Below are 115343 nucleotides of genomic sequence, written 5' to 3' on the forward strand. Positions count from 1 at the left end.
GGCGGGCGAGTGGCAGCCGGAGATCTCCGGCGGGCGGGGCGACGGCCGGCCGTAGCCGGGCGTTCGGCGGCGGCGCCAACAACCTGATCACCGGGTCTGCCGTCCGGACCGGACCCGGCGATAACATCGCCGGATGACCGAGTCGAGGCCGCCTGTCGGGTCGGGCTTTCCGGCGCCGTCGCTGGGCATCACGCCGCTGTCCCGGGTACGACTCGACGAGTTGCTCCAGGAGATGCTGGACCGGGTCGGCGAGGTGGTCACCAGTCGGGAGCGGCTGCGGGCGTTGCTGACCGCCGTGGTCGGGATCAGCACCGACCTCGACCTGCACAGCACGCTGGACCGGATCGTCGCCGCCGCGTGCCGGCTGGCCGACGCCCGGTACGCCGCCCTCGGCGTCATCGGCCCCGACCGGCAGCTGACCGAGTTCATCACGCACGGCATCGACCCGGAGAGCCACGCCCGGATCGGCGACCTGCCGCGCGGCCGGGGCGTCCTCGGCCTGCTCATCGCCGACCCCCGTCCGGTACGGATGCCGGACATCACCCAGCACCCGCAGTCGTACGGCTTCCCGCCGAATCACCCGCCGATGCACAGCTTCCTCGGCGTGCCGGTCCGCATCCGCGACCAGGTGTTCGGCAACCTCTATCTGGCCGAGAAGCAGGGTGCGACGGAGTTCACCGACGACGACGAGGAGATCGTCGTCGCGCTCGCCGCCGCTGCGGGGGTGATCATCGAGAACGCCCGCCTCTTCGCCGTGGCGCACCGGCGGGAACGCTGGCTGGCCGCTGCCGCCGAGATCACCGGCGTGCTGCTGGGTGAGGTACGCCGTACCGACGCGCTGCGGCTGATCGCCCGGCGGGCCCGTGAGGTCGCCGAGGCGGATGTCGCGATGGTGCTGCTCTACGACGAGGACGCCGGAGAGTTCACCGTCGAGGTCGCCGACGGTGACCGGACGGCCGAGGAGCTGGTCGGCGCCGTACTGGCCGCCGACGACACCGCCTTCGTCGAACCGGTGACCCGCCGTCGGCAGGCGGTGGCGGAGAGCCTGGCGAAGGCCGCACCGTGGCCGGTGGCGGTCGGTACCGGCCCGGGGCTGATCTCTCCGCTGATCGTCGGCGACGTGCTGCACGGGGTACTGGTCGTCGGCTACCGGGCCGGAGAGCAGGCGGGTACCGACGTCGAGGGCACCCTGCTGGCGACGTTCGCCGGGCAGGCGGCGCTGGCGCTGGAGCGGGCCCGGGCACAGGAGGAGCGGGAACTGCTGGTGGTCCTGGAGGACCGGGAGCGGATCGCCCGGGACCTGCACGACGTGGTGATCCAGCGGCTGTTCGCGATGGGGCTCCAGTTGCAGACCGTGGCGCCGCTGGCCGGCCGGCCGGACGTGCGGCAGCGGCTCAACGCCACCGTCGACGACCTCGACTCCACCATCCGGGACATCCGGCGGGCGATCTTCGAACTGCGTACCCCGATGACGGCGGCGCTGCGGACCGAGATCCGGGACCTGGTCGCCGGCTCCGCCGAGGCGCTCGGGTTCCGTCCGGGACTGGAGATGACCGGGCCGGTGGACAGCGCCGTACCCGACCGGATGCGCCCCGACCTGCTCGCGGTGCTCGGCGAGGCGCTGTCGAACGCCGTCCGGCACGCCCGGGCGAGCCGGGTGACGGTCACCGTCGACGTGCGGGACGGCGAGCTGTGCGTACGGGTCGCCGACGACGGGGTGGGCACCGATCCGGCCCGGGCCCGTGGTGGCCTGGTCAACCTGCGGGAACGCGCGGAACGCTCCGGTGGCAGCTTCGAGATCGACCGGTCCGAGCCGACCGGTACCACGATCGTGTGGCGGGTGCCGCTGCGCGACTGAGCCGTCGACCCGGCCTGCCCGGCGGGGCGACCGGGTCGGGTCGCGTCGGGTCAGTGGCGCTCGCCGAGCAGACGGGTGGCCAGCACCGCCGCCTGGGTACGTCGTTCCAGGCCGAGCTTGGCGAGCAGGCTGGAGACGTAGTTCTTCACGGTCTTCTCGGCCAGGAACATCTTGCCGGCGATCTCCCGGTTGGTGAGCCCCTCCGCCACGTACTCCAGGATCCGGCGCTCCTGTTCGGTCAGCGACTGGAACTCCCGGGGCTGCTCGACACCGGTGCGGATCCGGTCCAGCACCCGGGCGGTGACCGCCGGGTCCAGCAGCGACTGGCCGGCGGCCACCCGGCGGACCGCGTCGACCAGGTCGGTGCCGCGGATCTGCTTGAGGACGTACCCGGCGGCCCCGGCCATGATCGCCGCGAACAGCGCCTCGTCGTCCTCGTACGAGGTCAGGATCAGTCCCTTGATCGTGGAGTCGACCGCCCGGACGTCCCGGCACACGTCGATGCCGTTGCCGTCCGGCAGCCGCGCGTCCAGGATCGCCACGTCCGGGCGGAGTGCCGGGATCCGGCGTGCCGCCTCCTGCGCGGAGCCGGACTCGCCGACCACCTCGATATCGCCGTCGCTCTGTAGCAGCCCGGCCAGGCCGCGCCGGACCACCTCGTGGTCATCGAGCAGGAAGACTCTGATCACTTTTCCTTCCTATCCGGCGGATGCTCCGGCTGCCAGGGCCGAAGGTCCTGAACGGGGCGGCCGAGAGCGGGGACTCTGTCCCGGCGGCACGGGACCTGCGGCCCTGCCGGCACACCCCGGCGGCGGCGCACCGTGGTGGAGCAGACAGCGAACGAGGAGGAAGTGCGATGATCCCCGACCGGAGCACCGCGCCGACGGCCGCCGACGGAACCGCCGTACCGCTCGCCGAGGTCCGCGCCGCGTTCGGCGTCGCCGCCGCGTACGCGCTGCTGGCGCCCTCGGTGTTCAACACCCAGCCGTGGCGCTGGCAGATCGGCCGCGATGCCGTACTGACGCTGCGGGCGGACCGCTCTCGACAGGTGCACAGCGTCGACGCGACCCGACGGCTGCTGCTGGTGAGCTGCGGCGCGGCCCTGCACCACGCCCGGTTGGCGCTCGCCGTGGCCGGATACCGCACCGAGGTCGTGCGGTTTCCGCGCGGCGGCGACCCGGACGTGCTGGCCAGGATCACGGTGACCGGACGGCAGGACCCCGATCCGGAGCAGTCGCGGCAGCACGCGGCGGGCCGGCGGCGCCGTACCGACCGACGGGCCTTCGGTGACCGTACCGTGCCCGAGTCGACCCTGCGCCGGCTCCGTGCGGTGGTCGAGGCCGAGGGGGCCTACCTGCACCTGGTTCGCGACGACCAGATGCCGATGCTGGCCGTCGCGACCGCCAACGCGGCCTCGGTCGAACTCGACGACCCCGGGTACCGGGCCGAGTTGCGGCGCTGGACGAACCGCCCGCCGGAGAGCCGGGACGGTGTACCGGCCGCCTCGGCGGTCCGTCAGGGGCTGCGCCGGGTACCGATCCGGGAACACGCGCTCGACGGCACGCCGGGCCTGGAGGTGGGCGACGGGACGGACCGGGGCGCGGCGTACGCGATCCTGTTCGGCATCGGCGACGCCCCTGCCGACCTGCTCGCCGGCGGTGAGGCGCTCTCCGCCCTGTTGTTGACCGCTGTGGCCGAGGGTCTCGCCACCGCACCGCTGAGCGACCCGATCGAGTTGGACTGGCCCCGCTGGCTGATGCGCAACCTGCTCGCCGACATCGGTGAGCCGTACGTGGTGGTCCGGCTCGGCTTCGTCGACGACCCGAGTCCGCTGCCGCCGGTGCTCCGGCGAGAGCCGGCCGACGTGATCGAGTACGCCGACTGAGCGGGCTGGCCGGCACGGCGGCGAGGTCGGCGGGCGACCGGTCGACGCCCCGAACCCGGCGCTGGTCGAGAACGGTGCCCGTCGAGAACGGTGCCGGGCGGATCCGCCGCCTGTCGAGCCCGGGCGGGATGGCGAGGAGGAAGCAGATGAGTCCGACGGGCTATTCGCGGACGGACCTGTACCGGGCCGTCTACGCCGCTGCCCAGGCACCCGTCGCGGAGCAGAGCCAGCCGTGGCTGCGACTGCGGGACGGCGCCATCGACGTGCTGGTCACCCCTTCCCGGGCGGGTCCAGCCGGTTACCACGCCGGCTGGGCCGCCCGGCTCGGCGGTGGTGCCGGCCTGTTCAACGTACGGCTGGCGCTGGCGGTGAACGGGCGGCCCGCGCTCGTCCGGCTGCGCCCGTACCGCGACGAGCCGGACCTGCTGGCGCGGCTGCATCCCGGTCCGGTGCAGGCGCCCACCCCCGCCGAGCGGGAGCTGTTCGCGGCACTGCCGTACTGCAACGTCGAGGCCGGGCCGGTCGTCCCGACGCCGGTACCGTCCGAGGTCCGTCGCCGGCTGATCGACGCCGCCCGGACCGAACACGGCTGGCTGGACCTGATCGTCGGGCACGCCGCTGTGGCGGCGTTCGCCGAGATCGAGGCGAGTGCCCGGCGGGTGCTGGACCGTGGTCGGGCGGACGCGCCGGCCGTGGTCCGCTGGCACAGCGGCGCTCCGCCGTCCGACGTGCCGTCGGGTTGGGGCGACCGGACCGGACCGGGTGCCGGTCGTGCTGGCCGCGCCGCACCGGTTGCCGGTCGGGCCGGCCGGGGGCTCGGTGGGCGCGTCCCGCCGGAGCCGGAGCACCAGCCGGGTGCCGAGTCGAGCCACAAGCCGTGTCACGAGTCGAGCCACGAGCCGGGTGGTGAGTCGGGGCACGAGCCGGTGGTGGCCGTGCTGGGCAGTCCGTTGGACACCCCCGGTGACCAGTTGCGCGCCGGACAGGCGTTGCAGCGCGTCCTGCTGACCGCCGCCGCTGCTGGGCTGACGACGTGCCTCCAGGCCCAGGTGATCGCGGTCCCGGCGGCGCGCGAGCAGCTCCGGCTGGCGCTCGGTCGGTTCGGCCGACCGCAGATGGTGCTGCGGATCGGTCAGCGACGGGCCCACCGGAGGACGCTACCGACGGTGGCGGACCCGAACCGGACGGCCCGGGAAGACGGGTCCAAGGTCCCGGGAACGAGCGGTCCGCCGGCCCTGCCCCACCCGGTGGTCACCGGCGTCGAATAGAGGTAGCCGCGAGGGACAGCGCGGACGACACGAGAGGACGTGACGACGATGACGGCGACCAGCAACCAGCCCGTCGCCCGCCAGACCGCTGCGGCGGCCGACCCGGTGGGTGCGGAGACCGGCGCCCAGCGGGCCACCCGGTACGTTTTCGCCGGCATCCGGCTCGCCCTGGGCTGGACCTTCCTGTGGGCGTTCCTGGACAAGGTGTTCGGCTTCGGCTTCGCGAACGAGAGCAAGGCCGCCTGGATCAACGGCGGCAGTCCCACGAAGGGATTCCTGGCGTTCGGCGCGGAAGGGCCGTTCCAGGGGCTCTACCACGACATCGCCGGCGCCGCCTGGGCCGACGTGCTGTTCATGGTCGGCCTGCTCGCCATCGGCGTCGCCCTGTTGGCCGGGATCGGCCTCCGGGTCGCCGCGGTTGCCGGCGGTCTGCTGTACGTGCTGATGTGGACCGTCGTGCTGCCTCCCGAGAACAACCCGTTCCTGGACGAGCACCTGGTCAACGCCGCGCTGCTGGCTGGTCTGGCTCTGGTCGGCGCCGGCGACACCTGGGGACTCGGCCGGATCTGGGCGAGACTGCCGATCGTGCGTCGGCAGCCCTGGCTCAAGTGACGCCAGTCGCCCCTGCGGCGGGTACCACCGACGGGTGGTGCCCTCCGCCTCGCTGTCCGGATACAGAACTATGGTCTGATCTGCATGGATACACACTGTTCCGCTACATCAAGCTCGCCAACCGACAATAGTTTTAGCCTTGACAATAGAAGTTGTCGGTGCGAGGGTTGCTGGCAGACGCGGGACCGCGACGACGACAACGGTGGTCCGCCGCAGGTGCGCGGAGGACCCGATGGAGAGGACACCGACAATGCGGAAGCTGGTCGTGAGCACGTTCCTGACCCTCGACGGGGTCATGCAGGCTCCGGGCGGCCCCAGCGAAGACGAGGAAAACGGCTTCGCGCACGGCGGCTGGATGGTCAACTACTGGGACGACCAGGTGGCCGCGGCCATGGACGACCTGATGGGCAAGCCGTTCGACCTGGTACTCGGGCGCAAGACCTATGACATCTTCGCCTCGTACTGGCCGCACGCCTCGGAGGAGGAGGGCGCAGGGCCGCTCAACCGCGCGGTCAAGTACGTCGCGTCCCGGGGCCGCCCGACGCTGAGCTGGGACAAGTCCGTTCTGATCGAGGGCGACGTGGCCGAGGGCGTGGCCGCGCTCAAGCAGCAGGACGGGCCCGAGTTGCAGGTGCACGGCAGTGCCGACCTGATCCAGACGCTGCTGCGGCACAACCTCGTCGACGAGTTCCGCCTGTTGGTCTTCCCGGTCGTCCTCGGCTCGGGCAAGCGGCTGTTCGCCGACGGCACCCTCCCGGCCGGGATGAAGCTGGTGCAGAGCACGGTCTCGTCCAACGGGGCGGTGATCGGCAAGTACGAGCCGGCCGGTGAGGTCGTCATCGGCGAGTTCGGGCAGGACTGAGCGGGGCAGAGACGGCTGCCACCCCACCCCGTTCAACCGGGGCGGGGGCCGAGCCGGGGCGGGATCTCGGATCGTGCCGCGCCCGGAGCGCCGCGTCGTGCGGACGTACGACGTACCCGGTCAGCCGCGATCGCGGTCCGGGCGCCAGGTCCGCCCGGAGTTGTCCGCCCACTCTGGTAGACAGGGGTTCGACCAGTGGGTGGACGAGGGGGCAGGGGTGCGGATCGAGGTGGCCGAGCGCCGGGCCAGGATCGGCCGGCGGCACCGCCTGGCGGCGGAGGCCCGGTCCGACGATCCGGTCGAGGTCGCCCGGGACCTGGTGGCGCTGCACGCCTCCGACCCACCCACGGTCTACCTGGCGCTCTTCGCCCGGCTGGCCGGCACCGCCGCCGACCTGCGGACCGTCGACCGGGCGCTCTACGACGACCGGACCCTGATCCGGATGCTCGCCATGCGCCGCACCATGTTCGTGACCCCGGTCGAGTCCGTGCCGGTGCTGCACGAGGCGGCAGCCCGGACCGTCGCCGGCCGGGAACGCCGCAAGCTGCTCGGCTTCCTCGCCGAGGCGGGCGTGGCCGACGACGTCGAGGGCTGGCTCGCCGAGGTCGAGGCGGTGGCACTGCGGGCGATCGAGACGCGCGGCGAGGTGACCTCGGCGGAACTGGCCGAGGAGGACGAGCGGCTGCGCCAGCCACTGGTGTTGTCCCCGGGCAAGTCGTACGAGGGCCGGCAGCGGGTGGTCGCCCGGCTGCTCCTGCTGCTCGCCGCCGAGGGGCGGATCGTGCGGGGACGGCCCCGCAGCACCTGGCGGTACAGCCCGTACCGGTGGTCGCTGGCGCAGCGGTGGTATCCGGTGGCTCCGGAGCCGTGGACGGCCGAGGACGCCGAGATCGAGCTGGCCCGACGGTGGCTGGCCGGGTACGGGCCGGCGCCGGCCGAGGACCTGCGCTGGTGGACCGGGTGGACGGTGGCGCAGACGCGCCGGGCGCTCGCCGGGGTCAAACCGGTGGAGGTGGAGCTGGACGGCGGCACCGGGCTGCTGCTTCCCGACGATCTCGAACCGGTGCCCCCGGTCGAGCCCTGGGCCGCGCTGCTGCCCGGCCTGGACCCGACCCCGATGGGCTGGTCCCGGCGGGAGTGGTTCCTGGTCGGGCACGGCCCCCGGCTCTTCGACCGGAACGGCAACATCGGCCCGACCGTGTGGTGGGACGGCCGGATCGTCGGCGGCTGGGCGCAGCGCAAGGATGGCGAGATCGCGTACCGGCTTCTGGAGGATGTCGGCGCCGAGGCGGTCGGTGTGGTGGAGACGGCGGTGGCGGAGCTGACCGGACGGCTCGGCGAGGCCCGGATCACGCCGCAGTTCCGTACCCCGCTGGAGCGGGAACTCGCCGGCTGACCGGCCGTGCCGCAGCTCGGGTCCGGCGCCGGTCGACACCGGGGTCGGGCTCGGCTGGGCTCGGCTCGCTCGGGCGGTGTGCCTGGCCAGGGTGGGCGGGTGCGCGGTGTGCGGGCGGACTATCCGGGTAGGTGTGCCCGGACAGCGGTACCGGCAGAGCGGAGCGACCGATGAACGTGTCCCATCTTCCGCTGCGCGTCGCGATCGGCGCGTTCGTCCTGAACTCCGGGGTCTCCAAGTGGAACCTCGAGGGCGAGGCGGCGGCGGGCATGCACGGGATGGCGGCCGGGGCGATCCCGCCGGTCCGGCGGGTACCGCCGGAGCACTTCGCCCGGTTGCTGGCCGGTACCGAGCTGGCCCTCGGCGCCGCCCTGCTGCTCCCGGTGGTCCCGTCCGCGCTGGCCGGGCTGGGCCTGCTCGGCTTCGGCGGCGGCCTGATGCGGCTGTACTGGTCGACGCCCGGCCTGCACGAGCCCGGCAGTCCCCGGCCGACCCAGCAGGGCGTGCCGATCGCCAAGGACAGTTGGCTGGTCGGGGCCGGCCTCACCCTGCTCCTCGACGACCTGTTCGGCAGGGCGGCCGGCAAGCGTCGCGGGTTGGGGCGGCAGATCGCGCGCCGGTGCGGCAAGCGTCGCGGCTGATCGTGCGGCTGACCGTGCGGCGACCCGGCCGACGGCTGTTTCGGCGTGCCCACTCCGGGTACGCCCGGAAGAACCCGAGCGGCACCATCGGCATCGCCAGCCGGTGGCGTCCGGACAGGTCCCGAACCGGGAGGAGGGCGACGCCATGGCCGGCATCCTGATGCGCAGCCGCGCCTTCAACGACCACGACCGGCTGCCGGACCGGTTCTCCCGGGACGGCGGCAACATCTCGCCACCGCTGGAGTGGTCGGACGTGCCGGCGGAGGCGACCGAGCTGATCCTGCTGGTCGAGGACCGGGACGCCGGGCGGACGCCGTTGCTGCACTGGCTGGTGACCGGGATCGAGGCGACCTCCGGCGGTGTCGACGAGGGTCAGATCCCGCCGGGCGGCCGGGTCTGGGAGAACGGCTTCGGCACGGCGGGCTGGGGCGGCCCGCATCCGCCGCTGAACGACGACCCGCACCGGTACTTCTTCCGGCTCTACGCCGTGAACCGGCCGCTGGAACTGCCCGGCGCGCCACAGGCGCCGGACGTGCACGCCGCGGTGCGGGCACTGGAACTGGCCAGCGGCAACCTGGTCGGCACCTTCGCCCGCTGACCCGTCATCCCGCCCAGGAAGTCATCCCGCCCGAGGAGTCAGTCGTCCCGTCAGGGGAAAAACCGGCGGCGCGGGGCGGTCGGTCGGGGTTAGATGCTCCACATGCCACTGCCCCCCGGCTGGTCGGTGCGCCGACCCGGTCTCGAGGACGTACCGGCGATCCTGGCGGTCGTACGCGCCAGCGACATCGCGGCGCTCGGCCATCCGGACTTCAGCGCTGACGACGTACGCGAGGTGTTGACCGCACCCGACCTGGACCTGGCCCGGGACAGTTGGCTCGCGCTCGACCCGGACGGCGAGGTGTGCGGCTGGTCCTATCTGGAGGACTCCAACCGGGGATCTCGGGAGACCGTCGAGGTCTACGTGCACCCGGAGCGGGGACTGCCGGCCCAGGTGCCGCTGCTGACGATGCAACTGGCCCGCTCCGCCGAACGGGCCGCCGAGTTCGGCCTCGCCGAGCTGACCGTACGGGTGTTCGCGCTGCCCACCGAGGAGCGCTGGATCGGCGTACTGCGGGACGCCGGTTTCGAGTTCGTCAAGCGGTACGCCCGGCTGCGCCGGTCGCTGGCCGGGGTGGCCGCCGAGCCGCCGCCCCCGCCGCCGGGGGTGCTGGTCCGGCCGGTCCGGTCGACGGACGACGCCGAGCTGCGGACCTTCCACCGGATCCTGGACTCGGCCTTCCGGGACACACCGGACTACCAGCCGGCCAGCTACGACCAGTGGCGGGCCCAGGTGGCCGCGCTGCCCAGCGTGGCCTGGGACGAGTGGTTCGTCGCCGAGGTGGCCGGCGAGCCGGTCGGCATCCTCCAGTCCGCCGACCAGACCCTCGACCAGAACGAGGGCTGGGTGAAGCAGTTGGCGGTGCTGCGGGAACACCGGCGGCGGGGCGTCGGCGCGGCGCTGCTGGCCCGGGCCTTCGCCCGCTATGCCGGCAAGGGCCGGGAGTACGCCGGGCTCGGCGTCGACCAGAGCAACCCGACCGGTCCACTCCGGCTCTACGAGTCGGTGGGGATGAGCCCGCTCTACGAGGCGCTCGTCTTCGAGCGGACCGTTCCCGCCAGCGGCGGATAGCCGGGGCGGCGGCTCCTCAGGCGTCGACCACCTCGGTGCAGGCGTCGACCAGGTCGTCGTCGACCACCTCGGCCCGGTCCAGCGAGCCGAGGACCCGGTAGTCGTACCAGTCGACTCCGATGGCGTCGGCGGTCGCGTAGCAGCCGATCACCCGCCCGGTGAAGCCGCCGGCGACCTCGGTGGAGAGGTATCGCCCGTCGAGTTCGGCGAGGACCACGAACTCGCCGTCCGGGGCCTCGTAGCCGAGCCGCACCACGTCCGGCTCCTGCCGGGGATGGTCCATCCCGGGCCCGGAGGACCAGGTCTCGACGCGCAGCACCACCGGGCCGGTGACCGGACGGCTGCCGATCCGCTGGCACAGCGGCCCGATCCGGGCCCGTACCCAGACCTCGCCGCCGCCCAGTTCGACCGCGTAGTGGTGGGCCTCGTCGAGGCGTACCGCCAGGCCGCCCCGGCCGACGCCGGGGTCGACCAGGGCGCGTACCCGGACGTCGTGCTGTTCCTGGCGGCGGCCGACGAAGGTCACCGTCGGCTCGTCGAGCGAGCCGCCCCGGGCCCTCAGGGTCAGCCAGCCGGGGCGCTCGATCAGCGAGACGTCCTCCGGAGGCCGGGCCCGGACCGAGATCCACCGGGGGTGCAGCTCGGTGGTGTCGAAGTCGTCCCGCCCCTGTGCGGCACCCACCGGTGCCGGGGACGGGGCGGGGGTGCTCGGCACCGTGCCGACCGGCCCGACCACCGGCCAGCCGTCCGACCAGGTGACCGGGGCCAGGAAGGTCTCCCGGCCGAGTACGTGCCAGCCGGGCGTGCCGCCCCGGGCGCGTACCCCGAGGAAGACCAGCCACCACGAGCCGTCGGCGGCCCGGACCAGGTCGCCGTGCCCGGTGTTCTGGGTTGGGTGGTCGGTGCTGCGGTGGCTGAGGATCGGGTTGGCCGGGCAGGGCTCGAACGGGCCGTCCGGGGCGGGGGCGCGGGCCACCGAGATGCCGTGGCCGCGCTCGGTGCCGCCCTCGGCGATCAGCAGATACCAGGTGCCGTCGACCTGGTAGAGGTGCGGTGCCTCCGGGGCCTGCGCACCCGGGGTGCCGGACCAGATCCGCTTCGGCGCGCTCAGCGCGGTGCCCCGGACCGGGTCGATCCGCAGTTGGTCGATGCCGGCGACGGTGCACCAGCAGGTGCCGTCGTCGTCCCAGGCCAGGTCGGGGTCGATGCCGAGGACGTCGGGCAGGTGCACCGGCTCCGACCAGCGGCCGGCCGGATCCTCGGCGGTGACCAGCAGGGTGCCGCCGTGCGGGACGTTCGAGGTGATCAGCCAGAACCGGCCGTCGTGGTGCCGCAGGGTGGGCGCGTAGACCCCGCCGGAGGAGGGTGTGCCGGGCGGTAGGACGAGCTGGCTGGTCCGGTCGAGGACGTTGCCGAGCTGGGTCCAGTTCACCAGGTCCCGGCTGTGGAAGATCGGTACGCCCGGGAAGTATTCGAAGCTCGAACAGGCCAGGTAGTAGTCGTCGCCGACCCGGCAGACGCTCGGGTCCGGATGGAAGCCGGCGATGACCGGGTCACCGGGGATCGCCATCAGGAGTCGATCACGGCCGGGTCGTCGGTCGCCCGGGCCGGAGGGATCGTGGTCACGGTGGAACAGGGCATGGACGATCCCCTCCGGGGTAAACTTTCCGGAATTGTTCCGTAACTCGTTCGGAACGTTATGGCCCACCGTGCGGTCAGTCAACCCCGGAACCCGGGGCAAAATACTGGGAGGGCGCGCGACCGACGCCGGTGCACCCTCGAAAGTGTTTCGGTCGTAGGCTGGAGCCTCAACGAAGGAGCTGCCTCGTGACGGTCGACGAAGGACGCAGGATCACGATCACCGCCATCGCCCAGGAGGCGGGCGTGTCGGTGCCGACGGTCTCCCGGGTACTCAACGGCCGCAACGACGTGGCGCCGCAGACCCGGGAACGGGTGGAGGAACTCCTCCGCCGGCACGGCTACCGCCGACGGGCGACCCGACCGCGGGCCGGGGCGAGCCTGATCGACCTCATCTTCAACGACCTGGACAGCCCCTGGGCGGTCGAGATCATCCGAGGGGTGGAGGACGTCGCGCACGCCTCCGGCGTCGGCACGGTGGTCTCGGCGATCCACCGCCGATCGACCTCGACCCGGCAGTGGTTGCAGAACCTGCGCACCCGGGCCACCGACGGGGTGATCCTGGTCGCCAGCGACCTCGCCCCGCCCGTGCATGCCGAACTGCGCCGGCTGAACGTCCCGATGGTGCTGGTCGACCCCGCCGGAGTGCCGAACCTCGACATCCCCACCATCGGCGCGACGAACTGGGCCGGCGGGCTGCGCGCCACCGAGCACCTGCTCTCGCTCGGGCATCGCCGGATCGGCTTCATCGCCGGCCCGCCGCGCCTGCTCTGTAGCCGGGCCCGGCTCGACGGCTACCGGGCCGCCCTGGACGCCGCCGGCATCCCGATGCGCGACGAGCTGATCGTGCCCGGCGACTTCTACCACGAGTCCGGCTACTCCGGCGGTGCCGCGCTGCTCGACCTCGAGGAGCCGCCGACGGCGATCTTCGCCTCCAGCGACCAGATGGCGTTCGGGGCGTACGAGGCGGTCCGGCGGCGCGGGCTGCGGGTACCCGACGACGTGAGCGTGGTCGGCTTCGACGACCTGCCGGAGGCGCGCTGGGCGTCGCCCCCGCTCACCACCGTGCGGCAGCCGCTGGCCGAGATGGGGCTGCTGGCTGCCCGGACGGTGCTCCGGCTGGCTGGCGGCGAGCCGCTCGACACGCCCCGGGTCGAGCTCTCCACCGACCTGGTGGTCCGGGACAGTTCGGCCCCGTACGCCCGGAACTGACCCCACCCCACCGACGCGGTTCCGGCGCCCGTCGAGCGAGTTCCCGGGAGCTTTCCGGTAGAAGTCGGAGCGACCCGCTGAGGTCTTCCGAGCCGGCGTTGTCACCCGCCCTGGCCAGCCGTCCTACCGCCGGTCGTCACCCGCCCCTGGCCGGCCGTTCTGGCCAAGCGTTGTCGCCTGCCCTGGTCGGGTGTTCTGGCTGGCTGGCCGTACATGGCCGGCGTTGTCGCCCGTAACACCGTCGCCCTGTCCACCGGTGGGCCGTGGTGGGCGGGTACGCACTTTGCCCCGAACCGCGCCGTTCTGCCGTACCGGCTGACCGGCAACGGTCCGCTGGGTCGCGGAGTCACCCCCGCACGGGAGCGGACCGGTTTGCCGGGTTAGAGGTGATCGGGGGCGGGGTACCACCCGCGTAGCGACGCCCGGCCGCGCGGCGGGGCGCTGACCCGAGGGAGCACCCGATGAGACTCGACGACGACGACATCCGGACCACGGGCGGCGGCGGTGGGGAGGGGCCGGCCGACGGCGGGGCCAACCCGCTGGGCCGGGACGGTGGCGCCGACGGTGCCGCCGAGGGCCCGGTCGACGCCGGAGCCACCCCGGGACAGCACGACGGCGGGGCGGACGGCAGCGCCGAGGGTCCGGCCGACGGCGGCGCGACTCCGGGGCAGCACGACGGTGGGGCGGACGGCAGCGCCGAAGGGCCGGCCGACTCGGGCGCGGCACCCGGGCAGCAGGACGGCGGCGCCGACAACGCCGCCCGCTAGCGCCGGCCACCGGCGATGACGGAGTACGACGGGTCGACCGGCACGGTCGCACAGGAGTACCGGCCGGACGCCTCCCGAGCGGATCTGCCGCCGACCGGGGTACCCGAAACAGTGGTACCGGCGGATCCGGCGAGCGGGGCGGGCGGCGACGGTAGCCTGGTCCGGCCCACCGGCACAGCGGTGCGGACCGGCCCGGTCAGCCGGCCGGCCCTGGCCCGCTGCGTGGCGGTCGAACCGGCGACGTTCGCCGCCGCGTACTGGGGGCGGGCCGCACTGCTGTCCCGGGCCGCCGAACTCGGCAACCCGGACGGGTTCCGGGACCTGCTCAGCCCGGCCGACGCCGACGAACTGCTCAGCCGGCGTGGCCTGCGTACCCCGTTCCTGCGGGCGGCCAGGAACGGGCAGCTGCTGCCGAGCGGGCAGTACGCCGGCGGCGGTGGGGCCGGGGCCGAGATCACCGACCAGGTACTCGACGAGCGGGTCCTCGCCCTGTACGCCGACGGCGCCACCCTGGTGCTCCAGGGACTGCACCGGACCTGGCCGCCACTGATCGACTTCACCCGCGAGCTGAGCCAGCAGCTCGGCCAGCCGCTCCAGGTGAACGCCTATCTGACGCCACCGGGAAACCAGGGCTTCGGCACCCACTACGACACGCACGACGTCTTCGTACTCCAGGTCGACGGGCACAAGCACTGGCAGGTCCACGAGCCGGTGCTGCCCGACCCGCTGGAGCGGCAGCCGTGGGGCGGCCGGGCCGACGAGGTCGCGGCGGTCGCCGACGGCCCGCCCGCACTGGACGTGGTACTCGGTCCCGGAGACGCGCTCTACCTGCCCCGGGGCTGGCTGCACAGCGCCCGGGCACAGGACGAGAGCAGCCTGCACCTGACCGTCGGCGTCCGGGCCCTCACCCGGTACGCCATGGTCGAGGCGCTGCTGGAACTGGCCGCCGAGGACCCGCGACTGCGCGCCACGCTGCCGTTCCGGATGGACGTGGCCGAGGTCGACCAGGTCGGGCCGGAGCTGACCGAGACCGTCGAGGCGCTGCGGGACTGGCTGCTGCGGGCCGATCCGGGCGCGGTCGCCGCCCGGCTGCGGGCCCGGGCCTGGCCGGCGGCCCGACCGGCGCCGATCCGGCCGCTTGCCCAGGCGGCGGCGATCGCCGGGGTGGACGCCGACACCCGGCTGGCTCCCCGGGACGGCCTGCGCTGGCAGTTGACGGCCCAGCCGGCCGGCGGCGACGGCCCGGGGCAGGCGGTGCTGTCGCTCTTCGACCGCACGGTCACCTTCCCGGCCCAGTGCGCGCCGGCGGTCCGGGCGTTCCTCTCCGGCGGGGTGCACCGGGTCGGCGACCTACCGGGGCTGGACGACGACTCCGACCGGATCGTGCTGGCCCGCCGCCTGCTCCGCGAGGCGGTCGCGGTCCCGGCCTGACGGTACGCAGTTCGGCGACCACTCCTCCTCGCTGGCGTCCGGCGGCAGGTCGAGGCTGGGCTGCCGCTCGACCTCGACTCCGCCTGACGGCGCTGCCGCTCGACCTCGACCCGCGCCCGACGGCTGCCGCACGACCGCGACGTCGCCTGATGGTGCTGCGGCTCGACCTCGACCCTGACTGACGGCCGCTGCCGCTCGACCTCGACCCGCCCCCGACGGCGCTGCCGATCGGCCCCGCATCACGGGCGGGTCAGCGGAGCAGGCCGAACAGGGCCCCGGTGGTGACCAGCCCGGCGACCACGACCACCAGCGCGGAGCGTACGTCCAGGCCGGCGTGCCGCCGGTCGGCGAGTACCCGGGCCGGTGCCAGCCCGACCACCGGGCCGAGCAGCGTCACCAGCAGCCCGAGCACCGGCATCGCCACCGCCAGGTCGCCGCCGTACCGGTCGCCGGCGGCCCGGGCGGCCAGCCCGAGGGCGTACGCGGCGGCGGCGCCGAGCACCCCGAAGAGCGCCAGCAGCGGGCGGGTGGCCGGCGGCAGCTCACCCGGTTTCCGGGCCCGGTCCAGCAGTTCCCGCACCCCGTCGAGCAGCGCCTCGACGTCGGCCGGTGCGCCCACACCGTTGCGTGGCACCGGTGGCTCGCCGACCCGCCGGTCCGCCGCGCCGAACTGGCCGCGCAGGATGCTCCACAGGTGGATCGACTCCGCCTCGGTACGGTCGACCTCCTGCTGAGCCGCCGACACCTCCGCCTCGGCCCGGCGTACCGCCTGCTCCGCGTCGCGTACCGCGCGCTCGGCGGCGGCGCACTGGCGCTGGTACCAGCCGTTCGCCTCGGTCCGCTCCGCCTCGGCCCGGCCGGTCAGCTCGGCGAGCCGCCGGAGCGCCCGGGCGTAGCTGAGGTCCCGTTCCAGGTCGCCGCTCATCGGGACGGTCCATAAGGGATGATCACTTGACCGGTCCGGTGCACCGAGCGGTCGAAGAAGAGCCCGCGCCACGGCCGGGGGTACCAGTCCGGCCCGCCGCCGGCCCCGGGATAGAGCGCGGAGGTCAGCTCCGCACCCTGCACGTCGAGCGCGACCCAGGCGCCGATCTGGTCGGTACGCGACGCCGGGCCGCCGAGGTCCACCCGCATCCGGGCCACCCCCCGCCACCAGGCCAACGTGTGGGTACGCCGCTCCGGCCCGTTGTGTAGCACGTGCCGCAGGTGGTCGAGTCCGGACCGCCGCCCGATGGTGGTGCCGAGCTGGCCGGCCGCCGCGTCCACCGCGTAGAGCAGCAGGTAGTGCGGCTCGCCCGGAGCGCCACCGGAGCCCAGCCCGTCCGCCGTCTCGGCCATCAGCTCGCCGATGTCGTCCTCGGAGTACCAGGCGGCGTCGGCGCCGAGCGCCTCGTAGAGCGACCGGGCGGCGGTGTCGGCGTCCGGGTCCAGGCAGGCGATGGAGAACCGGGCGGTGCCGGGCGGGTGCTGGCGGCGCAGCGACCGCGCCGCCGCGTCCAGCACGGCACACGCCTCGTCCACCCCGGTGCCGAGTACGGCCAGGTTCCGGCCCGGTGCCCGGGGCAGCCGCAGCCCGGCCGACCGGGCCTGCACGTCGATGATCTCGCCGAGCAGCGCCACCGGGCCCCGGGCGCCGCCACCGGCCCGCTCCGCACCGCCGGCCCGCTCCGCACCGCCCGGCCGGTCCCCGCCGGCCGCTGCCGGGGCACCGCCGTTCGGCCCGGCGCCCCGCTCCGGCCCGACCCCGTCGGGCCAGATCGCCCCGCCGGCCGCGCGATCCCGGCCGCCGCCGACCGGGGCCGGCTCGCCCGCCGGGCGCAGCGCGACGAAGTCCGGCGCCTCGTCCAGCCGGGGGATCGCGTCGCCGTCGAAGAGCCGGGCCGGGGCCGCGTCCGGCGGGCGCATCCGCCACAGCCGGTGCTGGAGGTCGCTCCAGGTACCCCAGTCGCTGGCCGCCGGGATCCGGGCCACCTGGTTGCCCTCGGACATCCCGGACTCGGCGTTCACGATCGCGTGGTGCCGGGGCAGCACCTGCGCGGCGTCGTTGCGCTCGGCCAGGATGCGCAGCGCCTTGGGCAGCGCGATCCGCAGGGTGAACTGGGCGACCAGCGCCGGCCGGCCCCACAGCGCCTCGATGCCCCGGACGTCCTGCGAGGCCAGCACCAGGTGGATGCCCTGGGAACGGCCCCGCCGGGCCAGGTCCTCCAGCAGGTCGGCCGCCTCCCGGGCGACCGCGTCCCGGCCGGCCAGCAGCATCTGGAACTCGTCGACCACCGCGACGATCCTCGGCCAGCGGCCGGTCGGGTCCACCGCGCGCAGTTCGGCCAGCTTGGTCACCTCGTGCCGCTTGGCCGCGTCCGCCCGGCGGCGCAGCTCCTCGGCGAGGAACCGCAGCAGGGCCAGCCCGAACTCCCGGTCGGTGTTGACGTTGATCCCGACCAGCCGCATGTGCGGCAGCCAGCTCGGGTCGCGGCGGCCCTGGGCGAACCGGGCGAACGACACCCCCTCCTTGAAGTCGAGCAGATAGAACTCCAGCTCGGCGGGGGAGTAGCGGGCGGCGAGCGAGCCGATCCAGGCGAAGATCAGGTTGGTCTTGCCGGTACCGGACGGGCCGCCGATCAGCGCGTGCGGGGGATAGTCGCCCAGGGTCAGCGTCACCGGCCGGCCCTGTGGACCGTCCCCGATCGGCGCGACGAGACCGGCGGCCGAGTCCTCCCGCCACATCTCGTCGGCGGGCGGGAGCAGATCGGAGAAGGGCGTCGGCGGTGGGCCGGCGTTGACCCGGGTCGCCACCTCCCGGCAGGTCTCGGTGACCAGTGCGGCCGGCGGTGCCGGGTCGGGGCGTACCGGCAGGTCGGGGGAGCCGTCCAGCCAGGCGGTGCCGTCGTCGACCACCACCCGGTGCACGTCCGGCTCGTCGGGCAGCTCGATGCCGCGTACCAGCAGGTGCACGCCGCAGGCGGCGCCGGTCCGGGCCACCCGGTCGAGCTGGCCCCGTTCGTGTCGGGAGAGTTCGTCGCCGCCGAGCAGCACCGCGATCCGCCACGGCTCGGGGCGCCGGCCGGTCGCCGCCGCCAGCTCGCGCAGCGAGGCGTACTCGCCGGCCAGTACCGTCTCGTTGATCCGGCGGATCTGGTCGACCAGGTCGTCGAGGAGCCGAGCCAGCCCGCCCGGCCCGACGAAGGTCAGCAGCCCGGCGGTGGAGAGCGGGGCGAAGCCGGCCAGCCCGCCGCCGAGGTGCTCCGGGTCGTAGCCGACCAGCCGGAGCGCGCCGGGATCGGCCCGGCCCAGCGCCCGGAGCAGCAGCGCGGCGAGCATCGCGTCGCAGCCGCCCCGGTCGGCCCCGGACAGGTGTACGTGACCCGCGTCGAGCAGCGGCACCAGGGCGGGTACCGGCACGCTGCCGGGCAGCCGTACCGTGCCGATCCGCAGCGGTCCCGGTGCCTCGCCCCGGACCACCGGAGTGGGCTGCCAGCCCGTCCAGTCCGTACCGGCGGCACCGGGTGCCTCCCGGGCGGCGGCCTCGGCGGCTTCCGTGGCGAGCCGGCCGATCTCCGCCCCGTACCGGTCGGACAGCTCGGCGACCCGGCGGTCCCGTTCCGCGCCGACCCGGCCGGGTACCCGGGCGGCGGCGTCCCGGATCCGGCGCAGTCGCTCCTGCGCGCCGTCGAGTTCGGTCCGCGCCGCCGTCAGCCGGGCCCGGGACGCGCCCAACGCGTGCGACAGCATGGAGCGGACCCGGTCGACGAGCTGGGTCCGTAGGTCAGGCATGGGTGTCCCGGGGTGCGCGAGTGGTCACGGGTCGCTGGTCGAGGCCGAGGCGCCGCATCAGCAGTCCGGTGAGGACCCCGGCGGCGACCGCCGGATCGGCCGGGTGCGGCTGCTCGACCGGTTCCTTCGGCGGCGGCATCCGGCAGACCCGGCTGAGCAGTGTGTCGAGTACCCCCGGCGGCAGGTTGGGTACCAGGTCCCGGACTCCTCCGGTGACCTCGCGGCGCAGTCTCGGCAGGTCCGCCGCCCGGGGCGGGTGGCCGAGCAGTTCGGTGGCCAGGTCGCGCAGCATCGGCGGGGCGACCGAGGCGAGTCCGAGCCCGACGTTCGCCTCCACGGCGCGCAGGTCGGTGTGCAGCCGGGTCCGGTCGCCGGAGCGGACGCCGCTGGTCACCCGGCGGAGCAGCTCCTCCGCGTCGGTGATCTCGCGGTCCGGCGTCGGCGCCGGGCTGTCCCGCCGGTCGAAAAGCTCGGCCACCCGGACCGACCACCAGCCGCCGGTCGCGGCGGGCCCGACCCGCCGGCCCGGCCCGGACGAGTCCGCCGGGCCCCGGGCGCCGGGTCGGGCAGCCGGCCGCTCCGGGCCGGCGGCGGGCGGACCGTCCCGGCCCAGCCCGATCGCGGCCAGGTACGTCGTGAACTGGTCCTGGGCGAGTCGCAGCGCGTGCCCGGCCGTCTCCAGGTGCTCGGTGGCCGCCGAGAGTTCTGGTACGCCCATCGGGTCGGCCGACTCCTGCCGGACCCAGCGCAGCCGCTCGGAGGCGAGTTTCAGGTGGTCGAGTGCCTTGATCACCAGCTCGACCGGCAGCTCGTCGGAGGCGGCCCGTACCCGGGCGCCCAACTCCTCGATGATGGACATCCGCTGCGCTACAGCGTCGAGACGTAGAGCTGGGCGTGTTCGACGGCGGCGAGCGTCGCGGCGAGGCACTCCTCCAACTCCTGGGCGGCCTGCGAGAGCGACGCCTGCGCGGCGTCGACAGTGGAGTGTCCACTTCCCTCCAGCGCCCCGGCCAGGGTCTGCTGCGCCTCGGCGAGCTTGTCGCTGGCGGCCTGCACCGCGGCCTGGCCGTCGCCGATCTGCTGTAGGGCGGCGTCGATGGCCGCTTTCAGCTCGGCGACACTCGCCACGGCGAAACCTCCTGGGGGCGGGGAGGGCTCTAATTAGAGCTTATCCCGATCAGCGCTCTGCGGCGCCCTGGGCGTTTGCTGCCCGGCTGTCCGTTCCCCGCTGGTCCGGCCGGTGGCAGCCGTACGCCGGGCTTCCTCCCACTTTGTGCCATCACCCGACTACTCAGTCGGATCTCCGACAGTTGTCTGGCGGCACCCGGGCAAGCCCAGCTCACCCCTGCAACTTCCAGGCGCTGCCCACCGCGCCGGAGACCGCCGACACCGTCGCCCACGCCGGTTCTTCTCGTTCGGCACCAACGACCTGACCCCGCTCGGTCTGCCCGGGATCAGGTCTCCGGCACCCGGTCCGGTGGCGCGGTGAGCCAGCGCGGTCCGCGTACCTCGGCGCCGAGGGCGGTGACGCGGTCCCGCAGCGCCCGGTCGGCGGTGACCACCACGCACCTCCGGCCGGTACCCTCCGCCTCGACCAGGCCCACGACGGCGTCGTCGCCGGAGCGCTCCGCCGCGACCACCCGGATGCCCTCGGCCGGCTCCAGCCGGCGGGCCGCACCCTCCACCACCAGCACCACCTGGACCGGCGCGGCCAGCCCGGGCAGGCCCTGCCGGGCGATCGGCGCCAGCCGGTCCCGCAGCCGCGCGGTCGCCCCGGCCCGATCCCGCCACCAGCCGTCCGGTCGGGATCCCACCACGTTGGCGGCGTCCACGACGAGGAGGGGTTCGACTGCCATCCGTCCAGCCTGCCATCCCGGTCGCCCCGGCTGTGGTTACGCCGCGTTTGTCGGGCCTTCCGCCGGGTAGCCGAGGTGACGCCAGTGCCCGTGCCCGTGAGGGGGACCAGAGATGACGCAGGGACCCGGCGACCTCGGCCCGGATCCGTGGGACGAGTTCCTGGCCCGGTACTTCGGCCGGGGAGAGAACCGCCGGCAGGGGCAGCGGGTGGACATCACCAGGCTGATGACCGCGGACGCCCGGGAGATGCTGGCAGACGCGGCGCGCCGGGCGGCACAGGCGAACAGCAGTGACCTGGACACCGACCACCTGCTCTGGGCGGCCCTGCAACGGGAACCGCTGCGCGACCTGATCAGCCGGGCCGGTGCCGACCCGGAGGCGCTGCTCGGCGCGCTCGGCGGCGAGCAGCGGGTGGAACGGCCGGCCAAGCACGGCCAGGTGCCGTCGAACATGTCCCTCACCCCGGCGGCCAAGCGGGCCCTGCTCGACGCGCACCAGCTCTCCCGGGCGATGGGCGCCTCGTACATCGGGCCGGAGCACATCCTGATGGCCCTGCCGCTGAACCCGGAGTCCCCGGCCGGCCGGATGCTGGCGGCGGGCCGGATCCAGCCGCAGTCGTTGCAGGCGGCCAGCGCCAGCGGTACCGGCGGAAACGGCGGCGGCAAGCCGGACCGGGGCACCCCGAACCTCGACCAGTACGGCCAGGACCTCACCGACCTGGCCCGGGCCGACGAGATCGACCCGGTGATCGGCCGGATGGACGAGATCGAGCAGGCGGTGGAGATCCTGTCCCGGCGTACCAAGAACAACCCGGTGTTGATCGGCGAGGCCGGGGTGGGCAAGACCGCGATCGTCGAGGGACTCGCCGAGCGGATCGCCGACGGGGACGTGCCGCAGACGCTGATCGGCAAGCGGGTGGTGCAGTTGGACCTCGCCCGGCTGGTCGCCGGCACCCGCTACCGGGGCGACTTCGAGGAGCGGCTGAAGAAGCTGCTCGACGAGATCCGGGCGCACAGCGACGAGCTGATCATCTTCCTGGACGAACTGCACACCCTGGTCGGCGCCGGCGGCGCGGGTGCCGAGGGCGGGATGGACGCCAGCAACATGCTCAAACCGGCGCTGGCTCGGGGCCAGATGCGGGTGGTCGGCGCGACCACGCTGAACGAGTACCGGCGCAACATCGAGAAGGATGCCGCGCTGGCCCGGCGGTTCCAGCCGGTGCTGGTGCCGGAGCCCACCGTGGACGACACCGTCGCCATCCTGCGCGGACTGCGGGACCGCTACGAGGCGCACCACCAGGTCCGGTTCACCGACGAGGCGCTGGTCGCCGCCGCCGAGCTCTCCGACCGGTACGTCACCGACCGGTTCCTGCCGGACAAGGCGATCGACCTGCTGGACCAGGCCGGCGCCCGGGTACGGCTGCGTACCCGGACCCCGGCCGGGGACGTACGGGAACTGGAGCGGGAACTGGAGGAGGTACGCCGGGAGAAGGACCAGGCGGTCGCCGACGAGCAGTACGAGCGCGCCTCCGAACTGCGCGACCGGCTGCACGACGTACGCGAGCGACTGCACGTGGCCAACGGCAACGGCGACCAGCCGGCGGTACCCGAGGTCGGGCCGCAGGAGATCGCCGAGGTGGTCTCCCGGGCCACCGGCATCCCGGTCAGCCAGCTCACCGAGGAGGAACGGGACCGGCTGCTCCGGCTGGAGGGGCACCTGCACGAGCGGGTGATCGGCCAGGACGACGCGGTCAGCGTGGTCGCCGAGGCGGTCCGGCGGTCCCGTACCGGGCTGGCCGACCCGGACCGGCCGATGGGCAGCTTCCTCTTCCTCGGCCCGACCGGGGTCGGCAAGACCGAACTGGCCAGGGCGCTGGCCGAGGCGCTCTTCGGCGAGCAGGACCGGATGGTCCGGCTGGACATGAGCGAGTTCCAGGAGCGGCACACGGTGAGCCGGCTGGTCGGCGCCCCGCCCGGCTACGTCGGGTACGAGGAGGCGGGGCAGCTCACCGAGGCGGTCCGGCGCCGCCCGTACGCGGTGGTGCTGCTCGACGAGATCGAGAAGGCGCACCCGGACGTCTTCAACATCCTGTTGCAGGTACTCGACGACGGGCGGCTCACCGACAGCCAGGGCCGGACGGTGAACTTCCGGAACAGCGTCCTGATCATGACCAGCAACCTCGGCTCCGAGCTGATCACCGGTACCCAGCGCAGCGTCGGCTTCGGCGGCGGTGCCGGGAATGCCGCCGAGGAGGAGAACAGCGAGCTGCGGGACCGGCTGATGCGCCGGTTGCAGGAGCAGTTCCGTCCCGAGTTCCTGAACCGGATCGACGAGGTGATCATCTTCCGCCGGCTGGAGGCGGAGCAGCTCCGGCAGATCACCGAACTGCTGCTGAACGAGACCCGACGGCGGCTGCACGCCCAGGACATCGAGGTCGAGTTCAGCACCGAGGGGGTGGACTGGATCGCCGAGCACGGCTACGAGCCGCAGTTCGGCGCCCGGCCGCTGCGCCGGACGATCCAGCGCGAGATCGACAACCGGCTCTCCCGGATGCTGCTGGACGGGACCGTGGAGCCGGGGCAGCGGGTCACGGTCGGTACCCGGGACGGCGAACTGACCTTCGACGTGTCGGCGGGGAAGGGCGCCGGCGGGCGCAGCCCGGCCACCGCCACGCACGGCCGATGAGCCGACGACCGGCCGGGCACTGAGTCGACGGCCGCACGGCCGATGAGCCGACGGCCGCCTCGACGGCAATCCGGACCAGAGGAGGAGAGCGGCGTGAGCCAGCCCGAGGAGAACCGCGAGAAGAGCGCGAAGACCGACGCCGTGCTGCGGCCACCGGTCGCCACCCCCGGCCCGGCGAAGCCCCGGCCGCCGCAGGGGAGGCGGAACCGTACCGAGGAGGAGCCGGCCCGACCCGAGGCGCCGGCGGCGGAGGAGGCGTGATGGCCCGGCAGCAACGGGTGGAGCCGGAGGTGGAGCGGCTGTGGCAGGACTTCCACAGCCGGGTCAACGTCACCTCCGAGCAGCTCCGTAGCTGGCTGCTCACCCAGGGCTCCGGCGAGCAGGCGTTCGGTGCCGACCCGGATCTCGGGCTGCCGGAGCCCGGCCGGCGGATCCTCGCCATCCTGGGCAAGCGCAAGGTCGACCTGACCGGCGACGACATCCAGGTCATGCGGGAGACGGTCGGCGAGATCCAGGACCTGATGGACACCCGCCCGCCCGGCGGGGTGACCGACGAGGACTGGCGGCGGGCCCTGCTCGACCTCGGCCACGACCCGCTGATCGAGCGGTAACCGCAGCCGCCCCGAAAGACCAGCACCGACGCCGTTCCGTACGGCAGCCGTCCCGGGAGACCAGCACCGACGCCGTTCCGGCCCGTCCGCGCGCCCTCTCCGCGAGCGGGCCGCGAGCCGAGCCGGGTCGGTTCAGGCGCCGCCGATGGTCGGGACGTTCAGCCCGGCTGCCTCGGCGGCGTCGGTCCGCTCGGTCCGGCGCGCCTCCTCCCGGGCCAGCAGCGCCGCGTACTCGGCGATGTCCTCGGGGCTCGGCAGCGCCGGTACCCGGCGCAGGAACGCCTCGACGTCGCGGGACGCGGCGGTGTGCGCGGCGGCGATCCGGCGTACCGGCTCCCGGTCGTCCTCGGGCGGGATCATGTCGGTCATGCCGGTACCGGTACCCGCTTCCGGCCGGTTCGCACCGGTCCGGTCGAGGTAGCTGCCCCGGGCACGCCGCCGGGCTCCCCGCGTGGCGCCGCGGGGAGCCCGGGTTGGTCGACCGGGTACGCCGGTGGCGTAACCGGTCCGCCGGTCAGGGCGCGGTGGCGCCCAGGGTGTAACTGCCCGACCCGCTGTACGCGTGGACGGCGTACCGGTAGTACCCGGCGGTGCCGGAGTACGAGGTCGTCTCGTCCGGGCCGGCCGAGGTGCCGCTGGCCACGCTCACCCAGGTACTGCCGTTCCACTTCTGGAGATAGAGGTCGAAGTCCACTCCGGACGGCCCGTCCAGGCAGCCCCGGTGGGTGCCGGTGACGCTGCTGTAGTAGTAGCTGCCGTTCGGCTGGTACTGGGTCGCGCCGGACGAGAGTGAGCCGGTGAAGGTGCTCGCGTACCCGGTGCACCCGGTGGGCGGCGGGTCGCCCCCGCCACTGGTACGCAGGGTCAGCCCGTACACCGAGAGGATCTCGTTGACCGGCTGGAAGTAGGTGGTGCCACCCGACGTGCAGTTGCCCGAACCGCCGGAGGTGACGCCCTGGGCCTGCTGCCCGGAGAGCCACGAGCCGCCCGAGTCACCCGGCTCGGCACAGGCGTTGGTCCGGGTCAGGCCGCTGACCGAGCCCTCCGCGTAGTTGACGGTCTGGTTCTTCGCCTGCACGGTGCCGCACCGCCAGCCGGTGGTGGAGCCGGACCGGCAGATCGCCGCGCCGACCGCCGACTCGGTGGAGCCGGCGACGGTCACGTTGCCGCCCGCGTAGTCGTTGACCCACGGCTGCGGGGTCCAGTTGCTGTTGGTCTGCACCCAGGCGTAGTCGTTGCCCGGGAAGGACGAGCCCTGGAAGGTGCCCTGGGCGACCTGGTTGTAGCCCTGCGTGGCGGTACCGGTCGTCCCGCAGTGCCCGGCGGTGACGAAACCGCCGGTGACGGAGAAGCCGACCGAGCAGCGCCCGCCCATGTAGTAGGCGTCGCCGCCCCGGACGTCGTAGTAGAGCCGGGGCGCCTCGGTGCTGCTGACGATCCGTACCGCCGCGGCGTCCACCCCGCTGGCCGCGACGAACGCGGTCGCGGCGGAGGTACCGCCGCTGGCCAGTACCACGACGGTGTTGGTGGCGACGTCGACGTACCAGCCGGGGACCGAGCGGGCCGGTGCCTTGGTGGCGGCGCGGTCCAGTCCGGACTTGACCCCGTCGAGTTGGGCCTCGCTGCGGGCGACCAGCTTCGGCTGGGCGCCGGCGGCGGTCACCCGGGCGGCCTGGGCGCGGTCGGTGACCGCCACCACCAGGTCGCCGCCCGCCGAGATCCAACCCCCGGCGTACGCCCGGCCGAGCGACTTGCGCAGCCCGGCGTCGGTCCGGCTGGCCTGGTCGTCCCGGCTGATCCGGGTCCGGGCCTGCGCGGCGGTGAGCCCGAGGTCGCGCTGCATCGCGGCGAGCATCTGCGGGGTGGCGGCCTCGGCGGTGGCCGGAGCCGTGGCGGGGGCACCGTCGGGCGCCGCGGCCGCGGGTGGGGCCACGGTGCCGAGGATGCCCACCGGCAGCAGGGTCACCGCTGCCAGCGTGGCGAGTCTTCGCTTCATCCAGAGTCTCCTTAGGGGAACGGACGTTCGGTGGGGGAACGGAACCGGCGGTGTGCATCGGCCAGCGCCCCTGCTCCCGGGGCGGGTGGCGGTGGCGAGTGACACGAGAGCTGTCCACCTGCGGGCAGCGGCAGAGCGCGCCGCCCGCAGGTGCGGGGGTGAACAGCCGGGCCGGTCGGCCCGTGCGCCGCCCGGCCCGGAACCGGGTCGGCGCACGGTGGCCGACGCCCCGCCGACCGGGGGTCAGTCCCGCCGGGCGTGGCGATGTCGACGATCGCCGCGGTACCAGCGGTTCTGGGTCGGGCAGGGCATGGTTAAGGTAACCGCCCATAATCGACCCAGGTATATACCGCCTAGCTCATACCGCTGCCTCCCGGCGGGCCGGCCGGGCGGGGCCGGGCGGCGGTCAGGCGGCGGCCAGGTCCTGCGGGCCGAAGTTCGGGTTCCGGGCCAACCAGGCGAGGTAGTTCGGGTTCCGGGACAACGAGTCCGTGTACGCCGAGATGGCGTGCCCGAGTACCCGGTCGGCGATGTCGGCCGCCGGGGCGTCCGGATGCCAGCCGAGCAGCAGCCGCCAGCGCAGTGGTGTGTGCGCCAGTGGACGGGTGACCAGCCCGGAGACGGGCCGGAAGGTGGCCTGGGCGAGCGCGATCGCCTCACCCGCCTCGACCAGGTCGATACAGCTCCGGATGTCGGTCTCGTAGATCTTCGCCGGGGTGAAGCCGGCCCGGGCACAGGCCGCCACGAAGCAGTCCGCGAAACAGCCGTCGCCGGGTGCCGCCGCCCAGCGTTCGTCGGCGAGCGCCGCGAGGTGCACCTCGTCGTGCGCGGCCAGCGGGTGCGCCTCCGGCAGCAGTACGAAGACCGCGTCCATCGCCACGGCCCGCCAGGTCAGCCCGAACTCCGCCGACGGGACGGCGTCCCCGCAGACGCCGGAGAGTACGAAGTCGAGCCGGCCGCTGAGCACCAACTGGGCCAGCTCGTCCACCGACCATGAGGCGTGGGTGCTGATCTGCGCGTGTGGCTGGTCGGCGGCGAGCCGGTGCACCAGTCCACCGAGGATCGGACTGTTCACCCCGCCGAACCGGAATCGGGTCATCGTGGTGCCGGTCCCGGCCAGCCGGGCGGCCTCGTCCTGCAACCCCTTCATCGCCGGCAGCAGTACCCGGGCCCGGGCCAGCACCAGCTCACCCAGCGCGGTCGGTCGGGCGCCACGTCGGTCCCGCTCGAACAGCGGGCCGCCGAGAGTCCGCTCGATGCGCTGGAGCTGTGCGGTGAGCGCGGGCTGTGCCAGGCCCAGGGTCGAGGCCGCCTTCGTCACGCTGCCCGTCTCCGCGATCGCGCAGACCACCTTGAGGTGCCGCAGCTCCAGGTTCATAGCGTGACGGTAGGACCCGAACGGGATTCACGGCTAGACCTTTGACTGGTGAAAGATCCCCCAAACGAAACCCGAACTGCGACCGAACGGGCACCTAAGCCTGACGGGCGGCCCAGAGGAGCCCCCGTTCGGTGATCCGCCGGATCGGCGGCAGGGTCAGGTCGTCGAGTTTGTGGCCGACCGTCGAGACGAAGACCCGGCCGGCGCCCCACGATCTGGTCCAGACCGCCGGCAGGGTCACCGAGCGATCCCACGGCGTCTGCCCCGCCGCCCCGGCCCCGCTCTCCGCCGCCGGTTCCGGGTCGAAGGTCACCGTCGCGAGTACGTCGTTGAGCGGGTCGGTCAGCACCCAGTACTTCTCGGTGTGCAGGCGTACCGTCCCGATGTCCCGGACGATCGGGTGGTCGGCCCGCTCCGGCCGCACGGTCAGCTCGTGGTCGAGGAAGCCCGGCGGATGGTGCACGAAGACCCCGCCGGTGAGCTGGTGGTAGGCGTTGTGGTGGAAGGCGCCGACGATCCCGCCGTGCCAGCCGGCGAACCCGGTACCGGCCCGGACCGCCGCGACGAGTCCGGCCGCCTGCTCGTCGCGGATCGTCCCGATCGACCAGCACTGCACCACCAGGTCGGCGGCGGCCATCCGGTCCGGGTCGGCGTAGACGGCCAGGTCGTCGTGGACCTCGACCGCGAAGCCCGCGTCCCGGAGGAACGGCAGGAACACCTCCGTCGCTTCCACCGGGACGTGTCCCTCCCAGCCACCCCGGACCACCAGCGCGTTTCGCACCGCCAAACCTCCGTCCGTCCACGCCACGCGGCTCGGCCCGGAGCGGGTCCGCACCGGGCCGAGCGGGATCATCCCATCCTGCCGGACGTTCAGGGCGCCGCCGGCGGAGTCGCCGGGCTCGTCGGCGGGGTCAGGTCCTCGACGTACGTCGGCCGGCCGCTCACCGCGTCGCGTACCTTGTCGACCACGCCGAGCGCGGGTTCGACCACCCGGTTCCACGGCGGGGTCGCCGGGGCGTCCGGGTGCGGCCGGGTCGGCGCGGCCTCCTCGGCGATCTCCACCCGGTTGCCGAGCCGGATCAGGTCGGCGTCGCTGGCCGCCGACCGCAGCGCGGGGAAGATCGCGGTCGACGCGGTCGACGCGTGCCGGCGCAACTGCCCGGTGACCTCGTCGGCGAGTGCGGCGAACCGGGGCTCGGTCGGCCTGACGTGCACGAGTTCCCGCAGCGTACGCAACGTGTCGGTGTCCGCCGCGATCTCCCGGTCGGCCAGCGGGCCGCCGTCGGGCAGCGCACTTCGTACGGTGGGGTAGAGGTACTGCTCCTCGCCGGAGAGGTGCCGGGCGACGGTCGCGGTCAGCACCTCGGCGACCTGGCTGCGCCGTTCCGGCCCGACGTCCTCGGCCAGCTCGGCGCAGAGCGCCACGATCTGGTCGTGCTCCTCGGCGAGCAGTTCCAGCATGCTGCGCCCGCCGGGCCGGTAGTCCTCGTCGTCACCGGCCGGGGGCAGTGGCGGCAGTGGCACGCTCACGATTGGCCTCCTCACTGAGGTCCGCCGATTCACTCAGGTCCGCCGATCCGGCCCGGCCATCGACCGGCGCTGCTCCGCGGACATCCGCAGGTACCCTCCGGTCCAGATGGCGAAACCCGACACCGGGTGGGGGCGGGACGCCCGGGGCCGCCCGGCTGGTATGAAGAACCGCATGACTAGCGAGTCCGCGTCCACCCACCCGAGCGCCACCGACGAGGTCGTCGAACTCTGCCGGGACCTGCTCCGGATCGACAGCAGCAACACCGGGGACCCCGAGACCACCGTCGGTGAACGGGCCGCCGCGGAGTACGTGGCGGGCAAGCTCGCCGAGGTCGGTGTCGAGTCGCAGCTACGCGAGTCCGCCCCCGGCCGGACCAGCCTGGTCGCCCGGATCCCCGGTACCGACCCGGGCCGGGGTGCGCTGCTGGTGCACGGGCACCTGGACGTCGTACCGGCCGACGCGAGCGAGTGGTCGGTGCACCCGTTCTCCGGTGAGATCGCCGACGGCTACCTCTGGGGCCGGGGCGCCATCGACATGAAGGACTTCGACGCGATGGTGCTCGCGGTGGTCCGCGACTGGCAGCGCACCGGGATACGCCCGCCCCGCGACATCGTGCTGGCCTTCACCGCCGACGAGGAGGCCGGCGGCGAGTACGGCGCGCACTTCCTGGTCGACCGGCACCCGGAGCTGCTGGAGGGCGCCACCGAGGCGATCGGCGAGGTCGGCGGCTTCTCCTACACGGTCAGCCCGGACCTGCGGCTCTATCTCATCGAGACGGCGGAGAAGGGCCTGGACTGGCTGCGGCTGCACGCCCGGGGCCGCCCCGGACACGGCTCGATGGTGCACGACGACAACGCCGTCACCGCGCTGGCCGAGGCGGTGGCCCGGGTCGGCCGGCACCGCTTCCCGATCGTGGTCACCCCGACCGTGCGGGTGTTCCTGGAGCAGGTCTCCGAGGCGCTCGGCATCGACCTCGACCCGGACGACCCGGAGCTGGCGATCGCCAAGCTGGGACCGATCGCCAACCTGATCGGCGCGACGGTCCGGAACACCGCCAACCCGACCCGGCTGGCCGCCGGCTACAAGGACAACGTGATCCCCAGCCGGGCCAGCGCCACCATCGACTGCCGGAGCCTGCCCGGCCAGTCGGAGCTGCTGATGGAGCAGTTGCGCGAGGTGATCGGGCCGGACATCGAGGTCGAGCACGTCGTGCGGCAGCCGGCGATCGAGACCAGCTTCGACGGCGACCTGGTGGACGCGATGGCGGCGGCGCTGCGGGCCGAGGACCCGGGTGCCCGGCCGGTGCCGTACATGCTCTCCGGCGGGACCGACGCGAAGGCGTTCGCCAAGCTCGGCATCCGGTGTTTCGGGTTCGCGCCGCTGCGGCTGCCGGCCGATCTGAACTTTTCCGCCCTCTTCCATGGCATCGACGAGCGGGTGCCGGTCGACGGACTACAGTTCGGCGTGCGGGTGCTCGACCGGTTCCTCCGGCAGAGCTGACCACCCGCCCGCCTGACACGCCCGGCGGTACTCGTCCACGTTCCCCGGTTGATCCTCCACTTCCGGTTCCACCTATCCTCGGTCCGTCAATCCCGGTCCGCCTCGGCGTATCGACTTCCGCCCGCGCCGCGGTCGGCGGGCTGGTGACATCGCAGCGAAGGGACAGGCCACACCATGACCGACCAGCACGCCGAGCTGGACGCCGCCCTGGAACGGGTCATCGAGACCGCCCGGGCGCACCTCGCCGCCGTCCGGGCCGCCGAGGGCCGGATCGACGACGATGCCGTCTGGCAGGCGTACGTCGAGCTCAACAACGCGTCGTACGAGTACGACGAGCAACTGCTCGACGCCTTCGGTGAGGTCACGCCGTGGGACGTGGAGGCGATCGACCCGGACGAGGCGGACGAGCGCTTCGGGGTGGGCCTGGGCGGTGCCGACGGCTCCGAGCCGAACGACCCGCACCCGCTGGTCCTCTCCGTACGCCACCGGCGCGACTACCGGGTGCCGAGCGTCGCCGCCCTGCTCCGGGTGGCCCAGGCCGCCCGGCGAGCCGCCGTACCGGACGAGGAGGAGTCGCCGGCGGTGGAGGGTGTCGGCGAGGCGGTGCTGGAGCTGTTGCAGACCGGGGACGGGTCGCTCGGCGCCCTGGACATCCCCGAGCTGGAGCCGCTGGACGGCGTGGTGATGGTCAGCGAGGTCTCCGTACCGCTCGACCTGGAGTCCTTCGACGACGAGGACAGCAGCGGACCGTTCACGCCGGGGGCCGACGACCGGCTCGTCGGTCGGCTGGACGAGCACCCGTTCCTGTCGGACGCCGACGAGGAGACCGAGCGGGCCCGGTAGGAGCTACCGGGAAGGTGGGTCAGTAGGACAGGCCCGGTTGCGACTGGTTGATGACGCGACGCCGCAGCATCACCTGCCGCGTACCGTCACGGAACAGTCGCACCCGGGCCAGCTCCCAGCCGGAGAACTCGGCTTGGATCGCCAGTTGCGCCATCGCGGTCATCCGGTCGACATTCGGCGGTAACCGCAATGGCGCGTATTCGTAGTCCATGTCCTCTATCCTGCCCACCGGTACCGGACGACACCAGTCCTTCGCCGGGGTGACCTGCGCGGTGTCCGCCTCCGGGGTCAGCTGTCCCGTTCCGGGTAGCCGACCGGGACGGCCGAGACGTCGTCGAGGGCCCGGGTGATCTCCAGCGGCAGCGTCATCCGCTCCACCTGGAGCGCGCCGAGCAGTTGTCCGACGGTGCGGGCGCCGAGGATCGGGGCGACCACGCCGGGCCGGTCCCGCACCCAGGCCAGCGCCACCTCCAGCGGCGACACGCCCAGCCCGCCGGCCGCGGTGGCCACCGCCTCCACGATGCTGGAGCAGCGCGGCTCCAGATAGCGGGCGACGAAGGGCTCGAAGTGCGCCGAGGCGGCCCGGGAGTCGGCCGGTCGGCCGTGCCGGTATTTTCCGGTCAACACCCCCCGGCCCAGCGGAGACCAGGGCAGCACGCCGAGCCCGAGCCCCTCGCAGGCGGGCAGCAACTCCCGCTCGATGCCGCGCTCCAAGAGCGAATACTCCACCTGGGCGGCGACCACCGGGGCCCGGCCGGGAAACGCGACCTGCCAGGTGGCGGCCTGGGCGGTCTGCCAGCCGGAGAAGTTCGAGACGCCGACGTACCGGACCCGGCCGCTGGTCACCGCCTGGTCCAGCGCGCCCAGCGTCTCCTCCAGCGGGGTGGCCGGGTCGTAGCCGTGCACCTGCCACAGGTCGACGTGGTCGGTGCCGAGCCGGCGCAGCGAGGCATCCAGGGTGCGCAGCAGATGGCCCCGGGAGGTGTCCCGGCGGCGGCCGGCGCCCGGTCGCAACCCCGCCTTGGTGGCGATCAGCAGGTCGTCGCGGGGAACCAGGGTGCCGAGCAGCGAGCCGATCACCGCCTCCGCGTCACCGTCGCTGTAGACGTCGGCCGTGTCGACGAGGTTGCCCCCGGCGTCCAGATAACTCTTCAGTTGGGCGGCAGCGTCGTCCGCATCGGTGTCCCGACCCCAGGTCATGGTGCCGAGCGCGAGCCGGGAAACCGCCAGCCCGCTTCGGCCGAGCGGTCGCTGTTGCATGGTTGAACCTTATTCAGAACATCGCTCCGCCGATATCCTCGCTCCCACCATCCCGCTCCGGGTTGATCGGTACAAAGCCGACGTCCAGGTACGGGTCCGGCATCGGCGGGTCAGCGGAGGGTGGTCGGGGGTCATTGCGTACCCTGATGCGACTTGCGGTTGGATGGGGGAGAAGAACCAGTGCGACTCGGGCTCAGCCTCGGTTACCAGACGGCGTGGAGCACTCCGGCGGACCATCTGGCCCTCGCCCGCGAGGCGGACCGGCTCGGCTATTCGGTGGTCTGGGCGGCGGAGGCGTACGGCTCGGACTCGCCCAGCATGCTGGCCTGGCTGGCCGGCCAGACCGAGCGGATCGACGTCGGCTCGGCGGTGATGCAGATTCCGGCCCGCAGCCCGGCGGCGACCGCGATGACCGCCGCCACCATCGACGCGGTCTCCGGCGGCCGGTTCCGGCTCGGCCTCGGCGTCTCCGGCCCGCAGGTCTCCGAGGGCTGGCACGGCGTACGCTTCGCCAAGCCGTTGGCCCGGACCCGGGAGTACGTCGATATCGTCAAGCTGGCCATCGCCCGCAAGCCGGTGGAATACGACGGCGCGCACTACCGGCTGCCCCTGCCGGACGGCCCCGGCAAGGCGCTCCGGCTCGGCTTCCACCCGCCCCGCGAGGAGATCCCGATTTACCTGGCCGCGGTCGGCCCGAAGAACCTCGAACTCGCCGGTGAGATCGCCGACGGCTGGCTGGCGATCTTCTACGCCCCGGACTTCGCCGCCGAACAGCTCGCGACGGTGGCCGCCGGCCGGGCCAGAGCCGGCAAGGAACTCGCCGGCTTCGACGTGGTGCCCAGCGTGCCGGTGGTGGTCGGTGACGACGTCGCGACCTGCGCCGAGCTGGTCCGCTGGTACGCCGCGCTCTATGTCGGCGGGATGGGCAGCCGGGAGCAGAACTTCTACAACCAGCTCGCCACCCGGATGGGCTACGGCGACGCCGCCCGCGAGGTGCAGGACCTCTACCTGGCCAAGCGGCAGCGCGACGCGGCGGCGGCCGTACCCCTCGACTTCATCGACCGGACGTCCCTGATCGGCCCGAAGGAGCGGATCGCCGACCGGATGCGCGAGTACGCGGCGGCCGGCGTCACCACCCTCTCGGTGACCCTCTTCGTCGCCGACGCCGAGAGCGGCATCCAGACCCTGCGTACCTGCGCCGAGGCGCTGGATCTCGCCGGGGTCGGGGAATGAACCATTTTCAACCTGAACCGCGCGGCGCTCGCGCACGGCATCCGATCTTGCGGTCCATCGGACCGCAAGGGGAGGTTGAAAAAGGTTCAGTGAACGGGCAGGGACACGGGCGGGGTACGGCGATGAGCGGGGTGCGCGGGTGAGCTGGATCGAGGCAATCGTCCTGGGAATCGTCCAGGGTCTCACCGAGTTCCTGCCGGTGAGTTCGTCCGGACACCTCCGGATCACCTCGGCGATCTTCTTCGACCAGGACGCCGGAGCGTCGTTCACCGCGGTCACCCAGCTCGGCACCGAGGCCGCCGTACTGCTCTACTTCGCCAAGGACATCTGGCGGATCTCCCGGGTCTGGGTGATCGGGATCTGGGACAAGTCGGTCCGGTCGAGTCTCGACTACCGGATGGGCTGGTACGTGATCATCGGCTCGATCCCGATCGGGTTCTTCGGCTTCCTCTTCAAGGACCAGATCCGGGACACCGCCCGGAACCTCTGGCTGGTCGCCACCACGTTGATCGTCTTCGCCTTCGTGCTCGCCTTCGCGGAATTCTGGGGCCGGCAGACCCGGCGGATCGAGAACTTCACCTTGAAGGACGGCATCGTGATGGGCTTCGCCCAGGCGATGGCGCTGATCCCCGGGGTGTCCCGGTCCGGCGGCACGCTGACCGCCGGGCTCTTCCTCAACCTGACCCGCGAGGCGGCGGCCCGGTACTCCTTCCTGCTCGCCATCCCGGCGGTGGTGATGTCCGGGATCTTCAGCCTGCCGGACGTCTTCGACACCAGCGGCGGCGGCTCGATCCCGTCCGGGGCACAGATGATCGTGGCCACGGTGATCGCCTTCGGGGTCGGCTACGCGGCCATCGCCTGGCTGCTGCGCTACGTCGCGCACCACACCCTCTACGTCTTCGTGCTCTACCGGGTCGCGCTGGGCAGCCTGGTCCTGGCCCTGCTGCTGACCGGCACCATCTCCGCCACCTGACCCCGCCGCTCCGACCGGGTCGCCCGGGCATCGGGACGCCGTCCGGCGTCGGACGCCCGGTGGAGCCGCGACCCGCGAACCGGGCGGCTCGCGCGGGCGGCCCGAGGGCCGGAACGTAGGGTGTGGTCGTGGCGACCCTTCTGCTCCTCCGGCACGGCCGGACCACGGCGAACGCCGACGGCGGCCTGGCCGGACGGCAACCCGTCGAACTCGACGAGACCGGCCGGGCCCAGGCGGCGGCGGTGGGCGGCCGACTCCGGGCGGTCCCGCTGGCGGCGGTGGTGACCAGCCCGCTGATCCGGTGCCGGCAGACCCTGGAGCTGGCGCTGCCCGACGCCGTACCGGTGGTCGAGGAGGGGCTGGTCGAGTGCGACTACGGCGCCTGGCAGGGGCAGCCGCTGAAGAAGCTGGCCAAGGATCCACTGTGGCAGGTGGTGCAGCAGCACCCGAGCGCCGTGGTCTTCCCCGACGGGGAGTCCATGGCCGGAATGGCGTCCCGGGCGGTCGAGGCGGTACGCCGCTGGGACGCCCTCATCACCGCCGAGCACGGGCCGGAGGCGGTCTGGCTGGCGTGCAGCCACGGTGACGTGATCAAGGCCATCGTGGCGGACGCGATGGGCGTACACCTGGACCAGTTCCAGCGGATCGTGGCCGATCCGGGCTCCGTGACCGGCATCCGCTACACCCCGGTCCGCCCGTTCGTGCTGCGGCTCAACGACACCGGCGGCGACCTGACCAGCCTGGTCCCGCCGCGCCCCAGCCGGCGTCGCCGCTCCCGGGCGGTCTCCTCGGACGCGGCGGTCGGCGGCGGAGTGGGCGTGCCGGGCGCCGGATCGGATGCCCCCGACGGGCGGCAACGGTGACCGGCTGGGCCCGCCGGACGTGCCCGCGCGCTGCCCGGCGGCGACCGGACCGGGGCGTACGGTGATTCGGGTCGGTGGGCTGCGCGGTGTGGTATCCGGCCGGATAGGGTCGTGGGTATGACCCACCAGGTGCACGCATTCGAGCCGCCCGAGCGGTTCGTCGCCGGAACTGTGGGTCCGCCGGGTGAGCGGACGTTCTTCCTCCAGGCGCGCGGCGGAGGCCGCCTGGTCAGCGTCGCGCTGGAGAAGGTTCAGGTCTCGCTGCTGGCCGAGAAGCTGGAGGAGTTGCTGACCGAGGCGCACCGGCGGTTCGGTGTCGAGCTGCCCGAGCCGCCCCCGGTCACCTCGGACAACGAGCCGCTGGACACGCCGGTCGACGAGGAGTTCCGGGTCGGCACCCTCGGCCTGGCCTTCGACGTCGACACCGCCACGGTGGTGATCGAGGCGATCGCGGCCGGGGAGGCCGAGACGGAGGTCGAACTCGGCGGCGGCGAGGAGGAGGCCGACGAGGACGACGAGGAGCCGGACGACGACCTCGACCGGCTGCGCGTCCGGTTGACCCCCCAGGCGACCCGCGAGTTCATCGAGCGGGCTCGCCGGGTGGTGGCGGCGGGCCGGCCGCCGTGCCCGCTCTGCGGCCAGCCGCTCGACCCGGCCGGACACCTCTGTCCCCGTCACAACGGCTACCACCGGTGACCGTCGCCGTGCCGCGGCCGGGACCGGCCCGGTGACCTCGTCCGAACTGCGACCCGTGCTGGACGAGAGCGACGCCCTGCGCCTCCTGCTCGGGGGCGAGTTCGAGCTGGAGGGTCGGCTGGTCGACGCCTCCAACACGACGCTGCGCGGCTTCCTGAGCCTGGACGGGGTCACCGCCCGCTGCGTCTACAAGCCGATCCGGGGCGAGCGGCCACTCTGGGACTTCCCGGACGGCACCCTGGCCGGTCGGGAGGTCTCCGCCTACCTGCTCTCCCGGGCCACCGGGTGGGACCTGGTCCCGCCGACGGTCCTCCGGGACGGCCCGCTCGGCCCCGGCGCCTGCCAGCTCTGGATCGACGAGCCGGAGCAGGCCGAGCCGCTGGTCGGGTTCGTACCGGCCCGGAGCCTGCCGGCCCGGTGGTTCCGGGTCGCGGCAGCCCGCGACGACGACGGCGCCCCGTACGCCCTCGCGCACGCCGACGACCCCCGGCTGGCCCGGCTCGCCGTGCTGGACGCGGTGATCAACAACGCGGACCGCAAGGGCGGGCACGTGCTCGTCGGGCCGGACGACCGGATCTACGGCGTCGACCACGGGGTCTGCTTCCACTGCGAGGACAAGCTCCGGACGGTGCTCTGGGGCTGGGCGTGCCGAGACCTGCCGCCGGACGCGCTGGAGATGCTGACCGAGCTGGCCCGGGGGCTGACCGGCCCGCTGGGGGAGAGCCTGGCCGAGCACCTGACGATCGGCGAGGTCGCCGCGTTGGCCCGCCGGGTCGACCGGCTGCTGGCGACGGCCCGGTTTCCGGAGCCGTCCGAGGAGTGGCCGGCCATCCCCTGGCCCCCGATCTGAGCCCCCGTCCGCCTCTGCCGTCCGCCGATCTGAGCCCCGGCTGCCCGCCCGCCTGTGCCGCCCGCTCGCCCGGCCGCCAGCCCCCGCCGACCGCTGCCGGGCCAGCCTGCTCCGGACCGTCGGGCGGACCCTGTCGATCTGATCACCCCTGCCGTCAGGGCCGGGGTTGGTGTCCGCCCGGCTGACTAGTCTGTGACCATGGAAACCTGGATGGGTCACGAGATTCCGCGGCTGCCGGGCAGGGGACCGCAGCTCGCTCTGTACGACTCGGCACGCCGGGGCGTGCACCCGACCCGCCCTTCCGGGCCGGCGACCATGTACGTCTGCGGCATCACCCCGTACGACGCTACCCATCTGGGGCATGCCGCGACGATGATCGCCTTCGACGTCGTACAGCGGGTGTGGCGGGACGGCGGCCATCCGGTCAGCTACGTGCAGAACGTCACCGACATCGACGATCCGCTGCTGGAGCGCGCCGAGCGGGACGGCGAGGACTGGGTGGTGCTGGCGATGCGGGAGACCGCGCTGTTCCGGGAGGACATGGAGGCGCTGCGGATGATCCCGCCCGCCCACTACGTCGGCGCCGTCGAGTCGATCCCGGCGATCGCCGAGAAGGTCCGGGTACTGCTGGACGACGGTGCGGCGTACCGGCTCGGCGACGGCACCGGGGACGTCTACTTCGACCTCTCCGCCGCGCCCCGGTTCGGCTACGAGTCCAACCTCTCCCGGGAGGAGATGCTCGGCTACTTCGCCGAGCGGGGCGGTGATCCGGACCGGGCCGGCAAGCGGGACCGTCTCGACCCGCTGCTCTGGCGCGGCGCCCGGGACGGCGAGCCGGCCTGGGAGGGTGGCCCGCTGGGCCCCGGGCGGCCAGGCTGGCACATCGAGTGCGCGGTGATCGCGATGGCGCTGCTCGGGGACACCATCGACGTCCAGGGCGGCGGCAACGACCTGCTCTTTCCGCACCACGAGTGTTCGGCGGCGCACGCCGAGCGGCTGACCGGGGCGGAGCCGTTCGCCCGGCACTACGTACACGCCGGGATGATCGGCCTGGACGGCGAGAAGATGTCGAAGTCCAAGGGGAACCTGGTCTTCGTCTCCCGGCTCCGGGCCGACCACGTGGACCCGATGGCGGTGCGGCTGGCGCTGCTCGCCGGTCACTACCGCAGCGACCGGGAGTGGACCGACGACCTGCTCAAGGAGGGCACGAAGCGGCTGGCCCGGTGGCGGGAGGCCGCCACCGCGCCGTCCGGGCCCGCCGGCCCCGAGCTGCTGGCCGGGGTACGCGAGCGGCTCGCCGACGACCTGGACACGCCGGGCGCGCTGGCCCTGGTGGACCGCTGGGCGGATGCCGCGCTGGCCCGGTCCGGTGCCGATCCCGCCGCACCGGACCTGATGGCCGCTACCGTCGACGCCCTGCTCGGCATCAGGCTGTAAGCCGCCCCCCGAGGTCCCCTCACCCGCTCTGGGCTGCGGAAGGACCTCGGGGCACCGCTCAGCCGAGCACCAGCCCCGGGTCCGGGTCGGGTTCCGGCGCGGGGCCGGGGACCTGATACTGCTCGGTCAGCGTGGTCATCGGCCCGGGCCAGGTCGCCTGGGCCACCTCGATCGGCCGGTGGCTGGCGTCGTAGGCGACGTGCAGCAGGTGCAGCACCGGGGTGTCGGGGCGAATCTGGAGGATCTCCGCCTCCTCCCGGCTCGGCTGTCGGGCGCTGATCTGGTCGGTCGCCGACACGTAGCGCCGGCCGATCGCCTCCTCGGCCTCCTGGTAGAGCGGCCGGCCGTACGCCTCCATCCGCTCCAGGCTGGTGCCGGCGGCGTCGGCGGTGCGGAACCAGGAGGCGCCGACCTCGACCGGTACCTCCTCGGTGCGTACCAGGTGCCGCCGGACGATCAGCTCGGTGCCGTCCGGTACCCCGAACGCGTCGGCCACCTCGGGTGGGGCGGGTGCCCGGCCGACCTGCACCAACTGCTGCCGGTACCGGGCGGCCAGGTCGGCGTGGTAGCCCCGGTGTCCGCCGTACCGGCCCCGGGAGAGCCGGTTGAGTCGGCGGCGGGTACCCCGGACGTACGTGCCGGAGCCCGGCTTGGTGATCAACACGCCCTCCACCCGCAACTGGTCGATGGCGCGCTGCACGGTCTGCTTGGCCACCCCGAACATCTCGGCGATGGCCGGGATGGACGGCAGTCGCTCACCGGCCGCCCAGTCGCCCGCCCGGATTCGCGCCCGCAATTGCGCGGCGATCTGCCGGTGGGGAAACTCGGCCGCTCCCGGGTTGATCTGCACTGTGCCCTCCGTCCAGGTCTTCCACGCAGGTCTTCCGCCCAGCAATAACGCTAGGTTCCTAGGATGCCGTACGGGGTGTGCACCGGGCAACCGAAACGACAAGCCAACTACCGAAAGCTTCGCGTCTCCGGATCAGTCGGCACGGAACACCCCGCCGCCGGTTGAACCGGGCCGGCCACGGGGGCGGTCACCGAGGGCGGTCACCGGGCACCGGGCGGCGCCGCGGGATGTCTCCCGAGCCGCAGGGCCACCGACATCCGCCTGCGGCACCTGCTCCTCGCGGCACACCCCTGCTCACCTGTACACCAGATGCGCTACCGGCGACGGTTAGCGCATCTGGTGTACAGGTGAACGGGGGAGTCACCCCGGGCGCGTCGGGCGGGAGGCAGGCGCGGGGTGGATGGGTGGGTGTGGTGGGGGGCTGGGCGTGACGGTGTCGGCGAGGGGCGCCGTAGGTGGAGACGGTCGGCGGTGCGAGCGGGTGTCACCCACCTGGCGGGGCGTGGTGGAGACGGGCCGGCGGGTGCGAGCGGGCGTCGTCCGGCTGGGAGGGCGTGCCGGAGTTACCGGGGCGCCGGCCGGCCTGCGGTGCGGCCGGCGCGGCAACCCGGGTCTACCAGGAGCCGGCGGTGGGGCCGGCCGAGCCGCCGCGACGGCGCAGGTACTTCTCGAACTCCTGAGCGATCTCGTCGCCGGTCAGCGGCTGGATGCCGGCGTCGCCGACCCGTTCCTCCAGTTCGCGGACGTACTCGCCGAGTTCGGCGTCCTGCTCGGCGGCGGTACGGACCCGCTGCTCCCACTCGGCGGCCTCCTCGGCCAGGTCCGACATCGGGACCGGCAGGTCGAGCACCTCCTCGACCCGGTGCAGCAGCGCCAGCGTCGCCTTCGGGCAGGGCGGGTTGTTGGCGTAGTGCGGCACGTGCACCCAGAACGACACCGCGTCGACCTCGGCCCGGGTGGCCGCGTCGTGCAGTACCCCGACGATCCCGGTCGGGCCGTCGTAGCGGGTCGGGGTGAGCTGGTAGCGCTCGGCGGCGTCCTTGTCCGAGGCACTGCCGCTGATCGGCAGCGGCCGGGTGTACGGCACGTCGGCCAGCAGCGCGCCGAGCAGCACGATCCGGTTGATCTCCAGGCTGTGGCAGAGTTCGAGCACCTGCTCGCAGAAGGTGCGCCAGCGCATGCTCGGCTCGATGCCCCGGATCAGCACCACGTCCCGGTCCGTACCGGCCGGACTGGCCCGCATGAACCGGGTGGTCGGCCACTCGACCCGGCGGGTCTCGCCGTCGGCCATCGTGATCGTCGGCCGGCTCACCTGGAAGTCGTAGAAGTCCTCGGGGTCGAGTTCGGTGATCTGGCGCGCCTCCCACACCTGTTCGAGGTGCTCGACCGCCGCGGTGGAGGCGTCGGCCGCGTCGTTCCAGCCCTCGAAGGCCGCGATCGCGACCGGCGAGCGCAGCACGGGCAGCCCGTCGAACTCGGTCACGCCCTATCCCCAGCGTGCGTGCCACGGCCGAGCCGGGCGGGCCGGAGCCGCCCGGTGGTGCCCGCGATGTGCCTGGTGCTGCCGTCCCTGTTGTCCCTCACGTCCGTCAGCCTACGTCCCGGACTCGGATGCGGCCCGCCGGCCGCGCCGGCTCGGCCGCCCGGGGAAGCGGTCCCGGCGGGCGGCACCAGCAGGCTGCCCCGGACATCCAGGGACGGAAGGGGCGATTGCCCGCCGGATCGTACGTTGGGGAACGGTACGCCTACAACCGGTTGCCGGAACCGGGTCCGGACTAGCCTGGAGCCGTGCCGACTCCGCTACGTGACGCGCTCGGCGGCCGGGTGCTGGTCGCCGACGGTGCGATGGGGACGATGTTGCAGGCGGCCGAGCTGACCCTGGACGACTTCGAGGGCCACGAGGGCTGCAACGAGATACTCAACGTGAGCCGGCCCGACGTGGTCCGGTCGGTCCACGACGCGTACCTCGCCGCCGGGGCGGACTGTGTCGAGACGAACACCTTCGGCACCAACCTCTCGGCACTGCGCGAGTACGGCATCGAGCAGCGGATCACCGAACTGGCCGAGGCCGGCGCCCGACTGGCCCGGCAGGCCGCCGACGCGGCGAGCACCCCGGAGCGGCCCCGGTACGTGCTCGGCGCGATGGGGCCGGGGACCAAGCTGCCGACCCTGGGACACCTCGGCTATCCCGAGCTGCGCGACGCGTACCAGCGGAACGCGGCCGGGCTGGTCGCCGGCGGGGTGGACGGGCTGGTCGTGGAGACCTGTCAGGACCTGCTCCAGGTCAAGGCGGCGGTGGTCGGGGCCCGCCGGGCGCTGGCCGAGGCCGGTCGGGAGCTGCCGGTGATCTGCCACGTCACGGTCGAGACCACCGGCACCATGTTGCTGGGCAGCGAGATCGGCGCGGCGCTGACCGCGCTGGAGCCGCTCGGCATCGACCTGATCGGGCTCAACTGCGCCACCGGGCCGGCCGAGATGGCCGAGCACCTGCGCTACCTGTCCCGGCACGCCCGGATCCCGCTGTCGGTGATGCCGAACGCCGGCCTGCCGGAGCTGACCGCCGACGGGGCCCGCTATCCGCTGACCCCGGAGGAGTTGGCGGACGCGCTGGCGGGCTTTGTCGACGAGTACGGGCTCTCCCTGGTCGGCGGCTGTTGCGGCAGCACACCGGAGCACATCCGGGCGGTGGTGGAGCGGCTGGGTGACACGGTGGCGCCGCCCCGTACGCCCGAGCCGGAGCCCGGGGTGGCGAGCCTCTACCACCAGGTGCCGTTCGCCCAGGACGCCAGCGTGCTGATGGTCGGCGAGCGGACCAACGCCAACGGCTCCAAGGCGTTCCGGGACGCGATGCTGGCCGGGGACTGGCAGGCGTGTGTCGAGATCGCCCGGAGCCAGGCCCGGGACGGGTCACACCTGCTCGACCTCTGCGTCGACTACGTCGGCCGGGACGGCGTACGCGACATGCGGGAGATCGCCGGCCGGTTCGCCACCGCCTCCACACTGCCGATCATGCTCGACTCGACCGAGCCGGCCGTCATCGAAGCCGGGCTGGAGATGCTCGGCGGCCGGTGCGTGGTCAACTCGGTGAACTTCGAGGACGGCGACGGCCCCGACTCCCGGTACGCCCGAGTGCTGCCGCTGGTCCGCGAGCACGGCGCCGCGGTGGTGGCGCTGACCATCGACGAGGAGGGGCAGGCCCGGACGGCGGAGTGGAAGGTACGGGTGGCGTCCCGGCTGGTCGACGACCTCACCGGCCGGTGGGGGATCGATCGCCGGGACATCCTGGTCGACTGCCTCACCTTCCCGATCGCCACCGGCCAGGAGGAGACCCGCCGGGACGGCGTCGAGACGATCGAGGCGATCCGGGAGATCACCCGCCGCTATCCCGGGGTCAACTTCACGCTCGGCGTCTCGAACGTGTCGTTCGGGCTCAACCCGGCGGCCCGGCAGGTGCTCAACTCGGTCTTCCTGCACGAGTGCGTGCAGGCCGGCCTGACCAGCGCGATCGTGCACGCCAGCAAGATCCTGCCGATCGCCAGGATCCCGGACGAGCAGCGCGAGGCCGCGCTCGACCTGGTCTACGACCGGCGCCGCCCCGGGCACGACCCGGTGGCGCGGTTCATCGACCTCTTCGAGGGGGTGGACGCCGCTTCGGCCCGAGCCAGCCGGGCGGAGGAGTTGGCCGCCCTGCCGGTCGACGAGCGGCTGAAGCGGCGGGTGGTCGACGGCGAGCGCAACGGCCTCGAAGCCGACCTCGACGAGGCGCTGACCACCCGGCCGGCGCTGACCATCGTCAACGAACTGCTGCTGGACGGGATGAGGGTGGTCGGCGAACTGTTCGGCGCCGGCCAGATGCAGTTGCCGTTCGTGCTCCAGTCGGCCGAGGTGATGAAGGCCGCGGTGGGCCATCTCGAACCGCACATGGAGAAGACCGACGACGGCGGCAAGGGCCGGATCGTGCTCGCCACCGTCAAGGGCGACGTGCACGACATCGGCAAGAACCTGGTCGACATCATCCTCTCCAACAACGGCTACGACGTGGTCAACATCGGGATCAAGCAGCCGATCGCGGCGATCCTGGAGGCTGCCGAGGAGCACGGCGTGGACGCCATCGGGATGTCCGGGCTACTGGTGAAGAGCACCGTGGTGATGAAGGAGAACCTGGCCGAGATGGCGTCCCGAGGTGTCGCGCGGCGCTGGCCGGTACTGCTCGGCGGTGCGGCGCTGACCCGGTCGTACGTCGAGGACGACCTCCGGTCGACGTACGCCGGTGAGGTGCACTACGCCCGGGACGCCTTCGAGGGACTCTCCCTGATGGACCGGGTGATGGCGGCGAAGCGGGGTGGTGCCCCGGTGGTGGACGCCGAGCGGGAGGCGGCCCTGGCCGCCCGGCGGGCCCGCCGGGACCGGCAGCGGGCCCGGACCGCCGCCGCGTTGCCGGAACTCTCCGACGACTCGGTCCGCTCGGACGTGCCGACCGACGTCACGGTGCCGACGCCGCCGTTCCTCGGTACCCGGGTCGTCAAGGGGATCCCGCTGGCCGACTACGCGGCGCTGCTGGACGAGCGGGCCACCTTCGGAGGCCAGTGGGGGCTGCGCGGCTCGCGCGGCGGCTCCGGGCCGAGCTACCAGGAACTGGTGGAGACCGAGGGCCGGCCCCGGCTGCGCTCCTGGCTGGACCGGCTCGCCGCCGACCGGGTACTGGAGGCGGCGGTGGTCTACGGCTACTTCCCGGCCTACGCCGACGGCAACGACCTGGTGCTGCTGGACGAGGGTGGCGGCACCGAACGGGCCCGGTTCAGCTTCCCCCGGCAGCGGCAGGAGCGCCGGCTCTGCCTGGCCGACTTCTTCCGGCCCCGGGGCGACCAACTCGACGTCGTCGCGCTGCAACTGGTCACCGTCGGTCAGCCGATCAGCGAGTACGCGGCGAAGCTCTTCGCCGGTGACGAGTACCGCGACTATCTGGAGGTGCACGGGCTGTCGGTGCAGCTCACCGAGGCATTGGCCGAGTACTGGCACCGCCGGATCCGGACCGAGCTGACCCTGCCCGACGGCCGTACGGTGGCGGACGACGACCCGGCCGACCTCGCCGGACTGCTGCGTACCGACTACCGGGGCTGCCGGTACGCGTTCGGTTATCCGGCCTGCCCGGACCTGGCGGACCGGGTGAAGCTGGTCGAGCTGCTCGGCGCGGAGCGGATCGGGGTCCGGCTGTCGGAGGAGTTCCAGCTCGTGCCGGAGCAGGCGACCGACGCGATCGTGGTGCACCACCCGGACGCCAGCTACTTCAACGCCCGGTGACCGCCGGAGGTCGAAACGCCTGGCAAGCGGCAAAGGTCGAAACGCCCGGTCACCGGGGAGGTAATTGGCGGCGAACTCCGGCGGAGCCGGGAACGCCCTGGATAGCCTCCGGATGGAGGCCGAATCCGTCTCGTGTCCGGTGGAGGTCGCCGCCGAGGGGGTGCCATGGCCACGTCGTTCACGGTGGACCGGCCGGGCGGGCCGGCGGCGGACGGGCTACCGGTCGGCTCCGCCGCTCAGCGGTGGATCCTCCGCGCGGTCGCGATCTGTGCAGACCCGTGCCAGATCTGGTTCCTGGAGCGGATGACCGACCGGTCCGGCCCGGCGCTGCACGACGACGTCGAGGCGCTGATCGCCCGGGGTGCGCTCGCGGACTCGCCCGGCGGGCTGCGGCCCGGCTCGGTCGAGCTGCGCGACGCCGTCCGCCGGGGCATCCCGCCGTCGCTGCTGGCCGCGCTGCACAACCGGGCCGCCGGGGTACTGGCCGCCGAGGCGCGTCCGGTGGCGGCGGCCGAGCACCTGCTCCGGGTACTGGAGGTGGCCGGGCGGGTCGACGTACCCCTGGTTTCCCGGCTGGTCGCCGATCCGGCGGTCGACCCGTCGACGGCGGCCGACCTGCTGCTCGCGGCCCGGGCCGGTCGGGATCCCGGGCTCGGTCCGGAGTTGCGCCGGGACTGGGCGCTGGCCGCGGTCGACCACCTGATGCTGGCCGGCCGGATCGAACCGGCGCTGGCGATCCTGGGCGACGAGATCGCGGCCGACCGGGCCGGGTCTGGATACCGGGCGCTGCTGCTCGGCCGGCTCGGCGCCTGGTACGCCACCGGCCGGCCGTCGCTGGCCTTCGACTACCTGGACCGGGCCCTGGCCCAGCCCGACCTGCGGCCCGGTCAGCGAAGCTGGCTGCTGACCACGCTCGCCGCGGTGGCGGGCCGGCTCGGTCGGCCGGACGTCGACTCGCTGCTGGCGGCGGCGGACCGGGCCCAGGCCGAGGCGCCGACCCCGGACGGCGAGATCCGGTTGGCGCTGGCCCGGGCCGGGAGCGCCCTGGCCGGCGGGGATCTGCCGGCCGCCCGGCAGGTGCTCGGCCAGGTCGACCCGAGCGCCCCGGCGGCCCGGGTGCAGGCCGCGTTCCTGCGGGTCGAACGGATCGGCTGCCAGCTCGCCTCCGGCGAGTACGAGGAGGCCGGCACCGCGCTGCGGTTCGCCGAGGTGGATCTGGGCGTCCTGGGCGGGGCGGCTCAGCCGATGCTGGCGGCTCTGGACTGCCGGCTGCGAGTGGCTGTCGGTGACCTTCCGGAGGCGTCGGCCCGGGCCGGGCTGGCGCTGCGTCACTGTCCCACCGGTCAGCTCGGCGACGAGGTGCACGCCGAACTGCTGGCGGTACGGGTGGAGGTGGCGTACCGGCAGGACCGGCCGGACTCTGCCCGGGAGCTGCTTGCCGGCGTCGAGACACCGGTGGACTGGCCGGATTCCGTGGCCTGGGTACGCCTCGCCGGTGCCGCCGCCCTCGACCCGGAGCCCGGCCGGCACGCCGGGTTCCTCCGGGCGGCCGTCGACGCGCTGGCCCGGTCGGTACGTCCCCTGCTGCTCGTCCCGCAGCAGGCGCCGGCGCTGACCCGGGCCGCGCTGCTGCTCGGTGATCCGCACCGGGCGCACCAACTCGCGGATCACCTGGTCCGGATCGCGCAGCGGGTGGACAGTGGACTGTGGTGGGGCGTCGCGCAGCACGTCGCCGGGCTGGTGCAGCGGGATCCGGGGCTGCTGCACGGTGCGGTGGCCCAGTTGCGTACCACCTCGGCCCGGCCGGTACTGGCCGACGCGCTGCACGACCTGGCCGGCACGCCCGGCACCGGGCCGGCGGAGGCCCGGCGGGCGGCCGAGGAGGCTGCCGCCCTGTACGGCCGGCTCGGTGCGACCGGTGACCAGGAGCGGGCGGTCCGTTGCGGACGCGCCCTGGTGGCGTCGGACCGCCGGCACCGGGGCGCCCGGCGCGGCGCCGGGTGCGACGCGCTGACCGCCGCCGAGACCCGGGTCGCCGAACTGCTGGCCGGCGGGGCGACGAAGCAGCAGGCGGCGGCGAGCCTGTTCGTCTCCTTCCACACCGTGGACGCCCAACTCCGCGCGGTGTACGCGAAACTGGGCGTCCGGAACCGGCTGGAACTGGCCCGGTTGTGGTCCGCCCGGGAGAACCCGACCCCAGCCAGCCCGGCACCGGACGAGCCGATCCGACCGAACCCGGCACCGGACGACCCGGCCCGCCCCACCTCGACGCCGGCTGACCCGGCCCAGCCCGACTGAGCCGGCCTGCGGCTCCGGCCCGGCCGAGTCCGGCGCGAGGGCTCTGCGGCCGAGTCCGGCGTGGTGGCTCCCCGGCCCAGTCCTGCGCGGCGGCTTTCCGGCCGAGTCCGGCGTTGTGGTTCCCCGGCCGAGTCCGGCGTTGTGGCTCGCCGGTCAGGAGGCGATCGGTCGCTTCGTCCTCGGGATCGACTCGACCAGCGAGCGGGGCAGGTTGAGGGTGTCGGCGGCGACCTGTGGCGGGGTGTTCGCCATCCACTGGGCCAGCGAGATGTCCTCGAACCGCGGGTTGCGGAACATCTCCAGGAAGACCAGCGGTTCCTTGCCGGTGTTCTCGATGTAGTGGCCGTAGGCGAACGGCACGTAGCCGACGTCGCCCGACCGGTAGTCGAAGGTCCGGCTCACGCCGGTACTGGCGAAGACCCCCATCCGGCCGCTGCCGGAGATGTAGTACTGCCACTCGTCGTCGGTGGGATGCCAGTGCAGTTCGCGCATCGCGCCCGGCTCGATCTCCACCAGTGCCGCGCAGATGGTGGTGGCGGCGGAGAAGTTCGTCACGTCGGCGATCCGTACCGTGCCGCCGTCGAAGCGCTCCGGTGCCTGCGCCTGCAACCGGTGCTTGAACGTACGCGGCACGTCCCCGGTGGGGCTGACCACCCGGTCCGAGCCCAGCGGGGGCGGTACCTGCCCCCGGAAGATGTACTTCTCCTTCTCCGGCAGCTCGGCGAGCTGCTCCGTACGCCAGCCGAAGTTCTTCGCGATCACCTCCTTCGGGGTGTGTGCGAAGAAGTCGCTGATCAGGAAGGTGCCGTTCTCCGAGAAGGCGCCGTCGTCGAAGACGAGCAGGAACTCCACCCCGTCGTCGAGGGCCTGGATGTGGTGCGGTATCCCCTTCGGGAAGAACCACAGGTCGCCCTGGGAGACGTCGTCGAGGAAGTTGCGCCCCTCTTGGTCGACCGCGCCGATCCGGCAGCTCCCGGCCAGCACGTACGCCCACTCGGCCTGCTTGTGCCAGTGCAGCTCGCGGTAGGCGCCCGGTTCGAGGGCCATGTCGACCCCGCTGAGCGTGCTGGCGATCGGCAACTCGCGCTGGGTCACCTCGCGGGTCCAGCCGCCCTGCTCGATCCGGGTGTGCGCGTTGGAGAACGAGAACCTCAGGTTGGGTACCGTGCCCCGGTCGGTCGTCGGCGGTACCAGCAGATCCGGGTTCTGCCGGTCCAGCCCGACGTTGCGGGGCCCGACGTCGAGGCCCCCATCGGTGCCGCGTTTCGGTTGGGGTAGGTCGTCGCGGGACGTTCGGCTCATACCAGTTCTTCCTCTCGTCGACGGAGATCGGTTGGTCGGGTCCGCGGGGTCGTCTGCGGGATGGCCTGCGGGGTGGCCGCGCCGAGCAGGAGGGTCCGGACCAGCGCGGGTCCGCCGTGCAGGCCGACCACGGCCGGGATCGCGAGGCAGGTCAGGGCCAGTACCAGCACCGTCCAGAGTGGTGCGCCGGTCAGCCCGGCACCGGCGGTCAGTACGGTGAGGACGCCGAGGTTGCGCCGGGTCCGGGCCAGCGGAACGATCATCGAAACTCCCTTTCGGACAGTCGTCGACGGGCTAGAACAGGACGGAGAGTGGCAGGCTGCATCCGAGGGCGGCGACGACGGCTCCGGCGGTGGCCGCGACCGCGGTGGTCAGCCGGGCGTTCACCAGTGGTCCCATCGTGTTCCGGTCCCGGCAGAAGAAGACCAGCAGGAAGAGCGCGACCGGGATACCCAGCGAGATGACCACCTGGCTGAGGATCAGCAGCCCGGTCAGGGAGACGCCGAGCAGCAGGGCGAGCACGGCCGGGGTCATCGTCACGATCCGGCGGACGTGCAGCGGGATCCGGCGGGCGAGGAAACCGCTCATCACCACGTCGCCGGCCAGGGTGCCGACGCCGCAGGAGGACACCCCGGAGGAGAGCAGCGCGATGGCGAAGGCGAGCGCGGCGCCGCCACCGGCCAGCCGGGCCAGCTCGCCGTGCGCGTCGAACAGGTCGCCGGTCCAGCCGGCGCTGGCCGTGCCGAGCCCGGCACCGAGCATGATCATCGACAGGTTGACCACCGTGGCGATGCCGAGCCCGACCGTGCAGTCGAGCCCGATCGCCCGGCGGACCCGGGCCGGATCCCGGCGAGCCCGGGCGGCCGACATCCCGCGCCCCTGCACCAGGGCGGAGTGCAGGTAGACGGCGTGCGGCATCACGGTCGCCCCGACGATGCCCATCGCCAGCACCAGCGATTCGGTACCGGCGAAGCCGGGCACCAGCCCACCGGCCAGCCCGGCCGCCGACTGGTGCCCCACCGCCAGCAGGTCGTAGCCGATGCCGGCGCCGATCAGCAGCAGCGCAGCCGCGCTCACCAGCTCGAACCGCCGGGTACGCCCCCGGCGGCGCAGCTCCAGCAGCAGCAGCGAGGCCACGGCCGTGACCAGGGCGGAGAGCGCGACCGGCATGCCGAACAGCAGTCGCAGCCCGATCGCCGCGCCGACGAACTCGGCGAGATCGGTGGCCAGCACCACCACTTCGGCCTGTACCCAGAGCAGTCGGCTGCCCCAGCGGGGAAACCGGGCGCGGCACAGCTCCGGCAGGCTCCGCCCGGTCGCCACGCCGAGCTTCGCCGCCTGGTACTGGATCAGGATCGCCACCAGGCTGGCCGCGACCACGACCCAGACGAGCAGGTACCCGGAGACCGCCCCGGCGGTCAGGTTGGTCGCCACGTTGCCCGGGTCGACGTAGGCGATGGCCGCGACCAGGGCCGGACCCAGCAGCGGGTTCAGTCGGCGGCGGGGCCGGACCGGTCGGGTCTCGATCGTCCGGACGGGAGCGTTGGTCGTCGTCACGCCTGCGGTCTAGCCGCGAGCCGGCGCGACAATCTCACGTGATCGCGGGAAATGCCGCCCGCCCGCCCACCGCCGCCGGCCGCTCCGGTGCGTCGCCGCACTCCGCATACTTGATCCCGCAGGGTCTGGCGGACACCCGCTCCCGCAGGGTTCCCGGCCGGCCCCAGGGCAGGGGTTTGACCCGGTCGTCACCCTGGGAAGTGTTCTGGTCCCTCGACCCGAGTGGGAGGCCGTGATGCGCCCGTTGCGCCGTACCGACCGACTCTGCCGGCTGCTCGCGCTGGGCGCGACGCTGGTCGTCGTGGCCGCCTGCTTCGCCGGTGGGACCGGCGAGGAGAGTGGACCGGCTCCGGACAATCCGGGTACGCCCGCCAGCGGCAGCGCCGAGGCCGACGGCACCATGACGGTGGACGAGTTCCAGCGCGACATCGAGGGTGCGGTACGGGTCGCCGAGGAGTACTGGACGGGGCGGTTCGAGGCGTCGGGGGAGCGGTTCCGGCCGATCCGCCGGATCACCCCCTACCAGCGGGACGGCGAGGTCGACTGCGCCGGCCAGGGACTGCCGCGCAACAACGCCGTCTACTGCTCGGCGGGCGACTTCATCGCGTACGACGTCAACTGGGCGGTCGCCGCCTTCCGGCAGATCGGCGACGCCTTCCTCTACTACCTCCTCGGCCACGAGTACGCGCACGGCGTGCAGGTGCGGCTCGGCATCCGGTACGACTTCACCATCCAGCAGGAGTTGCAGGCCGACTGCATGGCCGGGGCGTACCTCGGGGACTCGGTGCGGGGACGGGCGCTGACCATCGAGGACGGTGACCTCGACGAGCTGGGCGCCGGACTGCGGGCGGTCGCCGACGACCCGGGCCAGCCGTGGTTCGCCGAGGGGGCGCACGGCACCGCGCAGCAGCGTACCGATGCGTTCTTCGCCGGTTACCAGCGCTCGCTGGCCCCCTGCGATCTCGGTTGAGCCGACCCCGGACGACGCCGGACGTGAGGCATCCGCCACACTTCCGGGTCGGTTCCGGGAGATCGTCCGTCCGCGTTGGCAGGATCGGAGCCGGCAGCTCGCGTCAGATCCGGGAGGAAACCCTGAACAGCCAGCATCTCGCCGCGGTGCTCTTCGACATGGACGGCACGCTGGTGGACAGCGAGCGGTTGTGGGACATCGGGCTACAGGAACTCGCCGCGCACTACGGCGGCACGCTCTCCGAGGCGGCCCGGTTCGCCATGGTCGGCACCGACATGGCCGTCTCGATGCAGATCCTGCACACCGACCTGGGCCAGCCGTGGCGGGACCCGGCGGTCAGCGCCGCCTGGGTCGACCGCCGGGTCGGCGAGCTGTTCCTGACCGACCTGGTGTGGCGGCCCGGGGCGCTTGCCCTGGTCACGGCGGTACGCGCCGCCGCGGTACCGGCCGCGCTGGTCACCTCGACCCGGCGCGCGGTGGTAGAGATCGCGTTGGAGACGCTCGGCCGGGACACCTTCGACGTGGTGGTCTGCGGTGACGAGGTGTCCGCCACCAAGCCGGACCCGGCCCCGTACCTGACGGCGGCCCGACTGCTGGACGTGCCGATCGCCCGGTGCGTGGCGATCGAGGACTCGCCGGCCGGGGTGGCCAGCGCCCTCGCCGCCGGAGCCGCCGTACTCGCCGTGCCGCACGCGGTGCCGCTCGACCCGGCCGACGGCGTACGCCTGCTGGAGACGCTGACCGGAGTCGACCTGGACCTCCTCTCCGGCCTGCTCTCCCCGCTCGACCTGTCCCGCTGACCCGCCGCCCCTCTGGGTCGGAACGTGGCCGGCTGTGTCCCGCTGACCCGCCGCCCCTCTGGCTCGGAACGTGGCCGGCTGTCCCGCTGACCCTGGACGGAACGTGGCCGGGGGCGGCGCCCGTCCCGACGCCGCCCCCGGCCCTGCTGCCCACGGCCACCCCCACGGGCCATGGGCCGGCCCGCTACTCGTGCGCGATGGCGCCGAGCACGTTCAGTCGGGCGGCGCGGATCGCCGGCAGTACCGCCGCGACCACCCCGACCACGGCCGCCAGGCCGAGGAAGAGCCCCATCTCGCTCCACGGCAGCACCAGGTTGGTGATGCCGTCCTCGCGCAGTGCCCGGACCACGGCGGCGCCGAGCCCGGCGCCGACCGCCACCCCGAGCAGGGCACCGAAGACCGAGATCACCACCGCCTCGACGGTGATCATCCGCATGGTCTGACCCCGCCGCAGCCCGATGGCCCGCAGCAGCCCCAGCTCCCGGGTCCGCTCCAGCACCGACAGCGCCAGCGTGTTCACGATGCCGAGTACGGCGATCACGATCGCCAGCGCGAGCAGGATCTGGATCATCGTCAGCAGCCCGTCGAGCTGGCCGGCCTGCTGCTCGATGAAGTCGGCCCGGTCGGCGACCGACACCTCGGGGCTGTCCGCGAGCAGCGTCTCGACCCGCGGCATCACCTGGTCGACCGAGGCACCCGGCGCCAGCTTCAGGTACGCCTGCGTCGGCTGCGGCACCGCGAAGTTGGCCGCCGCCGAGGCCGGGATCACGAACCCGCCGAACAGCTCGGACTCGGCGTAGATGCCGGTCAGCGTGTAGTTCTGGGCATCCCCACGGGACAGTTGCACCGGCACGGTGTCCCCGACCGAGAGGCCCCGGTCCTTCGCGGTCTTCGAGTCGACCAGGAGCTGGTTGGGGCCGAGCGAGTCGATGCTGCCGGCGGTCGGGGTGGCCCGGTAGATCTCCCGTAGCGCGGGCACGCTGCTGGTCGCGGTGATCCAGCCCTGCTTGCCGCCGACCACCGCGCGGTCGCCGTACAGGCCGGCCACCATGGCCACACCGGGCACCTCGGCGGCCTGGTCCAGCACCGCCGGGTCGAAGCTCGGCGGCCGGGGACCGGTCTGCGCCCCCGAGATGACCAGCTCGGCCTGGATGGTGTCCTCGGCCAGCGCGGTGATGCTGCTCTTGGCCGAGTCGAGGATCACCGTCACGCCGGTGACCAGGGCGATCCCGACCATCAGCGCGGCGGCGGTGATCGCGGTACGGCGTGGGTTGCGGCCCGAGTTCAGCCGGCCCAGCTTGCCCGGGACCGACCAGGAGAAGAGCCGGCCGAGCAGCCCGACCACCGGGCGGCTGATCAGCGGGGTCAGCAGGGCCACCCCGATGAAGCAGAGCAGTACGCCGCCGAGGATGGTCAGCAGGGTGTTGCCGCCGGTGCCGCTGAGGCCGAACGCCATCAGGGTGCCGCCGATCGCGGAGACCACCGCACCGGCGACCGAGATCTTCGTCAGCGGCCGGTCCGGCGTCGCCACGTCCTGCATGGCGGCCACCGGAGGGATCCGGGCGGCCCGCATAGCCGGTAGTACCGCCGCGATGACGGTGACGACCAGGCCGACCGCGAAGGAGCTGATCACCGCGGCCGGGGGTACGCCCAGCCCGGCCAGTTGCAGCCCACCGGCGGTCTGCCCGAAGACGTACGCCAGCAGTGCGCCCACGCCGATCCCGGCGCCGAGCCCGAGTACCGAGGCGACCAGGCCGATCGCAACGGCTTCGACAAGTACCGAGCCGATCACCTGACGGCGGCCGGCCCCGATCGCCCGGAGCAGCGCGAGTTCCCGGGTGCGCTGGGCGACGATGATCGAGAACGTGTTCAGGATCAGGAAGATGCCGACGAAGAGCGCCACCCCGGCGAAGCCGAGCAGGATGTTGTTGAAGAAGGCGAGCCCCTCCTTCAGCCCGGCGGAGGCGTCCTCGGAGAGCTGTTCGCCGGTCTTGACCACGTAGCCGTCGCCGAGCGTGCCGGCGATGTCGTCGCGCAGCTTCGCCGGGTCGACCCCGTCGGCCGCCTTGACGCTCAGCTCGGAGAAGACGCCGGGCTGGCCCAGCATCAGTTCCTGGGCGGCCCGTTCGGTGAAGGTCACCTCCTGGGCGCCGCCGAGGCTGTCCCGGTCTCCGCCGTAGCCGAAGATGCCGACCACGGTGAACTCGCGCTTCGGCTGAAGCGTCAGGATGCCGACCCGGTCGCCGACGGCGAGCTTGGCCGCCTTGGCCACCGCCCCGTTGACGGCCACCTCGTTGTCGGCGGTGGGGCCCCGGCCCTCGCGAAGTTCGACCTGACCGCTCTCGCCGGTCCAGTTGGAGCCGAACTGGGGCGCGCCCACCGAGGTCAGCACCTTGCCGTTGCTGCCGATCACCCGGGCGCCGTCGGCCGCGGCCAGACCGGTGGCGCTGGCCACCCCGGAGACCCCACGGACCTGCTCCAGGGCGCTGGCCGGGAAGGTGCCGGCGACCTCCATGCCCTCCATCTCGCCGACGTCGATCTTCGGCTTGGCGCTGACCCCGACGTCGGTGCCGGCGTACGCGTCGCTGAAGACGGTGTCGAAGGACCGGCCCAGGGTGTCGGTGAGGACGAAGGCGCCGGAGACGAACATCACGCCGAGCACGACGGCCAGTCCGGAGAGGACCAGCCGGACCTTGCGGGCGAGCAGGCTCTTCAGGGTGGCGCGCAGCATCAGAGCCCCGCCTCGGCGAGCCCGTCGAGCTTCTTCATGGTGTCCAGCACGGTCTCCGGGGTCGGTTCGATGAGCTCGGAGACGATCTGGCCGTCGGCGAGGAAGATGACCCGGCCGGCGTAGGAGGCGGCCACCGGGTCGTGCGTGACCATCACGATGGTCTGCTGGTATTCGGCGACCGAGCGGCGCAGGAAGCCGAGCACCTCGGCGCCGGCCCGGGAGTCCAGGTTGCCGGTCGGCTCGTCGGCGAAGATCACGTCGGGCCGGGAGGCGAGTGCCCGGGCGCAGGCGACCCGCTGCTGCTGCCCGCCGGAGAGCTGGGCCGGGCGGTGTCCCAGCCGGTCCCGCAGCCCGACGGTGTCGATGACGGTGTCGAGCCATTCCTTGTCGGGTTTACGACCGGCGATCGAGAGCGGCAGCAGGATGTTTTCCAGCGCGGTCAACGTGGGCAGCAGGTTGAACTGCTGGAAGATGAAACCGACTTTATCCCGGCGCAGTTTGGTGAGACCCGCGTCACCGAGTCCGGTGACGGCGGTGTCGCCGATGTGGATGGTTCCCCGGGTTACCGAGTCGAGCCCGGCGAGGCAGTGCATCAGGGTGGACTTGCCGGATCCGGACGGTCCCATGATGGCGGTGAACCGGGCCCTTTCGAATTCCGCATTCACGCCACGCAGCGCGGCAACCTGTGCCTCTCCGCTGCCGTACACCTTCCACACGTCGTTGGCCCGGGCGGCCATCTGGGCACCTCGGGCTAGCGTCGCGGTCACTTTCATCTCCCCCTAGACATTCTTGGTCCGGCCGGACCATCCGGTCCGGCCGGCAGCATCCATCGTCGGCGACCAGGGCAACCTCGGCGTCCCTCCCGCGGCGGAGCTCGACGCGGAAAATTCGCTGCGGGTCGGCCCTGATACCGAATCAGGGTTGCCCCTGACTGATATGTGTCGGCGCCGTTAACTCCGCCGGTGTCGGCATCCCGGCTGTCCGGGGCTGCGACGTGTCGGAGTCGGCCGATCAGGTTGGTGGTCCCGATCGGCTCGGCATTTCGCGATCCGATTCCCTATCGGGCGGATACGTTTTGGTTGCGGCCACGCTGTCCAGCTCTGGCCGGACTCGCGGCGGGGCGGTATCAGTCTGTCATGATCCGCTTGCGCTGTGCGTCGATCGCCGGAACGCCGATCCGGTCCGCTCCGGTGCCCCCGTCGTCGCGGTCATGTTCCCCCTCCATCCGCCCGGCGGCGGGACCTCCGCCGCCGTCGCCGTACCTGGAGAAAACGGTAGGCGCGGGAAGCCGGCGGGCCGTCGTACGCCGGGATGGTCTTCGGGTACGCCCCGCGCCCCGGGCCGGTCCTCCGGCTGGACGACTCCACACCCGGCGGGTCGTACGCCGTCCGGGCCGTCGGGCCTACTCCTCCAGGGTGGTACGCCGGCCGCCGACTACGCCTGCCGGACGGCCCCGCCCCGGGTACGCCTCAGGGTCGTCCGGCCCCGCTCGCCGGCCCGCCGATCGACCCCCCCGGCCGCACCGGACGTGGCGGTGCTGTCAGGCGCCGGGCCGGACCAGCCCGGTCTCGTAGGCCAGCACCACCGCCTGGACCCGGTCACGGAGGCCGAGCTTTGTCAGCACGTGCCCGACGTGCGTCTTGATGGTCGTCTCGCTCACCGACAGCACCCGGGCGATCTCCGCGTTGGAGAGCCCCCGGGCCACCTGGACCAGTACCTCCCGCTCCCGCTCGGTCAGCACGCCGATCGCCTTCGGTGGGGTGGCATCCGGGTCCGGCAGGGTCTCGGCGAACCGGTCCAGCAGCCGCTTGAGGATCCGGGGCGCCACGACCGCCTCGCCGGCGGCGACGGTCCGGATCGCGGTGACCAGGTCCTCGGCGGGTACGTCCTTGGCCAGGAAGCCGCTCGCCCCGGCCCGGAGCGCACCGACGACGTACTCGTCGAGATCGAAGGTGGTCAGGATGAGTACCCGGACCGGCAGCCGGGCGTCGATGATCGCCCGGGTGGCGGCGACCCCGTCCATCCGGGGCATCCGGATGTCCATCAGCACCACGTCCGGGAGCAGCCGCCGGGACAGGTCCACCGCCTCGACGCCGTCACCGGCCTCGCCGACGATGTCCAGGTCGTCCTCCGCGCCCAACACCATCCGGAATCCGGTACGTAGCAGCGGCTGGTCGTCGGCGAGCAGCACCCGTACCGGCCGACTGGACTCGCTACGGTCGCTCATGCCGGCACTCCGCTTCGCTCCGTGCCGCCATGAGGCACATCGGCACTGAGCTGGCTGATTCGCTCACTACGCTCGCTCATGCCGCCCCCTTGTTGATCGGTGCACCCAGCTGCTCCATCGGCATCTTGGCGTACACCCGGTAGCCGCCGCCGGGACGGGGCCCGGTGCGCAGGGTTCCACCGTAGAGGGCCATCCGTTCCCGCATTCCCACCAGGCCGTGCCCCAGCCGTCCACTCTCCGGTGCCGGACCCCGGCCGGTGTCCGCGACCTCGACGATCAGCCAGTAGACCCCGAAGCTCAACCGGACCTGGGCGGTCGCCGCGCCGGCGTGCTTGAGGGTGTTGGTGAGCGCCTCCTGCACGATCCGGAACACGGTCAGCGCCACCCCGGGGTCCAGCGGGCCCGGTGTGCCGTCCACCCGCAGGGTCACCGGCAGTCCGGCCTCCCTGACCTGCTCCACCAGCGCCTCGATGCCGGCCAGTCCCGGCTGCGGGGAGAGTTCGGCGGCCGGCTCGGCGTCGGTACGCAGCACGTCCAGCAGCCGGCGTAGCTCGCGCAGGGTGGTCCGGCTGGTCTCCTCGATGGTGCCCAGTGCACCGTCGGTGGCCGCCGGATCGCGGGACAGCACCCGGCGCGCCCCGGTGGCCAGTACGCCCATCACGCTGACGTGGTGCGCGACCACGTCGTGCAGCTCGCGGGCGATTCGCCGGCGCTCGTCGGCGACCGCCTGGTCGGCCAGCGACCGCTGGTTCTCCTCGGCGACCCGGGCCCGCTCCTCCAGCGCCAGGATGGTGGCCCGCCGGGCGTGCACCGTACGGCCGACGAAGAAGCAGACCAGCGCGAGCAGTACCTGGGTGAAGACCAGGTAGGCGGGGGAGGGCTCGCTGGAGTTGGACTGTGGTGGCTCGGCGAGGGCGACGGTCAGGGCCGGCCCCCAGACAGCTACGGCGGCCAGCGCCGCCTGGCGAAGTGGCAGCAGCGCGGCGGTGGTGTAGGTCAGCAGGCACAACGTGGCCCCGATGGTGACCGGCGCCGCGTCGGCCAGGACCGAGGCGACGAAGATCGGGACCGCCAGCATCACCGCCGGCCACGGAGCCGCCCGGCGCAGTGCGATCGGGGTGGCGCAGAGGACACTCCAGAACGCCCACCCGGGCCATCCCCCCGGGGCGGCGCCCGGCGGCGCGGTGCCGACGAGCACCGTCTCCACCGCGACGGCGGCGACCGCGAGCAGCCCGTCGCGGACCAGCCACCTGCGCTGCCCGGGATCGAGCCGGAGGCGCCGCCAGCGCCACCAGTTCCCCTCGACCCGGCCGGGGGCCGGCGTCGCACGGGCATCGGTAGGGGTCATGCTGGCGACGCTAGCCGCTGTGTGGCGCGACAGGTCGTCGCCAGCGGCGACCCTGGGGTCCTCCTTCAGGAGGAGCCGGGCTCCTCCTGGGCGGAGCCGACCCCGAGCCCCGACGCCGCCTCGCCCTCCCGGCCCGCCTCGCCCTCCCGGCCCGTCACGGTCGACTGGCTCGGCACCGCCGGCGCACCCGCCACGCTCCCCGGAGCCGGAGCCGGAGCCGGAGCCGACCGGGCGCCGGGCCGGGACGGTGGCGGGATCGGAGCCGCCGGGTCGACCGGCGCGGTCGGCTCCGGGAACGGTGGCGGAGTGCCGCCGAAGGTCGGGCAGTGCGCCTGGTGGTTGCACCAGTCACAGAGCCGGCTCGGCTTGGGCCGGAAGTCGCGGGCCAGGGTGGCCTGCTCGATGGCCCGCCAGAGCGCCAGCAGGGTGCGCTCGAACCGGACCAGTTCCTCGGCGTCGGGGGTGTAGTCACAGACCTCCGCGTCCTTGAGGTAGAGCAGCCGCAGCACCCTGGGCACCACCCCCCGGGTGCGCCACAGCACCAGGGCGTAGAACTTGAGCTGGAACAGCGCCCGGGCCTCGAACGCCTCGCGGGGGGCGCCACCGGTCTTGTAGTCGACCACCCGCAGGGCGCCGTCGGGCGAGACGTCCAGCCGGTCGATGTAACCCCGGATGAGTAGCTGTTCGTCCACCACCGTGGAGACCAGGCTCTCCCGCTCGGCCGGCTCCAGCCGGCGCGGATCCTCCACCGTGAAGTAGCCGTCGAGCAGCTCGCGGGCCGAGGCCAGGAACTCGGCCGGACCGGCGAGGTCGCCGGTGGTGAAGATCTCGGCCAGCTCCGCCTGCTCGGTCACCAGCCGGTCCCACTGCGGCGCCACCAGGTCACCGGCGGCGGCCGGCGTGCGCTGCTCGGCCGGCAGGTCGAAGAGGCGTTCCAGCACCGCGTGCACCAGCGTGCCGCGGGCCTGCTCGAGACTCGGCCGCTCCGGCAGCCGGTCGATGCTGCGGAACCGGTAGAGCAGGGGACAGGTCTTGAAGTCGGCCGCCCGGGACGGGGACAGCGAGGCGGTGACCTGGGCCGCGGCCGGGGGCACGGTCGGGGAATCCGTCGGGCCGCCCGTGGCTGTCTGCGATGTCACCGTCTCCGCCGTCATGTCCGGAAGGCTATGTCACGGGTACGACCGAACCCGGCCCACCCGCCCCGTCATGCGTACCGGCCCCGATCGTCCGCGGTCACCCCGGCCGAACCGGCGGGGGCCACCCGACGGGATGTTCCGTAGCATCGGAGGAGATGGAGGGAAACTCGCGACCGCGACGCGGTACCGACCGGCGGCCCGGCCTCACCGTCGGCCGGGTGTTCGGCGTACCGGTCTACCTGAACCCGTCGATGCTGCTGCTGGTGGCACTCGTCACCGTCATGTACGGCGAGTTCGTCCGGCAACAGCTCGCGCTGTCGCAGCTCACCGGCTATCTGGTCGGGCTCGTCTTCGTGGTCCTGCTGCTCGGCTCGGTACTCCTGCACGAGCTGGGGCACGCGCTGACCGCCCGCCGGTACGGGATCGGGGTGCGCGGCATCACCCTCGAACTGCTCGGCGGCTACACCGAGATGGAGCGGGACGCCCCGACACCCCGGGTGGACCTGCTCGTCTCGCTCGCCGGCCCGGCGGTCTCCCTGGTACTCGGGCTGGTCGGAATCGGCGCCACCCTCGCCCTGCCGGACGGCACCCTGGCCAACCAGTTCGCATTCCAGCTCGCCGCCAGCAACGTGCTGGTCGGGCTCTTCAACATCCTGCCCGGGCTGCCGCTGGACGGCGGACGGGCGTTGCGGGCCGGGGTCTGGGCCGTCACCCGGGACCGGCACCTGGCGACCGAGGTGGCCGGCTGGTCCGGCCGTGCCGTCGCGATCGGCACCGCCGTGCTCTTCACGCTGCTGACCTGGGTCAGCGGGCTGCCGTGGCTGGGCCTGGCGCTGGTGCTGCTGGTCGCGTTCACCCTCTGGCAGGGCGCCGGCCAGACGATCCGGGCGGCCCGGATCAGCCGCCGGTTCCCGCTCATCGACCTGGCCCAGTTGGCCCGGCCGGTCTACTCGGTGCCGAGCGGTACCCCGCTTTCCGAGGCGCAGCGGCGCGGGGCGGACGCCGGGCAGCGCGGTTCGGCGCTCGGGGTGGCGGACTCGTCCGGCCGGCTGGTGGCGCTGGTGGACCGGACCGCCGCCGAGGCCGTACCGGTCGAGCGCCGGCCCTGGGTGGCGGTGGACGCGGTGGCCCGGGGCGTGGACGCGGTGCCCAGTCTCGCGGTCGGGCTCGGCGGGGAGCAGGTGGTGCACGCGGTACAGGCCCACCCGGGCGCGCAGTACCTGGTGACCTCAGGCGAAGATGTGGTCGGCGTTCTGTATATCGCCGACCTGGCGCAGCTCCTGGAGCCGAAACGGAAGATGACTCAGTGACCGCACAGCCCACCGCCGTCCCCGCCGCTCCGACCGCACCGGTACCGGCGCACCGAGGGCCGTTCCGCCCCGGTGACCGGGTCCAGCTCACCGATCCGAAGGGTCGGATGCACACCATCACGCTGGCGCCCGGGCGGTCGTTCCACACCCATCGCGGCGTGCTGGAGCACGACGCGTTGATCGGGTTGCCGGACGGCAGCGTGGTCACCTCGGCCGGCGGGACGGCCTACCTCGCGCTGCGGCCGCTGCTCGCGGACTACGTGCTCTCCATGCCGCGCGGTGCGCAGGTGATCTATCCCAAGGACGCGGCCCAGATCGTGGCGATGGGGGACGTCTTCCCCGGCGCGAAGGTCCTGGAGGCCGGCGTCGGGTCCGGCGCGCTGACCTGCTCGCTGCTCCGGGCGGTCGGCCCGGATGGCGAACTCCATTCCTACGAACTGCGCGAGGACTTTTCCGAGATCGCTCGCAGAAATGTGGAATCCTTCTTCGGTGGACCGCATCCAGCCTGGAATCTCCGGGTGGGCGACGTGGCAGACTGCCAGGAAACCGGTTTCGACCGGATCATCCTTGACCTCCTCACCCCCTGGGAGGCGCTCGACATGGTCGAACGCGCGCTGGTCCCGGGCGGGGTCTTCATCGGTTACGTCGCCACCACGCCCCAGCTCTCCGAACTGGTCGAGGCGTTGCGCGAGCGGGGCGGGTTCACCGAGCCCCGGGCCTGGGAGTCGCTGGTCCGGGACTGGCACGCGGACGGGCTCGCGGTACGCCCGGACCACCGCATGATCGCGCACACCGCCTTCCTCGTCTCCAGTCGCCGGCTCGCGCCCGGGGTCACCGCGCCGACGCGCCGACGCAAGCCCAGCAAGGGCGCCGAGGCGTACGCGCTGCGCCGTCAGGCGCGCCAGGAGGCCGAGGCAACCTCCGGGAGGGCCGCGGAATGACCTCTTCCCGCCGGAGTCGACGCATCAGCGGGCGTGCCGAGCACGGCGAGGAGACGGCATGAGCGAGCTTGGCGAAGGAACCAGCCAGCTCAGTGCGGATGTGCCTCATGTCGGCGCGGAGCGTAGCGGAGTGCCGGCATGAGCCGCCCGGCGTTCGGTGGGGGAGACCTGCCGGCCGTGTTCCCCGACTGGTCGCCGTACCGGGACCTGGAGTCGGCCGCCCGGGCGTACCTGCGCGACCCGGATGTCGCGATGGAGGCGTTGACCGGGGTGCTGAACGGCGCCTCGGTGCTCGGCTTCACCCTGGAGCGCTTCGTCAACGAGGTGAACGGGGTCTGGCAGGAGGTCGCGATCTGCGACGGCAGCCGGCTGATCCTCTGGCACGGCGAAGACGTGCCACCCGACGACGGCCCGGCCGGCTCGATGACGTCGTCGTTGCGGGTGGTGCCGGTCTCGACGGTCAGCGAGGTGGGCTGCCGGCGGCGACTCAGCCGTACCCCGACCGGTCAGATCCGGGTCGACAGCATCGACGTCTACCTGCTGCTCAGCTCGCTGGACGAGGGCGTACCCGGCGACGAGGCGCAGGCGCCGCCCCGGCACGACGCGCTGCGGTTCGGCAAGACGCTCGACGACGGCGGTGCGGGGCAGATCTCCCGGCTGGAGGAGTTCGCCCGACTGGTCGCCTCGGTGGTCGGCCGTCCCACTCTGTGAGCATCGGCGCGGTGCGAAACGTACCGCCGGAGCCGTGCGAAACCTCCTGTCATCGCCGGTGGGAGAACGTCCCGTTGTCGTCCGCACATCCCGGAAGTGGCCGGCCGACCGTTTCCGGGTTTCCGACCCGGCGGACAAGCCTGGAAAACCGCGCCGAGGGCGGGTCAGCGGCGCCGCCGCGACAGGCGGTAGCGCCGCGACGCCGAATCGTCACGGTTGCGGGATCGCGCCGCCGTCAGGGCCCGTCTGAGGGGCGGAATCCCTGGTCAGCGGTGTCCCGAGGCCGCCCGCGACCGCCGTCGGACAGGGCCGCCTGGGGCCCGCCCGGCGCGCCGTGACGGTACCCCGATCCGCCGGCCCCGGCCCGACCGGTCGTCGGCGACGTGATCAAGGTTCGGCGACGAGGGTGTTGCGTGGAACCGAATCAGCGTCATAGCGGTTAGTGTTAGGGCAGAACGTTCAAGCCCCCGGGGAGGTGGGACGTGGCACGCAGCGACGACGCGGACTCGCGCGCCGCACGGTGGGAGAAGGAGGCCCACGATCTCTCCACCCAGGTCGCGTTTCTTCAAGAGGAACTCGCTCTGGTGCGGCGCAAGTTGACCGAAAGCCCTCGACACGTCCGGCAGCTTGAGGAACGGCTGGCGGCGACACAGGCGCAGTTGGCTCGACTCACGGAGAACAACGAGCGGCTCGTGAACACCCTCAAGGAGGCACGCGCCCAGATCGTCACGCTCAAGGAGGAGATTGACCGGCTGGCGCAACCGCCGAGCGGTTATGGTGTCTTCCTGGCCCGGCACGACGACGGTACGGTCGACGTCTTCACCGGTGGTCGCAAGCTCCGGGTGGCGGTGTCACCCTCGCTCGAGGTGGCGGAGCTGCGCCGTGGGCAGGAGGTCCTGCTCAACGACGCGCTCAACATCGTCGACGCGTTCGGCTACGAGCGGGTCGGCGAGGTCGTCATGCTCAAGGAGGTGCTGGACAGCCCCTCCGGCGGCGCGGGCGACCGGGCACTGGTGATCTCCCACGCCGACGAGGAGCGGATCGTCCACCTCGCGGAGACTCTCATCGGCGCGCCGTTGCGGGCCGGTGACTCGCTCATGATCGAGCCCCGCTCGGCGTACGCGTACGAGCGGATTCCGAAGAGCGAGGTCGAGGAGCTGGTCCTGGAGGAGGTGCCGGACGTCGACTACGGCGACATCGGTGGCCTACAGGCCCAGATCGAGCAGATCCGGGACGCCGTCGAGTTGCCGTTCCTGCACGCCGACCTCTTCCGGGAGCACCAGCTCCGGCCGCCGAAGGGCATCCTGCTCTACGGCCCGCCCGGCTGCGGCAAGACGCTGATCGCCAAGGCGGTGGCGAACTCACTGGCCAAGAAGATCGCCGAGCGGCGGGGCGAGGAGAAGCACACCAGTTTCTTCCTCAACATCAAGGGCCCCGAGCTGCTCAACAAGTACGTCGGCGAGACCGAGCGGCACATCCGGCTGATTTTCCAGCGGGCTCGGGAGAAGGCCGGCGAGGGCACTCCGGTCATCGTGTTCTTCGACGAGATGGACTCGGTGTTCCGGACCCGGGGCTCCGGCGTCTCCTCCGACGTGGAGAACACCATCGTTCCGCAGCTACTCAGCGAGATCGACGGTGTCGAGGGCCTGGAGAACGTGATCGTGATCGGTGCCTCCAACCGGGAGGACATGATCGACCCGGCGATCCTCCGCCCCGGCCGGCTCGACGTGAAGATCAAGATCGAGCGGCCGGACGCCGAGGCGGCCAGGGACATCTTCTCCAAGTACATCCTCACCGGGCTGCCGCTGCACTCCGACGACCTGACCGAGCACGGCAACGACCCGCAGTCCACGGTCGCGGCCATGATCGAGGCGGTCGTGCTGCGGATGTACTCGGAGACCGAGGAGAACCGCTTCCTCGAGGTCACCTACGCCAACGGCGACAAGGAAGTCCTCTACTTCAAGGACTTCAACTCCGGCGCGATGATCCAGAACATCGTCGACCGGGGCAAGAAGATGGCGATCAAGGAGTTCCTCTCCTCCGGGCGCAAGGGTCTGCGCTTGCAGCACCTGCTCGACGCCTGCGTCGACGAGTTCCGGGAGAACGAGGACCTGCCCAACACCACCAATCCCGACGACTGGGCCCGGATCTCCGGCAAGAAGGGGGAGCGGATCGTCTACATCCGTACCCTCGTCTCCGGTGGTAAGGGCGCGGAGGCCGGCCGGTCCATCGAGACCGCGAGCAACACCGGTCAATACCTGTAACGGACGAACGGCATCTGTGGGCGCCGCGATCGCGGCGCCCACAGTGCTGTCCGGGACCTTTCCACTACGACTCGCCGTCCGGACCTTCGGCGCCGAACCGGGCGAAGAAGCGCCGAAGGCGTACCGTGGCCGTGTCGACACACCGGGCGAACAATCCGGCGACGGCGCGGACTAGGCTCAACGGCATGGGGAAGCGGAGCGAGGCGGCGGCATGAGCGAGCGTAGCGAGCGAATCATTCGACTCAGGGTGGCTGTGCCTCATGGCGGCGCCGAGCGGAGCGAGGCGGCGGCATGAGTGTACGGCGGATCATGGGCACCGAGGTGGAGTACGGCATCTCCGTGCCCGGCCAGGCCGGAGCCAACCCGATGGTGACCTCCTCGCAGGTGGTGAACGCCTACGGCGCCCGCCCGGAGCTGGCCCGGGGCGGTCGGGCCCGGTGGGACTACGAGGAGGAGTCCCCGTTGCGGGACGCCCGCGGATTCACCTACTCCGGGGCCGCCTACGACCCGGCGGAGGCGCTGGCCGACGAGGATCTCGGGCTGGCCAACGTGATACTGACCAACGGCGCCCGGCTCTACGTCGACCACGCCCACCCGGAATACTCCACTCCCGAGGTGACGAACCCGCTGGACCTGGTCCGCTGGGACAAGGCGGGTGAGCGGGTGATGGCCGAGGCGTCCCGGCGGGCCGCCACCATTCCGGGCACCCACCCGATCCACCTCTACAAGAACAACACCGACAACAAGGGCGCCAGCTACGGCGCGCACGAGAACTATCTGATGCGCCGGCAGACCCCGTTCGCCGACATCGTCGCGTACCTGACACCGTTCTTCGTGACCCGGCAGATCGTCTGTGGCGCGGGTCGGGTCGGGATCGGCCAGGACGGCTCGCAGCCCGGTTTCCAGATCTCCCAGCGGGCCGACTTCTTCGAGGTCGAGGTGGGGCTGGAGACGACGCTGAAGCGCCCGATCATCAACACCCGGGACGAGCCGCACGCGGACGCCGACAAATACCGCCGACTGCACGTGATCATCGGCGACGCCAACCTGTCGGAGATCTCCACCTATCTCAAGGTCGGCACCACCTCGCTGGTGCTCGCCATGATCGAGGAGAAGGCGCTCAGCCCGGACCTGGCCATCGCCGACCCGGTGGGCGAGCTGAAGGCGGTCAGCCACGACCCGTCGCTGTCGCACCGGCTCCGGCTGCGCGACGGCCGTCGGCTGACCGCACTCGACCTCCAGTGGGCGTACTTCGAGCGGGCTCGTTCCTTTGTGGACGAGCGGTACGGCGACGACCTCGACCAGGACACCACCGACGTACTCGACCGCTGGGAGGGCATACTCGACCGGCTCGGCCGGGACCCGATGCTCTGCGCCGGCGAGCTGGACTGGGTGGCGAAGCTGCGGCTGCTGGAGGGCTACCGGGAGCGGGAGAAGCTCGGCTGGGCCTCGCACAAGCTGCAACTGGTCGACCTCCAGTACTCCGACGTACGCCCGGAGAAGGGCCTCTACCACCGGTTGGTCAGTCGGGGGTCGATGGCGACTCTGCTGCCCGAGGAGCTGACCCGCGCGGCGATGACCGAGCCGCCGGAGGACACCCGCGCCTACTTCCGGGGCCGCTGCCTCGCCCAGTACGCCTCCGAGGTGGTGGCGGCGAGCTGGGATTCGGTCATCTTCGACGTCGGCCGGGAGTCGCTGGTGCGGGTGCCGATGATGGAGCCCGAGCGGGGCACCCGCAAGCACGTCGGCGCGTTGTTCGACCGCTGCGCGAGCGCGAAGGACCTGCTGGAGACGATCACCGGTGGCTGACGCCGGGGCGCGTGCCGCCGGAGCGGCGGTGCCGGAGGATTCGTCGTCCATCCGAGGTAAGTTTTCCCCAGGCGATCGTGGAGGAGGCGGCAGAGATGGCTACCCGTGACACCGGCGGTCAATCGCAGTCCGGCAAGGCACGCCGGGACGAGGAGGTCGACGAGGTCGCGACCGAGGCGAACCCGGAGGTTGCCGAGCGGCACGCGGAGATCACCGAGGATGTCGACGACCTGCTGGACGAGATCGACTCGGTACTCGAGGAGAACGCCGAGGAGTTCGTCCGGGGCTACGTCCAGAAGGGCGGACAGTAGCCGTACCCGGGCCGGGTCGGGCGTGGTCAGCCACGCCGAGCCCGGCGCGGTGCGCGGCGGTGGCCGTGCCGACCGCACCGGCGCGACGGCCGACCCCCGGCGCACGGGTCGGGGTCCAGGTGTCCGGGCGGTGCGATCGGCTGGCGCACGGGCCCGGCCGGCCACACCGGATGGGCGCCGTCGGGAGTGGCGCAACACGGCGACGACGATCATCGCACCGGGGAGATCCGGGGGATACTCTGCTTCAACCGCAACGGTGGCCTCGCCCGGTTTCCGCGCTGACGCGGGGGATCCGGGCGACGTGACGAGACAGCTGAGAGGGAGCACGTGGCAGCGGCTTTTGATCCAACCGGGCGTCTACCAGACGTGTTCCTCAACGTGGGGACGTCCTCGTTCACCCAGTTCCTGAGCACGGCGGCCCCCGACCTGCTGCCCGGTCGCCGGCCGCTGCCGCCCGGGTCCGCCAGCGAACTGGTTCCGCACGCCACCACCATCGTCGCGCTGACCACCGCCGACGGGGTGGTGATGGCCGGCGACCGGCGCGGCACCATGGGCAACCTGATCTCCAGCCGGGACATCCGCAAGGTGCACCCGGCCGACGAATACTCGCTGGTCGGCTTCGCCGGCACGGCGGGCATCGCCCTGGAGATGGTGCGACTCTTCCAGGTGGAGCTGGAGCACTACGAGAAGATCGAGGGAGCGATGCTCTCCCTCGACGGCAAGGCCAACCGGCTGGCCGCGATGATCCGCGGCAACCTCGGCGCGGCGATGCAGGGACTCGCGGTGATCCCGCTCTTCGCCGGCTTCGACCTGGCGGCCACCGACCCGGCCAGGACCGGCCGGATCTTCAGCTTCGACGTGGCCGGCGGGCCCTACGAGGAGACCGGCTACGACGGGATCGGCTCCGGCTCGCTCTTCGCGAAGGCGGCGCTGAAGAAGCGGTACCGCCCTGGGCTGAGCACCCCCGACGCCATCCGGATCGCCGTCGAGGCGCTCTACGACGCCGCCGACGACGACAGCGCCACCGGTGGTCCCGACCTGAGCCGCCGCATCTATCCAGTGGTGATGACGGCCACCGCGGAGGGCACCAACCGGCTCTCCGACGCCGAGGCGGCCGAGGTCGCCGAAGCGGTGGTCGCCGCCCGGATGGAGAACCCGGGCGGCTGACCGCCCCGCACCACCCGCAACCCGCCGTCGCCAGCAGAACCGGTTAGGAGAACCGCCGCCGTGGCCATGCAGTTCTACGCCTCACCCGAGCAGATCATGCGCGACCGCTCGGAGCTGGCCCGCAAGGGCATCGCGCGCGGCCGGAGCGCCGTGACGCTCAGCTACTCCGGCGGGGTGCTCTTCGTGGCGGAGAACCTCTCCAGCGCCCTGCACAAGGTCAGCGAGATCTACGACCGGATCGCCTTCGCGGCGGTCGGCCGGTACAACGAGTTCGAGAACCTGCGCCGGGCCGGCGTCCGGATGGCCGACGCCACCGGGCTCAGCTTCGACCGGCGGGACGTCACCGGCCGGGCGCTGGCCAACGCGTACGCGCAGACCCTGGGTGCGATCTTCACCGAGCAGTCCAAGCCGTTCGAGGTGGAGATCTGCGTCGCCGAGGTGGGCAGCACGCCGGAGGCGGACGAACTCTACCGGATCACCTACGACGGTTCGGTCAGCGACGAGCCCGGCCGGATGGCGATGGGCGGGCAGGCCGAGGCGGTTACCGGAGCGCTGCGCGAGGAGCACCAGCCGGACATGTCGCTGGACGCGGCGGTCCGGCTGGCGGTCCGGGCGCTCGGCAGTGTTGGTGGCGAGGGCGGTGCGCCCCGGACCATCGCCGCCAGCCAGCTCGAGGTGGCGATCCTGGACCGGCGACGGGTCGGGCGTTCCTTCCGCCGGATCACCGGTGCCGCGCTGGCCTCGCTGCTGAACGGGGCGCCGGCCACGGCCGAGGGCGGCGAGGCGCCACCAGCCGAGCCGAAGTCCCCGGCTCCCGGCCCGGACAAGCCGGCCGAGTCCGCCGGCTCGGCGGATCTGGAGGGCAAGGCGAAGCCGGCCGGCGGCGACACGTCGAGCGACGGCGAGGAGAAGTCGGAGTAGGGCTGGGGCCGGGTCTGCCGCACACCTGTGGCCAGGTCGTCCTGGTCGAGGAGTCCGGCGAGACGTGCCGGCTCAGCGACGTGCCGGTCCCGGGCCACACGGCGCTAGCGCGATCCGGATCCGATCCGGTCGTCGGCGGCGTGGCCCGGCGCGGGCGGCCGAGGAGCACTGGTCAGCGTTCCGTCGGGTCGTAGCGCGTCGGCGAGCATCGCCCGCCAGTCCGGCATCGGTGCCAGCCCGGCCCGGGACCACCCGGCATGCCCGAGCACGCTGAAGCCGGGCCGGCGGGCCGGGCGGGGAAACCGGTCGCTGCTGGTCGGACGGATCCGGTCCGGGTCGAGCCCGGTCCGGGCGAACACCTCGCGAGCCAGGCCGTACCAGGTGGTCCGGCCACTCGCCGTGCCGTGGTAGATGCCGGCCGGGGCCGCTCCGCGGTGTGCGGCGGCGCCGAGGTCGGCCAGCCGCTCCGCGAGGGCGTACGACCACGTCGGTTGCCCGAACTGGTCGTCCACCACGTCGAGGTGCGGGCGTTCGGTGGCCAGCCGGAGCATCGTGGCGACGAAGTTGGGGCCGTGTGCGCCGTACAGCCACGCGGTGCGTACCAGGTATCCGGTCTGCGGCAGCAGCCGGGCGACGGCGAGTTCACCGGCCAGCTTGCCGCGCCCGTACGCGTTGACCGGGGCGGTCGGGGCGTCCTCCGGATAGGGCCGGTCGGCGTCGCCGGCGAAGACGTAGTCGGTCGAGACGTGCAGCAGCCGGGCGCCGGCCTCGGCACAGGCTGCCGCCAGGTTGGCCACCCCGGTGCCGTTGACTGCGGTGGCGGCCTCCTCGTGCTGCTCCGCACCGTCCACGTCGGTCCAGGCCGCCGCGTTGACCACGATCGGGTGCCCGGCCACCGCCGCCCGGACCGCTGCCGGGTCGGTCAGCTCGACCTCGGCTCGGCTGGCGGTGGTGACCCGTCCGGGGTGCCGGGCGGAGAGTACCGCCACCAGGTCCCGGCCGAGCATCCCGCCGGCCCCGGTCACCAGCCAGCTCGGCGGCTCCGGGCCCCGCTGGGCGGTCACGGTACGGCCGGCCCGATCTCCTCGCTGCCCAGCAGCCGTGCCCTGAGCGGCTCCCACCACGCCCGGTTCTCCCGATACCAGGTGACCGTCTCGGCGAGCCCGCGGTCGAGGTCGACCCGGGGGGCGTACCCGAGTTCTTCACTGATCTTGGTGATGTCCAGCGAGTAGCGGCGATCGTGCCCCATCCGGTCGGCGACCGGCCTGACCCGGTCCCAGTCGGCGCCGCAGGCGGCGAGCAGCCGGGCGGTCAGCTCGCGGTTGGTCAGCTCGGTGCCGCCGCCGATGTGGTAGACCTCGCCCGGGCGCCCCTTGTCCTGCACCAGGGCGACCCCGACACAGTGGTCGTGTACGTGCAGCCAGTCCCGGACGTTGCCGCCGTCGCCGTAGAGCGGCACGTTGCCGCCGTCGAGCAGGTTGGTGACGAAGAGCGGGATCACCTTCTCGGGGAACTGGTACGGCCCGTAGTTGTTGGAGCAGCGGGTCAGCACCACGTCCATCCCGTAGGTGCGGTGGTAGGCCAGGGCCAGCAGGTCGGAGCCCGCCTTGGCGGCCGAGTACGGCGAGTTCGGCGCCAGCGGAGTGGACTCGGTCCAGGATCCCTGCTCGATCGAGCCGTAGACCTCGTCGGTGGAGACGTGCACGAACCGGCCGGTACGGTGCCGCAGCGCCGCCTCCAGCAGGGTCTGCGTGCCGAGCACGTTGGTGCTGACGAACGGGGCGGGCCGGTGGATGGAGCGGTCGACGTGGGACTCGGCGGCGAAGTGCACGATCACGTCGTGCCCGGGGGTCACCTCGTCGACCACGGCCGGGTCGCAGATGTCGCCGACCACCACCTCGAGCCGGGGGTCGGCGCGTACCGGGTCGAGGTTGGCCAGGTTGCCGGAGTAGGTGAGCTTGTCCAGTACGGTGACCGCGCTCGGCGCGAGCCGGGGACCGGTGCCGGTCAGCAGCATACGTACGTATTCAGAACCGATAAATCCGGCTCCACCGGTCACGAGGATCCTCATGAAACGGAAAGTCTACGCGTCGGTTGCCGGCAACAGCGGTAAGCCCGGCCGCTGTCGGACAATTGACTTTCAATCGCGCCCACCCCCGGTAGCCTGCGCGAATGCGCGGAATCCTGCTGGCGGGCGGTACCGGCTCGCGGCTGTGGCCGATCACCCAGGCCGTGTCGAAACAGCTCATGCCGATTTTCGACAAACCGATGATCTATTACCCGCTCTCCACCTTGGTCATGGCGGGAATGCGGGAAATCCTCATCATCACCACTCCCGGGGACCAGACGCAGTTCCGGAACCTGCTGGGTGACGGCTCCCAGTGGGGCCTCCGGTTGGAGTACGTCGCACAGCCGAGCCCGGACGGAATCGCACAGGCTTTCCTTCTCGGCGAGGAGTTCCTGGCCGGGGATTCGGTCGCGCTGATCCTCGGCGACAACATCTTCTACGGCGCCGGACTGGGCCGGAGCCTGGCCCGCAACGGTGACCCGGACGGTGGCCGGATCTTCGCCTATCCGGTGGCGAACTGCGAGGGTTACGGAATTGTCGAGTTCGACTCCGACGGGCGGGCGTTGTCGATCGAGGAGAAGCCGGAGAAACCCAAGTCCCGGTACGCCGTCCCCGGCCTCTACTTCTACGCCAACGACGTGGTGGAGATCGCCAAGGGGCTGACCCCGAGCGACCGGGGTGAACTGGAGATCACCGCGGTCAACCAGACCTACCTGGCGGCGGGCCGGCTCCAGGTCACCGCGCTCGACCGGGGCACCGCCTGGCTGGACACCGGCACCTTCACCTCGCTGGTCCAGGCCGGCGAGTTCGTCCGGGTGATCGAGGAGCGGCAGGGCCTCAAGGTGGGCTGCATCGAGGAGGTGGTCTGGCGCAGCGGGCTGATCTCCGACGAGGAACTCCGCGAGCTGGCCCAGCCGCTGAGCCGGAGCGGCTACGGCGAGTACCTCTTCGGCATCCTGGAGGATCCCGGTCGGTGACCGGTCCGCCACGATCGGCTACCGGAGTTCCCGCACAACGCCACGGCCCGAGACTGACCAACCCGGGCCTCGGGCGACTAATCTCCAAGCATGGAGCGGCGAATCTTCGGCCTTGAAACCGAGTACGGTGTCACCTGCACCTACCGCGGCCAACGGCGGCTGTCCCCGGACGAGGTCGCCCGTTACCTCTTCCGTCGGGTGGTCTCCTGGGGGCGATCGAGCAACGTGTTCCTGCGCAACGGTGCCCGGCTCTACCTCGACGTCGGGTCCCACCCGGAATACGCCACCCCCGAGTGCGACTCGGTCTCCGACCTGGTGGCCCACGACCGGGCCGGCGAACGGATCCTGGAGGGTCTGCTGGTCGACGCCGAGAAGCGGCTGCACGACGAGGGCATCGCGGGCGAAATCTACCTGTTCAAGAACAACACCGACTCGGCCGGCAACTCGTACGGCTGCCACGAGAACTACCTGGTCTCCCGGCACGGCGAGTTCGGCCGGCTGGCCGACGTGCTGATCCCGTTCCTGGTCACCCGGCAGCTCATCTGCGGCGCCGGCAAGGTGTTGCAGACCCCGCGTGGCGCCGTCTACTGCCTCTCCCAGCGTGCCGAGCACATCTGGGAGGGCGTCTCCTCGGCGACCACCCGGAGCCGGCCGATCATCAACACCCGGGACGAGCCGCACGCCGACGCCGAGCGCTACCGGCGGCTGCACGTCATCGTCGGCGACTCCAACATGAACGAGGTCACCACGCTGCTCAAGGTCGGCAGCGCGGACATCGTGCTCCGGATGATCGAGGCCGGGGTGGTGATGCGCGACCTGTCGCTGGAGAACCCGATCCGGGCGATCCGGGAGGTTTCGCACGACGTCACCGGCCGGCGCAAGGTCCGGCTCGCCTCGAACAAGGAGATCAGCGCGCTGGAGATCCAGCAGGAATACCTGGCCAAGGCGACCGAGTTCGTCGAGCGGCGGGGCGGGGACCAGACCGCGAAGCGGGTGGTCGAACTCTGGGGCCGGGTGCTGGGCGCGGTGGAGAGCGGCAACCTGGACCCGGTCTCCCGGGAGATCGACTGGGTGACCAAGCTCCAGCTCATCGAGCGGTACCAGCGCAAGAACGACCTGCCGCTGTCGCACCCCCGGATCGCCCAGATGGACCTGGCGTACCACGACCTGCGTCGGGGACGTGGCCTCTACGGGCTGCTGGAGCGGCGCAAGCAGGTGGACCGGATCGCCACCGACCCGGAGATCTTCGAGGCGAAGGAGACCCCGCCGCAGACCACCCGGGCCCGGCTGCGCGGCGAGTTCATCCGGCACGCCCAGGAGAAGCGCCGGGACTTCACCGTCGACTGGGTACACCTCAAGCTGAACGACCAGGCCCAGCGCACGGTGCTCTGCAAGGACCCGTTCCGGGCGTACGACGAGCGGGTGGAGCGGCTGATCGCGAGCATGTGAGGCCGGGCGGTTAGGCTTTCCCCCGCTATGACGCATCCAGACAGCCGCGACGACGACGAGCACCGCCGCCCCGAGACGATCCGGCAGAACCGGATCGAGCGGCGGCGAGCCAAGATCCGGGAGGAGATCGAGCGCAACCGCCGGGGTGAGTACACCGTACCCACCTGGGTACTCACGCTCGCGCTCGTCCTGGTCGTGGCCGGCTGGCTGGCGCTGGTCTTCCTGAGCTGACCCTCTTCCCGGTCCGGTCCCGCCGGTGCCGGCCCCGCCCAGCGCCTGCCTCGGCGCCGGTCCGGGGCCGGGTCAGCGCAGGCTGGCGGCGTGTCGCCCGGCGGCGGCTGCCGCCAGGAAGTAGGCGTGCTCCTCGGCCAGTCCCCGGCCCATCGTCGAGAGCGGGACCGGGCTGGCCCGCAGCGCCTCGTCGAGCCCGTGCACCGGTACCCGGACGATCCGGTGCCGTTGCGCCAGCCCGGCCACGGCCGGCTCGACCAGCGCGGCCAGCTCCGCCGGCAACTCGGCCGGGAGTACCAGATCGGCGGCGGCCAGCGCGACCCGGCCGTACGCGGTGACGCTGTGGTGCGACAGCCCCCGGTGCCGGTCCCGCAGGTCGGCGCCGGAGATCCGCAGCGAGCCCACCGGGCGGCCACCCAGCGCGGCGACGGCGTTGACCGCCTCGCCGACCGCGACCCCGGAAAAGCCCCATCGGGTACCGGTGCCCAGGTTGCCCGGCCCCTGCGCCACGATCGCCACGTCGGTCCGGAGCACGTGCCGGGCGGCGAGCAGCCCGCTGTGCAGGTTGGTCGCCTCCAGGTCACCACCGAACGCCTGCCCGACGGTGACCGTGCCGGCGAGTTCGGCACGCAGGCCGTCCAGGGTGCGGGAGAACCAGGCCGGCAGCGCGCCGCCGTCGGTCATCAGGTACCCGATCCGGGCGTCGGGCGCGTCGGCCCGGATCCCGGCCACGATCGCCGGCAGTGCGGAGTGCAGATCGGCGGTGACCACCGGCAGCCCGCCGAGGTCGTCGGCGTCGGCCAGCGCCGCCCGGTGCGGGGACGCCTCCTCGTCGACACCGAGCAGGATCGGTTGCAACGGCGTGTAGCGGGCCTTGACCAGATGCCCGGCGTCGCGGCTGTCGACCGTCTGGGGCGGATCCGCCGGCAGCCGGTCCGGCAGCGCCACCACCAGGGCGTACCCGCCGGTGCCGAGCCCCATCAGCAGCGCGCCCACGTTCAGCAGCACCCGGTCGCCCGGCTCGGGAGTGCCGACCAGTTCCGGGTACGCCAGTGCCCGCACCCGCGCCCCGTCGGACTGCCGGACGTCGAGTTCGACGGCGCCCCGCCAGCTTCGCCGGACCTCCGTGACCGTGCCGGACCGCCATCGCACCATGGCCGGCAGGGTAACCGGCTACCGCCTGCGGCTCCGGGTCGGGTCGAGGAAGACGTACTGCACGTGCGGGAAGCGGGCGACCAGCCGGCGTTCGGCCTCTTCGGCGCCGGCCTCGATGTCCGCCCCGGTCGCCTCGTCCCGGAAGTCGACCTTGGCCGCGACCAGGATGTCGTCCGGACCCAGGTGCATGGTGAGCAGGGTGTCCACCCGCTCCACCGACGGCACCGCGGAGAGCTCGCGGTGGATCTCGTCGTGCATCGGCGGCGGTACGGCCCGGCCGACCAGCAGCGAGATGTTGCTCCGGGCCAGGATGGTGGCGACCACCAGGAGCAGCAGCCCGATCAGGATCGAGGCCAGCCCGTCCCAGACCTCGGTGCCGGTGAGCTCGGACAGGGCGAGACCGGCGGCGGCCAGCGTGATGCCGATCAGCGCGGCGGTGTCCTCCAGGAAGACCGCCTTGACCGTGGTGTCGGCGGTGCTCCGCAGAAAGGGGGCCAGACGGGTCCGCCGCTGTCGGGCCGCCCGGCGGAGCTGCCGGACCGCCCGGGTCAGCGACACCGACTCGATCAGGAACGAGATCGCCAACACCACGTACGCGACCAGGAACTGCCCGGTGTGCTCACCGCTCCGGATCGTGTTGACCCCGTGCGTGATCGAGAAGCCCGCGCCGACCACGAAGGTGAAGACCGCGGCGATGAACGCCCAGACGTAGCTCTCCTTGCCGTACCCGAACGGATGCTCCGGGTCGGCGGGCCGGGAGCCCCGGCGCAGCGCGGTGAAGAGCAGCACCTCGGTGGTGGTGTCGGCGATCGAGTGGGCGCCCTCGGAGAGCATCGCGGACGAGCCGGAGATCATCCCGGCGAACAGCTTGGCGAGCGCTATCGCCAGGTTGGCCACCCCGGCCACCACCACGGTGAGGAGGCTCTCCGAGGTGCCGTCCGGGTCCGCCATAACGCCAGCCTAGGAGCCGGTCGGGGCAGGTGGCGGCGGGTCCGGCCGGCCGGGGCGCCGCGCGGGTACCCGCTTCGTGATCCGACACTGCTAGCGTCTGTGTCGTGTCGCGGACCCGTACCGAACGCCTGGTCAACCTGGTGATCTGTTTGCTGTCCACCCGACGGTTCCTGACCGCCGCGCAGATCGCCGCGACCGTGCCGGGCTATGAGCATGATCCGGACGACCCACGTGACCACGAGGCATTCCAGCGCAAGTTCGAGCGGGACAAGGCCGAGCTGCGTGAGCTGGGCGTACCCCTCGAGACCGGCACGGCCAGCGCCTTCGACGCGGAGCCGGGCTACCGGATCGCGCACCGGGAGTACGCGCTGCCGGAGATCCCGCTGGAGCCCGACGAGGCGGCGGCGGTGGGCATCGCCGCCCGGCTCTGGCGGCACGCCGGGCTGGCCGCGGCGGCCTCCTCCGGGCTGGCGAAGCTCCGGGCCGCCGGCGTCGACGTCGACCCGCAGGCCACCCTCGGGATGGAGCCGGTGGTCACCGTCGACCCGGCGTTCGGGCCGCTGACCGCCGCGGCCCGGGATCGGCGCACGGTCGGCTTCGACTACCGGGTACCCGACGGCGACGCCCCGACCAGCCGCCGGCTGCAACCCTGGGGCGTGGTCTGCTGGCGGGCCCGGTGGTATGTGGTCGGCCACGACCTCGACCGCGACGCGCCCCGCTGTTTCCGGCTCTCCCGGATCGTCGGTGGTGCGGTCCGGACGATCGGCAAGCCGGGCGCCTTCGAGCCGCCCGTCGGCGTCGACCTGATCAGCCACGTCGCGAAGTGGTCCGGGCCGGTGGAGCGCTCCGGCCGGGCCACCGTGCTGGTCGCACCGGGCCGGGCGGCCGGGCTGCGCAGGTGGGCCCGGGAGGCGACCAGCGGACCCGACGGCGACCGCCTGGTCCTGCCGTACGGCGATGCCGAGTCGCTCGCGAGTAGGCTCGTCGGCTACGGTCCCGATGTCCGGGTACTCGAACCGCCGGAGATCCGGGACGCCGTGATCCAGCGGCTCAAGGAGATCACCGCCCGGCACGACGAGATGGCGACCGCCCGGGCGTCGGGGTAACGCGGGGCGGACCGGGGTTGGGGCCCCGGGGAACTGACCAGAGGGGGGAGCCGGCGTGACTCGTCCGGCGCAACGGTCCGGCGGGACTGCGCGGACCTCGGCCGACCGGCTGGCCCGACTGCTGAACCTGGTGCCATACCTGCTGGCCCGACCGGGGATCGAGGTGTCCGAGGCGGCCACCGACCTCGGGGTGACCGAGCGGCAGTTGCGCGAGGACCTGGAGCTGCTCTGGGTCTGCGGCCTGCCCGGGTACGGGCCGGGCGACCTGATCGACATGGCCTTCGACGGTGACCGGGTCACCATCACCTACGACGCGGGGATCGACCGCCCGCTGCGGCTCACCCCGGACGAGGCGCTGGCGCTGGTGGTCGCGCTGCGGATGCTCGCCGAGACGCCGGGGATGGCCAACCGGGACGCGATCGAACGCGCCCTCGCCAAGATCGAGAACGCGGCCGGCGAACTCGCCGACGCCCCCGTCGCGGTACGGATGCCGGGGGACAGCGACCGGGTGGCGGCGCTGCACGGCGCGGTGCAGCGGGGCCGGGCACTCCGGATCACCTACTACGCCGCGACCCGGGACGAGACGACCGAACGCACCGTCGACCCGATCCGGGTACTGATGGTCGGCGGCCTGGCCTACCTGGAGGCATGGTGCCGGCGGGCGGAGTCGATGCGGCTGTTCCGGGCCGACCGGATCGACGCGCTCGTGGAACTGGACGAGCCGGCCGCAGCACCGCCACAGGCCCGGCTGCACGACCTGAGCGCCGGCATCTTCCGCCCCGACCAGGACCTGCCGCTGGTGACCCTGCGGGTCGGCCGGTCCAGCCGGTGGATCACCGAGTACTACCCGTGTGAGCGCGTCGAGCCGGATCCGGGCACCGGTGACGCCGATGGGGCCGGCCGGGAGTGGCTGGTCTCGTTGCGGGTGACCGACCTCGGCTGGGCCCGGCGGTTCGTGCTGGGGCTCGGGCCGGACGTCACGGTGGTCGCCCCGGCGGAACTCGCCGACCAGGTACGCGAGCGGGCCGCCGCCGCACTCGACGCGTACGCCACCCTGCCGCCGGACGGCGCACCGGAGCCGGGTGCCGCGCGCTCGGGCGTCGAGTTGGCCCAGGGTGCCGATCCGGCGACAACGGCCGGCAGCCACTAGGCTGGCCGACGTGGTGAAGTGGATCGTGCTCGCGGCCGTCCTCGTCGGGCTCCTGGTGCTCGGGCTCGCGATCCGCCGGGTGCTGACCCGGCTGCCGCGACTGCACCGGGCCGCACTGGGTCTGCAACGCCGCCAGGAGCAGGCCGAAGACCTCCAGCGGGTCGCGCTGTCCGTGCAGAATCGGGCGGAGGCCATGCAGCAGCAGGTCGAGACGCTCCAGCAGCGGCTCGTGCTGATCCGCGCCAGGCGCGGCGGTGAGGAATAGTCGGCATCGACGCGTAACCCCTGCTCAGGGCCGTCGATCAGGTGGTTGACGGACGCTCCGCGTTGGTCAAGACTTCACCAGCCGGCCCGAAAGTCACCAACCTGGCGGGTGGCACTCCTCCCCGACGCACGTACGATGGGCCAAGACACACCTTTTTGCTGGACAAAACATCGAACTGGAGCTTCCATGGGCGCCCTCAAGCCGTGGCACATCATTGTTCTCGTGGTTGTGCTGATCCTGCTCTTCGGCGCGAAGCGGCTTCCGGACGCGGCTCGCTCGCTCGGTCGCTCGCTGCGGATCATCAAGGCCGAGACCAGGAGCCTCTCCGAGGACGACAAGGACCTGGCGGAGAAGGCCGACGCGCAGGCGGGCCGCCAGCCGTTGCCGGGGGACACCGTCCACCCGACCAGCGTGCACCAGCCCGGTTACCAGCCGCCCGCCGCGCCGGTCAACGACCCGGTCCAGCGCGTCCGCGACAACTGACCGGGGACCGTTCCCGTGGCCTTCGCCCTGCGCCGGCGCGGTCCGAGCAACTTCGAGCGAGCCTCCGACGGTTCGATGACCCTCATCGAGCATGTCCGGGAGTTGCGTAACCGGCTGTTCTGGGCCTCACTTGGACTGCTCGTCGGCTTGATTGTCGGATGGTTCCTTGCTGAGCCGGTCTACAACATCCTCCGTCAGCCGTACTGCCGGCTCGACGGATCCACCGATGCGAGCGGGGTCTGCCAGCAGTTCCTCATGCTTGGGCCGACGGATGGCCTGGTACTCAAGCTCAAGCTCGCGTTGTGGGTCGGCCTCATAGTTGGCGCACCGGTGTGGCTCTATCAGCTCTGGGCGTTCGTCGCGCCGGGCCTGCACCGGCACGAGCGCAAGTGGGCGTACATCTTCGTCGCGATTTCGGTGCCGCTCTTCGTGGCCGGCGCGGCGCTGGCCTACATCGTGGTCGACCGGGGCTTGGAGTTCCTGATCGAGGCTGGCGTGGGCGACCTCTCCGCCGGGCTCGAGATGAGCCGGTACATCGCCTTCGTCACCAACATGATCTTGCTGTTCGGGCTGGGATTCGAGTTCCCGCTGCTGCTGTTGATGCTCAACTTCACCGGCGTGGTCACCGCCCGCCGGCTGCTGAGCTGGTGGCGGGTCATCGTCTTCCTCAGCTTTGCCTTCGCGGCGATCGCCACGCCGGACCCGGGACCGTTCGGCATGACCCTACTCGCCCTCTCACTGTCGCTGCTGTACTTCGTCGCCGTCGGGGTGGCATTCATCAACGACCGGCGTAAGGGCCGTGGCAAGGAGGTCTACGCCGGGCTGGACGACGACGAGGTCTCGCCGCTCGACCTGGAGCCGGAGCCGGTAACCGCCGGTGAGCGCGTCGACTCCGCCACGCCGGTCCCCGCACCCGACCGGGTCGAGGCGCCACAACCGATCGACCGGCGCTACGACGACATGACCTGATCTCACCGGAGCTGTCGGAGGCGGCACGGCGGGCGGTACGGTGCTCGCCGTGACCGCCGACGATCAACTTCCCGGGTCCCTCGCCGCCGGCGGGCTGCCCGACGGCCACCTGGCAGTACTGGCCAACCCGACCGCCGGGCGGGGCCGGTTTCGGGGACTGCTGCCGGCCGTACTCGATCGGCTCGGCACGGTGGGTCGGCCGGTACGGCTGCTCGAGGCTGGCAGTGCCGCGCAGGCGGGCGCGGCCTGTCGGGCCGCTGTGGCGGACGGCGCCGCCGCTCTGGTGACGGTCGGCGGCGACGGCACGGTCCATCTGGCGCTCCAGGCGGTCGCCGGTACCGGTGTCGCCTTCGGCCCGGTGCCGGCGGGCACCGGAAACGACTTCGCGGTCGGCACCGGCTTCCCCGCCGACCCGCTCGCTGCGGTCGAGGTGATCGTCGCCGCGTTGGCAGCCGGCCGGACCCGTTCGGCGGACCTGGCCCGGATGACCGGCCCGGACGGGACGAGCCGGTGGTACGGCGCGGTGCTGGCGGCGGGCTTCGACGCGCTGGTCAACGAGCGGGCCAACCGGATGTCCTGGCCGCGCGGGCCGCGCCGCTACGACCTCGCCATCCTGGTCGAGTTGGCCCGGCTGCGGCCCCGCCACTATCTGCTCCGGCTGGACGGGGTGGCCCGGGAACTGGACGCGGTACTGGTGGCGGTCGGCAACTGCCCCAGCTACGGCGGGGGGATGCGGATCTGCCCGACGGCCGACCCGACCGACGGGCTGCTCGACGTGGTCTACGCCGGCCCGATCAGCCGGACGACGCTGACCCGGATCAAGCCCCGGGTCTACCGGGGCACCCACCTGGCGCACCCGATGGTGCACACCCAGCGGGCCCGTACGGTCGAACTCGTCGCCGAGGACATCGTCGGGTACGCCGACGGCGAGCGCGCGCTGCCGCTCCCGTTGACCGTCACCGCAGTCCCGGGCGCCGTACGCCTGCTGCGCTGATCCGCCGCAGCGCGATCCTCTCCCGGCCGCCCACCCTGGGGGCACAACCTGTCCCGGACTCCGGTGCAGGCCGCACTCGCCCCGCTTCCCGGCGCCCGACGCCGCTCGTGCCGACGCCCTGCGGCGACCAGGCGGCGGGATACCTGTTCGCGAGACTGTCGAGCTGCCCCGCCTGTGCTCCCGCAGCCGGGCGGCTCCGCCGGTCCCGGAGTTGCCCGGACCGGTGTCCCCGATGGCGGACCGGGTCCGCGCCTGCACCGATGGCTGCGGAGGTGCCCCGGCTGTGCACCCCGCTCGACAGTCTCGCGAACGGACATCCCCCCGGCGCCGACAGGCGACGACCGTGAGCACGCCGGTCGCGGCGGCAGCCAGCCCGAGACGGAAAACGCGGAACCCGTCCCCGGCGGGGCTGAGGCGCCGGCCGACCTCGACCCCCGAGACGGCCGCGATGCTGGGCCGCTTCGCGGTGGACAACTAGTTCCAACTAGTTCTTCGAGTTCGAGGTGCCGCCGTTAGCCCGGCCCGGCTGGGTACCCGCCACTGCGAAGGCCACCATCACCGCTGCGGTGAGGGCGAAGCCGATCGGGTACCCGGCTGTGCTGGCCAGCGCGCCGAAGCCGAGTGCCCCGAGCCCGTACCCGGTGTCGTAGGCGATGCTCCAGACCGCGGTCGCGGTGCCGTAGGCGGCGGTGGAGACGCGGCTGTACATCATTGCGAGGCTGGCGTTCTGCACGGTGCCGAAGCCGGCGCCGAAGGCGACCATCCCGGCCAGTACCGCGAGCGGGTTGCCGGCCAGTACCAGCGCGAGGATGCCGGCGGCGGCGAGCAGCGCGCCGGGGATCAGGAGGCGGGCGGCGCCGTGGCGGTCGCCGTACCGGCCGGCCCACCAGCGGGCGACGGTGGTGGCGCCGGCCTGGGCGAGCAGTGCGACGGCGGCCAGGCTGCCGGCGCCGCCGGGGACGGCGGCCGGGACGAACGTGACGACGATGCCGGCGGCCATCGCGGTGCCGGTGAAGACGATCGCGGGGCGCATGAGCGCGGGCGAGCGCAGCGCGGCGGCCATGCCGGTGGGCGCCTCCTCGGTCGTGCGGCCGGCGGGCATGCCGAGCACCGCGACCAGGCCGGCGAGCGCGGCCAGCGCGCCGAGCGCGAAGACGGCCTCGGCGCCGGCGTGGCCCATCAGCCACACGCCGAGCGGGGTGGCGACGACCGCGGGCAGGCCGGCGACGATGCCGAGCACGCCGAGGCCCTCGCCGCGCCGCTCGGCGGGGATGAGTTCGGCGCCCCACGCGCCGCACACCACGAAGATCACGGCGAGGCCGAGGCCGCGCAGCACGCAGACCGCGACTACGACCGGCAGCGCGGCCGAGACCAGCAGTGCCAACACCGGCAGGGCGAGCAGGGCCAGGCCGGCGGCGAGGACGGTGCGGAAGCCGTACCGGCTGACCAGGCGCGGGATCGCGAACTCGCCGGCCACCGACGACAGCATCAGCACGCCGGTGGCGAGGCCCGCGGCGAAGCCGCCGGCACCGGCCGCGGTCAGATGCGCGGGTACGACCGACAGCAGCAGGTAGAAGCCGAACAGCCCGGCGAAGTCGGCCAGCATGACCAGCGCGAGCGGGCGGGAGAGCAGGCGGGGAGCCGGTGCGATCGTCGTCATGTCCTGAACGTATGGACGCAGCCGGCCCCCGCTAAGGTCCAATTCCATGGCGATCGAGTGGGCCGGTTTGAGTCCGGAGGTGCTGCTGCGGCTGGACCGCGAGGGGCCGGAGCCGCTCCGCGCCCAGCTGGAAGGCGGGCTGCGCGAGGCGATCCGCGCCGGCCGCCTACAGGCCGGGGAGCGGCTGCCGTCGTCGCGCGAGCTGGCCCGGCAACTCGGCGTCTCCCGCGGCCTGGTGCAGGAGTGCTACGGCCAGCTCTACGCTGAGGGCTACCTGACCGCCCGGGTCGGCTCGGCCACGCGGGTGGCGGCGACGTCTTCGCTCGGTCGGCCCGCCCGGTCGTCGCCCGCACCCGCGGCGCGGCTGGAGGTCGACTTCGCCTCCGGGGTGCCCGACCTCGCCAGCTTCCCTCGCGCCGACTGGGCGTGGGCGGTTCGGGATGCGTGCCGCACCGTGCCCACCGCCGATCTCCACTACGGTGACCCGCGCGGCGACCGCACCCTCCGCAGTGTGCTGGCCGGCTACCTCCGCCGGGTGCGGGCCGCCGTCGCGGACCCGGCCGACATCGTGGTCTGCACGGGCTTCGCCCAGGGACTCGGGCTGGCCTTGCGGGTCCTGTCCCGCACCGGCGTGCACACGGTCGCGTTCGAGGATCCCGGGAACGGCCGGGGGGAGACCCTCACCGCCGTCACCCGGCTGGGGTTGGAGGTCACGCCGGTACCCGTCGACGAGCGCGGCATCGACGTCACCACGCTGGCCCGTACCGCCGCGCGGGCCGTGGTGCTCACGCCGGCACACCAGTCGCCGACCGGCGTGGTGCTCGCCCCCGACCGCCGGCACGCGCTCGCCGCCTGGGCTGCCGAACGGGACGCGGTGATCGTCGAGGACGACTACGACGCCGAGTTCCGCTACGACCGCGAGCCGGTCGGCACCCTCCAGGGCATCGCCGCCGGCCGCGTCGTGCTCCTCGGCACGGTCAGCAAGTCACTCGCTCCGGCGATGCGCCTCGGCTGGGTGGTGTGCCCGCCGCACCTCACCGCCGCGGTCATCGAGGAGAAGCGCCTCGACGACCGGGGCTCACCCGGCCTCGACCAGCTCGCGCTCGCCCGGTTGATCGAGTCCGGCCGGTACGACCGCCACCTGCGCCGCATGCGCGCCGTGTACGCGACCCGCCGCGAGGCCCTCGTCGACGCCCTGGCCCGGCACGCGCCGGGCGTACGGCTGACCGGGCTGGCGGCCGGCTTCCACGCGGTCGCGCACCTGCCCGAGGGGGTACGCGAGGAGGACGTGGTCGCGGCGGCGCGGGAGCGGTCGGTCGGGCTGTACGGCATGAGCACCTTCCGGATGTCCGGCAACACCACGCCCGCACAGCTCGTGATGGGCTTCGGCAACCTGAGCGAGCGCGCCATCGAGTCGGGCATCGCCACGGTCGCCGACCTGCTGGAGCCCGCGGACCAGCCGGGCTGAGGGCGCCTCGCCGGTGCCGGCGATGCGCTGCCGGCGTCCCTCGCGCTGCTTCGGCCCGGTCGGCGCCGGACACCTCGCGACACCCCGGCGGAACCACCCTGGCCGAACCACTCTGGCCGAACCACCCCGGTCAGCGGCCGTTCGCGATCGCCAGGTCCACCGCGGCGGTCAGCCCGTTGACCTGTCCCGCGTCGGCCGCCGGCAGCACCAGCACCGCGCAACCGGCGCGTACGGCTCCGGCGTCGGCGGGGGTGTCGCCGACCATCAGGGTCCGCTCCGGGTCGACGCCGAGCAGGCCACAGGCCCGGTAGAAGATCGCGGGATCCGGCTTGCAGCGCCCTACCTCGTAGGAGAGCACGAACGCGTCGACCAGGTCGGTGAGTTCCCAGGCGTCGAAGAGCGGCCGGAGGTCGAATCCGATGTTGCTGACCACCGCCACCGGCACCCTGGCCGCGCGCAGCGCCTCCAGGGTCGCCCTGGTGTCGGCGTACGGGAGCCAGCCGTCCGGGACCAGGAGGCGGTCGTAGAGGGCCTCGGCGAGGCCGTTCACGCCGCTGTCGACCGTCTCGGCCAGCCCCACGAAGGCGGCCCGGTGGGCGGGACCGTAGAGGTCGCGTTCCGCCCACACCTCGGCCAGGTGCGGAGGGACCCGGGTCGGCAGGGGTCCACCGGCCCGGCCGGCGGTGACCAGGCGGTCGGCCAGGGCCGTCGCCCGGGCGCGGTCCAGGGTCGCCCCGCAGGCCGCCGCAGCGGCGGTGACCCAGGCGACCGGCTCCTCCACCTGGGCGAGGGTGCCGTGGAAGTCGAAGAGCACCGCGTCCACCGGGCGGCGGGGTGGCTGCCCGGGGGTGGGGTCGGCGGTTCCGCTCGACGTACGAGGCTTGGGCGGTTCGGCATGATCCGGCACGTCGTGCACCCTACCGACCGGCTCTCGGGGGCCCGCTCTACGGCCTGCCGACGTGCGAGCACCCGGTACGCATTAATCTTGGGTTCATGTCGAGCCCCGCCGAGCGGTACGCCGCAGCGCGCCGCCGGGCCGCGCAGGCCAGCATGTTCCCCGCGCTTGACGAGTTCGCCCAGCAACTCGGGTTCGATCTCGACGACTTCCAGCGCGAGGCGTGTCAGGCGCTGGAGCGGGGCAGCGGTGTCCTGGTCTGTGCCCCGACCGGCGCCGGTAAGACCGTCGTCGGCGAGTTCGCCGTGCACCTGGCGCTGCACAGCGACGCCGGGGCCGAGCCGGGCGGGCCGGTCCGGAAGTGCTTCTACACCACCCCGATCAAGGCGCTGTCGAACCAGAAGTACCACGACCTGGTGGACCGGTACGGCTCGGAGCAGGTGGGGCTGCTCACCGGGGACAACGCGATCAACGGCGACGCGCCGGTGGTGGTGATGACCACCGAGGTACTGCGGAACATGCTCTACGCCGGCTCGTCGAGCCTGGCCGGGCTGGCGTACGTGGTGATGGACGAGGTGCACTACCTCGCCGACCGGTTCCGGGGCGGGGTCTGGGAGGAGGTGATCATCCACCTGCCGGAGTCGGTGACCCTGGTCTCGCTCTCCGCCACCGTCTCCAACGCGGAGGAGTTCGCCGACTGGCTGGTCACCGTGCGCGGTGAGACCGAGGTGGTGGTCAGCGAACACCGGCCGGTGCCGCTCTGGCAGCACATGCTGGTCAACCGGCGGATGTTCGACCTGTTCCACGACGCCGACGCGGCCCGCAAGCACGACGTGCACCCGGAACTGCTCCGCTACACCCGGGAGATGCTGCGCCGCCTCGAACTCGGCGACGGCCGTACGCACGGGCCGGGGTGGGGGCGTGGCGGTCCCCGGGGGCCCCGCTGGCGCGGCCCGCTCCGGGCCGACATCGTCGAGCGGCTCGACCGCGAGGGCCTGCTGCCGGCGATCCTCTTCATCTTCAGCCGGGCCGGCTGTGACGCCGCTGTCCAGCAGTGCCTGGCCGCCGGGCTGCGGCTGACCACCCCGGACGAGCGGGCCGAGATCCGCCGGGTGGTGGAGAGCCGGATCACCAGCGTCCCCGGCGAGGACCTCGCCGTACTCGGCTACTGGGAGTGGCTCGACGGCCTCGAGCGCGGCCTCGCCGCCCACCACGCCGGGATGCTGCCGGCGTTCAAGGAGGTGGTCGAGGAGCTGTTCGTGCGTGGGCTGGTGAAGGCGGTCTTCGCCACCGAGACGCTGGCGCTCGGGATCAACATGCCGGCCCGCTGTGTCGTGCTGGAACGGCTGGTCAAGTTCAACGGGGAGGCGCACGTCGACCTGACGCCGGGGGAGTACACCCAGCTCACCGGCCGGGCGGGTCGGCGGGGGATCGACGTCGAGGGGCACGCCGTCGTCGTCTGGTCACCGGAGGTCGATCCCCGGCACGTGGCGGGGCTGGCCTCGACGCGTACCTATCCGCTGCGGTCGAGCTTCCGGCCGTCGTACAACATGGCGGTGAACCTGGTCGGGTCGGTGGGTGCCGCGCCGGCCCGGGAGCTGCTCGAATCGTCGTTCGCGCAGTTCCAGGCGGACCGGTCGGTGGTCGGCCTGGCCCGGCAGGTGCAGCGCAACGTCGAGACCGTCGAGGCGTACGGCGCGGAGGTGCGCTGCGAGCACGGCGACTTCGACGAGTACTTCGGGCTGCGGCTGGCGATCCACGACCGGGAGCAGGCGCTGGCCCGGCAGGGGCAGTCGCAGCGCCGGGCGGCGACCCTGGCCGCGCTGGAGCGGCTGCGGGTCGGTGACGTGATCCGGGTGCCGGCGGGCCGGCGGGCCGGGCTGGCGGTGGTGCTCGATCCCGGTGTCGGTGGGTTCGGCGAGCCTCGGCCGCTGGTGCTGACCCAGGACCGGTGGGCCGGGCGGATCACCCCCGGCGACTTCACCACCCCGGCCGAGGTGCTGGCCCGGATCCGGGTACCGAAGCACTTCAACCACCGTTCCCCGGCGGCCCGCCGGGATCTGGCGGCGGCGGTCAGCGGGACGGGGCTGGACCGGCACGCCCGGCGCGGCGGCCGGTCCCGGGGCGGCGGTGGCGAGGACGAGCGGCTCAGCCAGCTCCGGGCCGAGCTGCGCCGGCACCCCTGTCACGCCTGCCCGGACCGGGAGGAGCACGCCCGCTGGGCGGAGCGCCGCCGTCGCCTGGAGCGGGACACCGCAGAGCTGCGGCAGCGGGTCTCCGGGCGTACCGGATCGCTGACCCGGACCTTCGACCGGGTCTGCGGCATCCTCACCGCCCGTGGCTACCTCTCGGAGTCCGGCGAGGTGACCGACGCGGGCCGGATGCTGGGCCGGATCTGGACCGAGGCGGACCTGCTGGTGGCGGAGTGTCTGCGGCGCGGGGTCTGGGACGGGCTGTCCCCTTCCGAGCTGGCCGCCGCGGTCTCGGTGGTGGTCTACGAGGCGCGGCGGGACACCGACGAGCGGGCCTCGGTGCCCCGGGGTCCGGTGTCGGACGCGGTCGGCGAGACCCTGAAGATCTGGGCCGAGCTGGAGTCCGACGAGGCGGCCCGGGGGTTGGAGGCGACCCGGGAGCCCGACCTCGGCTTCGTCTGGCCGGTATACCGGTGGGCCCGGGGCGAGGCGCTGGCGAAGGTACTGGCCAGCGGCCACAACCTGGACGGCGACATGCCGGCCGGTGACTTCGTCCGGTGGGCCCGGCAGGTGGTGGACCTGCTCGGGCAGGTCGCCGACTCGACGGGTGCCTCGGTGGAGCTGCGCGGCACGGCGCGGCAGGCGATGGCGACGATCAACCGGGGCGTACTCGCCTACCACGGCGCGACCTGACGGTCGAGCGAACCGGCTCGACTGTTCAGCCAGCCGACATCTTCCGTCAGGTCAACCGGCCCTCCTCCGGGGATGATCTTTCCGGTCACCCTGCCCACAACCCGTCGGCCCACCGAACGCGCCCGAAGCATCACCAGATGCACCCGAAGCACCGTTGTGGCCGTTCGGACCGCAAGTGATCATCATTCGCGGGGCGCGGAACCGCCGTGCGACGGCGCGAGGGGATCACCGGGATGGGCACCATCGACCACTTCCAGTACGGCTGGGTCACGCCCGTGCTGAGCTACGGACTCTCCGTCCTCGGCTCGTTCCTGGGGCTGCTCTGTGCGGTACGGGCCCGGGAGGCCCGCACCTCGGTACGCCGGATCTGGTGGCTGGCGCTGGCCGCCTGGGCGATCGGCGGTACGGCGATCTGGACCATGCACTTCACCGCGATGCTCGGGTTCAGCGTCGCCGGTACCCCGCTCCGGTACGACGTGCCGACGACCGTGGCGAGCGCCCTGGTCGCGGTCGTCACCGTCGGGATCGGGCTGGTCGTGGCGGTCTTCGGGCGGCTCGACCGGCTGCGGATCCTGCTCGGCGGGATGTTCGCCGGGCTCGGCGTGGCCGCCATGCACTACCTGGGCATGTCGGCGATCCAGCTGCGCGGGCGGCTCGACTACGAGACGTCGCTGCTGGTGGTGTCGGTGCTGATCGCGGTGGTGGCCGCGACCGCCGCGCTCTGGCTGGCCGTCACCGTACGCGGCACCGGTGCGGTGACCGGTGCCGCCGTCGTGATGGGGTTCGCGGTCAGCGGGATGCACTACACCGGGATGGCGGCGATGTCGGTGCATCCCCAGCCGTCCGCGCCGGCCCCGACCGGTGCCAGTGGGGCGAACCTGCTGCTGCCGATCATGCTGATCGTCATCTTCGTGGCGTTCGTGCTGTTCTACGCGCTGCTCGCCACCCCGACCGCGGACGACCGGGCTGCCTCGGCGTACCTGGCCGACCGGGCCGCCGAGCGGCTGGACGCCGAACGGCGCACCGTGGAGCAGACGGCCGAACGCGCCGTCGAGCCCTCCGCCCCGCCCGGGGTGGCGGGCCGCGAAGTCCCGCCCGCTGGCCCGGGCCGGCGCTTCAAGACCCGCCAGCCCTTCTGAACCCGCCCGACTCCTGACGCGTCAGGCGGGCACGGTGTTGCCGGCGAGGGCGTCGACCAGCCGGCGGCACGGGCCGGCGAGGTTCCACTGCTCGGCGAGCGCGAGCAGCCGGTCGGGGTCGACCGGCGCCGCCGGCAGGGTGGGGTCCATCGGCGGTAGCGGCACGTCCAGGGCCACCCGGACCACCGTCGGGGCGACCGCCAGGTAGTCCCGGGCCGCGGTCAGCTTGGTCCGCAGTCCGGGCGCGAAGCCGGAGGACGGGTCGTCGAGCGCGGCGAGGATGCCGTCCAGGCTGCCGTACCGCTCGACGAGCCGGGCGGCGGTCTTCTCACCGACGCCGGCCACCCCGGGCAGGCCGTCGCTGGGGTCGCCGCGCAGCGCGGCGAAGTCGGCGTACCCGGCGGCCGGTACGCCGTACTTGGTCCGGACGGCGGTGTCGTCGCAGTCCTCGAGTTTCGCCACGCCACGGCCGCAGTAGAGCAGCCGCACCGGCCGGCTGTCGTCGATGAGCTGGAACAGGTCCCGGTCGCCGGAGGCCACCTCCACCGGTGCCGGCGAGGTCGCCGCCAGCGTGCCGAGTACGTCGTCCGCCTCGTAGCCGTCCACCCCGATCGCCGGGATGCCGATCGCGGCCAGCAGTTCGAGGATCAGCGGCACCTGTGGGGAGAGGGTGTCCGGCACCACCTCGCCACCCTCCGGCGCCACCCGGTGCGCCTTGTACGACGGCAGCAGCGCCACCCGCCAGGCCGGGCGCCAGTCGTAGTCCAGCGCGCAGACCAGCCGGTCCGGCCGGCGGGTGCGGATCAGTGTCGCCAGCATGTCCAGGAAGCCCCGGACGGCGTTGACCGGGCTGCCGTCCGGCGCCTTGGCGGCCGATTCCGGGATGCCGAAGTAGGCCCGGAAGTAGAGGCTCGGTGCGTCGATGAGGAGCAGGGGGCGGCTGTCGTTCACCCGGACAGCCTGGCACAGCCTCGCCCGCCCCGGTCACAGGCCCCGCGACGGCGGGTCGACAGCCTGGGCCGTCCCGCCGGTCGATTCCGCCCGAACGACCGTTAAGCTAGTGACGTGGGTTACGAAGACCTCTATCCGCCGCACCGGCTGGCGGCAGCCCAGGAAGCCACCGCCGACGCCGGCCTGGACGCCCTGCTCATCCCGCCGGGCTCCGACCTGCGCTACCTGACCGGCTACCACGCGCACGCCCTCGAACGACTCACCTGCCTGGTGCTGCCGGCGACCGGCGAACCGACCCTCGTCGTACCGACCCTGGAGCGGCCGGCCGCCGAGGCGTCCCCGGCGCCGCGCACGGGCGTACGCATCGTGGACCACCCGGACGGCACCGACCCGTACCCGCTGGTGGTGCAGGCCCTCGGCGGGCCGGTCGGTGCGGTCGGGCTCGGCGACCGGATGTGGGCCGAGCAGGTGCTCGCGCTGCGCACCGCGCTGCCCGGCACCGCCCAGCGGCTCGCCGGCGAGGTGCTGCGCGGCCTGCGGCTGCGCAAGTCGCCGGCCGAGGTGGCGGCGCTGCGGGAGGCCGGCGCCGCGATCGACGCGGTACACGCCCGGATGGCCGAGTGGCTCCGGCCCGGCCGGACCGAGGGAGAGGTCGCCGCCGACATCTCGGTCGCGATCCGGGAGGCCGGGCACGCCACCGCCGACTTCGCGATCGTCGCCGCCGGCCCGAACGGGGCCAGTCCGCACCACGGCACCTCCGACCGGGTGATCGGCGCCGGCGAACCGGTGGTCGTCGACATCGGCGGGACCATGCCGTCCGGCTACTGCTCGGACTCCACCCGGTGCTACGTGATCGGGACACCGCCACCCGATTTCACCGACTACTACCAGGTGCTGCACGCCGCCCAGCAGGCCGCGGTCGGTGCGGTACGGCCCGGGGTCAGCGCGGCGGCGGTCGACTCGGTCGCCCGCGAGGTCATCGCCGACGCCGGCTACGGGGCCGCCTTCCTGCACCGGACCGGGCACGGGATCGGGCTGGACGGACACGAGGACCCGTACCTGGTCGCCGGCAACGAGCTGCCGCTGGAGCCGGGGATGGCGTTCTCCATCGAACCGGGGATCTATCTGGCCGGCCGGCACGGCGCCCGGATCGAGGACATCGTGGTCTGCACCCCGGACGGGGTGGAGCGGCTCAACACCGTCTCCCGGGAGTTGGTGCGGCTGTGAGCGTCGACCGGATCCTGCCCACCGACGAGGCGTACGAACTGCTCGACCTCGTCACCGAACTCGCCGACCGGGAACTCGCGCCCCGGGTGGCCGACTTCGAGCAGCGTGGCGTGTTCCCCCGCGAGGTGCTGCGTACCCTCGGCCGGGCCGGACTGCTCGGCCTGCCCTACCCGGAGGAGTACGGCGGCGCGGCGCAGCCGTACGAGGTCTACCTCCAGGTGCTGGAGATCCTGGCCAGCCGCTGGCTGGCGGTGGCCGAGGCGGTCAGCGTGCACACCCTGTCCTGCTACCCGGTGGCCAGCTACGGCAGCGAACAGGTACGCAAACTGCTGCCGGACATGATCGGCGGCGAGTTGCTGGGGGCGTACTGCCTCTCGGAGCCGCAGGGCGGCTCGGACGCGGCGGCGTTGACCACCCGGGCGAGGCGGGACGGCGACGACTATCTCGTCTCCGGCACCAAGGCGTGGATCACGCACGCCGGCAGCGCCGACTTCTACAACATCTTCTGCCGGACCGGCGGCCCCGGCGCCCAGGGCATCTCCTGCCTGCTCGCCGACGCCGGCACCGCCGGGATCGTCCCGCAGACCCCGGAGCGCACCATGGGGCTGCGCTCGTCGCCGATCGCGCAGATCGCCTTCGACGACGCCCGGGTCCCGGTCGACCGGCTGGTCGGTGCCGAGGGGGAGGGGTTCCGGATCGCGCTGTCGGCGCTGGACAGCGGCCGGCTCGGCATCGCCGCCTGCGCCGTCGGGCTGGCCCAGGCGGCCCTGGACTACGCCGTCGACTACGCCCGGCAGCGGGAGCAGTTCGGCCAGCCGATCATCGACTTCCAGGGGCTGGGCTTCCTCCTGGCCGACCTGGCGACCCAGGTGTCGGCGGCCCGGGCGCTGACCCTGGCCGCGGCCCGGCTGCGGGACGCGGGACGGCCGTACTCGATCGAGGCGGCCAAGGCGAAGCTCTTCGCCACCGACGCCGCGATGCGGGTGACCACCGACGCCGTGCAGGTGCTCGGCGGCGCCGGCTACGTGGCGGACCACCCGGTCGAGCGGTACATGCGGGAGGCGAAGGTGTTGCAGATCGTCGAGGGAACCAATCAGATCCAACGCCTGGTGATAGCCCGCTCGCTGGCCCGCTGACCACGCCGTCCCGGCCTGTCGACCCGAGCCTTCCCGACCCGCTGACCACGCCGTCCCGGCCTGTCGACCGGGCCGGCGATCGACACCGTGGGGCCGCCGCCGGCTATCGACCTGAAAACGTGCGGCGGCGACGCGGCCGGTTCGGCGTCGTCCGGAGCACCGTTTGCCGGTAGGTTGCACGCCGTGGAGGAGACCGATCGGGCCATCCTGGCGGCTCTGGCCGCCGACGGCCGACTGTCGTACACGGATCTGGCCGAACGGGTGGGGCTCTCGGTGTCCGCCGTGCACCAGCGGGTCCGCCGGCTGGAGCAGCGCGGCGTGATCAAGGGGTACGCGGCGCGGATCGCGTTCGAGGCGATCGACCTGCCGTTGAGCGCGTTCGTGGCGATCCGGCCGTTGGATCCCTCGCAGCCGGACGACGCACCGGACCGACTGGCCCACCTGCCGGAGATCGACTCGTGCTACTCGGTGGCGGGGGAGGACTTCTACCTGCTGCTGGTCCGGGTGGCCAGCCCGGTGGACCTGGAGCGGGTACTCCAGGAGATCCGTACCGCCGCCAACGTCACCACCAGGACCACGGTGGTGCTCTCCATCCCGTACGAGAGCCGCCCGCCGAAGCTGCCCCCGGCGTCGAAGGTCAGTTCGGATCCGGCGACGGCCCGGCTGCGGGCGCTCCCGCCCGGCCCGGCGAGTTCCACCTAAGGATGACTGGGCGGCCGTGCTCGTAGCCGAGCGCGGAGACGGCGGCGGTGTCCAGCCGCAGCCGGCCGCCGCCGCTGGCCGGCAGCCCGATCCAGCGCGCCCCGGCCACCCGCAGGCTGTGCCCGTGCGCCACCAGGGCCACGTCACCTGTGTCGAGCAGCGCGGTCGCCCGGGCCAGTACCCGGTCCAGCCGGGCACCGACCTGCTCCGGGGACTCGCCGCCGGGGCAGCCGTCGCTCCAGAGCACCCAGTCGGGGCGTTCCCGCCGGATCTCGTCGGTGGTCAGCCCCTCGTATTCCCCGTAGTTCCACTCGCCGAGGTCCTCGTCCACCTCCGTCACGGGTAGTCCGGCGAGTTCCGCGGTGCGCAGTGCCCGCCGCCGAGGGCTCGAGAGCACGGCGGCGAACGTCCGGCCGGCGAGTTCCGCGGCCACCTCGCGGGCCTGCCGCTCGCCGTCCGGGGTCAGCTCCAGATCGGTGTACGAGGTGTGCCGGTGACTGGCACTCCAGGTGGTCTCGCCGTGGCGGATAAGGACGATCTCGGCCATCTCTCCAGTCAACCAGCTTCGCCGTCTGCCTTGGCGCGGATGCGGTGGGTGCCTTTCTCCAGGTACCAGTCGATCGTCTCGGTGTGGTCGGGCAGCCGGTCGCGGTATTCCCGCAGGATCGCCTGGGCACCCGGGTAGAAGGTGCGGCAGAGGCCGTCGAGCGCGGCACGCCGTACGCCCGGTACGGGATCCTCCAGCCCGCGACGGAACGCGGCGAGGTATCGCTCGTCGTCGGCGATCAACCGCAGGTCCGGATCGTCCGGATCGAGTGGCGCCTGCGGTGCGGCCTGCATCGCCGCCACGATCTGGAAGTATTGCAGCGCCCGTAGGGCACGCATCCGCACCAGCGGGTCTGCCGCCGACTGTGCCTGCGTGAACAGGTCGTCCGCGCTCCACAGTGGAAGGGACCCGGCGATCCGGTCCCGGATCAGGTCGGGTGCGGTGACGGCCCGGTAGCCCGCGATGTGGTCGTCGATCAGCTCCATCTCGTCGACACCCGCACCGGTCTCGGTGCCGCCGGTGACCCGCCACCGTCGGATCGCCACCCTGTCGTAGCCGCGAGGCTGGTCGGCGACGAGTTCCCAGCCCTGCCCCACCGCCAGGTCCGACACCGCCGACGCGGGAGTGCCCGGGCGCAACACATAGCAGTGCGAGTCGCTGAGTTCGCTGGTCGTCACTCGTCGTCCTCGTCTTCGTCGTCATAGTCGTAGTCGGCGCCGCCCTCGAAGATGTCGGGGTGGCGGCTGTTGATGCCACGGTTGAGCACCCGGTGCAGCTGTTCGGAGAGCTGCTCCTCCGGCTCGGTGTGGGCCAGCTCCTCCAGCACGTACGCGTAGTTGTACGACAGCAGGAAGTTCATGGCCTGCGCCCGGTACGACGGGTTGTCGTGGTCGAAGTGGGGCCGCAGCCGGGCGAACGCGTCGAGGTCGCCGTATGCCAGCGCGGTGGCGATGTGCAACTGGCCGAGCATCTTGCCGGGGTCGGTCTCTTCCGCGAGTTCGCGCTCCAGCATGTCGATCGTCTGGAAGTCGAAGCCCAGCAGCGCGCCGATCACGTCGACCGGCAGGTCCGTGGGGAAGTACGAACCGAAGGTGGCGTTGAGCTTCTCCACCACCTCGGGGTAGGTGTTGGACCGGTAGCGCACCTCACCGACCAGCAGTTCGCCGTCGTGTGCCTCGATGGTCAGGTACGAGCCGCTGTGCGCGGTGCGCCACGTCTTCGACGGCACGGCGTCAGCCTGCTTCATGGCCTCGCGGCCGAGGCCGATCATCTCGATCGGTCGATGCCACTCTTCCGGGTACGGGTCGTCGAAGAAGGCACTGCCCCACGAGTTGACCTCGGTGTAGAGGTTCATCGTGTAGTAGCGGTCGAGGGTCAGCCCGTCGATGCCCTCGACCTGGCCGGTGTACGGGCTCGGCACGCCGAGCCGTCCGAGGTAGCCGAGGAAGCCGCGCGCGACCTTCGGCAGCGTCACCCGGGTCGGTCGCGGCACCGGGAAGAACCCGCGCAGCACCTGCGCCATCTGCTCCGCGGTGGTGCCGGCGGGCACGTGCAGGAACGGCGGGTACTCCGGACTCGGCGCGAAGAGCAGGTGCTGCGGGTCGCGGCTGTCGACGTACCACGTGGCGTCGCTCTCGGTACCCATCCCGCGCCGGGTGTATTCCGGCCCGGCCGCGACGGGCACCAGATGCGGCCGGTTCAGCCGGATGTGCTGCCTGGTGGCCTGGGTGTGCAGGCCCCAGTCGGACGGCCGCTCGTCGGCGTCCTCGGTCTCCTCGGCGATCGTGTCGTCGTCGTGCCACGACACGCCGAGGTCCTGGGTCGCAGCGTCGCGACGCAGTGTGCGCAGCCACTCGGGTGGATCCGCCACCAGCCGGGTGGCGGCCTTGCGGCCGAGGGTCTGGGCGCGGTTCACCGGTCGCCCACCACGAGTCGCTCTGCTCTCATCGTCGTTTGCCTTCCCCAGATATCGTGCGGCAGCGCTTCCAGCCGGACAGCAGGGAAGTAGTGTAATGAGCCCGATCAAATCCGACGTAACCACAGTGGAGGCCCAGCGATGACGAGTGACGCGACGCGGTGGACGGCGCTCAGCCCGGCGGGCATTTCCGGGTATCGCCACACCCGCGCGCTCGTCCATGATCCTGGCCTGCCAGGGGTCGTGCTCTTCACCCAGGGCGCCGGCGTGCACCAACGCGACCTGTGGCGGTGGTCCGGCGACCGGTTCACGCACCTCGCGGGCGGGATCTTCCCGGAACACCAGTACGGCAACGGTCTGCACGCCATCTTCGCGTGCCACGACCCGGTGGTCGCCGACACGCTGCTGTTCGGACTGACGGGGAGCCGCGCCGAGCCGGAAACCCGGGCGGCGCTCACCGGCGTGGTGCTGACCTCGCTGCGCCATCCCGACCGGGACCGGACGCTGGCGTATCCGCCGCAGCTTGCCGACGACCGGCGGGTGTTCGCCGCGTTCCGGATCGGCGAGCGGTTGCTGTTGCTCGCCCACGACGGCACCGTGCTCGGAGTGCCGCAGGACGGCGACACCCTGGACCTGGTGGCCGGCCCGATTCCCGACCTGGACGAGGAGAAGTACGAGCTGCGCACCGCCGCCGCCGATCCGGACCGGGGCATCATCGTCGCCAGCAGCGACGACTACGACGGTCGGATGTTCGTGTGGAGCCAGGACGCGGGCTGGGTCGAGGGTCCCGCAACCGGCGAAGAGGGGAACAGCGTCGTCTGGAACCCGGTTGACCGCCGGGTGGACGTGTTGTGCGGCAAGGCGCCGCAGACGGTACGTCCGTTCGACCAACCGGACGCCGACGGGCCGCGACTGCCGTTCTTCACCAGGGCCGCGCCGATCGCACGCGACGGGACCGACGGTTCGTGGCTCCTGCTGGACCGGGACAACGACGCCTACGTCGCGCGGGACAGCACAGTGGACGGCCCCGGGTTCGTCGCGGCACCCGTACCGCCGTGGAAGCTCCCGTTCGACGCCACCGACGACCGCTGGTGCCTGACCGCGACCTCCGATGGTCCACTGTGGGCGGCGAGGCTGGACGACCGTGCGCTGGCTCGTCTCGACGGCGACCGGTGGTCGTCGATGTCGCACGACGTCGACGACGTGGAGTTGGCCGCGGCGACCCCCCGCGGTCTGGTCGTCCTCGACGACGAGGGCGCGGTCCACCGGGTCGACAGCGCCGGGCGGGCGGTGCGGCTCAGCCGGCCCGAGGAGGACGTCGCCGGTCGGAGCTACGAGTACAACAACGACCGGCTCTGCTGGGACGAGGCCGGCGACCGGCTCGTGCTGTGGTGCGGCGAGGACCTGGAAACCTGGGTACAGCAGCGGGGCCGGTGGCACGAGCTGGAAACCGACGACACCCCGCCCGAGGGGGAGGCGCTGCTGTGCGCGAACCCCGGCGGCCTGTACTGCTTCGTCGCGGACGAGCTGTGGCTGCTGCGCGGTGACGAGTGGTCGCAGGTCGGCGAGGATGCCGACTGGCAGCCCCAGGCGCTGTTCTGGTCGGTACGGCGCGGCGGCCTGTGGTCGGTGTCGGCCGACGGCATCGCGGTGTGGCGCGACGGGCGGTTCCAACCGGTGGCGGAACTACCTCCCGGATGTGCGCTGTCGAAGCGCGAGCCCGGCAAGATCGTCCTGTTCGACACCGGCTGCCGAGTGGGGTACGACCCGGTGAGCGACCAACTGTTCGCGCACGGGGGCGGTGGTGGTTGGCGGCTCTCCCTCGCCGACCTGGTCCCGAGCGAGGTCCCGGAGCTGCCGGGTCTGGGCACCGACGAGCAGTCGCTGCCGCCAAGGCCGGCCGACACCGCGCGGGAGCCCAGCTACTACATCGTGGAGTGCTCCGGTTCGTCGGCCTGGCGCGACCTCGCGATGGCGTACTCCTACCCGGACCTCGACCAGGTGCGCACAGTGGTGGAGGCCAACGGTTGTGCCGCCCGGGGTGCGGCCTTCGACGATCTCGGGTTGGCGCTGGAGCTGGTCACCACGACCTTCACCTGGCGACTGTGGACGGTGCAGCACGGCGTGCTGAGCGACGGTCTCGACCTGTTGCCGCATTTCGAGGTCCACTTCGCCGACGGCAGCTCGCTGCGCGCGGCACCCGGAAACCACGAGGCCATCTGGGATCGCGAGGGCGACGCCGTCGCGGTCACCGTCGACTGGGGGAGCGTCGTCGCGGCGGTCCCAGAGCTGCGCGAGCCGCGGATCCGCCCGGGTGACGTGAGCGAACTCCGGATCGACGGCCATCCGGCCCCGGAGGCGGCGAGCTTCCTCGTCGACGGGACCGTCCTACGGTACGGCGAGATGGACGATCGCGACGCTGTCGACGAGGACGATCCCGAGGACTGAGGTGGCCGACTGGCCGTGACTCGGTGCGTCGCGGTCGACGTCGAGACGGATCATCCTCGACCTTGGTCCAGCTCGTCGAGTCCCCCGGCCAGATGCCGCGAACTAGCGTCCTAGGATGGCCTACGCGATGTGCCTCGGCGCACAAGGCCGAACAGCGCCCCACGCATCGACTACCGCCCGAAGCCCTGTCCGGTCTGGGGCCGGATGGTCAGAACGAGATGATTAGGCAGGTTTCATCCTGGGCACGTCGGGCAAGTTACCTGCGGGCCAGCCGCCGCGAGCGGAGCCATCGAGGTGAGGAGTGCGACATGAGTGCCATGGACAAGATGCGCAACAAGGCGGAGGAGTTGAAGGGCGCCGCCAAGGAACGGATGGGCGAGCGGACCAACAACGAGCAGATGCGCGGCGAGGGCGCCTCCGAGCAGATGCAGGCCAAGGCGAAGCAGGCCGGCACCAACGTGAAGGATGCCGGCCGCAACGCGAAGGAGTCGTTCGACCGGTGACGGTCGTACGTCCTCAGTGAGTGGTCTGAGTGCCGTGCCGGGCCCACCAGGTCCGGCCGGCCTCGGGCAGGGTGTCGATCGGGTCGTAGTAGGCGTACCGCCGGTCCAGGGCGGTGAGGTCGTCCGACTCGATCGACGTACGGTAGTTCTTGGTCCAGTACGAGATGCCGCGTTCGCGGTCGTAGTCGGTGACCATGTGCACCCAGCGCTTGCCGACGAACGGCACGTCGCAGACGATTCGCGGGGTGGCGTACCCGGGCAGGTAGCCCATCATGTCGTGCTGGAGCCGCTGGGCGTGCCAGACCGGTACCCGCCAGTGTTCGGCGTTCGGGATCATGTCGCACATGTAGAAGTAGTACGGCAGGATTCCCGCTTCCCCCTGGAGTGCGAAGCAGAGGTCGAGCAGGTCGGCGGTGCTGGCGTTGACGTCGCGCATCAGCACCCCCTGGTTGCGTACGTCGCGGACGCCGACCTCCAGCGCGGTCTGGGCGGCCCGGGCGACCAGCGGGGTGAGCGACTGGACGTGGTTGACGTGGGTGTGGATGGCGAGGTTGACGCCGCGTCGGGCGGCGGTCCGGGCGACCCGTTCGAGTCCCTCCACCACCTCCGGCTGGAGCCAGTGCTGGGGGAGTCCGGCGAGTGCCTTGGTGGCGAGCCGGATGTCCCGGATCGTCTCGATCTCCAGTAGCCGCATCAGGTACGACTCGAGGTGCCGCCACGGCACGTTGGCGACGTCGCCGCCGGAGACGACCACGTCGCGTACCCCGGGGTGGGCACGCAGGTAGCCGATGTGCGCGTCGTACCGGTCGACGGGCTTGAGGCTGAGCCGCAGCTTGTCGACGGTCGGGGTGGAGTTGCCGACGAGGTCCATCCGGGTGCAGTGCCCGCAGTACTGGGGGCAGGTGGAGAGCAGTTCGGCGAGGACCTTGGTGGGGTAGCGGTGGGTGAGGCCCTCGGCGACCCACATGTCGTGTTCGTGCAGCGAGTCGCGGGTGGCGTACGGGTGGGAGGGCCAGTCGGTGCGCCGGTCGGTGGCGAGCGGCAGCATGTAGCGGCGGATCGGGTCGGCCCGGAAGGCGTCGGTGCTGATCGGCCCGTCCGGCACCATCGTGTTGAGCATCTGCGGCGGGACCAGCATCGACATGGTGGCCTGGGTGGCCTGGTCGGTGCTGAGGTCGGCGTAGCAGTCGTCGTCGACGGTGTCGCCGAGTACGGCGCGGAGCTGCTTGACGTTCTTGACGCAGTTGGCGCGCTGCCACTGGGCGGATTCCCACTGTTCGCGGGTCACCTGGCGCCAGCCGGGGAAGCGGGTCCAGTCGGGTTCGACCAGGGCGCGGCGGCGGTATTCGTAGGGCTGGCCGGGGTGCGCCGGGTCGGTGGGGGTACGGGGGGCGAGCACGGCGGTTGCCGGTTCGACCTGGGTCACGGCGCCTCCTCCAGTTTTCGGGTGGCCGGTGGGCCTCGACGGGTTCGGTGGGACTTGACCTCGAACGCTACTGGAAGATTTCCCGCCTAGGAAATATCCTGCCGTAAGTTTTCCTGTTCACGGCGGGCTTGAAGGGCTGATGCCCCGCCGGACGGGTCGTCGGGAAGGGGTAACGGTGGAAACGACGCCGGGAGGTGTGGCGGTGACGTCGGCGGTCGGGCTGCGCCGGGTAGTCGAGCCGGCCGGGGTGCTGCCGCAGGCGGCGTACCGGCTGGACGCCCGGGGAGCGATCGCCGCCGACGAGGTCCGGATCCGGGTGGAGCGGCTGAACCTGGACGCGGCGAGCTTCCGGCAGTTGTCGGAGAAGCACGGCGGGGACGGGGCGGCGGTCCGGGCCGAGGTGCTGGAGATCATCCGCGAGCGCGGCAAGATGCAGAATCCGGTCACCGGTTCGGGCGGGATGCTGGTCGGCACGGTCGCCGAGGTGGGACCGGAGTCACCGCTGCCGGTCAAGCCCGGCGACCGGGTGGCGACGCTGGTGTCGCTGACCCTGACCCCGCTGGCGATCACCGACGACCTGGCGGACTGGGACGGCCGCTCCGAGCAGGTACCGTGCGCCGGGCGTGCGATCCTGTTCGCCAGGTCGATCGTGGCCGTACTCCCGGACGACCTCGACCCCCGGCTGAGCCTGGCGGTCTTCGACGTCTGCGGTGCCCCGGCGCTGACCGCCCGGACCGTGCGCGGCCATGCCGCCCGGCGGGCGGACGGCGCCCCGGCGGTGGCGGTGCTCGGCGGGGCCGGCAAGAGCGGCTCGCTGGCCCTGGCCGCCGCCCGGCAGGCGGGTGCCGGCCGGACCGTCGGGGTGGTGCCGGTGCCGGCCGAGCGGGACCGGCTGGTCGCCGCCGGGCTGGCCGACGAGGTGGTACTCGCCGACGCCCGGGATCCGGTGGCGCTGGCGTCGGCGGTGACCGGTGCGTTGGGTGGGCCGGCGGATGTCACGGTGGTCTGTGTCGACGTGCCCGGATGTGAGCACGGGGCGATCCTGGCCACCGCCGACGGCGGGACGGTGGTCTTCTTCTCGATGGCGACGAGTTTCGCCTCGGCGGCGCTCGGCGCGGAGGGACTGGCCGCCGACGTGACGATGCTGATCGGCAACGGCTACCTGCCGGGGCACGCCGAGTACGCGCTGTCGCTGCTGCGTACGGTGCCCGGAGTGCGCGCGCTGTTCACGGACCGGCTGGCGGCAGACTGATCCCATGACGAACCCCTCGACTCTCTTCCGTGGCGGCCGGCTCTACTGCCCGGCCGATCCGCAGGCCACCGCGCTGCTGGTCCGGGACGGCCGGATCGACTGGCTCGGCACCGACGCCGACGCCCCGGCGGCCGACCGGGTCGTGGAGCTGGACGGCGGCCTGGTGACCCCGGCGTTCGTGGACGCGCACGTGCACGCCACCGACACCGGGCTGGCGCTGTCCGGGCTGGACCTGTCCGGGGCGCGCTCGGCCGCCGACGTCTGCGCGGCGGTCGCCGGGTTCGCGGCGGGGTTGCCGGCCGACGCGGTGCTGCTCGGGCACGGCTGGGACGAGTCGGGCTGGTCGGACCGGCGGGTACCGGACGCGGCGGAGCTGGACCGGGCGGCCGGCGGCCGGCGGGTGTATCTGGCGCAGGCGTCGATCCATTCCGCGCTCTGCTCGTCGGCGCTGCTGGCGGCGGTGCCGGAGGTGGCCGGGGCGGCGGGCTACGACGCGTCGGGGTGGCTGCGCCGGGACGCCCACCACGTGGTGCGGGAGCTGGCCTTGGGCTCGGTGACCGATGCCCAGCGTCGGGCGGCGCAGCGGGTGGCGTTGCGCCGGGCGGCGTCGTTGGGGATCGCCGCGGTGCACGAGTGCGGCGGCCCGGAGATCTCCAGCGAGGCGGACTTCACGGCTCTGCTCGGCCTCTCCGGTGTCGAGGGTCCGGAGGTGTACGGCTACTGGGGCGAGTTGATGGGTGCGGAGCGGGCCCGGGAGCTGGGTGCGGTCGGCGCCGGTGGTGACCTGTTCGCCGACGGGGCGCTGGGGGCGCGTACGGCGCACGTGTCGGTGCCGTACGACGACGGTGAGCCGGGGGCGTGCGGGCACGGCTATCTGACCTCGGCGCAGGTACGGGATCATCTGCTGGACTGTGCGGCGCACGGGGTGCAGGGCGGTTTCCACGCGATCGGGGACGCGGCGATCGACACGGTGTTGTCCGGGTTTTCCGGTGCGGCCGAGGTGCTCGGGGTGGACCGGTTGCGGGCGGCTCGGCACCGGATCGAGCATGCCGAGATCATGAACAAGCGGCTGATCGCCGGGTTCGTCGAGTACGGGATCGTGGCGAGCATGCAGCCGGCATTCGACCGGTTGTGGGGCGGTGAGCAGCGGATGTACGCGTCGCGGCTGGGTGTGCGGCGGTCGTTGGAGTCGAATCCGATGGGTGCGATGCACGGGGTGGGGGTGACGCTGGCGTTCGGTTCGGATTCGCCGGTGACGCCGTTGGATCCGTGGGGTTCGGTGCGGGCGGCGGTGGCGCATTTCAACCCGGCGCAGCGGATGAGTGTGCGGGCGGCGTTCGCGGCGCACACCCGGGGTGGCTGGCGGGCGGTGCCGGCGGGCGCGGGTGGCCGGGATCCGCGGCTGACCGAGGGGATGCTGGTGCCGGGTGCGGCGGCGACGTTCGCGGTCTGGTCGACGCCGGCCGGGGTGGACGGTGGGCTGCCGGTGCTGGTGTCGGCGAGCCCGGAGGAGCGCGGGCCGGACGATCCGACGCCGCTGCCGACGTGCCGCCGGACGGTGTTGCGCGGTTCGGTGATCTACGACGGGGAGGACGCGTCGTGACGGAATGGTGGAGGGTCGCCGATGGCACGGGATAGTGGGTCGGGTGGCAAGCTGGCGCTGGATCCGGTGTTGGTCGGCCGGGCCCGGGAGTTGGCTCGGCGGGCCGGGCAGCCGGTGGTGGAGTTGGCCCGGGGCCACACGACGGTGTCGGTGGAGCGGGCGGTGTTGCGGCTGGCCGGGGTGACCGGTGCGGATCCGGACGGGATTCCATGGGTGAACCGGCTGGTCGACGCGGTGGTCGCGGACGTCGGTCTGGCGCACGGGGTGGCGGTGCCGGTCTTCGACGCGCTGCGGCGCGAGCTGGGTGTGCCGATTCCGGCGGGTTCGGATGTCGGGGCGGCGGTGACGTTGCTGGCCCAGAAGGCGGCGGCCGGGTCGGTCCGGTTCGAGGTGCCGGCGGGCCGGGCGGCGCGGTCGGCCGGGGCGGCGGCGCGTCGGGCGGTCGGCGTCGGGCTGCGCCGGATCGACCGCCGTCGTTCGGAGCGGGATCGGATGGTACGCCGGCACGGCGATCCGGGTCAGCGGCCGTGGATCTATCTGATCGTGGCGACCGGCGACATCTACGAGGACATTCCGCAGGCGCAGGCGGCGGCGCGGGCCGGGGCGGACGTGATCGCGGTGATCCGGTCGACGGGGCAGTCGTTGCTGGACTACGTACCGGAGGGGGCGACCCGGGAGGGGTTCGCCGGCACGTACGCGACGCAGCAGAACTTCCGGCTGATGCGGGCGGCGCTGGACGACTCGTCGCGGGAGTTGGGCCGGTACGTGCGGCTGACCAACTACGCCTCCGGGTTGTGCATGCCGGAGATGGCGGTACTGGCCGGCCTGGAGCGGCTGGACATGATGCTGAACGACTCGATGTACGGGATCCTGTTCCGGGACATCAATCCGGTACGGACCTTCGTGGACCAGCGGTTCTCCCGGCAGGTGCACGCCCGGGCCGGGATCGTCATCAACACCGGTGAGGACAACTATCTGACCACGGCGGACGCGGTCGACGAGGCGCACACGGTGACGGTGTCGCAGCTGCTCAACGAGTACTTCGCGCACGAGGCGGGGTTGCCGGACGCGCAGTTGGGGCTGGGGCACGCGTTCGAGATCGACCCGGATCTGCCGGAGTCGTTCCGGCTGGAGTTGGCGCACGCGCTGCTGGCCCGGGAGTTGTTCCCGGACGCGCCGTTGAAGTGGATGCCGCCGACCCGGCACATGACCGGGGACGTGTTCCGGGGCAATCTGCTGGACGGGTTCTTCAATCTGGTCGGGACGATGACCGGGCAGGGGATCCTGCTGGTGGGGATGATGACCGAGGCGGTGGTGACGCCGTGGCTGTCGGACCGGGACCTCGCCCTACAGAACGTCCGGTACGTGTTGGGCGCGGCCGGCGGGCTGCACGAGGATTTCGTGCCGGCGCCGGGCGGGTTCATCCAGCGGCGGGCGGCGACGGTGCTCGGTGAGGCGGTGGCGTTGCTGGAGCGGATCGTCGACGGTGGGCTGTTGCCGGCGATCGCGGACGGCACGTTCGGGATCACGAAGCGGCCGGCGGATCGGGGTCGTGGCCTGGACGGGGTGGCGGCGCACGCCGACGACTACTACAACCCGGCGACGGAGCTGTTGGAGGCGGGATCGTGAGCGGCGGTCCGATCGTGCGGCCGTACGGGGACGCGACCGGGGACGGGATGGTGCAGGTGTCGTTCACCCTGCCGGTGCCGCACGACAAGCGGGCGGAGGGGGCGGCGCTGCAACTGGCGGCGAAGATGGGGCTGGACCCGGCGATGCTGGTGCACTCCCGCCAGATGGGTGACGGTTTCACCTTCTTCGTCGTCTACGGCCGGGTGAGCCATCTGGTGGACCTGTCGGCGGTGCGGGTGGTGGAGCGGGACTATCCGCTGCTGTCGGCGAAGGAGGTCAACGGCCTCATCCGGCGGCGGCTGCGCCGCAAGCTGTCGGTGGTCGGGGCGTGCATCGGCACCGACGCGCACACGGTCGGAATCGACGCGATCCTGAACGTGAAGGGGATCGCCGGAGAGAAGGGCCTGGAGTACTACCGGGAGTTGCGGGTGACGAACCTGGGCGCCCAGGTGAGCGTGCCGGACCTGGTGGCGGCGGCCCGGGCGGAGCGGGCGGACGCGGTGCTGGTGTCGCAGGTGGTGACGCAGCGGGACGCGCATCTGCACAACACCCGGGAGATGTCGGCGGCGTTCCGGGAGGCGATGCCGGTGGGCCGGCGTCCGCTGCTGGTGGTCGGCGGTCCCCGGTTCGACGAGTTGATGGCCGGCGAGCTGGGCGTGGACCGGATCTTCGGCCGGGGTACCACGCCGGGTGAGGTGGCCAGCTATCTGGTGCACCGGCTGGTGGCCGGCGGCGCGGCGGGACCGGCCCGGGCGGCGGCCGGAGCGACGGCGGCACCCGGTGATCGGGATCGGTCAGCGGGGCGGGGAACGGAAGGGGTGGGCGGATGACCGGAGTTGACGGGGCGGCGGATCCACGGCTGGGGCTGACGGTGCTGCACCGCCGGTACGTGCCGTACTCGCACGCGCACTACGCCGGCAACCTGGTGGACGGGGCGTACGCGCTGGCGTTGTTCGGTGACGTGGCGACCGAGGTGTGTATCCGGACCGACGGCGACGAGGGGCTGTTCGCCGGCTACGCGGAGGTGCGGTTCCAGGCGCCGATCCGGGCCGGGGACGTGCTGGAGGTGGCGGCGACGGTAACCCGGGTCGGCAGCCGGAGCCGCACGTGCGAGTTCGAGTGCCGGGTGGTGTGCCGGGGCCGGCCGGACCGGGGCGAGTCGGCGGCCGAGGTACTCGATCCGCCGCTGGTGGCGGTGACCGCCGTCGGCACGGTGGTGGTCCCGGCCGCGGCTGCCGAGTCGGAAGCCGCTGGTGCGGCGGGCGGTCCGCTGCCAGCGCCGGCCGATGGCGGGCCCTGGTAGCGGTGACCTCGTACGCGGTCTGCGCCGACGTCGGCTCCACCTGGACGAAGGTGGCGGTGGTCGATCTCGCCGACGGCACGTTGCTGGCCTCGGCGTCCGGTCGGACCACGGTCGGCACCGACGTGCTGCACGGCCTGGACGCGGCGGTGGCCGAGGCGACCGCCGGGCTGTCCGGTGCGGCGTCGGCGCCCTGGTACGTCTGTTCGTCGGCCGGTGGCGGGCTGCGGCTGGCGGTACTCGGCTACGAGGAGTTGGTCACTGCCCGGGCCGGGTACCAGGTCGGGTTGTCGGCCGGGGCCCGGGTGGTGCACGTCGGCGCCGGCCGGCTCGACGGGGCGGGGCTGGCGGCGTTGCGGGCTGCCCGGCCGGACGTGCTGCTGCTGGTCGGCGGGACCGACGGCGGGGACGCGGAGGTGTTGACCGCGAACGCCGGCCGGCTGGCCCGGGCCCGCTGGCGGGTGCCGGTGGTGGTGGCCGGGAACGCGGTGGCCGCCCCGGCGGTCCGGGAGCTGCTGGCCGGGCGCGGGGTGCCGGTGACGGTGGCCGACAACGTGCTGCCGTCGATCGGCGTACTGGCGGCGGGGCCGGCCCGGGCGGCGATCCGGGAGGTGTTCCTGCGGCACGTGATCGGCGGCAAGCGGCTCTCCCGGGGTGGCCGGTTCGCCGGGCTGGTCCGGGCGGCGACCCCGGACGCGGTGTTGACCGGGGTGGAGTCGCTCGCCGACCAGCTCGGCGGTGACCTGCTGGTGGTCGACGTCGGCGGGGCCACCACCGACGTGTACTCGGTGCTGGTGCCGGACGAGCGGGCCGGCGGTCCGGGGCAACCGGCGGCCGGGATGCTGTGGCGGGCCCGGACCGTCGAGGGTGATCTCGGGATGCGGTGGAGCGCGCCCGGGGTGGTGCGGGCGGCGCTGGCCGAGCGGCTGCTGTCACCGGCCGAGGAGGGGCCGTTGGCGACGCTGGCGGCGATGCTGGCGGCCGAACCGGGCCGGCTGGTGGTCGACAACCCGGAGCGGGCGGCCGAGCGTCAGATCGCCGCCCTGGCCGCGGTACTGGCAGTACGCCGGCACGCCCGGGGTGGCGGTGCGGCCGGGCAGCCGGCGCGGGATCTGCGGGACGTACGGCTGCTGGTCGGCTCCGGCGGGGTACTCCGGCACGCCGAGCCGGTGGCCGCGGCCGGGGTACTCGACGGGGTGTTGACCGACCACGCCGGCGGCTGGCCGCTGCCCCGGGCCGCCCGTACGGTGGTCGACGTCACGTACGTGCTGGCGGCGGCGGGGCTGTTGGCGCAGCCGCATCCGGTGGCGGCGGCCGGGCTGCTGCGCCGGCACCTGCTGGCCGGCTGATTCGTCGACCGGGGCGTGTCCGGCCGGCGAACGGGAGGCGAACCGGGGGCGGCGCGGCGCGCCGGATCCGACACGCCGCATCGAACGGGACGACTGGCCGGGGGGCGGTTGACAGTGCCCGGGGGGTACCACGTACCGTCTTTGAGTCCTACAACGGGAAGCGGCTGTTGTTCGCTTCGTCCCTTCGTCCGCTGGCCGAGCGGCATGTGTTCGTGTCGTCGCAACGGCCAGGTCCAGCGGGCGGGGGTCGGCGGGGCGGCGCGAACCGGCTGCGGTTACCGGTGCTCGGGCAGGGTTTTGCAGGCGGCCAGTAGACAACGGCCCGACGGGAACAGCCAGTTCACGTCAGGTCGGTCCGAAGGTCGTGTTGCGGTGCCCTACCACACCGGCCGGGGAGGGCCTGGGAGCATCGGGGCGTGGCCTGTCGGCCGCGCCCCGATTTTCGTTCCGGCGCCGCGAGGCGAACAGGTCGCGGCGCCCGGGACGCCGGCCGGAACGTCTTCGCCGAGACCTGCCCGCGATTCCCCCGGCGGGCGTTTCGACTGTTCCGGGCGGGTTTGTGCCGCTGGGTCGGCGCAGAACCGGCGCGACTGCCGGGGCGGGCGGCCGGGCCGGTAGCCTTCCGCGTGGGTCGCACCGGCGCCGGGGCCGGTGGCGTGGGAGAAGACGTGAGGCGCGCGTGACAGTGGTGGACACGGCCGAGCCGACGGAGACTGCCGAGGGTGGGGACCGGCCCGCCGAGCCGGCCGGAAGACCCGTACCGCTGTGGCTGGCGCTGCCGGCCGCGGTCGGCGCCGGGCTGGTGCTGCTGCTGGCGTTCCCGCCGTACGGGGTCTGGTGGCTGGCGCCGGTCGGAGTGGCGCTGCTGTCGGTGGCCGTACACCGGCGGCGGATGCGGGCCGGGTTCGGGCTCGGCGCCCTCGCCGGGCTGGCGCTGTTCCTGCCGATGTTGAGCTGGACGAATCTCTACACCGGTTACGTGCCGTGGCTACTGCTGTCCGGGTTGCAGGCGGCCTATCTGGGGCTGCTGGGGCTGGCGTTGGCGTTCACCGGTCGGCTGGTGGACCGGTTCCGCTGGTCGTGGCCGCTGGTCACCGGGGTGCTGTGGGTGGCGCAGGAGGCGCTGCGCGACCGGACCCCGTTCGGCGGGTTCCCGTGGGGGCGGCTCGCGTTCAGCCAGGGTGACTCGCCGGTGCTGCGGCTGGCCGCGTACGGGGGTGCCCCGCTGGTCACCTTCGCGGTGGCGGTCGCCGGTGGGCTGCTGGTCGCGGCGGTGTGGCGGCCCTGGCGGGGGTTGCCGGTGGCCGGCTGGCTGCGCGGGGCCGGGTTCGTCGCCGGGGCGGCGGCCCTGGTCGCTGGCGGGCTGCTGGTGCCGCTGGCCGGGGCGGGCTCCGAGACCGCCCAGGTGGCGATCGTGCAGGGCAACGTGCCCCGGATGGGACTGGACTTCAACGCCCAGCGGCAGGCGGTACTGGACAACCACGTCAACGCCACCATCGAGCTGGCCGGCCGGGTCGCGCGGGGCGAGGCGGAGCAGCCCGACCTGGTGGTCTGGCCGGAGAACTCCAGCGACGTCGACCCGACCCGCGACGCGTCGGCGGGGCAGCGCATCTCGGAGGCGGCGGACGCGATCGGGGCGCCGATCCTGGTCGGTGCGGTGCTACTCGGCCCGGACGAGGGGCAGGTGCGCAACGCGGGGCTGGTGTGGCTGCCGGGTACCGGCCTGGACGGGTCGCAGATGTACGTCAAGCGCCATCCGGTGCCGTTCGCCGAGTACGTGCCGTTGCGGGACATCGCCCGGATGGTCAGCAAGGAGGTCGACCGGGTCCGCAACGACTTCGTCGCCGGCACCGACCCGGGGGTGCTGCGGGTCGGCGGGGTGACCCTCGGCGACGTGATCTGTTTCGAGGTCGCCTACGACGAGGTGGTCCGGGACACCGTGACGGGTGGGGCGCAGGTGCTGGTCGTGCAGACCAACAACGCCACGTTCAACGTGGCGGAGGCCGAGCAGCAGTTGGCGATGGTGCGGCTGCGGGCGGTGGAGCACGGCCGGGAGGCGCTGATGGCGTCGACGGTCGGTGTTTCCGGGTTCGTCGGGGCCGACGGGCGGGTAACCGGGGCGACCGGGTTCAACACCAGGGCGGTGGTGACCCGGCAGATGCACCTCGGGGAGGCCCGTACGGTCGCCACCCGGGTCGGCCTGTGGCCGGAGGTGGCGTTGCTGGCCATGGCGGTCGCGGCGCTCGCCGCCGCGACGCTGACCCGTCGTCGGCGTCCGCTTCCCGGGGTCGGTACGGCGACGGCCGGCGACCCGGCGGATGCGGAGGAGCGGTGAATGAGTCGTTCGGAGCGGATGACCACGGGGACGGCTATCCGGGGGTGGGCCGGGTGCTGGTGGTGGTGCCCACCTACAACGAGGCCGACAACATCGGGGTGATCGTCGACCGGGTGCACCGGGCGGCGCCACCGGTGGAGATCCTGGTCGTCGACGACAACAGCCCGGACGGCACCGGGGCGATCGCGGACCGGATGGCGGAGGCGGACCCCCGGGTGCACGTCCTGCACCGGCCCGGCAAGCAGGGCCTGGGCGCCGCGTACGTGGCCGGGTTCGGCTGGGCGGCCGAGCACGGCTACGACGCCGTGGTGGAGATGGACGCCGACGGCTCGCACGCCCCGGAGGAACTGCCCCGGCTGCTGGACGCGGCCCGGGACGCCGACGTGGTGATCGGGTCCCGGTGGACGCCGGGCGGCCAGGTGCTGAACTGGCCGTGGCACCGGCAACTGCTGTCCCGGGGCGGCAACCTCTACACCCGGGTGGCGTTGGGGATGCCGCTGTCGGATGCGACCGGCGGGTTCCGGGTGTACCGGGTGCCGGCGCTGGCTCGGCTGGATCTCGACTCGGTCGCCTCGCAGGGGTACTCGTTCCAGGTGGAGCTCTCCTGGCGGGCGCACCGGGCCGGGCTGCGTACGGTCGAGGTGCCGATCACCTTCGCCGAGCGGGAGCGGGGGACGAGCAAGATGAGTCCGGTGATCATCGGCGAGGCGTTGTGGCGGGTGACGCTCTGGTCGGTGGCGGATCGGCGGGTGGCGCCGGGCCGGGCACGCCGGGACGGTACCGGCGACCAGCGGCTCCGTTGGCCGTGACCGACGGCGTGTCATGCTGGACGTACGGGGTTTGTGGGCCCGACATCCGGATGGGGTGACATGCGCCGAGGGCTGAGGTTCGTACCGCTGGCACTGCTGCTGACCGGGATCGTGGAGGTCGCGGTCTTCGTGCTGCTCGGGCGGTGGATCGGGTTCGGCTGGGCGATCCTGCTGGTGCTGGTCGCCTCGCTACTGGGGCTGGCCCTGCTGCGCCGGGAGGGGATGCGTGCCTGGCGGGGGCTGCGGGCCGCCGTCGAGGGTGGCCGGCCGCCGGGCAGCGAGGTCAGCGACGGGCTGGTGGGGCTGCTCGCCGGGCTGCTGCTCGCGATTCCCGGCCTGGTCACCGGGGTGGTCGGGCTGCTGCTGACGGTGCCGCTGCTGCGCCGGCTGGTCCGGGGGCAGGTGCAGCGGGTGGCCGAGCGGCGGGTCTCCGCCCAGGTCGCCGGGGACCTGTTCGGGCCGCGCCGGGTGCGGGTCCGGCGGGGTCAGCCGCGACCGGACGCCGGTCCCGGGCCCGCCGATGCGGCCACTGCGCCGCCGGCCGCGCCAGGTGGGGCGCCGCCGCCGCCGGCTTCCCCGGGTGGCGCGATCGAGGGCGAGATCGTCGAGCCGCGCCGGCCCTGATCCTCCCCGGGGCGCGACGACGGGCTCCCGGCGTGACGGACGGCCAGCAAGCAGCGGCGCTGCCGGGAGTGCCCACGGCCAGCAGGCCAGCAACGGCGCCATCGCGCGGATGACGTCCCCGGGAGTGACGGACGGCAGGGATCGGCGCCGTGCTGCGACGGGCATCCCGATCGCAAGAAGGTGCCCGGGGTGGGAGCCAACACCGGCCCGGTTGGTGGTGCCGGAGACGCCCACCGCCCCCACGGCGTCGCCGTGGGGGCGGTGGGCGTGCTGTCTGCCGGCGGCGCGGTCAGGCCCGGCCGCGCCGGGTCCGGACCTCTTCGAGCCGTTCGGCGAGGATGCTCTCCAGTTCGGCGATCGAGCGGCGCTCCAGCAGCATGTCCCAGTGGGTACGCGGCGGCTTGGCCTTCTTCTGCTCCGGCTCGCTGCCGTCGACCAGCCGGGCGACGCTGCCGTCGAACTTGCATTCCCAGGTCATCGGCACTTCGGCATCGACGGCGAAGGGCACCTCGAACTGGTGGCCCTTGGCGCAGAGGTACTCTCGGGTCTGTCGCGGGGCAAGCTCGGTGTTGCGGTCGGACTCGTAGCTGACTGCTCCCAGACGGCTCCCGCGCAGCATGCGCTCGCCCATGATCGGCTTTCCCCTCGGTCGTGGTGCTTGTTCTTATCGGTGTAACGACAGGTGCCGGGTGGGCGATTCCCGCCGCCGGCAGAAACGTACAAGTGGTCAAACGCTCCGAGCGTAGCCGGATCTCCTCAGTGGTGATCGAGATCACCGGTGAAGGTGCTGAATTGCCGGGATATGTCGTGTTGGTCCGGCTGTCCGGTCCGAGAGTCGGAGCCCTGGTGGGTCACGGCTCGGGGGCCGGTCCGGCGGTGCGGGATCCGGCGGGCGCCGGGCTGCCGTTCGAGGCGTCGGCGACGGCCCGGGCGGTGAGCCCGGCCAGCGCGGCAGCGAGGTCGCTGACCTGGGTGGAGAGCTGACCGGCCCGCTCCCGGGCCGCGTCCCGGTCGGCTTCCGCCGCCGACAGGCGTACCGTCAGCGCGCCGAGTCGGGCCTCGGCGGTGGTCGCGGTGTCCCGGGCGGCCCGCAGGTCGGTCCGGGTCCGCTCCAGGTCGGCGCCGGCGGCGGCGGCCGTGGACCGGGCCTGGGTGGCGTTGGTCGCCGCCCGCTCCGCCTCGGCCCGGAACCTGGCCGCCTCCCCAGCCGCGTTCTCGGCGGCGGTCCGGGCCTCGGCCGCCGCGACGCGGAACCGTTCCGCCTGGCCGACCGCCTCGGCCGCCGACCGGGTTGCCCGCTCCGACTCGGCCCGGGCCGAGTCGCGGTCCCGGGCCGCCTCGGCGAGTTCCCGGGTCAGCTCGGCCGACCGGCGCCGGTCGGCGTCCGCCTCGGTGCGCAGCGCCCGCAGTTCCCGGCGGGCCGCGTCGCGGTCCTGCTCGGCCTGGGTACGCAGTGCGGCCGCCGCGCTGGCCGCCTGCTGGGCCGTGTCCCGGGCGGCGAGCGCGGTGGCGGTCTCGGCGCTGGCCCGCTCGGCGGTCGCGGTGGCCCGTTCGGACTCCTCCCGGGCGGCGGCCCGGTCGGCGACCGCCGCGCTGGCCGCCTGCTCGGCCTGGTGCAGGGTGATCGCCGCCGTCTCGGCCTCCCGGCGCGCCTCGTCCCGTTCGGTCTGCGCCGCCGCGATCTGGCTGGCCGCCTCGGCCCGTACCTCGGCGAGTTGGCGTTCCACCCCGGCGGGGGAGAGTTCGGCGTGCAGCGCCTCGGCGAGCGTCTCGCTGACCTGGTCGAGCCGGTCGACCACCTCCCAGGTGCGGGCCACCTGACCGGCCAGCCCCGGTGCGTTGCGGTGCCGCATCCGCTGGTTACGGGAGGCCCGCTGGCAGGCGCCGTCGTTGTCCCGGCAGTACCGGAACGGTCGGCCCGCCGCCGCCCGCTGCGGTACCGGCCGTCCACAGTGGGCACAGGGCCGGGTCTCGGCCGGCGGCTCCGGGGTGGGGTTCTGCGCGTCCATCGCCGGGGAAGTCTAGTGCCGGCCGTCCCCGGTGGTGGCGGGGCGGCCGGCGGGACAAATACGGGTGCCCTGCCGCGCCGGGAGCGGCGATACTGGCGCCGCACCCCGGGGCCGATGCGGGATGGAGGAGACGGATGACCGTGCAACACCCCGACTGGTGGCTCGACGAGCTGGCGTACGCCGGGCCGGAGCACCTCGACCCGGCGTACGTCGACGGCTACGACCGCAAGGCCGGCCACGACCCGCAGGCCGACCTGGAGCTACTGCGTCGGCACGGGCTGGACGGCGACGCCACCCTCGTCGACCTCGGCGCCGGTACCGGCCGGCTCACCCTGGCCGCCGCGCCGCACTGCCGGCGGGTGGTCGCGGTGGACGTCTCGGCGGCGATGCTGACCCGGCTCGGGGCCGGCGCGCAGCGGGCCGGACTGCGCAACGTCGAGGTCGTCCGGGCCGGGTTCCTCAGCTACGCCCACCAGGGCCCGCCGGCCGACCTCGTCTACAGCCGGCACGCGCTGCACCAGCTACCGGACTTCTGGAAGGCGGTCGCGCTGACCCGGGTCGCCGGCATGCTGCGGCCGGGCGGGATCCTGCTGCTGCGTGACCTGGTCTACACCTTCGACCCGGCCCAGGTGGCGGAGCAGTTCGAGACCTGGTTGACGCGGGCGGCCGGGTCGAGCGCCGACGGCTGGACCCGGGTCGAACTCGCCACCCACATCCGCACCGAGCACAGCACCTTCAGTTGGCTGCTCGAACCGATGCTGGCCAGGGCCGGCTTCCGGATCGTCGAGGCGACCCCGAGCCGCGACCCGGCCACCTACGCCGGCTACCTCTGCGTCCGGACCTGACACCACAGGTGGTACGGGACGGAGGGCTCAGCGACGCTCGGGCTTCGCCGAGCGGGCCATCAGCTCCTTCACCGCGACCTGCGGCGACTTCCCACCTCGGACGATGTCGACGACCATCTCGGCGATCGGCATCTCGACGTCGTGCCGGCGGGCGAGGTCCAGCACCGACTCGCAGGAGGTGACCCCCTCCGCCGTCTGCCGGGTCGCCGCGACCGTCTCGGCGACCGTCATGCCCCGGCCGAGGTTGGTGCCGAAGGTCTGGTTGCGGGACAGCGGCGAGGAGCAGGTGGCGACCAGGTCGCCCATGCCGGCCAGGCCGGCGAAGGAGAGCGGGTCGGCGCCCATCGCCAACCCGAGCCGGGTGGTCTCGGCCAGGCCACGGGTGATCAGCGACGCCTTGGTGTTGTCGCCGAGGCCGAGGCCGCCTGCGATGCCGACCGCCAGCCCGATGACGTTCTTGACCGCGCCGCCGATCTCGCAGCCGACCACGTCGGTGTTGGTGTAGGGGCGGTAGTAGCCGGTGTGGCAGGCGGTCTGGAGGCGCTGGGCGACGGCCTCGTCCCGGCAGGCGACGACGCTGGCGGCGGGCTGGCGGCGGACGATCTCGGGGGCGAGGTTGGGGCCGGAGACGACCGCGATCCGGTCCGGGCCGGCGCCGGTGACCTCCGCGACGACCTGGCTCATCAGCTTGGCGGTGCCGAGTTCGACGCCCTTCATCAGGCTGACCAGCACACTCTCCGGGGCGATCAGCGGCGCCCAGCCGGTGAGGTTGGCCCGCAGGGTCTGCGACGGCACCGCGAGTACCACGAATTCGGCCCCGTCGGCGGCCCGCGCCGGATCGGTGGTGGCGGTGATGCCGGCCGGCAGCGGGATGTCGGGGAAGTAGTCGGGGTTGGTGCCGGTGCGGTTGACGGCGTCGACGATGTCGGGGCGCCGTCCCCAGAGGGTGACCCGGCAGCCGGCGTCGGCGAGGATCATCGCGAAGGCGGTACCCCAGGAGCCGGCTCCGAACACAGCCATACGGGTGGTCACCGGGCGGCCTCCCTCGTGCGGCGCCGTCCGTCCGCGGCGCGGGTGTGGTCGTAGCGTACGGGGCTACCGGCGGCGGCCTGTACGGCCGGGCCGGTCGACGGTGCCGCGCCGGTCAACCGATGCCGGCGGGCGGGTCGACGGTGGTGTCGGCGGGCGGGATGTTGGCGGGCGGGTCCGGTGTGGAGCCGAACAGCAGCCCGAGGTGGGCGTCGAGGGCGGCGACCGCCTGCTCGCCGGAGTAGTGCTGGCTGAGGACGTGGATGCCGAGCCCGTCGACCAGGGCGAGCAGCGCGGTGGCCGCGTGCACCGGGTCGACCCGTGCTGCCGTGCCGGTCGTCGCCTGCACCGCCCGGATCTGGCCGGCGAGGAAGGTGTGCATCTGGTCGGTGCTTCCGCGCAGCCCTTCGGCGATGGCCGGCTTGACGGCGGCGTAGGCGAGGAAGGCGAGGGTGACGTGTCCTTCGAGCCGTCGGGGCTCGTCCAGCGGCAGGATCTGGATCATCAGCGTCCGGACGAATTCGGCGGGGGTGAGAGCCCGGCCGGCGGCAGCGGCCTCGGCGGTGATCCGCTCCTGCGCGTCGCGCATCACCATGTCGAGAGCGAAGGTCATCATCTCGTCCTTGGTGCGGAAGTAGTGCTGCACCATGCCGGTCGACACCCCGGCCTCGGCCGCCACGTGCCGGAGGCTGACCGCCTCCAGGCCCTGGCTGGCGGCGAGCCGCATCAGGGCGTCGGCGAGCTGCCGGCGGCGGGCGACGTGGTCGGCTTTCCTGGGCACCCCGTCACATTACATTGCAGTCGTATTGACATGGGATCACCGAGCCGGTTACGTTGCAGTCGTATTGGAAAAAATTGAGGGGAGCCTCGGGTGAACGTGATCGCGCTGGTCGAGACGTCCGCCGGCCTGGTGGAACTGGTCGGCGGCAAGGCTGCCGGGCTCGGCGAGCTGATCCGGATCGGCGAGCGGGTTCCGGCCGGGTTCTGCCTGACCACCGCCGCGCACGACCGGGGCACGATCCCGGAGGCCGAGGTGGCGGAGGCGTACCGGGCGCTGGGCGGTGGGCCGGTCGCGGTCCGGTCCAGCGCGACCGCCGAGGACCTGCCGTACGCGAGCTTCGCCGGCCAGCAGGACACCTTCCTCGGCGTCACCGGGGTCGACGCACTGCACGACGCCATCGC

The 115343-nt window shown here is 73.0% G+C and carries 99 protein-coding genes and 3 pseudogenes (1 of these 102 running past the window's edge); 63 read left to right on the top strand and 39 right to left on the bottom strand.

Annotated elements, in window-relative coordinates; genetic code table 11:
• The first annotated feature begins 133 nt into the window (after positions 1–133).
• Positions 134–1858: a GAF domain-containing sensor histidine kinase gene (locus tag Pma05_RS08315; RefSeq protein WP_203856749.1), complete on the top strand. Its 1725-nt coding sequence runs from the start codon at positions 134–136 to the stop codon at positions 1856–1858.
• 50 nt (positions 1859–1908) lie between these two features.
• Here the strand turns inward: Pma05_RS08315 and Pma05_RS08320 are convergent, their stop codons facing one another.
• A complete protein-coding gene (locus Pma05_RS08320) occupies positions 1909–2547 on the bottom strand; it encodes a response regulator (RefSeq protein ID WP_203856750.1) in 639 nt (212 codons plus the stop codon).
• Between the two features lie 167 nt (positions 2548–2714).
• On the opposite strand from Pma05_RS08320, the gene Pma05_RS08325 reads away from it, so the two are divergent.
• The 8 genes from Pma05_RS08325 to Pma05_RS08360 all read left to right on the top strand — a co-directional run bounded on the left by Pma05_RS08325 (position 2715) and on the right by Pma05_RS08360 (position 10191).
• Positions 2715–3743 (top strand): Acg family FMN-binding oxidoreductase, encoded by a 1029-nt coding sequence (locus Pma05_RS08325; protein WP_307836843.1) that lies wholly within the window; start codon positions 2715–2717, stop codon positions 3741–3743.
• 146 nt (positions 3744–3889) lie between these two features.
• Complete coding sequence (locus tag Pma05_RS08330; RefSeq protein WP_203856751.1) at positions 3890–5011, top strand: nitroreductase family protein; 1122 nt, start codon at positions 3890–3892, stop codon at positions 5009–5011.
• A 39-nt stretch (positions 5012–5050) separates the two neighbouring features.
• A complete protein-coding gene (locus Pma05_RS08335; protein ID WP_239311971.1) occupies positions 5051–5623 on the top strand; it encodes a DoxX family membrane protein in 573 nt (190 codons plus the stop codon).
• A gap of 250 nt (positions 5624–5873) precedes the next feature.
• Entirely contained in the window at positions 5874–6485 is a 612-nt protein-coding gene (locus Pma05_RS08340; protein ID WP_203856752.1) for a dihydrofolate reductase family protein, read from the top strand.
• A gap of 199 nt (positions 6486–6684) precedes the next feature.
• A complete protein-coding gene (locus Pma05_RS08345; RefSeq protein ID WP_239311973.1) occupies positions 6685–7881 on the top strand; it encodes a winged helix DNA-binding domain-containing protein in 1197 nt (398 codons plus the stop codon).
• A 170-nt stretch (positions 7882–8051) separates the two neighbouring features.
• On the top strand, positions 8052–8522 hold the full coding sequence (locus Pma05_RS08350; protein WP_203856753.1) for a DoxX family membrane protein: 471 nt from the start codon (positions 8052–8054) through the stop codon (positions 8520–8522).
• Between the two features lie 103 nt (positions 8523–8625).
• Positions 8626–9120, top strand: coding sequence for a YbhB/YbcL family Raf kinase inhibitor-like protein (locus Pma05_RS08355; protein WP_203856754.1), 495 nt, complete (start codon positions 8626–8628; stop codon positions 9118–9120).
• Between the two features lie 102 nt (positions 9121–9222).
• Entirely contained in the window at positions 9223–10191 is a 969-nt protein-coding gene (locus Pma05_RS08360) for a GNAT family N-acetyltransferase (RefSeq protein ID WP_203856755.1), read from the top strand.
• Positions 10192–10207: 16 nt separating this feature from the next.
• Here the strand turns inward: Pma05_RS08360 and Pma05_RS08365 are convergent, their stop codons facing one another.
• Positions 10208–11761 (bottom strand): glycoside hydrolase family 43 protein, encoded by a 1554-nt coding sequence (locus tag Pma05_RS08365; protein WP_203856756.1) that lies wholly within the window; start codon positions 11759–11761, stop codon positions 10208–10210.
• A 257-nt stretch (positions 11762–12018) separates the two neighbouring features.
• Here Pma05_RS08365 and Pma05_RS08370 point away from each other — a divergent pair, with 257 nt between their 5' ends.
• The 3 genes from Pma05_RS08370 to Pma05_RS08380 all read left to right on the top strand — a co-directional run bounded on the left by Pma05_RS08370 (position 12019) and on the right by Pma05_RS08380 (position 15239).
• Positions 12019–13041: a LacI family DNA-binding transcriptional regulator gene (locus Pma05_RS08370; RefSeq protein WP_203856757.1), complete on the top strand. Its 1023-nt coding sequence runs from the start codon at positions 12019–12021 to the stop codon at positions 13039–13041.
• A 461-nt stretch (positions 13042–13502) separates the two neighbouring features.
• Positions 13503–13808: a hypothetical protein gene (locus Pma05_RS08375; RefSeq protein ID WP_203856758.1), complete on the top strand. Its 306-nt coding sequence runs from the start codon at positions 13503–13505 to the stop codon at positions 13806–13808.
• Positions 13809–13823: 15 nt separating this feature from the next.
• On the top strand, positions 13824–15239 hold the full coding sequence (locus tag Pma05_RS08380; protein ID WP_203856759.1) for a cupin domain-containing protein: 1416 nt from the start codon (positions 13824–13826) through the stop codon (positions 15237–15239).
• A 250-nt stretch (positions 15240–15489) separates the two neighbouring features.
• Here the strand turns inward: Pma05_RS08380 and Pma05_RS08385 are convergent, their stop codons facing one another.
• The 5 genes from Pma05_RS08385 to Pma05_RS08410 all read right to left on the bottom strand — a co-directional run bounded on the left by Pma05_RS08385 (position 15490) and on the right by Pma05_RS08410 (position 20866).
• The gene (locus tag Pma05_RS08385) at positions 15490–16164 is read right to left on the bottom strand and encodes a hypothetical protein (protein WP_203856760.1); all 675 of its coding nucleotides are present in this window, start codon (positions 16162–16164) and stop codon (positions 15490–15492) included.
• Positions 16161–19010, bottom strand: coding sequence for an FtsK/SpoIIIE domain-containing protein (locus tag Pma05_RS08395; protein WP_239311976.1), 2850 nt, complete (start codon positions 19008–19010; stop codon positions 16161–16163). The genes Pma05_RS08385 and Pma05_RS08395 overlap by 4 nt, the downstream gene beginning before the upstream one ends.
• The gene (locus Pma05_RS08400; protein WP_203856761.1) at positions 19003–19869 is read right to left on the bottom strand and encodes a hypothetical protein; all 867 of its coding nucleotides are present in this window, start codon (positions 19867–19869) and stop codon (positions 19003–19005) included. Before Pma05_RS08400 ends, Pma05_RS08395 begins: the two co-directional genes overlap by 8 nt.
• An 8-nt stretch (positions 19870–19877) precedes the next feature.
• On the bottom strand, positions 19878–20138 hold the full coding sequence (locus tag Pma05_RS08405) for a hypothetical protein (protein WP_107259179.1): 261 nt from the start codon (positions 20136–20138) through the stop codon (positions 19878–19880).
• Between the two features lie 326 nt (positions 20139–20464).
• Complete coding sequence (locus tag Pma05_RS08410) at positions 20465–20866, bottom strand: PIN domain-containing protein (protein ID WP_203856762.1); 402 nt, start codon at positions 20864–20866, stop codon at positions 20465–20467.
• 112 nt (positions 20867–20978) lie between these two features.
• On the opposite strand from Pma05_RS08410, the gene Pma05_RS08415 reads away from it, so the two are divergent.
• From Pma05_RS08415 to Pma05_RS08425, 3 genes are all read left to right on the top strand, one after another.
• Positions 20979–23552, top strand: coding sequence for an ATP-dependent Clp protease ATP-binding subunit (locus Pma05_RS08415; RefSeq protein WP_203856763.1), 2574 nt, complete (start codon positions 20979–20981; stop codon positions 23550–23552).
• Between the two features lie 93 nt (positions 23553–23645).
• A complete protein-coding gene (locus Pma05_RS08420; protein ID WP_203856764.1) occupies positions 23646–23813 on the top strand; it encodes a hypothetical protein in 168 nt (55 codons plus the stop codon).
• Positions 23813–24163, top strand: a complete 351-nt coding sequence (locus tag Pma05_RS08425; protein ID WP_203856765.1) for a DUF3140 domain-containing protein — start codon at positions 23813–23815, stop codon at positions 24161–24163. Before Pma05_RS08420 ends, Pma05_RS08425 begins: the two co-directional genes overlap by 1 nt.
• A gap of 132 nt (positions 24164–24295) precedes the next feature.
• Here Pma05_RS08425 and Pma05_RS08430 read toward each other — a convergent pair whose 3' ends face one another.
• The 5 genes from Pma05_RS08430 to Pma05_RS08450 all read right to left on the bottom strand — a co-directional run bounded on the left by Pma05_RS08430 (position 24296) and on the right by Pma05_RS08450 (position 29067).
• Positions 24296–24532, bottom strand: a complete 237-nt coding sequence (locus Pma05_RS08430; protein ID WP_203856766.1) for a hypothetical protein — start codon at positions 24530–24532, stop codon at positions 24296–24298.
• A gap of 145 nt (positions 24533–24677) precedes the next feature.
• The gene (locus Pma05_RS08435; RefSeq protein ID WP_203856767.1) at positions 24678–26159 is read right to left on the bottom strand and encodes a S1 family peptidase; all 1482 of its coding nucleotides are present in this window, start codon (positions 26157–26159) and stop codon (positions 24678–24680) included.
• 406 nt (positions 26160–26565) lie between these two features.
• Complete coding sequence (locus Pma05_RS08440; RefSeq protein WP_203856768.1) at positions 26566–27537, bottom strand: LysR family transcriptional regulator; 972 nt, start codon at positions 27535–27537, stop codon at positions 26566–26568.
• Between the two features lie 94 nt (positions 27538–27631).
• Entirely contained in the window at positions 27632–28318 is a 687-nt protein-coding gene (locus Pma05_RS08445; protein WP_307836844.1) for a ThuA domain-containing protein, read from the bottom strand.
• A gap of 89 nt (positions 28319–28407) precedes the next feature.
• Entirely contained in the window at positions 28408–29067 is a 660-nt protein-coding gene (locus Pma05_RS08450; RefSeq protein WP_203856770.1) for a hemerythrin domain-containing protein, read from the bottom strand.
• 172 nt (positions 29068–29239) lie between these two features.
• On the opposite strand from Pma05_RS08450, the gene Pma05_RS08455 reads away from it, so the two are divergent.
• Together Pma05_RS08455 and Pma05_RS08460 are read left to right on the top strand one after the other, a co-directional pair.
• Entirely contained in the window at positions 29240–30568 is a 1329-nt protein-coding gene (locus tag Pma05_RS08455; RefSeq protein ID WP_203856771.1) for a M20/M25/M40 family metallo-hydrolase, read from the top strand.
• A 174-nt stretch (positions 30569–30742) separates the two neighbouring features.
• Positions 30743–31411, top strand: coding sequence for a hypothetical protein (locus tag Pma05_RS08460; RefSeq protein WP_203856772.1), 669 nt, complete (start codon positions 30743–30745; stop codon positions 31409–31411).
• 19 nt (positions 31412–31430) lie between these two features.
• Here the strand turns inward: Pma05_RS08460 and Pma05_RS08465 are convergent, their stop codons facing one another.
• Both Pma05_RS08465 and Pma05_RS08470 read right to left on the bottom strand, forming a co-directional pair.
• A complete protein-coding gene (locus Pma05_RS08465) occupies positions 31431–31622 on the bottom strand; it encodes a DUF5703 family protein (protein WP_203856773.1) in 192 nt (63 codons plus the stop codon).
• Between the two features lie 77 nt (positions 31623–31699).
• Complete coding sequence (locus Pma05_RS08470; protein ID WP_203856774.1) at positions 31700–32671, bottom strand: aldo/keto reductase; 972 nt, start codon at positions 32669–32671, stop codon at positions 31700–31702.
• Between the two features lie 180 nt (positions 32672–32851).
• Here Pma05_RS08470 and Pma05_RS08475 point away from each other — a divergent pair, with 180 nt between their 5' ends.
• From Pma05_RS08475 to mshC, 6 genes are all read left to right on the top strand, one after another.
• Positions 32852–33904 (top strand): LLM class F420-dependent oxidoreductase, encoded by a 1053-nt coding sequence (locus tag Pma05_RS08475; protein ID WP_203856775.1) that lies wholly within the window; start codon positions 32852–32854, stop codon positions 33902–33904.
• 139 nt (positions 33905–34043) lie between these two features.
• Positions 34044–34877: an undecaprenyl-diphosphate phosphatase gene (locus Pma05_RS08480; RefSeq protein ID WP_203856776.1), complete on the top strand. Its 834-nt coding sequence runs from the start codon at positions 34044–34046 to the stop codon at positions 34875–34877.
• Between the two features lie 122 nt (positions 34878–34999).
• The gene (locus tag Pma05_RS08485; RefSeq protein ID WP_239311981.1) at positions 35000–35740 is read left to right on the top strand and encodes a histidine phosphatase family protein; all 741 of its coding nucleotides are present in this window, start codon (positions 35000–35002) and stop codon (positions 35738–35740) included.
• 117 nt (positions 35741–35857) lie between these two features.
• Entirely contained in the window at positions 35858–36436 is a 579-nt protein-coding gene (locus Pma05_RS08490; RefSeq protein ID WP_203856778.1) for a DUF3090 domain-containing protein, read from the top strand.
• A gap of 31 nt (positions 36437–36467) precedes the next feature.
• On the top strand, positions 36468–37286 hold the full coding sequence (locus Pma05_RS08495; RefSeq protein ID WP_203856779.1) for an SCO1664 family protein: 819 nt from the start codon (positions 36468–36470) through the stop codon (positions 37284–37286).
• A 198-nt stretch (positions 37287–37484) separates the two neighbouring features.
• Positions 37485–38723 carry a cysteine--1-D-myo-inosityl 2-amino-2-deoxy-alpha-D-glucopyranoside ligase gene (gene mshC, locus Pma05_RS08500; RefSeq protein WP_203856780.1) on the top strand — a complete coding sequence of 413 codons (1239 nt, stop codon included), beginning with the start codon at positions 37485–37487 and terminating at the stop codon, positions 38721–38723.
• 58 nt (positions 38724–38781) lie between these two features.
• Here the strand turns inward: mshC and Pma05_RS08505 are convergent, their stop codons facing one another.
• Positions 38782–39573 (bottom strand): GntR family transcriptional regulator, encoded by a 792-nt coding sequence (locus Pma05_RS08505; protein ID WP_203856781.1) that lies wholly within the window; start codon positions 39571–39573, stop codon positions 38782–38784.
• Between the two features lie 613 nt (positions 39574–40186).
• Entirely contained in the window at positions 40187–41056 is an 870-nt protein-coding gene (locus Pma05_RS08510; protein ID WP_203856782.1) for a PAC2 family protein, read from the bottom strand.
• Between the two features lie 305 nt (positions 41057–41361).
• On the opposite strand from Pma05_RS08510, the gene metH reads away from it, so the two are divergent.
• Both metH and Pma05_RS08520 read left to right on the top strand, forming a co-directional pair.
• Positions 41362–44874 carry a methionine synthase gene (gene metH / locus Pma05_RS08515; protein WP_203856783.1) on the top strand — a complete coding sequence of 1171 codons (3513 nt, stop codon included), beginning with the start codon at positions 41362–41364 and terminating at the stop codon, positions 44872–44874.
• A gap of 165 nt (positions 44875–45039) precedes the next feature.
• Positions 45040–47172 carry a LuxR family transcriptional regulator gene (locus Pma05_RS08520; protein WP_203856784.1) on the top strand — a complete coding sequence of 711 codons (2133 nt, stop codon included), beginning with the start codon at positions 45040–45042 and terminating at the stop codon, positions 47170–47172.
• A gap of 153 nt (positions 47173–47325) precedes the next feature.
• On the opposite strand, the gene Pma05_RS08525 is transcribed toward Pma05_RS08520, so the two are convergent.
• Genes Pma05_RS08525 through Pma05_RS08535 form a run of 3 tightly spaced genes read right to left on the bottom strand, consistent with a single transcriptional unit; the run spans position 47326 to position 50031 of the window.
• Positions 47326–48474, bottom strand: coding sequence for an oxalate decarboxylase family bicupin (locus tag Pma05_RS08525; RefSeq protein ID WP_203856785.1), 1149 nt, complete (start codon positions 48472–48474; stop codon positions 47326–47328).
• On the bottom strand, positions 48471–48737 hold the full coding sequence (locus Pma05_RS08530) for a hypothetical protein (RefSeq protein ID WP_203856786.1): 267 nt from the start codon (positions 48735–48737) through the stop codon (positions 48471–48473). Before Pma05_RS08530 ends, Pma05_RS08525 begins: the two co-directional genes overlap by 4 nt.
• A gap of 31 nt (positions 48738–48768) precedes the next feature.
• Positions 48769–50031: an Nramp family divalent metal transporter gene (locus Pma05_RS08535; protein ID WP_239311983.1), complete on the bottom strand. Its 1263-nt coding sequence runs from the start codon at positions 50029–50031 to the stop codon at positions 48769–48771.
• A gap of 235 nt (positions 50032–50266) precedes the next feature.
• On the opposite strand from Pma05_RS08535, the gene Pma05_RS08540 reads away from it, so the two are divergent.
• Both Pma05_RS08540 and Pma05_RS08545 read left to right on the top strand, forming a co-directional pair.
• A complete protein-coding gene (locus Pma05_RS08540; protein ID WP_203856787.1) occupies positions 50267–51001 on the top strand; it encodes a neutral zinc metallopeptidase in 735 nt (244 codons plus the stop codon).
• A gap of 146 nt (positions 51002–51147) precedes the next feature.
• Complete coding sequence (locus Pma05_RS08545; protein ID WP_275414660.1) at positions 51148–51801, top strand: HAD family hydrolase; 654 nt, start codon at positions 51148–51150, stop codon at positions 51799–51801.
• Positions 51802–51985: 184 nt separating this feature from the next.
• Here the strand turns inward: Pma05_RS08545 and Pma05_RS08550 are convergent, their stop codons facing one another.
• The 5 genes and pseudogenes from Pma05_RS08550 to Pma05_RS08570 form a co-directional block, all read right to left on the bottom strand.
• Entirely contained in the window at positions 51986–54532 is a 2547-nt protein-coding gene (locus tag Pma05_RS08550) for an ABC transporter permease (protein ID WP_203856788.1), read from the bottom strand.
• The gene (locus Pma05_RS08555; RefSeq protein ID WP_203856789.1) at positions 54532–55299 is read right to left on the bottom strand and encodes an ABC transporter ATP-binding protein; all 768 of its coding nucleotides are present in this window, start codon (positions 55297–55299) and stop codon (positions 54532–54534) included. The genes Pma05_RS08550 and Pma05_RS08555 overlap by 1 nt, the downstream gene beginning before the upstream one ends.
• Before the next feature lie 773 nt (positions 55300–56072).
• The gene (locus tag Pma05_RS08560) at positions 56073–56759 is read right to left on the bottom strand and encodes a response regulator (RefSeq protein ID WP_203856790.1); all 687 of its coding nucleotides are present in this window, start codon (positions 56757–56759) and stop codon (positions 56073–56075) included.
• A gap of 76 nt (positions 56760–56835) precedes the next feature.
• The gene (locus Pma05_RS43430; RefSeq protein ID WP_203856791.1) at positions 56836–58107 is read right to left on the bottom strand and encodes a sensor histidine kinase; all 1272 of its coding nucleotides are present in this window, start codon (positions 58105–58107) and stop codon (positions 56836–56838) included.
• 203 nt (positions 58108–58310) lie between these two features.
• Positions 58311–59261, bottom strand: a pseudogene (locus Pma05_RS08570) (RecB family exonuclease); the annotation flags it as partial.
• A gap of 137 nt (positions 59262–59398) precedes the next feature.
• Between Pma05_RS08570 and Pma05_RS08575 the strand changes: the two are divergent.
• The 8 genes from Pma05_RS08575 to prcA all read left to right on the top strand — a co-directional run bounded on the left by Pma05_RS08575 (position 59399) and on the right by prcA (position 68677).
• Entirely contained in the window at positions 59399–60553 is a 1155-nt protein-coding gene (locus Pma05_RS08575; protein WP_203856792.1) for a site-2 protease family protein, read from the top strand.
• A complete protein-coding gene (locus Pma05_RS08580; RefSeq protein WP_203856793.1) occupies positions 60550–61494 on the top strand; it encodes a tRNA (adenine-N1)-methyltransferase in 945 nt (314 codons plus the stop codon). Before Pma05_RS08575 ends, Pma05_RS08580 begins: the two co-directional genes overlap by 4 nt.
• Positions 61495–61632: 138 nt before the next feature.
• Positions 61633–62205: a hypothetical protein gene (locus tag Pma05_RS08585; protein WP_203856794.1), complete on the top strand. Its 573-nt coding sequence runs from the start codon at positions 61633–61635 to the stop codon at positions 62203–62205.
• 482 nt (positions 62206–62687) lie between these two features.
• Positions 62688–64469 carry a proteasome ATPase gene (arc, locus tag Pma05_RS08590; RefSeq protein WP_203856795.1) on the top strand — a complete coding sequence of 594 codons (1782 nt, stop codon included), beginning with the start codon at positions 62688–62690 and terminating at the stop codon, positions 64467–64469.
• Positions 64470–64760: 291 nt separating this feature from the next.
• Positions 64761–66278: a depupylase/deamidase Dop gene (gene dop / locus Pma05_RS08595; RefSeq protein WP_344921562.1), complete on the top strand. Its 1518-nt coding sequence runs from the start codon at positions 64761–64763 to the stop codon at positions 66276–66278.
• 95 nt (positions 66279–66373) lie between these two features.
• Positions 66374–66589 carry a ubiquitin-like protein Pup gene (locus tag Pma05_RS08600; RefSeq protein WP_101366062.1) on the top strand — a complete coding sequence of 72 codons (216 nt, stop codon included), beginning with the start codon at positions 66374–66376 and terminating at the stop codon, positions 66587–66589.
• Between the two features lie 327 nt (positions 66590–66916).
• Positions 66917–67756, top strand: a complete 840-nt coding sequence (gene prcB, locus Pma05_RS08605) for a proteasome subunit beta (RefSeq protein WP_203856796.1) — start codon at positions 66917–66919, stop codon at positions 67754–67756.
• Between the two features lie 60 nt (positions 67757–67816).
• Entirely contained in the window at positions 67817–68677 is an 861-nt protein-coding gene (gene prcA, locus Pma05_RS08610; protein WP_203856797.1) for a proteasome subunit alpha, read from the top strand.
• 104 nt (positions 68678–68781) lie between these two features.
• Here prcA and rfbD read toward each other — a convergent pair whose 3' ends face one another.
• Positions 68782–69702, bottom strand: coding sequence for a dTDP-4-dehydrorhamnose reductase (gene rfbD, locus Pma05_RS08615; RefSeq protein WP_275414662.1), 921 nt, complete (start codon positions 69700–69702; stop codon positions 68782–68784).
• 35 nt (positions 69703–69737) lie between these two features.
• Entirely contained in the window at positions 69738–70748 is a 1011-nt protein-coding gene (gene rfbB / locus Pma05_RS08620) for a dTDP-glucose 4,6-dehydratase (RefSeq protein WP_203856798.1), read from the bottom strand.
• A gap of 101 nt (positions 70749–70849) precedes the next feature.
• On the opposite strand from rfbB, the gene rfbA reads away from it, so the two are divergent.
• The 3 genes from rfbA (at position 70850) to Pma05_RS08635 (ending at position 73402) form a co-directional block, all read left to right on the top strand.
• Positions 70850–71722 carry a glucose-1-phosphate thymidylyltransferase RfbA gene (gene rfbA, locus Pma05_RS08625; RefSeq protein WP_203856799.1) on the top strand — a complete coding sequence of 291 codons (873 nt, stop codon included), beginning with the start codon at positions 70850–70852 and terminating at the stop codon, positions 71720–71722.
• Between the two features lie 90 nt (positions 71723–71812).
• Positions 71813–73171, top strand: coding sequence for a Pup--protein ligase (gene pafA / locus Pma05_RS08630; protein ID WP_203856800.1), 1359 nt, complete (start codon positions 71813–71815; stop codon positions 73169–73171).
• A gap of 27 nt (positions 73172–73198) precedes the next feature.
• Positions 73199–73402 carry a hypothetical protein gene (locus tag Pma05_RS08635; RefSeq protein ID WP_203856801.1) on the top strand — a complete coding sequence of 68 codons (204 nt, stop codon included), beginning with the start codon at positions 73199–73201 and terminating at the stop codon, positions 73400–73402.
• Positions 73403–73474: 72 nt separating this feature from the next.
• Here the strand turns inward: Pma05_RS08635 and Pma05_RS08640 are convergent, their stop codons facing one another.
• Positions 73475–74557, bottom strand: coding sequence for a DUF3866 family protein (locus tag Pma05_RS08640; protein ID WP_203856802.1), 1083 nt, complete (start codon positions 74555–74557; stop codon positions 73475–73477).
• Between the two features lie 18 nt (positions 74558–74575).
• Positions 74576–75508 carry a cation diffusion facilitator family transporter gene (locus tag Pma05_RS08645; protein ID WP_203856803.1) on the bottom strand — a complete coding sequence of 311 codons (933 nt, stop codon included), beginning with the start codon at positions 75506–75508 and terminating at the stop codon, positions 74576–74578.
• 104 nt (positions 75509–75612) lie between these two features.
• Between Pma05_RS08645 and Pma05_RS08650 the strand changes: the two genes are divergently transcribed.
• From Pma05_RS08650 to Pma05_RS08675, 6 genes are all read left to right on the top strand, one after another.
• Positions 75613–76614: a helix-turn-helix transcriptional regulator gene (locus Pma05_RS08650; RefSeq protein ID WP_203856804.1), complete on the top strand. Its 1002-nt coding sequence runs from the start codon at positions 75613–75615 to the stop codon at positions 76612–76614.
• Positions 76615–76669: 55 nt separating this feature from the next.
• Positions 76670–77764 carry a helix-turn-helix transcriptional regulator gene (locus Pma05_RS08655; protein WP_203856805.1) on the top strand — a complete coding sequence of 365 codons (1095 nt, stop codon included), beginning with the start codon at positions 76670–76672 and terminating at the stop codon, positions 77762–77764.
• Between the two features lie 10 nt (positions 77765–77774).
• On the top strand, positions 77775–78029 hold the full coding sequence (locus Pma05_RS08660) for a hypothetical protein (protein ID WP_203856806.1): 255 nt from the start codon (positions 77775–77777) through the stop codon (positions 78027–78029).
• A gap of 186 nt (positions 78030–78215) precedes the next feature.
• The gene (tatA, locus tag Pma05_RS08665) at positions 78216–78512 is read left to right on the top strand and encodes a Sec-independent protein translocase subunit TatA (protein ID WP_203856807.1); all 297 of its coding nucleotides are present in this window, start codon (positions 78216–78218) and stop codon (positions 78510–78512) included.
• A gap of 15 nt (positions 78513–78527) precedes the next feature.
• A complete protein-coding gene (gene tatC, locus Pma05_RS08670; protein ID WP_203856808.1) occupies positions 78528–79481 on the top strand; it encodes a twin-arginine translocase subunit TatC in 954 nt (317 codons plus the stop codon).
• A gap of 49 nt (positions 79482–79530) precedes the next feature.
• On the top strand, positions 79531–80475 hold the full coding sequence (locus Pma05_RS08675) for a diacylglycerol kinase family protein (RefSeq protein WP_203856809.1): 945 nt from the start codon (positions 79531–79533) through the stop codon (positions 80473–80475).
• Positions 80476–80959: 484 nt separating this feature from the next.
• On the opposite strand, the gene Pma05_RS08680 is transcribed toward Pma05_RS08675, so the two are convergent.
• Complete coding sequence (locus Pma05_RS08680; protein WP_203856810.1) at positions 80960–82135, bottom strand: MFS transporter; 1176 nt, start codon at positions 82133–82135, stop codon at positions 80960–80962.
• Between the two features lie 46 nt (positions 82136–82181).
• Here Pma05_RS08680 and pdxR point away from each other — a divergent pair, with 46 nt between their 5' ends.
• On the top strand, positions 82182–83603 hold the full coding sequence (gene pdxR, locus Pma05_RS08685; protein WP_203856811.1) for a MocR-like pyridoxine biosynthesis transcription factor PdxR: 1422 nt from the start codon (positions 82182–82184) through the stop codon (positions 83601–83603).
• Positions 83604–83733: 130 nt separating this feature from the next.
• Here pdxR and Pma05_RS08690 read toward each other — a convergent pair whose 3' ends face one another.
• Positions 83734–84510: an HAD family hydrolase gene (locus Pma05_RS08690; RefSeq protein ID WP_372441441.1), complete on the bottom strand. Its 777-nt coding sequence runs from the start codon at positions 84508–84510 to the stop codon at positions 83734–83736.
• An 86-nt stretch (positions 84511–84596) separates the two neighbouring features.
• Between Pma05_RS08690 and Pma05_RS08695 the strand changes: the two genes are divergently transcribed.
• Together Pma05_RS08695 and Pma05_RS08700 are read left to right on the top strand one after the other, a co-directional pair.
• A complete protein-coding gene (locus Pma05_RS08695) occupies positions 84597–87383 on the top strand; it encodes a DEAD/DEAH box helicase (RefSeq protein ID WP_203856812.1) in 2787 nt (928 codons plus the stop codon).
• Positions 87384–87589: 206 nt separating this feature from the next.
• Positions 87590–88522 carry an MHYT domain-containing protein gene (locus Pma05_RS08700; RefSeq protein ID WP_239311986.1) on the top strand — a complete coding sequence of 311 codons (933 nt, stop codon included), beginning with the start codon at positions 87590–87592 and terminating at the stop codon, positions 88520–88522.
• Between the two features lie 21 nt (positions 88523–88543).
• On the opposite strand, the gene Pma05_RS08705 is transcribed toward Pma05_RS08700, so the two are convergent.
• The gene (locus Pma05_RS08705) at positions 88544–89473 is read right to left on the bottom strand and encodes a 5'-3' exonuclease (protein ID WP_203856813.1); all 930 of its coding nucleotides are present in this window, start codon (positions 89471–89473) and stop codon (positions 88544–88546) included.
• Between the two features lie 114 nt (positions 89474–89587).
• Here Pma05_RS08705 and Pma05_RS08710 point away from each other — a divergent pair, with 114 nt between their 5' ends.
• From Pma05_RS08710 to Pma05_RS08720, 3 genes are all read left to right on the top strand, one after another.
• Positions 89588–90700, top strand: coding sequence for a M24 family metallopeptidase (locus Pma05_RS08710; RefSeq protein WP_203856814.1), 1113 nt, complete (start codon positions 89588–89590; stop codon positions 90698–90700).
• Complete coding sequence (locus Pma05_RS08715; RefSeq protein ID WP_203856815.1) at positions 90697–91836, top strand: acyl-CoA dehydrogenase family protein; 1140 nt, start codon at positions 90697–90699, stop codon at positions 91834–91836. The genes Pma05_RS08710 and Pma05_RS08715 overlap by 4 nt, the downstream gene beginning before the upstream one ends.
• A gap of 183 nt (positions 91837–92019) precedes the next feature.
• Positions 92020–92538, top strand: a complete 519-nt coding sequence (locus tag Pma05_RS08720) for an Lrp/AsnC family transcriptional regulator (RefSeq protein WP_203856816.1) — start codon at positions 92020–92022, stop codon at positions 92536–92538.
• Here Pma05_RS08720 and Pma05_RS08725 read toward each other — a convergent pair.
• The 3 genes from Pma05_RS08725 to Pma05_RS08735 are packed head-to-tail and all read right to left on the bottom strand — an operon-like array spanning position 92474 to position 95000.
• Complete coding sequence (locus Pma05_RS08725; protein ID WP_203856817.1) at positions 92474–93085, bottom strand: histidine phosphatase family protein; 612 nt, start codon at positions 93083–93085, stop codon at positions 92474–92476. The genes Pma05_RS08720 and Pma05_RS08725 overlap by 65 nt on opposite strands.
• A gap of 8 nt (positions 93086–93093) precedes the next feature.
• Positions 93094–93762: a hypothetical protein gene (locus Pma05_RS08730; RefSeq protein ID WP_203856818.1), complete on the bottom strand. Its 669-nt coding sequence runs from the start codon at positions 93760–93762 to the stop codon at positions 93094–93096.
• Positions 93759–95000, bottom strand: a complete 1242-nt coding sequence (locus Pma05_RS08735) for a hypothetical protein (RefSeq protein ID WP_203856819.1) — start codon at positions 94998–95000, stop codon at positions 93759–93761. The genes Pma05_RS08730 and Pma05_RS08735 overlap by 4 nt, the downstream gene beginning before the upstream one ends.
• 141 nt (positions 95001–95141) lie before the next feature.
• Here Pma05_RS08735 and Pma05_RS08740 point away from each other — a divergent pair, with 141 nt between their 5' ends.
• Both Pma05_RS08740 and Pma05_RS08745 read left to right on the top strand, forming a co-directional pair.
• Positions 95142–97448 carry a hypothetical protein gene (locus Pma05_RS08740; RefSeq protein WP_203856820.1) on the top strand — a complete coding sequence of 769 codons (2307 nt, stop codon included), beginning with the start codon at positions 95142–95144 and terminating at the stop codon, positions 97446–97448.
• A gap of 308 nt (positions 97449–97756) precedes the next feature.
• Positions 97757–97951: a CsbD family protein gene (locus Pma05_RS08745; RefSeq protein WP_203856821.1), complete on the top strand. Its 195-nt coding sequence runs from the start codon at positions 97757–97759 to the stop codon at positions 97949–97951.
• Between the two features lie 13 nt (positions 97952–97964).
• Here the strand turns inward: Pma05_RS08745 and Pma05_RS08750 are convergent, their stop codons facing one another.
• The gene (locus tag Pma05_RS08750) at positions 97965–99350 is read right to left on the bottom strand and encodes a KamA family radical SAM protein (RefSeq protein WP_203856957.1); all 1386 of its coding nucleotides are present in this window, start codon (positions 99348–99350) and stop codon (positions 97965–97967) included.
• Between the two features lie 229 nt (positions 99351–99579).
• On the opposite strand from Pma05_RS08750, the gene kdd reads away from it, so the two are divergent.
• The 9 genes and pseudogenes from kdd (at position 99580) to Pma05_RS08795 (ending at position 110278) form a co-directional block, all read left to right on the top strand.
• Positions 99580–100629: an L-erythro-3,5-diaminohexanoate dehydrogenase gene (gene kdd / locus Pma05_RS08755; RefSeq protein ID WP_203856822.1), complete on the top strand. Its 1050-nt coding sequence runs from the start codon at positions 99580–99582 to the stop codon at positions 100627–100629.
• Between the two features lie 4 nt (positions 100630–100633).
• Positions 100634–102232: an amidohydrolase gene (locus Pma05_RS08760; protein ID WP_203856823.1), complete on the top strand. Its 1599-nt coding sequence runs from the start codon at positions 100634–100636 to the stop codon at positions 102230–102232.
• A gap of 21 nt (positions 102233–102253) precedes the next feature.
• A complete protein-coding gene (gene kamD, locus Pma05_RS08765; RefSeq protein WP_203856824.1) occupies positions 102254–103861 on the top strand; it encodes a lysine 5,6-aminomutase subunit alpha in 1608 nt (535 codons plus the stop codon).
• Positions 103855–104586: pseudogene (gene kamE, locus Pma05_RS08770) on the top strand (lysine 5,6-aminomutase subunit beta); the annotation flags it as partial. The gene kamD and the pseudogene kamE, both read left to right, overlap by 7 nt.
• 101 nt (positions 104587–104687) lie before the next feature.
• Positions 104688–105095 (top strand): annotated as a pseudogene (gene kal, locus Pma05_RS08775) (3-aminobutyryl-CoA ammonia lyase); the annotation flags it as partial.
• Between the two features lie 71 nt (positions 105096–105166).
• Positions 105167–106510: a glutamate mutase L gene (locus tag Pma05_RS08780; protein WP_203856827.1), complete on the top strand. Its 1344-nt coding sequence runs from the start codon at positions 105167–105169 to the stop codon at positions 106508–106510.
• Between the two features lie 559 nt (positions 106511–107069).
• On the top strand, positions 107070–108845 hold the full coding sequence (gene lnt, locus Pma05_RS08785) for an apolipoprotein N-acyltransferase (RefSeq protein ID WP_372441442.1): 1776 nt from the start codon (positions 107070–107072) through the stop codon (positions 108843–108845).
• The gene (locus tag Pma05_RS08790; RefSeq protein WP_239311987.1) at positions 108842–109654 is read left to right on the top strand and encodes a polyprenol monophosphomannose synthase; all 813 of its coding nucleotides are present in this window, start codon (positions 108842–108844) and stop codon (positions 109652–109654) included. The genes lnt and Pma05_RS08790 overlap by 4 nt, the downstream gene beginning before the upstream one ends.
• Before the next feature lie 60 nt (positions 109655–109714).
• Entirely contained in the window at positions 109715–110278 is a 564-nt protein-coding gene (locus Pma05_RS08795; RefSeq protein WP_203856829.1) for an FxsA family protein, read from the top strand.
• A gap of 289 nt (positions 110279–110567) precedes the next feature.
• Here Pma05_RS08795 and Pma05_RS08800 read toward each other — a convergent pair whose 3' ends face one another.
• Entirely contained in the window at positions 110568–110909 is a 342-nt protein-coding gene (locus Pma05_RS08800) for an RNA polymerase-binding protein RbpA (RefSeq protein WP_101366032.1), read from the bottom strand.
• A 220-nt stretch (positions 110910–111129) separates the two neighbouring features.
• Complete coding sequence (locus Pma05_RS08805; RefSeq protein ID WP_239311990.1) at positions 111130–112287, bottom strand: coiled-coil domain-containing protein; 1158 nt, start codon at positions 112285–112287, stop codon at positions 111130–111132.
• Between the two features lie 134 nt (positions 112288–112421).
• Here Pma05_RS08805 and Pma05_RS08810 point away from each other — a divergent pair, with 134 nt between their 5' ends.
• On the top strand, positions 112422–113132 hold the full coding sequence (locus tag Pma05_RS08810) for a class I SAM-dependent methyltransferase (RefSeq protein WP_203856830.1): 711 nt from the start codon (positions 112422–112424) through the stop codon (positions 113130–113132).
• 27 nt (positions 113133–113159) lie between these two features.
• Here Pma05_RS08810 and Pma05_RS08815 read toward each other — a convergent pair whose 3' ends face one another.
• Both Pma05_RS08815 and Pma05_RS08820 read right to left on the bottom strand, forming a co-directional pair.
• Positions 113160–114164: an NAD(P)H-dependent glycerol-3-phosphate dehydrogenase gene (locus tag Pma05_RS08815; protein WP_203856831.1), complete on the bottom strand. Its 1005-nt coding sequence runs from the start codon at positions 114162–114164 to the stop codon at positions 113160–113162.
• 112 nt (positions 114165–114276) lie between these two features.
• On the bottom strand, positions 114277–114942 hold the full coding sequence (locus Pma05_RS08820; protein ID WP_203856832.1) for a TetR/AcrR family transcriptional regulator: 666 nt from the start codon (positions 114940–114942) through the stop codon (positions 114277–114279).
• Positions 114943–115032: 90 nt separating this feature from the next.
• Here Pma05_RS08820 and Pma05_RS08825 point away from each other — a divergent pair, with 90 nt between their 5' ends.
• Positions 115033–115343, top strand: the beginning of a protein-coding gene (locus Pma05_RS08825; RefSeq protein WP_203856833.1) for a PEP/pyruvate-binding domain-containing protein. The gene runs 2107 nt beyond the window's last position; the window shows 311 of its 2418 coding nt (coding positions 1–311); the start codon lies at positions 115033–115035; the stop codon falls past the right edge of the window.

The sequence above is a fragment of the Plantactinospora mayteni genome, assembly GCF_016862935.1.
Classification (GTDB): domain Bacteria; phylum Actinomycetota; class Actinomycetes; order Mycobacteriales; family Micromonosporaceae; genus Plantactinospora; species Plantactinospora mayteni.

Bases quoted from the DNA above. Each gene is read 5' to 3' on its own strand.
- Pma05_RS08440 (WP_203856768.1), bottom strand. From the start codon at position 27,537: ATGAACCTGGAGCTGCGGCACCTCAAGGTGGTCTGCGCGATCGCGGAG.
- mshC (WP_203856780.1), top strand. From the start codon at position 37,485: ATGGAAACCTGGATGGGTCACGAGATTCCGCGGCTGCCGGGCAGGGGA.
- Pma05_RS08385 (WP_203856760.1), bottom strand. From the start codon at position 16,164: ATGAGCGGCGACCTGGAACGGGACCTCAGCTACGCCCGGGCGCTCCGG.
- Pma05_RS08455 (WP_203856771.1), top strand. From the start codon at position 29,240: ATGACTAGCGAGTCCGCGTCCACCCACCCGAGCGCCACCGACGAGGTC.
- Pma05_RS08575 (WP_203856792.1), top strand. From the start codon at position 59,399: ATGGAGGGAAACTCGCGACCGCGACGCGGTACCGACCGGCGGCCCGGC.
- Pma05_RS08520 (WP_203856784.1), top strand. From the start codon at position 45,040: ATGGCCACGTCGTTCACGGTGGACCGGCCGGGCGGGCCGGCGGCGGAC.
- pdxR (WP_203856811.1), top strand. From the start codon at position 82,182: ATGGCGATCGAGTGGGCCGGTTTGAGTCCGGAGGTGCTGCTGCGGCTG.
- Pma05_RS08540 (WP_203856787.1), top strand. From the start codon at position 50,267: ATGCGCCCGTTGCGCCGTACCGACCGACTCTGCCGGCTGCTCGCGCTG.
- Pma05_RS08435 (WP_203856767.1), bottom strand. From the start codon at position 26,159: ATGAAGCGAAGACTCGCCACGCTGGCAGCGGTGACCCTGCTGCCGGTG.
- Pma05_RS08360 (WP_203856755.1), top strand. From the start codon at position 9,223: ATGCCACTGCCCCCCGGCTGGTCGGTGCGCCGACCCGGTCTCGAGGAC.
- Pma05_RS08380 (WP_203856759.1), top strand. From the start codon at position 13,824: ATGACGGAGTACGACGGGTCGACCGGCACGGTCGCACAGGAGTACCGG.
- Pma05_RS08585 (WP_203856794.1), top strand. From the start codon at position 61,633: ATGAGCCGCCCGGCGTTCGGTGGGGGAGACCTGCCGGCCGTGTTCCCC.
- Pma05_RS08600 (WP_101366062.1), top strand. From the start codon at position 66,374: ATGGCTACCCGTGACACCGGCGGTCAATCGCAGTCCGGCAAGGCACGC.
- Pma05_RS08530 (WP_203856786.1), bottom strand. From the start codon at position 48,737: ATGATCGTTCCGCTGGCCCGGACCCGGCGCAACCTCGGCGTCCTCACC.
- Pma05_RS08410 (WP_203856762.1), bottom strand. From the start codon at position 20,866: ATGGCAGTCGAACCCCTCCTCGTCGTGGACGCCGCCAACGTGGTGGGA.
- Pma05_RS08375 (WP_203856758.1), top strand. From the start codon at position 13,503: ATGAGACTCGACGACGACGACATCCGGACCACGGGCGGCGGCGGTGGG.
- Pma05_RS08795 (WP_203856829.1), top strand. From the start codon at position 109,715: ATGCGCCGAGGGCTGAGGTTCGTACCGCTGGCACTGCTGCTGACCGGG.
- Pma05_RS08640 (WP_203856802.1), bottom strand. From the start codon at position 74,557: ATGGTGCGATGGCGGTCCGGCACGGTCACGGAGGTCCGGCGAAGCTGG.
- Pma05_RS08400 (WP_203856761.1), bottom strand. From the start codon at position 19,869: ATGTCCATCATCGAGGAGTTGGGCGCCCGGGTACGGGCCGCCTCCGAC.
- Pma05_RS08805 (WP_239311990.1), bottom strand. From the start codon at position 112,287: ATGGACGCGCAGAACCCCACCCCGGAGCCGCCGGCCGAGACCCGGCCC.
- kamD (WP_203856824.1), top strand. From the start codon at position 102,254: ATGGCACGGGATAGTGGGTCGGGTGGCAAGCTGGCGCTGGATCCGGTG.
- Pma05_RS08810 (WP_203856830.1), top strand. From the start codon at position 112,422: ATGACCGTGCAACACCCCGACTGGTGGCTCGACGAGCTGGCGTACGCC.
- Pma05_RS08695 (WP_203856812.1), top strand. From the start codon at position 84,597: ATGTCGAGCCCCGCCGAGCGGTACGCCGCAGCGCGCCGCCGGGCCGCG.
- Pma05_RS08800 (WP_101366032.1), bottom strand. From the start codon at position 110,909: ATGGGCGAGCGCATGCTGCGCGGGAGCCGTCTGGGAGCAGTCAGCTAC.
- Pma05_RS08465 (WP_203856773.1), bottom strand. From the start codon at position 31,622: ATGGACTACGAATACGCGCCATTGCGGTTACCGCCGAATGTCGACCGG.
- Pma05_RS08325 (WP_307836843.1), top strand. From the start codon at position 2,715: ATGATCCCCGACCGGAGCACCGCGCCGACGGCCGCCGACGGAACCGCC.
- Pma05_RS08415 (WP_203856763.1), top strand. From the start codon at position 20,979: ATGACGCAGGGACCCGGCGACCTCGGCCCGGATCCGTGGGACGAGTTC.
- Pma05_RS08365 (WP_203856756.1), bottom strand. From the start codon at position 11,761: ATGGCGATCCCCGGTGACCCGGTCATCGCCGGCTTCCATCCGGACCCG.
- Pma05_RS08460 (WP_203856772.1), top strand. From the start codon at position 30,743: ATGACCGACCAGCACGCCGAGCTGGACGCCGCCCTGGAACGGGTCATC.
- Pma05_RS08550 (WP_203856788.1), bottom strand. From the start codon at position 54,532: ATGCTGCGCGCCACCCTGAAGAGCCTGCTCGCCCGCAAGGTCCGGCTG.
- tatA (WP_203856807.1), top strand. From the start codon at position 78,216: ATGGGCGCCCTCAAGCCGTGGCACATCATTGTTCTCGTGGTTGTGCTG.
- Pma05_RS08645 (WP_203856803.1), bottom strand. From the start codon at position 75,508: ATGGCGGACCCGGACGGCACCTCGGAGAGCCTCCTCACCGTGGTGGTG.
- Pma05_RS08315 (WP_203856749.1), top strand. From the start codon at position 134: ATGACCGAGTCGAGGCCGCCTGTCGGGTCGGGCTTTCCGGCGCCGTCG.
- Pma05_RS08745 (WP_203856821.1), top strand. From the start codon at position 97,757: ATGAGTGCCATGGACAAGATGCGCAACAAGGCGGAGGAGTTGAAGGGC.
- Pma05_RS08490 (WP_203856778.1), top strand. From the start codon at position 35,858: ATGACCCACCAGGTGCACGCATTCGAGCCGCCCGAGCGGTTCGTCGCC.
- rfbA (WP_203856799.1), top strand. From the start codon at position 70,850: ATGCGCGGAATCCTGCTGGCGGGCGGTACCGGCTCGCGGCTGTGGCCG.
- Pma05_RS43430 (WP_203856791.1), bottom strand. From the start codon at position 58,107: ATGACCCCTACCGATGCCCGTGCGACGCCGGCCCCCGGCCGGGTCGAG.
- Pma05_RS08740 (WP_203856820.1), top strand. From the start codon at position 95,142: ATGACGAGTGACGCGACGCGGTGGACGGCGCTCAGCCCGGCGGGCATT.
- pafA (WP_203856800.1), top strand. From the start codon at position 71,813: ATGGAGCGGCGAATCTTCGGCCTTGAAACCGAGTACGGTGTCACCTGC.
- Pma05_RS08725 (WP_203856817.1), bottom strand. From the start codon at position 93,085: ATGGCCGAGATCGTCCTTATCCGCCACGGCGAGACCACCTGGAGTGCC.
- Pma05_RS08470 (WP_203856774.1), bottom strand. From the start codon at position 32,671: ATGCAACAGCGACCGCTCGGCCGAAGCGGGCTGGCGGTTTCCCGGCTC.
- Pma05_RS08760 (WP_203856823.1), top strand. From the start codon at position 100,634: ATGACGAACCCCTCGACTCTCTTCCGTGGCGGCCGGCTCTACTGCCCG.
- Pma05_RS08330 (WP_203856751.1), top strand. From the start codon at position 3,890: ATGAGTCCGACGGGCTATTCGCGGACGGACCTGTACCGGGCCGTCTAC.
- Pma05_RS08430 (WP_203856766.1), bottom strand. From the start codon at position 24,532: ATGACCGACATGATCCCGCCCGAGGACGACCGGGAGCCGGTACGCCGG.
- Pma05_RS08395 (WP_239311976.1), bottom strand. From the start codon at position 19,010: ATGCCTGACCTACGGACCCAGCTCGTCGACCGGGTCCGCTCCATGCTG.
- Pma05_RS08340 (WP_203856752.1), top strand. From the start codon at position 5,874: ATGCGGAAGCTGGTCGTGAGCACGTTCCTGACCCTCGACGGGGTCATG.
- Pma05_RS08560 (WP_203856790.1), bottom strand. From the start codon at position 56,759: ATGAGCGACCGTAGCGAGTCCAGTCGGCCGGTACGGGTGCTGCTCGCC.
- dop (WP_344921562.1), top strand. From the start codon at position 64,761: ATGAGTGTACGGCGGATCATGGGCACCGAGGTGGAGTACGGCATCTCC.
- Pma05_RS08425 (WP_203856765.1), top strand. From the start codon at position 23,813: ATGGCCCGGCAGCAACGGGTGGAGCCGGAGGTGGAGCGGCTGTGGCAG.
- Pma05_RS08525 (WP_203856785.1), bottom strand. From the start codon at position 48,474: ATGAGCCGAACGTCCCGCGACGACCTACCCCAACCGAAACGCGGCACC.
- Pma05_RS08635 (WP_203856801.1), top strand. From the start codon at position 73,199: ATGACGCATCCAGACAGCCGCGACGACGACGAGCACCGCCGCCCCGAG.
- Pma05_RS08680 (WP_203856810.1), bottom strand. From the start codon at position 82,135: ATGACGACGATCGCACCGGCTCCCCGCCTGCTCTCCCGCCCGCTCGCG.
- Pma05_RS08350 (WP_203856753.1), top strand. From the start codon at position 8,052: ATGAACGTGTCCCATCTTCCGCTGCGCGTCGCGATCGGCGCGTTCGTC.
- rfbB (WP_203856798.1), bottom strand. From the start codon at position 70,748: ATGAGGATCCTCGTGACCGGTGGAGCCGGATTTATCGGTTCTGAATAC.